Source organism: Erythrobacter cryptus DSM 12079 (assembly GCF_000422985.1).
GTDB lineage: Bacteria > Pseudomonadota > Alphaproteobacteria > Sphingomonadales > Sphingomonadaceae > Erythrobacter > Erythrobacter cryptus.
This window is the reverse complement of sequence record NZ_AUHC01000001.1, coordinates 501,840-587,004: the sequence shown is the minus strand read 5'-3', so window position 1 is coordinate 587,004 and position 85,165 is coordinate 501,840. Positions and strand designations below refer to the sequence as shown.

The window sequence follows — 85,165 nt, the reverse complement described above, 5'->3', positions numbered from 1 at the left end:
CCGTCGAAAGCCCGGGAAACCGCCGCCAGAAGCCGATCCCATACCCCCGCCTTGCGCCAGCGCACGAACCGGTTGTAACAGGTCGTGTAAGGCCCATAGCGTTCGGGAATGTCCGCCCAGGGGCTGCCGGTGCGAAACCGCCACAATATCCCGTTGATCACCCGGCGATCATCCACCCGAGGCACGCCACGGCTCTTGTTCGGCAGCAACGGCTCAATCACCGACCACTCGAAATCTGTCAGGTCAAAACGACGGCGCATATCCAAGGCTCCTTTCCCGAACCTTGAATCAATCACTTGCCGTCCACGCAAGCCAGTTTATGAGTTTACGGCCTAAGGCAACGCGTTGCGGGACGAAACCGGCTCAGGAGAGGAAGCCCGCCTTGTCTGCCAACATCGCCGAAATGGAACGCCGCCGTGCCGCTGCCCGCCTCGGCGGCGGGGAAAAGCGCATCGCCGCCCAGCACGCCAAGGGCAAGCTCACCGCTCGCGAACGGCTCGAGGTGCTGCTCGATGAGGGCAGTTTCGAGGAGATCGACACTTATGTCGAGCACGACTGCATCGATTTCGGCATGGAAGCGCAGAAGATCCCCGGCGATGGGGTGGTGACGGGGAGCGGCACCATCAACGGGCGGCTGGTGTTCGTCTTCAGCCAGGATTTCACCGTCTTCGGCGGCTCGCTGTCCAAGCGTCATGCCGAGAAGATTTGCAAGATCATGGACATGGCGATGAAGGTCGGCGCGCCGGTGATCGGCCTCAACGATTCGGGCGGAGCGCGCATCCAGGAGGGGGTGGCGAGCCTCGGCGGCTATGCCGAGGTGTTCCAGCGCAATGTGCTTGCCAGCGGCGTGGTGCCGCAGATCAGCCTCATCATGGGGCCGTGCGCGGGCGGGGCGGTCTATTCGCCCGCCATGACCGACTTCATCTTCATGGTGAAGGATTCAAGCTACATGTTCGTCACCGGCCCCGATGTGGTCAAGACCGTCACCAACGAGGTGGTGACGCAGGAGGAGCTGGGCGGGGCGATCACCCACACCACCAAGACCAGCGTTGCCGATTTGGCTTACGAGAACGATGTCGAGGCGCTGCTCGCCACCCGGCGCTTCTTCGACTTCCTGCCGCTGTCGAACCGCGACGAGGTGCCGCTGCTCCCCACCAGCGATCCGTGGGACCGGCTGGAGATGAGCCTCGACACGCTCATCCCCGACAATGCCAACCAGCCCTATGACATGCACGAGGTCATCACCAAGGTGCTCGACGAGGGCGATTTCTTCGAGATCCAGCCGGCGCATGCGGCCAACATCATCTGCGGCTTTGGCCGGATCGAGGGCCGCACCGTGGGCGTGGTGGCGAACCAGCCGATGGTGCTCGCGGGCGTGCTCGACATCAATTCTTCCAAGAAGGCCGCGCGCTTCGTGCGCTTCTGCGATGCCTTCGAGATTCCGATCATCACCTTTGTGGACGTCCCCGGCTTCCTCCCCGGCACCGCGCAGGAACTGGGCGGGATCATCAAGCACGGCGCCAAGCTGCTCTTCGCCTATGCCGAGGCGACCGTGCCCAAGATCACCGTCATCACCCGCAAGGCCTATGGCGGGGCCTATGACGTGATGGCATCGAAGCACCTGAGGGGTGATTTGAACTACGCCTGGCCCACCGCCGAGATCGCGGTGATGGGCGCCAAAGGCGCGGTGGAGATCATCTTCCGCTCCGAAAAGGACGATCCCGCCAAGATCGCCGAGCGCACGAAGGAATACGAAGACCGCTTCGCCAACCCCTTCGTGGCGGCGAGCCGCGGCTATATCGACGAGGTGATCCACCCCCACTCGACCCGCCGCCGGATCGCGCTCGGGCTACGCAAGCTGCGGACGAAGCAGTTGGAGAACCCGTGGAAGAAGCATGACAATATCCCGCTGTGATGAGGCTCGGCATCTTGATCGCGCTGCCTCAAACGACAGCGGTGTTTGCGCTGATGAATTACAGCGGAATATTCATGCACGGAGATCCCATCCAATGAAACTCGGCCGTCTCAACCACATCGGCATCGCCACGCCCTCCATCGCGGACTCGATCGCCTTCTACCGCGACGTGATGGGCGCAACGAAAATCCACCAGCCCTTTGACCTGCCTGAACAAGGGGTGAAGGTCTGCTTCGTCGACACGCCTGGCGCGGAGGGCGCGATGAACGGCACGCAGATCGAGCTGATCGAGCCGCTGGGGGAAAACTCCACGCTCGCCGGCTTCCTCGCCAAGAACCCCCAGGGCGGGCAGCACCATGTCTGCTTCGAGGTGCCCGACATCGCCGAGGCGCGCACCCATTTCGAGGCGCTCGGCAAGCGCATCCTTGGCCCTACCCGCATCGGCGCGCATGGCACGCCTATCTTTTTCGTCCATCCCAAGGACATGGGCGGCGTGCTTACCGAGATCATGGAGACGCCGCGCGAGGGCGCGCATTGGTCGAATTGAACCCCGGGGAGAGAGAAATGTCCTACGAAACCATCCGCGTGGAGCGCGAAGGCCCGCTCGTCACCATCACCCTGAACCGGCCCGAGCGCCTCAATGCCATGCCGCCGCAGATGGCCGACGAGCTGGGCCAGGCCTTCTATGACCTGGGCGATGCGCGCGCGGTGCTGATCACGGGCGAGGGCAAGGGCTTCTGCTCGGGCGCAGACCTTGCCGCGCGCGGGGGCGGCTCGGCGCTGGGCGGCAAGGGCGGCAGCCACGAGGCGCTCATCAACCATTACAACCCGGCGATCAGCCAGCTGATCCGCGCGAGCGTGCCGGTGATCTGCGCGGTCAACGGCCCGGCGGCGGGGGTGGGTTGTTCACTCGCTTTGGCTGCTGATTTCACCATTGCCGCACGCTCTGCCTATTTCCTCCAGGCCTTCGTCAATATCGGTCTTGTGCCCGATGGCGGATCGACCTGGCTCCTGACCCGCGCCATCGGCCGGGCGCGCGCCACCCGCATGATGATGCTGGGTGAGCGCATCTCCGCTCAGCAGGCCGAGGAATGGGGCCTCATCTACAAGTGCGTCGAGGATGCCGACCTGATGGCCGAGGCCCGCGCGCTCGCGGAGAAGCTCGCCAACGGCCCGACGATTGCCTATGCCCAGATGAAGCGCAACATCGCCATCGCGCTCGATCAGAACCTCCAGATGGTGCTGCTCGCCGAGGCCGAAGGCCAGCGCGTGTGCGGCGCCAGCGCCGATGCGCGCGAGGGCGGCATGGCCTTCCTCGAAAAGCGCAAGCCCGTGTTCAAGGGCGCGTGAAGGCGCGAGGCATCCCTGCGCAGGCGGGGATCACGCGCGCTCTCCCACGTGTTACCCGAAAAAGCTCGACCCTCGCCTTTGCAGGGGTGACAATGCAGGCACCGAGATGACCGACAAACCCACCCTCTCCGACTGGAAGGCCCTTGCCGACAAGGAAGTCAAAGGCCGCGACCTCACTTGGCACACGCCTGAAGGCTTTGCCATCAAGCCGCTCTACACCGCACAGGATCACGCCGGCTTTGATCCGGGCCTGCCCGGCTTTGCCCCCTTCACCCGGGGGGTGAAGGCCTCGATGTATGCGGGCCGGCCCTGGACCATCCGGCAATATGCGGGCTTTTCCACCGCCGAGGAATCGAACGCCTTCTACCGCCGCAACCTTGCCGCCGGGCAGAAGGGCCTTTCGGTCGCCTTCGATCTTGCCACCCACCGCGGCTACGATTCTGATCACCCGCGCGTGGTGGGCGATGTCGGCAAGGCGGGGGTGGCGATCGATACTGTCGCCGACATGGAAATCCTGTTCGATCAGATCCCCTTGGATTCCATGTCGGTCTCGATGACGATGAACGGCGCGGTGATCCCTGTGCTCGCCTTCTTCATCGTCGCGGCCGAACGCCAGGGGGTGAGCCAGGACAAGCTCGACGGCACCATCCAGAACGACATTCTGAAGGAGTTCATGGTCCGCAACACCTATATCTACCCGCCCGAGCCTTCGATGCGGATCGTTTCGGACATCATCGCCTACACCTCGGCCAACATGCCCAAGTTCAACAGCATTTCGATCTCGGGCTATCACATGCACGAGGCCGGGGCGACCGCGGTGCAGGAGCTGGCCTATACCATCGCCGACGGCAAGGAATATGTGCAGCGGGCGATGGCCGCCGGCCTCGATATCGACAAGTTCGCCGGGCGGCTCAGCTTCTTCTTCGGCATCGGCATGAACTTCTTCATGGAAGTGGCCAAGCTGCGCGCCGCGCGCACGCTGTGGTGGCGGGTGATGGACGGGCTGGGGGCGAAGGACGAACGCTCGAAGATGCTGCGTACGCATTGCCAGACCAGCGGCGTGAGCTTGCAAGAGCAGGACCCTTACAACAACGTCATCCGCACCACCATCGAGGCGCTCGCCGCGGTGCTGGGCGGCACCCAGTCGCTCCACACCAATGCGCTTGATGAGGCGATCGCGCTGCCCACTGATTTTTCCGCCCGCATCGCCCGCAACACCCAGCTGGTGCTGCAGGAGGAAACCGGCATCTGCAACGTCGTCGATCCGCTCGGCGGCTCGCACTATGTCGAGGCGCTCACCCAGACGCTGGTGGATGAGGCCTGGAAGCTGATCGAGGAGGTCGATGCCGCAGGCGGGATGACCGCCTTCGTCGCCTCGGGCGCGCCCAAGGCTGCGATCGAGCGCGCCGCGGCGGAAAAGCAGACCCGGGTGGACAAGGGCGAGACGGTGATCGTCGGGGTCAACAAGTATCGCAAGGAAGCCGAAGACCCGATCGAGACGCTCGAGGTTGACAACCAGAAGGTGCGCGCCGGGCAGATCGCCCGCATCCAGCAGGTGCGCGCCAGCCGCGACGAGGCCGCCTGCCGCGCCGCGCTGGCCGCGCTCACCGAGGGCTGCAGGAGCGGCGCCAATCTGCTTGCCCTCGCGGTGGAATGCGCGCGGGCCGATGCCACGCTGGGCGAAATCTCCGCGGCGATGGAGGAGGTGTTCGGTCGCCACGAGACCGCGCCCGCACCGGTCAAGGGCGTCTATGCCAGCGCCTATGCATTCGACCGGCGCTGGGCGCAGGTGGTGGAAGGGGTGGAGGCCGTGGGCCGTCGCCTCGGCCGCAAGCCCCGTATCATGATCGCCAAGATGGGCCAGGACGGGCACGATCGCGGCGCCAACGTCATCGCCAGCGCCTTTTCCGACATGGGTTTCGAGGTCATCTCCGGCCCGCTGTTCCAGACCCCGGCGGAAACCTGCGCCATGGCGCTCGAACATGATGTCGATGTGGTCGGCGCCTCCAGCCTTGCCGCGGGCCACAAGACCCTGATCCCCGAACTGATCCGCCTGCTGCGCGAGGCGGGCCGCGGCGACATCAAGGTGACGGCAGGCGGCGTCATCCCCCCGCAGGACTATGATTTCCTGCGCGAAGCCGGGGTCCAGGGGATCTATGGTCCGGGCAGCAATGTGGTGGAATGCGCAGCGGATATTCTCGTGCTGCTCGGCCACAACATGCCGCCGCCCGGAGACATGGACGGAAAGGGGCTGGACGAGGCGGCGGAGTAGCAATGCCGACGGTCATGCGGATCGGCGCGTTTCGGTTCTACTTCTACAGCCACGAACCCAACGAGCCGCCGCATATCCACATCGACAGGGGCGAGGCGACAATTAAGGTCTGGCTCGGCAGCCTGGAAGTCGCCCGAAGCCGGGGCTTTCGCGCGCACGAGATCAATGGCATTGTGGCGATGGTAGCCGAACACCAAGCGGCGCTAACGGAGGCATGGCATGAATTTTTCGGCTAAGGTGACCGACGAGCGCGTGCTCGACGTGCGCTTCGATGAGGCCAGCCTGATCGTCGATCTGATGGACGGGCGGACGATTGCCGTGCCGCTCGCTTGGTATCCGAGGCTGCTCCATGCAACGCCCGAGCAACGTGCGCATTGGGAGAAGGCGGGGGCGGGCTACGGCATCCACTGGCCGGAGATCGATGAAGACCTCAGCACAGAAGGGCTGCTTCGAGGAGCACCTGCGCCCCAATGAGGCTGTGTGTTCGATTTCTTTTCATTGCGGTCGCAATCCCGACGATCATCTATCTTCACATTCTGGCCATCTGGTTCGGTGTCGCTCTAACCCGCCATCAGCCAGCGCTAGAATGGCCGATTTTGGGGGGCGCCCTATTGTCGTTGATTGCGACCACAACCTTGGCGATCACCATCATTTTCAGAGAAAAGAAGCAATGACCCACCCCCGCACCGACTGGACCCGCGACGAGATCGCCGCGCTGTTCGATCTGCCCTTCACCGAACTGGTGTTCGAGGCCGCGCGCGTCCACCGCCGCTTCCATCCGCCGACCGAGGTGCAGCTGTGCACCCTGCTCTCGATCAAGACCGGCGGGTGCCCCGAGGATTGCGGCTATTGTTCGCAGTCCGTCCACGCCGACAGCGGCGTTGCGGCCACCAAGCTGATGGATGTGCAATCCGTGCTGCAAAAGGCTGCCGAGGCCAAGGATGCCGGCAGCCAGCGCTTCTGCATGGGCGCGGCCTGGCGCAATCCCAAGGACCGCGACATGCCCGCGATCGTGGAGATCGTGAAGGGCGTCTCCGCCATGGGGCTTGAAACCTGCATGACGCTGGGGATGCTCACGCCGCAGCAGGCCGAGATGCTGGCCGAAGCCGGGCTCGACTATTACAACCACAATATCGACACCTCGCCCGAATATTACGAGCGGGTGATCTCCACGCGCGATTTCCAGTGCCGTCTGGATACGCTCGAACACGTCCGCAAGGCGGGGATCAATGTGTGCAGCGGCGGGATCGTCGGCATGGGCGAGACGCGCGCGGACCGGGTGGGCTTCATCCACACCCTCGCCACCCTGCCGCAGCACCCGGAAAGCGTGCCGATCAACGCGCTGGTGCCGATCAAGGGCACGGTGCTGGGTGACATGCTCGCCGATACGCCGCTCGCCAGGATCGATGATATCGAGTTCGTCCGCACCGTGGCGGTGGCGCGGATCACCATGCCGCGTTCGATGGTGCGTCTCTCGGCCGGGCGCGAATCGATGTCGGAGGCGACACAGGCGCTGTGCTTCCTTGCCGGCGCGAACAGCATCTTCACCGGCGACAAGCTGCTCACCGCCCCCAATGCGGGCGACGACAAGGACGGCGCACTGTTTGCGAAGCTGGGTCTCACCGCGCTGAAAGGCGAGGAGCCCGCGCGGGCGTGCAAGGCGGCGGTGGCGGGGGCTGAGTGATGCTTGGCCGGTTTCTCTTCAACAATTTCCAGAAGATCCTCACCACGATCATCGGGCTGGTTTGGCTGGTCCTGTGGTTCTCTGATGAACCGCTTTCGACGAAGCTGCTGGGCCTGATTGGCGCGCTCGTGTTGTCGGCGCTGATTGGCTGGTACGGCGCAGCCTTCAAGGCGTGGTATCGCGGGCGAAGGGCCAACCTGTGAGGCTGTGTCTCGCATCGCTTCTGGTCTGTGCAGCCGTGGTTCCGGCATTGGCCCAGCCGACCGCCACGCCGCAGCCCCAGCCGCTAACTATCGGCGAGACCGTGATGCTCAACGCGCTGGATGCGGAGCGGCAGGTCAACATCATCCTGCCGCCCGATTATGCCGCCGAGCCGGACAGGCGCTGGCCGGTGGTCTATCTGCTTGACGGGGCGCTAAAGCAGGACCTGCTGATGGGCGCGGGCCTGATGCGCTGGGGGGCGCTGTGGGGGCGCTCGCGGGACGCGATCATCGTCGGCATCGAAACGCGCGACCGCCAGCGCGAATTGCTGCCCGCCACCACAGACGCGGCCGAACGCAAGCGCTGGCCCAGCGCGGGCGAAAGTGCGGCCTTTCGCGCGTGGATCGCGCAGACCGTCAAGCCGATGATCGAGGCGCGCTATCGCCATGATGGTACCGCGTTCCTCGTCGGCGAGAGCGCGGCGGGGCATTTTGTGGTCGAGACGTGGCTGAGCGCGCCGCAGACGTTCACCGGCTACGCCGCGATCAGCCCCAGCCTGCAATGGGATTTCGAGGTGCTGAGCCGCAAACCGCTTGGCCCCGGCACCCGCCCCCCGATATACCTCAGCCTCGCCGACGAGGGCGGGGCGACCGAGAGCGGGATGATGCGTCTGCTGGAGGCGCTGCCCGCGGGCCAGCCCTATTGCTTCTCCGACCGCCGCACCGAGCTTCGCCATGCCACCGCGCTGCACGGTCTGCTGCCCGAAGCGCTGCAATATTTGTTGCCGACGGGTGTCGATGACCTCGACGAATTCGGCTTCACCTTGCGCTGCGACAAGCGGGGGGAGTGACCCATCCCTCCGTTCGCCCTGAGCTTGTCGGAAGCGAAGCTGGGCGTTGCCCTACGGCTGTTTTTCTTTCAGTGTCTCGCCTAAAAGGAAGAAGGACAGTGCTTCGACAAGCTCAGCACGAACGAATTAGGCCCCGATGAGCCTCGGCTTTTCGGTCGACACCCTGCTCCCCAAGGCGCGCGGGGGCGGGCAGCTCAGGATGGGACTGGTCAAGCTGGAGGAGCGCGAATGGCTCCAGAGCGCGCCCGATTTGGCGGCGCGGGCGGCGGGGTTTGCCGAGTGGCCGCAAGGCGTGCAATTGACCGCCGAGGTCGAGGCACCGGGCCGCGAGCTGGCAGCGATGCTCGGGGTCACAGGGGGCCTGCCCGAAGCGGCGCTTGCCGTTCACGAAGACCTCTGCCTGCTGACGAAACGCGCGGGCGAGGATGTCTATCGGCTGATCGGCGCGGCGGTCGCATGGCCCTCCGACTGGCAGCCTGCGCAAAAGATCGGCCTGCCCCTGCGCGCACTCCATGCGCCCATCGCAGGTTACGAGGAGCAGCTCGCCACCGGGGTCGACCGCTTCATGGAAACCCTGCGCCCCGGCGCCATCTACGGGCGCTGCAACTGGTTCATCGCCCCCACCGGCCAGCGCCGCTGGCTCGCCGAGGGCCCGGCAGCGCAAGCCTTTGCCCATGTCACGCGCGACAACGCGGGCGAGACCCTGTTCGTGCGCTCCGAACGCCAGACCCTGCGCCGCCTGCCCGAGACCGGCGCGATCCTCTTTACCATCGGCATTTATGTCGAACCGCTGGGGCGGCTTTCCCCCGCCAATGTCGCAAGGCTGGCCGGAGCGGTCGAAACCCTCCTCGGCGGCGAGGACGCGCGCCGCGGCGCACCCGCCTATGCGCAAAGCCTCATCGCATATGCCGAAAGGATCGCCGCATGATGCCCGCGCTCGTCTTCCCGCTGCTGCTGCAGGCCGCCGAACCCCTGCCTGAATGCGACGAGAAGGCCGCCGAGATGGGCGTGCAGCAGCTGATGAACCAATGCGCGCAGCGTGAAGTGGTCCCGCCTTCTTGGACAGTTTGGCGGCTGAGTTAAGCTAATCCCGGTTGTTGTTCATGCCGCCATTTTGGTCATCAGATCATGGGGGGCATGCCCCCCATGATCTGATTGCCCGATCCGCCTATAGGCCTCTGCCGGGGTTCTCCCGGCCAAGCCTGAGTGCGGACGTTGGGTGTTGTAATAGGTGATCCACCGGCCAAGACCAGCCCGTAACTCAGAGCCGGTCTCGAAGGCATGGAGGTAGACGCACTCGTATTTCAGGGATCGCCAGAGCCGCTCGATGAAGACGTTGTCCATCCACCGACCCCGGCCGTCCATGCTGATGCGGACCTCGGCCTCGCGCAGCACCGTGGTGAAGGCCTGCGAAGTGAACTGGCTGCCCTGGTCGGTGTTGAAGATCTCGGGCTTGCCGTATCGGGCCAGCGCCTCCTCCAGCGCCGCGACGCAGAAGCCGGCGTCCATGGTGGTGGACAGCCGCCAGGCGAGCACCTTGCGGGTCGCCCAGTCCATGATCGCCACCAGATAGAGGAAGCCGCGCCGCATGGGGATGTATGTCACATCGGCACACCAGACGTGATTGGGTCGCTCGACCGTCAGCTTGCGCAGCAGATACGGATAAACCCGGTGCTGCGGGTGCGGATCGCTGGTGCGCGGCCGCTGGTAGATCGGTGTCAGGCCCATCTTCGCCATGAGCCGCCGCGCCCGACGGCGGCCAACCTCATGGCCTGCACGACGCAGGTGCCGCGACATCTGGCGACTGCCATACCACGGGCAGTCCAGGAACGTCGCGTCGATCACCGTCATCAGCGCCAGCGTCTCGTCCGTCTCCGGCACTGGCGTGTAGTAAAACGATGAACGGCTGATCGAGAGCAAGCGGCACTGCGCCGAGATCGACAGGCGACGGTGAGCAGGTTCGACCATCGCCCGCCTCCGGTCCACGCTCATCGACCGAAGGCTTTCGCTAAAAAATCCCGCTCCACCACCAGTTGCCCGATCTTGGCGTGCAACCTTTCCACCTCGCTCTCGCTGGCCGCTCTGACCGCATCGCCAGCACCGGAGAACGTGCCCGCCATCCCGTCGATGGCCTGACGTTTCCATGATGCGATCATCGTGTGGTGAACGCCATGCTTGGCTGCCAGCTCCGCCAGCGTCAGGTCGCCACGGATCGCCTCCAGTGCCACCTTCGCCTTAAAATCCGCGCTGTAGCGCTTCCTCGTCGTCTTCATTCCCGCACCAATTCCATCAGGTCGGGATTAGCTTAGCATCCTGTCCAGAAAACCGGCACCACCTCAGCGCGACTTCGTGATCGCCGACCGCAAGCTCAACGCGCAGTGGCAGATCACCGTCGCGGTGATGAAGGCGCGCGATGAAGCCTATGCCCCCTATCGTGACGCAGGCGACTCCCGCCCCGGCTGGTTTGAAAGCCTGCGCGAGGCCCAGCGCGCCTGGCTCGCCTTTCGCGATGCCCATTGCCGCATCGATGGCTACACCGCCCGCGGCGGCAGCATGGAGCCGATGCTGGTGTCCTTCTGCAAGCGCGCGCTTACCGAACAGCGCACCCAGCAGCTCAAGGAGCTGGCCGCAAGCCCCGAATGAAGCCGCAAATCCGCTAGCTTGCCTCTGGGCCAATCCCCCGGCATAGCCGCGGCGACAACACGCCTACCTGTGAGAGAGAGGTCACGCGCTTGTTCTCCAAGATCCTCATCGCCAATCGCGGCGAGATCGCCTGCCGGGTCATCACCACCGCAAGGGCCATGGGCATCAAGACCGTGGCGGTCTATTCCGATGCCGATGCCCGTGCGCCTTTCGTCAAGATGGCAGATGAAGCGGTGCATATCGGCCCTTCGCCGGCGGCCGAAAGCTATCTGGTGATCGACAAGATCATCGCCGCAGCCAGACAGTCCGGGGCCGAGGCGGTGCACCCGGGCTATGGCTTCCTGTCCGAGCGCACCGCCTTTGCCGAGGCGCTCGCGGCCGAGAACATCACCTTCATCGGCCCGCCGGTGGGCGCGATCGCGGCGATGGGCGACAAGATCGAGTCGAAGAAGCTCGCCAAGCAGGCGGGGGTCAATGTCGTCCCCGGCTTTGTCGGCGAGATCGCCGATACCGAGCACGCCGTGCGCATCGCCAGCGAGATCGGCTATCCGGTGATGATGAAGGCAAGCGCCGGGGGCGGGGGCAAGGGGATGCGCCTGGCCTTCAGCGAGGCCGAGGTGCGCGAGGGCTTCGACAGCGTCCGGCGCGAGGGCCTCAACTCCTTTGGCGATGACCGGGTGTTCATCGAGAAGTTCATCGAGAACCCGCGCCACATCGAGATCCAGATCCTCGGCGACCAGCACGGCAACATCGTCTATCTCAACGAGCGCGAATGCTCGATCCAGCGCCGCCACCAGAAGGTGGTGGAGGAAGCCCCGTCGCCCTTCGTCACCCCGAAGATGCGCAAGGCCATGGGCGAGCAATGCGTCGCCCTGGCGCGCGCCGTGGACTATTACAGCGCCGGCACGGTCGAACTCATCGTCTCGGGCGCCGATCCCACGGGCGAGAGCTTCTACTTCCTCGAGATGAACACCCGGCTTCAGGTGGAGCACCCCGTCACCGAAGCGATCACCGGCATCGACCTTGTGGAACAGATGATCCGCGTGGCGGCGGGCGAGAAGCTCGCCTTCACCCAGGAGGACATCACCATCGATGGCTGGGCGATCGAGAACCGCGTCTATGCCGAGGATCCCTATCGCGGCTTCCTGCCGAGCACGGGCCGGCTGGTGCACTATGTCCCGCCGGTGCCGGGCTGGAGCGCGGATTCCGAGGTTGCCGGCAAGCCGCGGCGCGGGGTGGCGCGCGGGCCGGGCGGGGTGCGCGTTGATGACGGCGTCTATGAGGGCGGCGAGGTTTCGCGCTTCTACGATCCGATGATCGCCAAGCTGATCACCTGGGCCCCGACCCGCGACGAGGCGGCGGACTTGCAGATCGAGGCGCTCGACAATTTCCGCATCAAGGGATTGGGCCACAATGTCGATTTCCTCAGCGCGATCATGCAGCACCCGCGCTTCCGCTCGGGCGAACTGACCACCGGTTTCATCGCCGAGGAATATCCCGAAGGCTTTCACGGCGCAGCCACCAGCGACGACATGAAGCGTATTCTGGCGGCGGTGTGTGCGGGCAACGAGTTCACCCTGCAGGCGCGTGCGCGCCGGATTTCCGGCCAGCTTGACGGACCGCTGCCGGTCACCGCCGAATGGTTGGTCAAACTGGGTGACGAACGCTTCGAGGTCACGCTGGGTGATGGCCACGCGATGGTTGACGGTGTGCGGGTCGAAGGCACCTGCAACTGGCTGCCCGGCATGGTGCAGGCCGGGGCCGTCGGCCGCGTTGGCAACGGGCCGGAGCACCGGCTCGGCCTGATCGTCGAGCGAACCGGCAACCAGTGGAAGGTGACAACCCGCGGGGCAGCGCACACGTCGCTGGTTCTGCCGCTGCGTCTGGCCCGGCACGAATCGCTGATGCTGGAAAAGGCCCCGCCCGATCTGTCGCGCCTGCTGATCTGCCCGATGCCGGGGATGCTGGTGAAGCTGCACGTGGCCGAGGGCGATCACGTCCAGCCCGGCCAGCCGCTCGCCACGGTCGAGGCGATGAAGATGGAGAACATCCTGCGCGCCGAAAAGGAAGGTAGAATCGCGAAGATCAACGCCGCCGAGGGCGAGAGCCTGGCGGTCGATGCGGTGATCCTCGAGCTGGAATAGCGCCGCGCGCGGCTCGCCGTGCTGCCCGCGCCGCTTGACAGGGTGCGGGCGGCGTGCGCCCGCCATGTCAATCGCTTGCTTCAGGTGGCAAGATCGCGCCTCTTTTCTGAAACAATCTTGCCGCGGCGTTGTAAAATTGCGCCAATCGGTTGATATCCTTCGCGGGAGAAGCGGGTGGCATTTGGCTAACTTGCTCCTCTCATGAGACATTTACAGTGCCGAGTCGCAGTATGGTCTGCGCTCGCTGATTGAATCTGCGCAGGGGATTTGATCATGGCACACACCGGAACCGGTTTTTTCGACCGCAAGGGGCATTTCTTCAAGACCGCGCGCGAGGCGACGGTCAGCGATCTTGCCGGCCTGTTGGGGCAGATCGGCGAGGGCGAGAGCCTGGCGCCGGGGATTGCCTACATGCTGCTCGAAAAGCGCGCCGAGATCGAACGCCTGTTCGCCGAGCATGATGCCATGCTGGAGGAAGAGGCGGCGATGAAGGCGGCGCGCGCGGCGCAAGAGCCGATGAACAAGATCGCCAAGCTGCCCACCCGACCGGCGGGCGGAAGCGCCTAATCCTCGATCAGCGCCACCGCGCGGATCCACCCTGCGCTGGCACGTTCGATCTTGACCGGAAAGCAGCTGACCATGAAGCCGTGGGGCGGCAGCGCAGCCAGGTTGGTGAGCTTTTCGATCTGGTAATAGGGGCGGATGCGCCCAGCCTTGTGGCCTTCCCAAATGATCGATGGATCGCGCGTCTCGGCCCAGCGCCTTGCGGTGTGGCTGAAGGGCGCGTCCCAGCTCCAGGCATCGGTGCCCACCACCTCGATCCCGCGCTCGGTCAGCCACAAGGTCGCCTCGGCGCCAAGGCCGACGCCCTGATCGGTGAAGTTCGCGGTGCCATAAAGAGCGCCCGATTGCACCAGCACGATATCGAGCGGTTGCAGGGTGTAACCGATCCGCGCCAGCTCGGCCTCGACCTCGGCGGCGCTCACCACATGGCCGTGGGGCAGGTGCGAGAAATCGAGCTTCACCCCCGGGCGAAAGAAGCGGTCGAGCGGGGCCTCGTCGATGCTGGGGGCAGGGCGGGTGCCGCCATCGGTGGTCGAATGGTAATGCCACGGCGCATCCATATGGGTGCCGTTGTGGGTGGACAGTTCGACCATCTCCACCGCCCAGCCTTCGCCATCGGGCAGGTCTTCGCGCGCAAGGCCGGGGAAGAACATGGCGATCTGCTGCCAGGTGCTCTCATGCGTCATGTAGGTGATGCGCGGGCGCATCACTTCAGGATCGGAGATCACCTCATTGGTGATCGGGATCGACAGGTCGATGAAACGGGTCATGCGCTGGCGCCCTCCAGCTCGGCATCGAGAAAGGCGGCAAGATCCTCAAGATCAACGTCGCGCGCCACGTGGGCCTCGCCCAGCCGGCGCAGCAGCACGAAGGGCAGGGTGGCGCCTTCGGCCTTCTTGTCGTGGCGCATGTGGGCGATCAGCGCCGCGGCTTTGCAGGAAAGGCCAAGCGCGCCAAGCTCGGCCGGAAGGCCCGCACCGGCAACCGCGCGCGCCACCCGCGCGGCATCGGCAGCGCCGAGCGCGCCGCGCCGGGCCGAATAGCGCGCCGCCAGCACCATGCCGAGCGCCACCGCCTCGCCATGGAGCAGGCAATCGGAAAAGCCGGTCTCGGCCTCGAGCGCATGGCCGAAGGTGTGGCCGAGGTTGAGCAGCGCGCGCAGATCGGCGGTCTCGCGCTCGTCCGCCGCCACGATCCGCGCCTTCATTGCCACGCTGGTGGCAATGGCATGTTCGAGCGCTTGCCCATCGCGCGCGAGCACCTCGCTGCCATGGGCCTCGAGCCAGGCGAAGAAAGTCGCATCGCCCAGCAGGCCGTATTTCAACACCTCGGCATAGCCCGCACGCATCTCGCGATCGGGCAGGCTGGCGAGCACGGCGGGGTCAATCAGCACCAGCGCAGGCTGGTGGAAGGCGCCGATCAGGTTCTTGCCCGCGGCGGTGTTGATCGCGGTCTTGCCCCCGACCGAGGAATCGACCTGGGCGAGCAGGGTGGTGGGCAGCTGGATGAAGCCCACCCCACGCTTGAGGATCGCCGCGGCAAAGCCGACGAGATCTCCCACCACCCCGCCGCCGAGCGCGAGCACGTGATCCTTGCGGGTGACGCCAAGCCCGAGCAGCCAGTCGCACAACTTTTCGAGCACGGCCCAGCTCTTGGCCGCCTCACCCGGTTCGACCACGAACCAGGCCGCTTCAAGCCCCGCCGCGGCAAGGCTCGCCGCGAGCGCATCGCCGTGAAGCGCCTGGACGGTGCGATCGGCCACCACCGGCACGGCGCGGCCCGGCTGATAGCTGTGCAGGAAAGGCGCGGCCGCTTCGGCCAGACGCGCCAGCACCCCTTGTTCGATCACCACGTCATAAGCGCGCCCGGCCAGCGCCACGCGAATCACAGCCATTGACCAATCGCCTCGATGATCGCGCGGGCGGTTTCGGCATGGGGGCCGTTCTTGCTCTCCACGCGGATGGGGGCCTGCTGATAGAAGGGGGTGCGCTCATGCGCCAGCCGGGTGAGGATGTCGCGCGGGTTGCCGGTCTTGAGCAGCGGGCGGTTACCGCGCCTTGCGGTGCGCTCGACCAGAGTTTCGATGTCGCAATCGATCCACACCGCGATGCCCTTCTCCAGCACCAGCGCGCGGGTGGCCGGATCGACGAAGGCACCCCCGCCGGTGGCGATCACCCCGTGGCCTTCCTCGATCAGCCGGGCGATCACGCGCCGCTCGCCATCGCGGAAATAGGCCTCACCAAAGGTCTCGAAAATTTCCGGGATCGAAAGCTGCGCGGCCTCGACAATCGCCTCGTCGGCATCGACGAAATCGCGTCCGAGCATTGCGGCAAGCTTGCGCCCGACAGTGGATTTGCCCACCCCCATCAGCCCCACCAGCACCACCGGGCGGGTGATGCGCGCGGCGATCGCGGCAATGGCGGCACGGTCGGCAAGGGCGGGCGAGGCGGTCATTGCCGCATGGCCTATAGATGGGCTAGGGCACGCGCAATATGGCAAAGCTGAGACCTCGGCCCGGCCCACTGGCGGCCTCGTCCCCCGTTGCGCGTGCCCGCCCGGCGCGGCGGTGGCGGGTGGTGCTGCTGGCGGCAGCGGCGATCATGCTGGTGCTGGGGCTGGCCTGGCTCGACGGGGGTGAACGGGCGCTGCGGCCGATCGCCGAGCCGGTGGCCCTGCCCGGGGCGCGGCCATGAGGCGCGCGGTCACCCGGCTGGCGCTGGCGGCAAGCCTGCTGGCGCTGGGGCTGGCGGGGCTGGCCTCGGCCCAGCAGAAGCCCGAATCGCTGCTGCCCCCGGGGTTTGACGATCCCGCCCCCGCGCCCTCGCCGGCGCCGCGCCCGGCCCCCAGCCAAAGCGCGGGGCAGCCTGCCCGCCCGGCACCCACCAGCTCCGCGCCTGCCCTGCCGAGCGGCCCCGGTCTTGCCCCGGCTGCCCCCGCGCCCGATCCGGCAAGCCTGCCGCCGCTGCCCAGCCTCACCCGCGACGAACTTGCCCGCCTGCCGAGCATCGAGGAGCTTGAGCGCATGTCGAGCGAGGAGCTTGACCGGCTGCTCGGGCTCAAGCCCAAGAGCGACATTCCCCCCGGCGCCCAGCGCGCGCTCACCCGCGTGGGCGTGCTGGCGGTGGAGGAGGGCGGCCTGCCCCCGGTGGCGCTGCTCAACCAGCCGCAGGCGCTGGTGCGCGCCGCCTTGGCCGGCACCCGCGGCCCGCTGGTCTCGCGCTGGGGCCATATCCTTTTGCGCCGCGCGCTCGCCAGCCGGCTCGCCGCGCCGATCGGGATGGATCCGGTCGAGTTTGCCGCGCTGCGCCTCGGCCTGCTCAATCGCCTCGGCGAATTCGCGCTCGCCCGGGCGGTGGCGCAGGATATCGACACCGCCAACTGGTCGGGCGCGCTCACCGAGGAGGCGCTGACCGCCTACCTCGCCAGCGGCGACATCACCGGGGCCTGCCCCGCGGTGCGGCTCCAGGGTTCGGCGCGCGAGGATGCCACCTGGCAGCTGTGGCAGGCGATCTGCAATGCCTATGCCGGGGAAAGCGCGCTCGCCGCCACCCAGCTTGACCGGGCGCTCGGGCGCGGGCTGGCGCCGCGGATCGACGTGCTCCTGGCGCGGCGCTTTGCCGGGGCCGCCGGGCGCGGCCAGCGCGCCGTCGAGATCGCGTGGCAGGGGGTGGACGAGCTCAACCCCTGGCGCTTCGGGCTGGCAAGCGCGCTGGGCGAGCCGGTGCCCGAGCCGCTGATCGCGCGCGCTCTCACCTCGCGCGGCGGGGCCTATTATGCCCGCGCCGGGGCCGTTCTGCCGATGCTGACGGCGCAGCAGCGCGCGGCCTATGCCGGGCGCGCGGCGCGCGAGGGGATCCTCTCGGCCGATGCCATGGTCGATCTCTATGCCGAGATCCACGCCGATCCAGCGGCGAGCGGCGATCCGCAGGCGCATGCCGCGGCGCTGCGCGAGGCCTATCTTGCCACCGATCCGGCCGCTCGCATCGCCGCGATGGAGCGGTTGTGGGCTGCCGGGGAGGCGCTGGGCGGGGGCGATGGCTATGGCGCCAAGGTGCTCACCGCCTATGCCGCCGCGCGCATCCCTGCCGATGCCGCGCACCGGGCGGTGGCCGGCGATCTCATCGCCGCGATGCTCGCCGCCGGGCTTGACCGCGATGCGCTGGCCTGGCGCGGGGTGGTGGAGGAAGGCTCGCTCGGCTGGGCGCTGATTGCGCTCGCCGCACCCGCTGGCGGCGAAGTGAGCGAGGGCGCGGTCGCCAGTTTCATCGGCAATGACGAGAGCACCGATGCGCGCAAATCGGCCTTCTTGGTGGCGGGCCTTGCCGGGCTGGGACGGCTGAGCGCGGGCGATGCCGCGGCGCTGGCCGATCAGCTGGGCTTTGATCTTGCCCGCCAGACCCGCTGGAGCCGCACCATCGCGCGCGCGGCCGAGGTCGGCAATCCGGCGCTGGTGGCGCTGCTTGCCGGGCTGGGGATGCAGGGGGCGAGCTGGGAGGCGATGACCCCGCTCCATCTCTACCACATCACCGCCGCGCTCAAGGCCACGGGGCTCGAGGCCGAGGCGCGGATGATCGCCGCCGAGGCGGTGGCGCGGGGCTGATGTCTCCCGCCGCCGAGGCGTTTCTCGCCATGCTCGCCGCCGAGCGCGGCGCTGCCCCCAACACGCTCGCCGCCTATGCGCGCGATCTTGCCCAGGCCGAGGAGGCGATCGGCGATCTTGCCGCGGCGGATCGGGCGGCGGTTGCGCGCCTTGCCGAAGTCTGGGCCGGCCTTGCCCCTTCGAGTGTGGCGCGCAAGGCCTCGGCGCTCAGGCAATTCTTCGCCTTTGCGTGCGATGAGGGCTGGCGGCGCGACGATCCTTCGGGCGCGCTGCCACGGCCGCGCCTGCGCCGCCCCTTGCCGCGCCTGCTCGGCCACGAGGCCATCGCCGCGCTGTTTGCGCAGGCCGAGGCCGAGGCCGCCGGCGACGATCCTGCTGCGGTGCGATTGCTGGCGCTCGTTGAGCTGCTCTATGGCTCGGGCCTCAGGGCGAGCGAGGTGGTGAGCCTGCCGCTCGCCGCCGCGCCGCGCGATGCGCCTTTCCTCACCGTCACCGGCAAGGGGGGCACGAGCCGGATGGTGCCGCTCGGCAGCCGCGCGCGCGCCGCGCTTGCCCGCTGGCGCGCGCTGCGGCCCGCGACCAGCCCCTCGCGCCATCTCTTTCCCGCCGCGCGCGGCGCCGGGCATCTCAGCCGGGTGCGCCTGTTCCAGCTGCTGCGCGCGCTTGCGGCGCGCGCCGGGCTCGATCCGGCGCGCATCAGCCCGCACGTGCTGCGCCACGCCTTTGCCACCCACCTGCTCGAGGGCGGGGCCGATCTGCGCGCGGTGCAGATGCTGCTCGGCCATGCCGATATCGCCACCACGCAGATCTACACCCATGTCGATGCGGCGCGGCTGGTGGCGCTGGTCAACACCCGTCACCCGCTTGCAAGCCGCGCGGCATCGGACTAGCGCCGCGCCATGGTTGCCACGCTCGACTTTGAAAAGCCCATCGCCCAGCTCGAGGAGCGCATCGCCCAGCTGCGCAGCGTCAATGCGCTGCATGATGTCGACGTGGCGAGCGAGATCGCCCGGCTCGAGGCCAAGGCGGCTGACCTCTTGGCGAGCACCTATGCCTCGCTAACCCCCTGGCAGAAGACCCAGGTGGCGCGCCATCCGCAGCGCCCGCATTTCCGCGATTTTCTCGCGCACACCTTTGCCGGCTTCATGCCGCTGGGGGGTGATCGGTGCTATGGCGATGACCAGGCGATCCTTGGCGGCCTTGCCCGGCTGGGCGGGCGGCGGGTGATGCTGATCGGGCACGAGAAGGGCCACGACACCCACAGCCGCATCCGCCACAATTTCGGCATGGGCAAGCCCGAAGGCTATCGCAAGGCGGTGCGGCTGATGGAGCTGGCCAGCCGATTCGGCCTGCCCGTCGTCACCCTCGTCGATACTTCGGGCGCCTTTCCGGGGATCGAGGCCGAGGAACGCGGCCAGGCCGAGGCCATCGCCCGCTCGACCGAGGCCTGCCTCGCGCTCGGCGTGCCGATGGTGGCGGTGATCGTGGGCGAGGGCGGATCGGGCGGGGCGGTGGCGCTGGCGAGCGCCAACCGGGTGCTGATGCTCGAACATGCGGTCTATTCGGTGATCAGCCCGGAAGGCTGCGCCTCGATCCTGTGGCGCACGGCAGAAAAGGCAGCCGAGGCAGCCCAGGCGATGAAGGTGACGGCGCAGGACTTAAAGCGCCTTGGCGTCATCGATCGGATCGTGAAGGAGCCGGTGGGCGGGGCGCACCGCGATCCTGCCGCCTGCGCGCGCACGCTCGGCATGGCGATCGCCGAGGAGCTTGATGGCCTTGCCGGCCTCGGCCCAGAACAGCTGGTGGCCCAGCGCGAGGCACGGTTTCTGGCCATCGGCGGTTAAGCCAGCCCCTGCCAAGCCTTTGCCCGCGCGCGCTTTGCCGGTAAGCGGTAAGGCGAGAAGGCAGCAAGGCGCTTGGGAGGCTCTGGCATGGCACGCATCGCACGCATCGCACTGGCGGCAGGGGCCGCCCCGCTCGTCCTTATCGCCTGCACCGGGGCGAGCGGCGGGCAGATCCCTTCTGCCTCGAGCCCGATCACCCCGGCCGAAGCCCAGCAGGGGGCGCAATATCACCCCCAGCTTCTCGCCGAATTCGGCGGGGCGATGAGCGGGCCGCAGGCGGCCTATGTCGAACAGGTGGGCAAGGGCATCGCGGTGCAATCGGGCCTCGGCAATGCGCGCGAGAGCTTCACCGTCAGCCTGCTCAATTCCTCGGTGCACAATGCCTTCGCCGTGCCGGGCGGCTATATCTACACCACCCGCCAGCTGGTGACGCTGATGAACAACGAGGCCGAGCTTGCCGCGGTGCTGGGGCACGAGGTGGGCCATGTCGCCGCGCGCCACAGCCAGCGCCGCCAGCAGGCCGCGCAGCGCAATTCGATTCTCGGCCTGCTTGGGGCGATCGGCTCCTCGCTGCTGCTCGGCAATTCGGGGGTGGGCGACACGCTGGCGCGCACCTTCCTCCAGGGCTCGCAGCTTTTGACGCTGAGGTTCTCGCGCAAGCAGGAGCTGGAGGCGGACAATCTCGGCATCCAGTATCTCGGCAAGGCCGGCTATGACCGGCGGGCGATGGCAACGGTGCTCGCCAGCCTCGCGGCGCAGAACGCGCTCGATGCGCGGCTCGCCGGGCGCAATGCCAGCGTGCCCGAATGGGCCTCGACCCACCCCGATCCGGCGAGCCGGGTGCAGGGGGCGCTGGCCAAGGCCAATGCGGCGGGAAGCGGCGGGGTGACCAACCGCGACACCTTCCTTTCCCGCATCGACGGGCTGCTCTATGGCGACGATCCCGCCCAGGGGCTGATCGAGGGCAGCGCCTTCATCCATCCCGAGCTGCGCTTTGCCTTCACCGCACCCCAGGGCTTCTACATGGTCAACGGCACCCGCGCGGTGAGCATCCAGGGCCAGGGCGGGCAGGGGCAGCTGACGCTTGCGCCCTATAACGGCGATCTCGATGCCTATGTGCGCGCGGCCTTTGCCGCGCTCGGCGGGCAGAACAGCCGCCTTGCGCCGAGCGAGGTGGTGCGCACCACGGTGAACGGCCTGCCCGCGGCCTATGGCAGCGCGCGGGTGATGAGCGGGCGCAGCCCGGTGGACGTGACGGTGTTCGCCTATGAATTCGCGCGCGACAGGGCCTATCACTTCGCCACCATCGCCCCGGCGGGGCGCGCGGGGGTGTTTGCGGGCATGTATCGATCGATGCGCCGCATCGGCGAGCGCGAGGCGGCAGGCGTGGTGCCGCGGCAGATCCGGGTGGTGACGGTGGCGCGCGGGGACAGCGTGGCCAGCCTGGCGCGGCAGATGGCCTATGCGGACGCGCAGGAGGAACGCTTCCGGGTGCTCAACGGGCTTTCGGCCCGCGAGGAAGTGGTGCCGGGGCAGAAGGTCAAGCTGGTGGTGCGCGCCCGCTGAAGGTGCTGGTCTCCGGCTGCGAGGTGCCGGGGGCTGCGCACAAACGAAAATGGCGGGGCCGTGGGGCCCCGCCATTCGTCTTGCGCCACTACGCGCGCGGCTTAGTCGGCGGCCGGCGTGGTGGTCTTGTTGGCGGTGTCGAGCTTCGAGTCGACGGTGTTGAAGGTGTCCGAAATTTCGCCACCCACGGCGGTCATGGCGGTGATCGCGGCGACCGCGATCAGCGCGGCGATGAGGCCGTATTCGATGGCGGTGGCGCCCTGTTCGTCGCGGAGCAGATTCTTGAAGAAGGTCATGCGTAGTCTCCTGGTTTGGTCTTCGTACCCGTGCCGATCACCCCCTGGCGATCCGACAATGTAGCGATTTAATCGGCAACTCTTGAGAAATCCCTAATCCGGTGGCGGCGTTGTGGGACCACTGCCGATCGCGTCATCGACGTCGCTATCAATGCTTCCCCACAATTCGTAGGCCTCGCCGGCAAAACCGGTGACCGAACCGACAATGGCGATAGCAATGAGAGCGGCGATCAGGCTGTATTCGATCGCGGTCGCGCCCGAAGTGTCGTCGCTCAGATCTCTGATGAAACGCGGCACCATCGGGAGTTCCCCCTGTCTCCTGCTTCCTGACGGCCTGAGAATCGGGCAGGCGGGTTAAGGAAAGGTTGAGAAAGCGCTTGGGCATGGAAAAAAATCCGACAAGCCCGCCGGGCTTCATCACCGTGGTGGCCGGGGCCTTGCAGCGCGCCGATGGGCGCTGGCTGATGCACCAAAGACCGCCCGGCAAGGCCCATGCGGGGCTGTGGGAATTTCCCGGCGGCAAGGTTGAAGCCCATGAAATGCCTGCAGAATCGCTAGTGCGCGAGCTGGCCGAGGAACTCGGCATCCTGGTTGATGCAGGCGATTGTGTGCCGGCGGCCTTTGCCGAAGGCTCTGCCGCAGATGGGCAGGCGGGAATCGTCGTCCTGCTTTACAGTGTCAGCGCCTGGCAGGGCGAGCCTGCCGCGCGCGAGGGTGGGGCGATCGGCTGGTTCACGCCCGACGAGGCGCGCGGCCTGCCCAAGCCGCCGCTCGATGTCGTGCTCGCTGCAAGCCTCCTCGCAAAAAGCGCATGCGCTGGCGACATGGGTCTTGCCAAGCCAAGGCGAGGTGCCTAAAGGGCGCCGCTCAGCGCGCACCCGTAGCTCAGCTGGATAGAGCACCAGACTACGAATCTGGGGGTCAGAGGTTCGAATCCTTTCGGGTGCGCCAACAAAAAACCGGCTCCTGCGGGGCCGGTTTTTTGTTGGGGGATCATCACAGGTTCGGACCCGTTCGGAATCGCAGGCGGCAAGGCCGCCGGAGATGACGAAGCCGCGCAGCGGCGGAGTAATCCTTTCGGGTGCGCCAACAAAAACCGGTCCTTCGGGGCCGGTTTTTTGTTGGGGATCGTGACGCGCGCGTGAGCAGATTCGCCGCGTACCTCAATCCCCGGCCGCGTCCTCCAGCGCTGCCATATCATCGTCGGAAAAGCCGAAATGGTGCCCCGCCTCGTGGATCACCACGTGGCGCACCAGCGCGGCAAAGCTCACGCCCGTCTCGCGCATTTCGGCGAGCAGCGGCTGGCGGAACAGGGTGATCACCGGCGGCAGGCTTTCGGCATCCCATTGCGAGCGCTCGGTCAGCGCCACGCCTTCATACAGCCCGGTCAGCTCCCAGCGATCCTGGAGCCCCACCGCGGCGAGCTGTTCGGGGGTGGCAAATTCCTCGACCCGGATCACCACCTCGGCAAGCGGGACGCGCAGCGCGCGCGGCAGGCTCGCCAGCACCGCGCGCGCTGCGTTGGCAAATTCGGCACTGTCAGGCTCGCGCACGCGGTTTCATCCCCTTTGCTTGAGCGTCAAGGGGGGTGACATGCGCCCATGCGCCCCCATATGCAAGCAGGTGGGGGCGCGCATGGCGCCCGGCGGCAGGCCAGGCCGCGCGGGCGGAACGGCTTGGCCGCTCGGCGGTTTCAACCCCTGCGGGATCGACTTGAAAGAGGGGCTCAGCACGAGCCGATGAGCGAAGAAAGACCCAAGGCCATGAACTATGTTTCCGCCCATGATCACGATGATGCCTTCGATCCCGAAAACCCGCTGGGCAAGCCCGAAGTGCCCGAGCATGTGCAGGCGGCGATCCGCACACTGATCGAATGGGCGGGCGATGATCCTTCGCGCGAGGGCCTGCGCGACACCCCCAAGCGGGTCGGGCGCGCGTGGCTCGAATATTGCGAGGGCTATCGCGAGGATCCGGCCATGCACCTCACCCGCCAGTTCACCGAGGTTGGCGGCTATGACGAGATCGTGCTGCTCAAGGACATCCCCTTCCAGTCGCATTGCGAGCACCACATGGCCCCGATCATCGGCAAGGCGGCGATCGCCTATCTGCCCAAGAGCAAGGTGGTGGGCATATCGAAGCTCGCCCGGGTGCTGCACGGCTATGCCCGGCGCCTGCAGATCCAGGAGCGCCTCACCGCCGAGGTGGCGCAGTGCATCTGGGACAATCTCGAGCCCCACGGCGTGGCGGTGGTGATCGAGGCGCAGCACGGCTGCATGACCGGGCGCGGGGTCAAGACCCCGGGGGTGGGGATGATCACCAGCCGCATCCTCGGCTGCTTTCTCGAGGATGATCGCAGCCGCAAGGAAGTGATGAGCCTGATGGGCTATTGACCTGCCGATCTGCATGATCGTGCAGATGGCCAAGGTTTTGCTTGCATGTGTTAAATTTGCATCACCTGTAGCTTGGAATCCACGATTCGCTTTGCTAGGCTCTGCGGCGTTACCGGCCAGTCAAGGCCGGAACATGCAGGAGAAACAGCAATGACCAAGCTTAGCTTGCCCGTCCTGGGGCTCGTTCTGTGCCTCGCCGCCCCTGCCGCCGCGCTCGAACACGAGGTGGTGATCGCCCATCCCGAAGGGCCGATCACCGCCGATTATGCGGGCAGCGTCAAGGTGGAAACCCGCCAGCTCGGCACCGCCGCCGCGCCGGGGCGGCAGAGCACCCTGCGTTGCCAGTGGAGCGCCTCGCTCGATCTCGAACGCACCGCCAAGGTGGGGGAAACGCTTCAGACCCGCCGCGCGATGCGGGCCGATGACGTGGTGAGCGGCTCGACCCCGGGCTGGTGCCGCAATTCGGCCAAGGCGATCGACCAGCTGGTGGCCGCGCAGCGTGACCGCTTCCACGCGGCGATGCTTGCGCTGGTCGAGCAGGATCGCAATGCCCTCTTGGCCGAGGCCAGCCGCAGCCCCGTCGGGCGCGAGAGCTGATTGCCGCTGCGTACGTCCGCGCCGTGAGCGGCCAAGCAAGGGGGCGCCTCGCCGGGGCGCCCCTTTTTGCGCCCGTTTTTGCGCCCGTTTTTGCTTGGCGAATCGGTGGGGCAGGGGCCATGTCTTGGGCCTGACATGCGCCGTGCGGGCAGCCCTGTCGCCGCGCGGCTCTGATCGAGGAGAGCCACGATGACGCGCATCCCTGCCCCCCGCCTCGTTGCTGCTGCGGCTCTCGCCGCCGCGCTTGCCGCCTGTTCGAGCGAGACCCCTGCCGGGGCGCCGGAGGCGGCGGAAACCCCCGCGGCCGCCGCCGCCGCCGAGCCGGGCGCCCCGGTGGATCTTGCCGCCGTGGTCAAGGAGCGCGAGGAAAATTTCGAGGCGATCGGCAAGGCCTTCAAGGCGGTGCGCGGCGAGCTGGAGAAGGACGCGCCCGATTTTGCCCTGATCGCCGCCAGCGCCAACGACATCAACGCCCGGGCGATGAAGATCGAGGGCCATTTCCCCGCCGGCACCAGCACCGCCGATGGTTTCAAGACCGAGGCCCTGCCGACGATCTGGGAAAAGCCCGAGGCCTTCAAGGCCGCCGCAACCAAGCTGGTTGGTGAGAGCGCCAAGCTCGCCAGCCTGGCCCCCGGCGGTGACAAGGCCGCGGTTGGCGCCCAGGCGATGGCCATGGGCGGGGCGTGCAAGGGCTGCCACGACCAGTTCCGCAAGGACGACAAGAAATAGGCCCGCCGATGGCTCAGGCGCCAGGCGCCGCGTCGGTGCGGCCCCGCGATGTGCGGGTGTGGGACCCTTTCCTGCGCCTCGTTCACTGGAGCTTTCCGATTCTCATCCCGGCGCTGTGGTGGACGGCCGAGAACGAGAAATGGGCCTTGCACAAGCGCCTCGGCCTCGTGCTGCTGGGGCTGCTGGCGTTCCGGCTGCTGTGGGGCTTTCTTGGACCCGATACCGCGCGCTTTGGCCAGTTCGTCAAGGGGCCGCGCGCGGTGCTTGCCTATCTGCGCGGTGACAGGCAGGCAGGGCCTGCCATCGGCCATTCGCCGCTCGGCGGGTGGAGCACGCTGGTGCTGCTCGGCGCGATGCTTGTGCAGGTCAGCCTTGGCCTCTTTGCTGGCGATCCCTTCGACGGGACGACCGGGCCATTGAACCCGCTCGTGGGGGTGCGCTCCGCCGATGCCATCACCGAGATTCACGAGAGCTTCTTCTGGGTGATCGTCGCTCTGGCTGCGCTGCACCTCGCGGCGATCACCTTCTATACGGTGAAGGGCGAGGATTTGCTGAGCCCGATGCTGAGCGGAGATCGGCCGCCCTTGGCCGGCGTCGCCGGGATCGGTCCCACGCCCTGGGCGCGCGGCCTTGGCGCAGCGGCGATTGCCGCGGCGCTGGCGCTGTGGGTGGCGGCGGGCGCCCCGCCGCTCACCTGAGGCGCGGCGCCGTGTGACCAAGGGGCGGGCCGCCGCGCGCCGCGCCGCCCCGATCAAGGCTTCAGAGCTGGCTGAGCATGTATTCGGCGCTCGAGACCTTGAAATCGCCCGGCGCCTCGACATTGAGCTGCTCGACCACGCCGTCGTTCACCACCATCGAGAAGCGCTGCCCGCGCTTGCCCATGCCATAGCCCGAGGCATCCATGGTGAGGCCCAGCGCCTCGGCGAATTCGCCATTGCCATCGGCGAGCATGGTGATGTCGTCGCTGCCGGCGGCCTTGTTCCAGGCATTCATCACGAAGGCATCATTGACCGCGGTGCCGACAATCTCGTCCACCCCCTTGGCCTTGAGTTCGGCGGCCTTCTCGACAAAGCCGGGCAGGTGCTTGGCCGAGCAGGTGGGCGTGAAGGCGCCCGGTACCGAGAACAGCGCCACGCGCTTGCCGGCGAAATATTCGCTGGTCTTGACCGGCTGCGGCCCTTCGGGCGTGGCCTTGATCAGGGTGACATCGGGAAGCTTGTCGCCAACGGCAATGGTCATCGTCACATCCTTGCATGAGGGGTGTTGGTTTGCGCGCTTCCTATCGCGCGCGCGGGCGCCGGGCAACAAATAGACATATAAAGATAAGTTTATATTTGCCTCGGGCGCGCCCTGTCGCTAGGGGCTTTGCCAAGAGCACCCCAACACGCCTGTGCGTGTGCCAGACATGTGCCCAGGAGAATGAGACAATGGCCACCCTCGCCGCCACCCCGACCCATGAATATGTGATCAAGGACATCGCGCTTGCCCCCTTTGGCCGCGACGAGATCATGATTGCCGAGACCGAGATGCCCGGTCTCATGGCGCTGCGCGAGGAATATGGCCCCTCGCAGCCATTGAAGGGCGCGCGCATCACCGGCTCCTTGCACATGACCATCCAGACCGCGGTGCTGATCGAGACCCTGGTGGCGCTGGGCGCCGAGGTGCGCTGGGCCACCTGCAACATCTTTTCCACCCAGGATCACGCCGCCGCCGCAATCGCCGCGCGGGGCATCCCGGTGTTTGCGGTGAAGGGCGAGACCCTGGGCGAATATTGGGATTATGTCGGGCGCATCTTCGACTGGTCGAGCGAGGCCGATCCCGATCTCACCGCCAACATGATCCTCGATGATGGCGGCGATGCCACCATGTTCGCCCTGTGGGGTGCGCGGATCGAGGCAGGCGAGGAGCTGCCCGCGCCCGGCAATGCCGAGGAGATCGAGTTCCAGCGCGCGCTCAAGGCCTTTGTCGCGGCCAAGCCGGGCTATCTCACCCGCACGGTCAAGAACATCAAGGGCGTCTCGGAGGAGACCACCACCGGCGTCATGCGGCTCTGCCAGATCGCCAAGCAGGGCAAGCTGCCCTTCCCGGCGATCAATGTGAACGACTCGGTCACCAAGTCCAAGTTCGACAACCTCTATGGCTGCAAGGAATCTCTGGTTGACGCGATCCGCCGTGCGACTGACGTGATGCTTGCCGGCAAGGTTGCCTGCGTTGCCGGCTATGGCGATGTCGGCAAGGGCTCGGCCGCCAGCTTGCGCGATGGCGGGGCGCGGGTGATGGTGACCGAGATCGACCCGATCTGCGCGCTCCAGGCGGCGATGGACGGCTTCGAGGTCGTCACCATGGAAGACGCGGTCAAGCGGGCTGACATCTTCGTCACCGCCACCGGCAACGAGGACGTGATCACCGCCGAGCACATGATGGCGATGAAGCCGATGGCGATCGTGTGCAACATCGGCCACTTCGACAGCGAGATCCAGATCTCGGCGCTGTCGAACTACGAGTGGAAGGAGATCAAGCCCGGCACCGATCTCGTCACCTTCCCCGATGGCAAGTCGATCATCGTGCTGGCCAAGGGGCGGCTGGTGAACCTTGGCTGCGCCACCGGGCACCCCAGCTTCGTGATGAGCGCGAGCTTCACCAACCAGACGCTGGCCCAGATCGAACTGTTCACCAAGTCGCACGAATACGACAACGACGTCTATGTGCTGCCCAAGCACCTCGACGAGAAGGTCGCCGCGCTGCATCTTGAAAAGCTCGGGGTGAAGCTCACCAAGCTCACCCCCAAGCAGGCCGCCTATATCGGGGTGCCGCAGAACGGTCCGTTCAAGCCCGATCACTATCGCTATTGATCGCCGCGCCGGTGCGCGCGCCCACATTGCGGGCTTGGGCCGGACGCCTCCCCCGCTCGGGCGTTGCACTGACGCGCGGCTCGGCATAGCGGTGGCGGGATGAGCCTTTCGCCGCTTTCGCTTGTGCTGATCGCGTTGGTGCTCGCCGCCTGGGCGGCGGGGGCGGGCGTGGTGGTGCTGCGCGCCAGCGCCTCCTTGCGGCGGGCCCGCACGCTCAAGGCGAGCCTCAGGCGGATGCAGGCGCTGCTCGATGTCTCACCGGCAGTGCCGCTGCTGGTGCGAGTCGATGGCCGGATCGAAGGGCCGGAACGGCTCGCCCGGATGCTCGGCCTCGATGCCATGCCCGCCTATCTGAGCGAGCTTGCCGCGCCCGAGGGCGAGGCGGCGGGCGGCGGGCTTGCCAAGGCCGAACTCGATCGGCTCTGGGCGAAGATCCAGACCACCCAGAAAAGCGCCGCGCCCTTCCGCATGGTGGCAAACCCCGTGGGCGGGGCGCGCAGCCTGATGTTCCACGGCACGCTGGCCGATCCGCAGGTCTCGCCCGGCGGGGCGGCGCTGGTGTGGGTTTTCGACTTCACCGAAAGCCACGCCGAACTCACCCGCCTGCGTGCCGCCGCGGCGCGCGCCACCAGCGATTTTGCCGCGCTCGTCGGCCTGATCGAGGCTGCGCCCACGCCGATGTGGTTCCGCGGGCCGGACCTTTCGCTCCAGCTCGTCAACCAGGCCTATGTCGATGCCGTGGGCGCAGCCAGCGCCGCCGAGGTGGTCGAGCAGCAGATCGAACTGCTCGAGCCTGAGGACGGGCGCTCCCCCGCCGAGATCGCCCGCGCCGCGCTCGCGCGCCAGGACAAGTCCGAGCGCATCGTTGCCGCCACGCTCCACGGCGCGCGCCGCACCTTGCGGGTGAGCGAAATGCCGCTCGGCAAGGAGGGCGTGGCGGGTTATGCCATCGACATCGAGGAACAGCAGCAGGTGGCGCGCGCCTTCCGCGCCTTCCGCGAGGCGCAGCGGGCGATGCTCGATCAGCTCTCGGTCGGGGTGGCGCTGTTCGACCCCGAGGAGCGCCTCGCCTTTGCCAACCTGCCGTTCCGCCGCCTGTTCGCGCTCAGCGAGGAGGCGCTCGAGGCGCGCACGCCGTTTGACCGCTTCCTCGCCGAGGCGCGCGAGGGCGGGCACACCCCGGAGGTGCGCGATTTTCCCGAGTGGCGGCGCGAGCGGCTGGGCTGGTTCGAGCTGCGCGAGAGCATCGAGGAGCAATGGCCGCTGCCCGGCGGCACCCATTTGCGCGTGGTCGCTCAGCCCATGCCCGATGGCGGGCTGGTGCTGATCACCGAGGACCGGACCGAGAGCCTCAAGCTCTCGGCGGTGCGCGATACCCTGTTGCGCACCCGCACCGCCACGCTCGACAGCCTGTTCGAGGCGCTGGCGATCTTCGCCCCCGATGGCTCGGTGCAGCTGTGGAACCGCAGCTTTGCCGGCACGTGGGGTTTGCCCCCCGAACTGCTCGATGCCCATCCCAGCGCCGAGGAACTGCTGGGCGCGATCAGCGCCAATCTTGCCCGGCCTGCGGAGGCTGCCGAAATCGGCGCGGCGGTGCGCGCCGCCACGCTCGACCGGCGCGAGAAGGGCGGTCAGGTGGCGCTTGCCGATGGGCGCACCCTGCGCTTTGCCGGGATCCCGCTGCCCGATGGCAATGGCCTTTTGACCGTGCTCGACATCACCGATTCGCAGAAGGCCGAGCAGGCGCTGCGCGAACGCGCCGCCGCGCTCGAGGAGGCCGATGCGGTCAAGGCGCGCTTCCTTGCCAACATGTCCTACGAGTTCCGCACCCCGCTCACCACCATCGCCGGCTATGCCGAGCTGCTCAAGGCCGGCGCGGCGAGCGGCCCCGAGCAGGCCGGGGAGTTTCTCGATGCTATCCTTGCCGCGGTGGCGCGGCTCACCGAGCAGGTCGAAAACGTGCTCGACCTTTCGCAAAGCGAGGCCGGCCTGCTGCCGATCCGCAAGGAGCGCCTCGATCTGCTTGCCCTTCTCACCACGCTGGTGCGCGCGCGCGAGCAGGCGATCATCGCCGTCGGCCTCAGCCTCGATCTCAAGGGGCGCCGCGGGCGGGTGATCGAGGCCGATCCGCGCCAGCTTGGCCGCGCGATCGGCAATCTCATCGACAATGCCATCGCCGGCACGCCCGCGGGAGGGAGGATCGTGATCGAACTGCGCAAGGCGCCCGAGGGCAGCGCCATGGCGGTGGAGATCGTCATCACCGACAATGGCCGGGGCATGAGTGCGGCCGAGCTGGCCCGCGCGCAAGGGGGTGAGGGCGCGCCCGAGCGCCGCAGCGGGCTCGGAATCCCGCTCGCGCGCCAGCTCATCGCCGCGCACGAGGGCACGCTCGAGATCGTCAGCCGCGAGGGCGCGGGCACCACCGCGACCATCCGCCTGCCCTAGGAGCTGCCGGCCTTGCGCGAGACTCGCACGCCTTTGCCCGACCTTGCCGCCGTGGCCGTTTATGGCGCCACGATCGCAGCGCGGCTGCGGCCGGGCGACGTGGTTGCGCTCGAAGGCGGCCTCGGCGCGGGCAAGACCACGCTCGCCCGGGCGATCATCTCCGCGCTCGGCCACGCCGACGAAGTGCCTTCACCGAGCTTCACCATCATCGAAACCTATCCGTCCCCGCCGCTGCGCCTGCCGGTGGTCCATGCTGATTTCTACCGGCTTGAAAGGCCCGAGGAATGTGCCGAACTGGGGCTTGAGGAATATCGCGAGGGCGCGGTGCTGATCGCCGAATGGCCCGAACATGCCGGCGGCTTTTCCCACGAACCTGCCTGCCTTGCGATCGCGTTGGAAATGGTGGGGGAAAGCGGCGCGGGCGGGCGGATTGCGATTGCCCGCGGCGGGGCCGATTGGCTAGGGCGCATGCCATGAACACCCTGCCCGATGGCCTTGCTGCGTTTCTGGCCGAAGCCGGCTGGGAAGGGGCCGCCATCAGCCCGTTGCCCGGCGATGCCTCGTTCCGGCGCTATTTCCGCCTCAGCCGCAGCGATGGCGCGCGTGCGATGCTGATGCACGCCCCGCCGCCGCACGAGGACCCGGCGCCCTTTCTCGCGGTGGCGCGCTGGCTTTCGGCGCACGGGATGCGCGCGCCGGCGATCCTTGCCGCCGCGCCAGAGGCCGGCTTCGTGCTGACCGAGGACTTCGGCAATGACCGGATGCGCGACTGGCTCGAGACCCATCCCGAGCACGAGCGCGCCGCCTATGAGGCCGCGGTTGCGGCGCTGGCGGCGCTCCACCGCCTGCCGCCCGGGCCGTTCCCGCCCTATGACATGGCGACCTATCAGCGCGAGGCGGCGCTGATTGTCGAATGGTATTGCCCGGCGCAGGGGCTGGAGGTGGATACGGCAGGCTTTGCCGCGGCCTGGGAGGAGGTGCTCGCCCCCCTCATCGCCCGCCAGCAGCCCGGGGTCACCGTGCTGCGCGACTATCACGCCGAGAACATCATGCTGCTTGGCGGCCAGCCCGGCGCGCCGCAGGGGCTGATCGACTTCCAGGACGCGCTGGTGGGCCACCCGGCCTATGATCTCGTCTCACTGCTCCAGGATGCGCGGCGCGATGTGCCCGCGCCGCTCGAAGACGCGATGCTTGCCCATTACGCCGCGCTCACGGGCGCGGACAGCGCGGATTTCCGCGCTGACTATGCCCGGCTCGGGGCGCAGCGCAACGCCAAGATCGTCGGCATCTTCACCCGGCTCAAGGTGCGCGATGGCAAGCCGCGCTATCTGGCGCTGATCCCGCGGGTGTGGGCCGCGCTCGAGCGCGATCTTGCCCACCCGGCGCTCGCGCCCGTGGCGCGCTGGTTTGATGCCAATATTCCGCCCGCGCTGCGCGCCGCCAATGGGGCGATGCTGCCATGAGCCGCGCCGCGCTTGCCTCTGACACGGCGATGGTGCTCGCCGCCGGCCTCGGCAAGCGGATGCGCCCGCTCACCGCCGCTCAGCCCAAGCCGCTGGTGCGGGTGGCGGGCAAGGCGCTGATCGACCATGCCATGGATCGCCTCGCCGAGGCTGGGGTGGCGCGGGCGGTGGTCAATGTCCACTATCTCGCCGATGCGCTCGAGGCCCATGTGCTCGCGCGCGCAAGGCCCAAGGTGACGATCTCGGACGAACGGGCTTGCCTGCTCGAGACCGGGGGCGGGATGGCCAAGGCCCTGCCGCTGCTGCCCGATCCCTTCTTCGCGCTCAATGCCGACAATATCTGGCTCGATGGGCCGAGGAGCGCCTTTGCCGATCTGTCGCAGCGCTGGGACCCGGCGATCATGGACGCGCTGTTGCTGGTGGTGCCGCACACCCGCGCGGCCAATTTTGCCGGCCCGGGCGATTTTTATATGGATCCGCTCGGGCGCCTGTCCCGCCGGCGCGACGGGCGCATCGCCCCCTTCATCTTCACCGGCATCCAGCTGGTGAGCCACCGCCTGCTGCGCGAGGCGCCGCAGGGGCCGTTCTCCACCAATATCCTGTGGGACCGCGCGATCGCCGAGGGGCGGCTCTATGGCCTGTCCTTTACCGGCCTGTGGTTCGAGGTCGGCACCCCTGCAGCAATCCGCCCGACCGAGGAGGCGCTCAAGCGTGGCTGAGCCGCGCCCGGGGGACCTGCGCGTCTATACCATCGCCGCACACCGCGGCTTTGCCGATGCGCTGGTGGCAGGGCTGGTGCCGCGCTACCGCGCCGAGGGCTTCGGTCTTGCCCGCCTGACCTTGCTGGTGCCCTCGCAGCGCGCCGCGCGCACGCTTGCCGAGGCCTTCATCCGCCATGCCGGAGAGGCGGGTGAAGCGGGCCTGCTCATGCCGCGCATGGTGACGGTGGGCGATCTCGATCTCGACGAGAAGCTCGGCGCGCTGCTCGATCCGCTCGGTGCGGCGGACATTCCCCCCGCCTGCGATCCGCTCCACCGCCTGCTCGCGCTCGCCCGGCTGATCGCCGCCGAGCGCGCCGACGAGGGCCTTGCGCCCCTGCCCGGGCGCGCCCGGCTCAACCTTGCGCGCGAGATGGCGCGCACCATCGATCGCCTGCTGGTTGAGGACAAGCGGCCCGAAGATCTGCTCGCGCCCGCGGTGCTCGACCAGATGGGCGATCTTGCCGTCCATTGGCAGCGTTCGATCCGCCTCTTTGCCCGGGTGCAGGCGCGCTGGCAGGCCGAACTGGCAGAGCGCGGCGAGGTTGATGCCGCCACGCGGCGCAATCTTCTCTTTGCCCGCGCGGCGGAGCGCTGGCGCGCGGCGCCCCCGCCGCACCCGGTGATCGCCGCCGGGGTGACCAGCGCCGCCCCGGCGCTGGCGCGGCTGCTCAAGGTGGTGGCGCAATTGCCCGAGGGCGCGGTGGTGCTGCCCGATCTTGACGTGCTGATGGACGATGCCGCGTGGGAGGAGCTGGGCCTTGCCGGGGCGAGCGCCGAGCCGGGCGGGGCGGTGTTCGGCCCTGGCGATGCGCTCACCCACCCGCAGTATCATCTGAAGCTGCTGCTCAACCGCATGGGCATCAACCGCGCCGAGGTGCGGCCCTGGCACCGCCGCGGGATCGCCGCCGCCCATCCAGAGCGCGCGCGGGCGATCTCGGCGCTGTTCCTGCCGCCCGAGGCCAGCCGCAGCTGGGCCAGCCTTCCGGCCGAGGCACGGCGCCTGACGGGCGTACGGCTGCTGACCAGCCCGACGATCGAGATCGAGGCCCAGGCGATCGCCATGCTGGTGCGCGAGGCGCTCGAACAGCCGGCAAAGCGCATCGCCGTGGTCACTGCCGATCGGGCTCTGGCGCGCCGGGTGGTGCAGCACCTTGCGCGCTGGAACATCGCCGCAGACGACAGCGCCGGCCAGCCGCTCTCGCTCACCCCCGCCGGGCGCCTGTTCGGCCTCCTTGCGCGGCTCTCTGCCGAAGGCCCAACGGCCGAGGTGCTGGTCGCCGCGCTTGCCCATCCGCTGGTGCGCGCCGAGGCGGAGGCGCGGCGCGATTGGCTGGTGGGCCTGCGCGCGCTCGATGCGGCCTTGCGTGGCCGCGCGCTCGCGCCGGGGCTGGCACCGCTGCGGGCGCTGGCGGCAAGGGCAGGGGCGGCGCGCTGGTGGGCCGAGGCCGAGGCGCTGATCGCGCCGCTTATCGACTGGCCCCAAACGATCCCGCTCGCCGAAGCGCTCACCCGTCTTGCCGGCGTCGCGGAAAGCCTTGCGGGCGAGTCGCTGTGGGCCAAGGAGGATGGCCGCGCGCTCGGCAGCCTGATCGAGGATTGGCGCGCCCCGGCAAGCGTGCTTGGCACTATCATTGAGACTGCCGACATCGCCGGCATCCTGCGCGATGCGATGGACGAGGTGGCGGTGCGCCCCGGCTATGGTGGCCATCCGCGCGTTGCCATCTACGGCCTTCTCGAAGCGCGCATGGCTCGGGCCGATCTTGTCATCTGCGCCGGGCTCAACGAAGGGTCATGGCCGCAGCCCCCGGTGGCTGATGCGCTGCTTGCCCCGCCGGTGCTGCGCGCGCTCGGGGTTCCGGGGGCGGAGTTTCGCATCGGGCTTGCCGCGCATGATCTCGCTGGCTGCATGGGCGCGCCCGAAGTGGTGCTGAGCCGCGCCCTGCGCGATGCTGAGGGGCCGACACGGCCCTCGCGATTCCTGCTGCGGGTCGAGGCGCTGCTGGGCGAGAAGCTCGCAGACGCGCACCGCGAAACCACGATCCCCGCGCTGCTCCCCCGGCTTGACCGGGTGCAGGAGCCAGCACCGCCCTATCCCCGCCCGGCGCCCGATCCGGCCCCAGCGCTGCGCGACGTGCCGCTCAAGGTCACCGCGCTCGACCGGCTGCTGGGCGATCCCTACCAGTTCTATGCCCAGGCGATCCTGCGCCTTGCCCGCATGGAGCCGCTGGGTGCCGATCCCTTCGCCGATCCGGCGCTGCGCGGCACGCTGGTGCATCGCATCCTCGACAAGTGGCACCGGGCCCGCGCCGCTGCCGGCGCCGACCCCGAGGCGCTCGCTATCGGCCCCCTTGCCGAGGCCGAATTTGCCGCGGCCAAGGTGCACCCGCTGTTCCGGGCGCTGTGGCAGCCGCGCCTGATCGATGCGCTCGAGCGATTTGCCGGATGGATCGATGCGGCCGAGGCCGAGGGCCGCGAGGTGCTCGCAAGCGAGATCGACGGCGAGATGGCGTTCATGGGCGTCAAAATCAAAGGCCGGGCCGACCGCATCGACCGCCTGCCCGATGGCAGCCTGGCCATCGTCGATTACAAGACCGGTCAGCCGCCGTCCAAGCCGCAGGTGCTCGCCGGCTATGCGCTCCAGCTCGGCCTGCTCGGCCTCATCGCCGGGCAGGGCCGCTTCACCCGCGATGGCCTGGTGGTGACGGGCACGGCGTGCCGGTTTGAATATTGGTCGCTCGGCCGGGCGCGCAAGGACGATGGCTTCGGCTATGTCGAAACCCCGATGAAGGAGGGCCAGGCGCGCACCGGGCTTGCGCCTGAGGACTATCTTTCGTTCCACGCCGCGCGGCTCGAGGAGGCAATCACCCGCTTCATCCGCGGCCGCGCGCCCTTCACCGCGCGCGAGAACCCCGATTACAAGGGCTATAACGAATATGATCACTTGATGCGGCTCGAGGAATGGCTGCCGCAGCTGATGGGCAGCGGGGGCGGGGCATGAGCGGCGCGGTCTATCCGCTTGCCGGCAACCAGCGGCCCGCCGCCGATCCTGAGGCCAATGTCTGGCTTTCGGCCTCGGCCGGGACGGGCAAGACCCAGGTGCTTTCGGCCCGGGTCTTGCGGCTGCTGCTCAAGGAGGATGTCACGCCCTCGCAGATTCTGTGCCTCACCTTCACCAAGGCCGGGGCGGCGGAGATGGCAAACCGCATCAACGCCGTGCTCGCCCGCTGGGTGCGCCTGCCCGAGACCGTGCTGGCCAAGGAGCTGGGCTATCTCGGCGCGGACGAAGACCCTGCCACCATCGCCCGTGCGCGCAGCCTGTTTGCGAGCGTGCTCGATTGCCCCGGCGGGGGTCTCAGGATCGACACCATCCACGCCTTTTCCCAATTCCTGATCGGCCATTTCCCCGAGGAGGCTGGGCTGGCCCCCGGCACCCGCGTGATGGATGATCGCCAGCGCGAGCTGCTGGCGCGCGCGGTGCTGACCGAAGTCGTCGAAAACGCCGAAAAAACGGGCGATGTGGCGCTGCTCGGCGCGCTCAGGCGCTTCACTCTGCGCAGCGATCCGGGCGCCTTGCAGGGCTGGCTGATGCGCATGGCCGATGCGCATGAGCTGTGGCACGGGCCTGGGGCCTGGCAGGGGCCGATTGGCGCGCGGGTGAACCAGTTGCTCGGCATCCCCGCCGATGCCGACGCGGCCTGGGCCAATGCGCCGCTTCATCCCGATGTCTTTCCTGATCACGCCCTCATCGCCCTCTTGCCCGCGCTCGAAGCGTGGAAGGCCAAGACCGGGCAGGAGACCGCGGCCTTCATCCGCGCCTGGCTGGCCTGCGATCACGACCGGCGCCCCGCCGCGGCGGCGGGCTTTCGCAAGACCCTGCTCAAGGCCGATGGCACGCCGCGCAAGATGGAAGGGGCGGCCAAGCACGATCCCCGGTTCACCGAGCGCCAGGAGGAAGTGGCCGCTGCGCTCGCCGACGTTGAAACCCGCCATGCGCTCCTCGCCTGCGCCGGGGTGCTCGGCGATGCGCTCACCGTCGGGCGTGCCTTCGCGCTCGGCTGGGAGGCGCGCAAGGCGCACGAGGGGCTGGTTGATTTTGCCGATCTCATCCGCAAGGCCGCCATGCTGCTCGGCCAGTCCGAAGCGGCCGACTGGATCCGCTACAAGCTCGATCGCCGCTTCGATCATATCCTCATCGACGAGGCGCAAGACACCAACCGCAGCCAATGGGACATTGTCGAGGCGCTGATCGACGATTTCTTCAGCGGCGAAGGCGCGCGCGGGGATCGGCTGCGCACCATCTTCACCGTGGGCGATTACAAGCAGGCGATCTTTGGCTTTCAGGGCACGAGCCCGGAAAATTTCGCCCGTGCGCGCGAACGCATCAGGGCGCGGGTGCTCTCTGCGCGCGCGGGCATCGCGCAGAGCCGCACCAACCGCCGCGTGCCCGAGTGGCGCGAGCTTGATCTTGGCCGCTCTTTCCGCAGTTCCCACGGAGTGCTCGATTTCGTCAACCGCATGATCGCAGCGCTCGGCCATGCCGCCTTCGGGCTCGAGCGCGCGCCCGATCCACACGAGGGGGCCGCGCGCCCGGGGCTGGTGACGCTGTGGCCGCCGGTGGTGCCCGAGAACGGCGAAGGTGAGGGCGAGGATGAGCGCGCGCAGGAGGCGGAAAGCCCCCCGCAGGGCGCCGCGCGCGACTGGCTGCCACGCCATGACACTCTGCTCGCTGAACGCATCGCCGAGCAGGTGCGCCGCTGGGTCAGTCTTGAAGAGCCTTTCGTGCTCGAAAAGGGCGGGCGGCGCCACGCCGGTCCGGGCGATATCATGGTGCTGGTGCGCAGCCGCAAGGAACTCGCCGCGCAGATCGTGGCCCAGCTTCACGCCCGCGGCGTGCCGGTGGCCGGGGTGGATCGGCTGCGGCTTGGCGCCCCGCTCGCGGTGCGCGACGTGCTCGCCGCGCTGCGCTTTGCCGCCCAGCCGCGCGATGACCTCAGCCTTGCGGCGCTGCTGGCCTCGCCGCTCATCGGCTGGAGCCAGGACGATCTGCTTGCCCATGTCCCGCGGCCAGACAATGTCGGCCTGTGGGATCATCTGCGCCGGCCCGAGGCGCCCCCGGCGGTGGCCGCGGTGGCAGACAAGCTGCGCGCGCTCTTGCGCCTTGCCGATTACCAGACCCCGCAGGCGCTGATCGCCTGGCTGCTCAACGGCCCGTGGCAGGGGCGGGCAAGGCTGGTCACGCGGCTTGGGGGCGAGGCCAATGACCCGCTCGATGAGCTCATCAACGCCGCCTTTGCCTACGAGGCCGCCTACTGGCCGAGCCTTGCGGGCTTTCTTGCGTGGTTCGATGCCGGCAGCGGCGACGTGAAGCGCGATGCCGATGCCGCGCGCGGGCTGGTGCGGGTGATGACGGTGCACGGCGCCAAGGGGCTGGAGGCGCCGATCGTGATCTTGGCCGATGCCGCCGCGCCGCCCGGCGATCCGGGCGCGCTCGAACTGGCCGACGATCCGCTCGGTCTTGCGGCTGATCGGGCGCGCATGGTGCCGATCCCGCCCCTCCCCAAGGAGGCCCGTGCAGGAAAACTGGCCGAGGCTGCCGCGGCAGCCGAGCGCGCCGCGCTCGCCGAGCATTGGCGGCTGCTCTACGTCGCGCTCACCCGGGCGGAGGAAGCGCTGTTTATCGGCGGCTCGCTCGGCAAGGCTGCGGCAAGGCAGGGTGGGGCACATCCCGATAGCTGGCACGCCCGGCTCGCGCCGCTGTTTGCGGGCGAGGCGCTCGCTGATCCTATCTGGGGCTGGCGCAAGGAGTTTGGCACGCGCGCGGCGCCGCTCACCTTGGCCGAGGCTGGCGGCGGCGTGGCCACAGCGGCGCCGCTCCCCGATCTGCCGGCCTGGCTCACCCGCCCGATCGGCCCCGAGCCGCGCCCGCCGCGCCCGCTTGCACCGTCAGCGGCGGGCGAGGAGAGCGGGGCGGCACCGCCCCTGCCGGAAGGCGCGCTGGAGTATGCCGCCCGGCGCGGTAGCCTGATCCACCGCCTGCTCGAGCGCCTGCCCGAGGTGCCCGTGCCCGAGCGGTCTGCGGCGGCAGCGGCCTGGCTCCAGCGTCAGGCGGGCGATCTTGATGAGGCCCTGCGCGCCGAGATCGCCGCATCGGCGCTGGCGGTGATCGCCAATCCGCGCTTTGCCGCGATCTTCGGCCCCGAGGCGCTCGCCGAAGTGCCGCTTGCCGCCACGGTTGGCGGCGTGGTGATCGCCGGCACTGCCGACCGGCTGCTGATCGCGCCCGAGCGCATCACCGTCGTTGATTTCAAGACCACCCGCCGCCCGCCCGCGCGCCTCGAGGCGATTCCGCTGCCCACCTTGCGCCAGATGGCCGCCTATGTCGCCGCGCTCGAGGCGATCTATCCGGGGCGGAAGGTCGAGGCCGGGGTGCTCTACACCCACACCCCTGTGCTCTTTGCCCTGCCGCCGGCGCTGCTCGCGGCGCACAAGCAGGGCTTGCAGGCAGCGCAGCAATCCTTGCCAGCGGGAGATCTTGTGTGAAAAGCGCGCGGGCCCAGATTGCAATGGCTTTGCCTCGGCCCCTATTCTGGCCGCAACAAGGAGAACGAACATGGCCACCGTCAACGTCACCGATGCCAGCTTTGCCGCCGATGTGCTTCAAAGCGACACCCCCGTGCTGGTCGATTTCTGGGCCGATTGGTGCGGCCCGTGCAAGATGATCGCCCCCGCGCTCGAGGAGATCAGCGAGGAGCTGGCCGGCAAGGTCAAGATCGCCAAGATCGACATCATGGAAAACACCGACATCGCCGCGCAGATGGGGGTGCAGTCGATCCCGCTGATGGTGCTGTTCAAGAACGGCAAGCCGGTGGCGCACAAGGTGGGCGCGGCGCCCAAGAGCCAATTGAAGGCCTGGCTCGAAAGCGCGCTGTGAGCGCCTAGGCGCCGAGCCTCGCGATGAATGCGTCCCACAGCGCCGGGCTGGCGGCTGCCACCAGCCCGGGCGCATCGTGTTGATCGACTCGATAGGCGCTGCCATCGAGCCTGGCGGCCTTGCCGCCGGCCTCGTTGAGCCACAGAACCCCTGCAGCGTGATCCCAGGCGAGCGTGCGCTTGAAGCTCGAAATGTCGTTTTCGCCGAGGGCAAGGCGCGGATATTGCTCGGCCGCGCAGCGCGGAATGTCGGTGAGGGTGTAATGTGGGGCGAGCTTCGCATCGACCAGCGCCGATTGCTCAGGGGTCAGGAAGATGCGGCTCACCGCCACCACCGGGCGGGGGTTGCCGGTGCTGCGCGCCGCGATCCGCTCGCCACTGACAAAGGCGCCCTCACCGCGGCGGGCGTGGCAAAGGCGGTCTTTCACCGGATCATAAAGCCACCCCGCCACCGCCTCGCCCCCATCGGCAAGGGCGATGATGATACCGAAGGGCGCCTTGCCCTCGGCAAAGTTCGCGGTGCCATCGAGCGGATCGATGATCCAGCAGGGGCCGCTGAGGCGATCGAGCACGCTGCGGTCGGCGTGGGCGGCCTCCTCACCCACGACGGGCACACCGGGGGCGAGCCTTGTGAGCGCCTCGGTGAGAAAGGCCTCGACCTCGCGGTCGACCACGGTGACGGGATCGTCCGCACCCTTCATCTCGACTTCGCCCGCCGCAAGGTTGCGAAAGCGCGGCAGCATCGAACGCGCGGCGGCAAAGCGCAAAAGCGCGTGGATCTCCTGATCGAGCGCGCTCACGAACGATAATCCGCGTTGATGCTGATGTAGCCGTGGGTGAGATCGCAGGTCCACACCGTGGCGCGCCCCTCACCAAGGGCAAGATCGACCGCGATGTCGATTTCCTCGCCCTTGAGATGCGCGGCCACGGGCGCCTCGTCATAGGCTTCGACCGGCAGGCCATTGCGCGCCGTCCACACGCCCCCGAACGCGATCGAGAGCCGGTCGCGGTCGGCAGGCTCGCCCGCCTTGCCCACCGCCATGACCACCCGGCCCCAATTGGCATCCTCGCCCGCAATCGCGGTCTTGACCAGCGGCGAATTGGCGATCGCAAGGCCAATGCGCCGCGCGCTGGCATCGCTCACCGCGCCGGTCACGCGGATGGTGATGAATTTCTGCGCGCCCTCGCCGTCGCGCACCACCAGCTGTGCAAGGTCGCGGCACAGCGCGGAGAGCGCCGCGGCAAAGGCATCGGCGCCGGGGCTGTCCCAGCCCTCGATCACGACATTGCCGGCCTTGCCGGTGGCAAAGACCATCACCGTGTCGCTGGTCGAGGTGTCGCCATCAACCGTGATGCAGGAGAAGGTCTCGGCATTGGCGCGCGCCAGCAGCTCCTGCAGGAAGGCAGGGGCGATGGCGGCATCGGTGAAGATGTAGCCAAGCATGGTTGCCATGTCGGGGGCGATCATGCCCGAGCCCTTGATGATCCCGGCAAGTTCCACCCGCGTGCCGCCGATCATCGCGCTCGTCCCCGCGCCTTTGGGGAAGGTGTCGGTGGTGCCGATCGCCATGGCGGCCTCCTCCCAGCCGCAAGGCGCGGCTGCCAGCGCGGTGGCGATCCCGGCGCGGGCCTTGTCCTGAGGCAGCGGCACGCCGATCACCCCGGTCGAGGAGACGAACACCTCCGCGCGCGGGCAGCCGAGCGCCGCGCTCACCTGATCCATGATCGCCTCCACCGCCGCGCGCCCGCGCCAGCCGGTGAAGGCATTGGAATTGCCGGCATTGACCACCAGCGCCCGGGCGCGGCCTTGCGCCACATGGGCGCGGCCGAGTTCGACCTCGGACGAGGCGCAGGCGCTCTTGGTGAAGACCCCTGCCACGGCCGTGCCCTCGGCCAGCTCGGCCAGCGTCAGGTCGCAGCGGTCCCAGGCCTTGTATCCGGCCCGGGCAACGCGCAGGGTCACGCCGGCGATTGCGGGCAGATCGGGAAAGGGACGGGCGAGGGGCGAGCGGGCAATATCCATGGCGCCACCGCCTCTAGGCGGGCGGGGCGGCACAGTAAATCAGCGAATGGCGGTGGACGAAAGCGGCGCCTGCGCCTATGTGACAGGGCAATGACCCGGCATTTCTTCGCGCTTCTGGCCCTCATCACCGGGCTTGCCGCCTTCGGCAGCCCGGCTGCGGTGGCGGCTGCCCCGGCGCTGGCCGAAGCGCTGGCCTGCGATTCCGGCACGGCCGAGCCTGCCGGGCACGAGGCGGCCGGCGGCGAGATCGCCCGGGCCGCAAGCGCGCCCGCCACCATCCGCGAAGATCGCGAGCATGCGGCGCCGCCCTCGCGCAGCCACGCGCCTGCGGCGCTGCGAGCGCCGGTGCTTATCGGGATCGAGCGCGCCCACGAATAGGCGCTTTGCGCCCGCCCACCCTGCCGCGCGCATGGCCCTGCCTCGTGCGACCGGCGCGCACCCCTGCCATATTGTCCCATCCGTTCACGCCCCCCCCCTTTGCCGGGGGCCATGCCATCAAGGGTTCAGCCCATGCTCAACACCATCATCAAGTCGGTCTTCGGCTCGGCCAATGACCGCTACATCAAGGCGGCGCGCAAGATCGTCGCCAAGATCAACGCGCTCGAGCCGCAGATGCAGGCCATGAGCGATGAGGAACTCAAGGCCCAGACCGTGAGGCTGCGCGGCCTTATCGACGAGGGCGCGAGCCTCGATGACATCCTGCCCGAGGCCTTCGCCACGGTGCGCGAGGCCTCGGTGCGGGTATTCGGGATGCGCCATTTCGACGTGCAGCTGATCGGCGGGCTGGTGCTCCACCGCGGCGAGATCGCCGAGATGCGCACCGGCGAGGGCAAGACCCTCACCGCCACGCTCGCGGTCTATCTCAACGCGCTCGAGGGCAAGGGCGTGCATGTCGTCACCGTCAATGATTACCTTGCCCGGCGCGATGCGGCCGAAATGGGCCGGCTTTACAACTGGCTCGGCCTCAGCGTCGGGGTGATCGTGCCCGGCATGGCCGAGGAGGACAAGCGCGAAGCCTACAACGCCGACATCACCTACGGCACCAACAACGAGTTCGGCTTTGATTACCTGCGCGACAACATGAAGCACGAGCGCAGCCAGATGGTGCAGCGCCCGTTCAACTTCGCCATTGTTGACGAGGTCGATTCGATCCTGATCGACGAGGCGCGCACACCGCTCATCATCTCCGGGCCGACCGACGACAAGTCCGACCTTTACATCGCGCTCGATGAGGTGGCCAAGGCCGTGCCGCGCGAGTGGCTCGACATTGACGAAAAGGTCAAGCGCGTCCAGCTCACCGAGGAGGGGATCGAGGAGGTCGAGAAGATCCTGATCGCCAAGGGCCTGCTTGCCACCAACAACCTCTATGATGTCGAGAACACCCAGGTCGTCCACCACCTCGATCAGGCGCTGATCGCCAATTTCGCCCGGCGGCGCGACACCGATTACATCGTCAAGGACGGCAAGGTCATCATCATCGACGAGTTCACCGGGCGGATGATGGACGGGCGCCGCTGGTCGAACGGGCTGCACCAGGCGGTCGAGGCCAAGGAAGGGGTGCGGATCGAGCCTGAGAACCAGACGCTCGCCTCGATCACCTTCCAGAACTATTTCCGCATGTATCCCAAGCTTGCCGGCATGACCGGCACCGCCGCCACCGAGGCGGCCGAGTTCTGGGATATCTACAAGATGGGTGTGGTCGAGATCCCCACCAACCTGCCGGTAGCGCGGATCGACGAGGACGACCAGTTCTACAAGAACACCGCCGACAAGTTCGCCGCCATCGCCAAGGTCATCAAGGAAAAGCAGCAGCTCGGCCAGCCGGTGCTGGTGGGCACGGTCTCGATCGAGAAATCCGAGCTGCTCAGCGAGTATCTGACCCGCGAAGGGGTGAAGCATTCGGTGCTCAACGCCCGCTTCCACGAGCAGGAAGCCCATATCGTCGCCCAGGCCGGACGGCTGGGGGCGGTGACCATCGCCACCAACATGGCCGGGCGCGGCACCGATATCCAGCTGGGCGGCAATGCCGAGTTCCGCATCGCCGATGAACTCAAGGACATGCCCGAGGGGCCCGAGCGCGATGCGGCGATCGCCCGCATCCGCGCCGAGGTGGCCGAGGAGAAGCAGAAGGTGATCGCAGCCGGCGGGCTGTTCGTGCTCGGCACCGAAAGGCACGAATCGCGCCGGATCGACAACCAGCTGCGCGGCCGTTCGGGCCGGCAGGGTGACCCGGGCCTCTCGCGCTTCTACCTGTGTCTCGAGGATGATCTCCTGCGCATCTTCGGGCCAGACACGCTGTTTGCCAAGATGATGAACGCCAACCTCGCCGATGGCGAGGCGATCGCCTCGAAATGGCTGTCGAAGGCGATCGAGACCGCGCAAAAGAAGGTCGAGGCGCGCAACTACGACATCCGCAAGCAGGTGGTGCAGTATGACGACGTGATGAACGACCAGCGCAAGGTGGTTTATGAACAGCGCGCCGAGATCATGGATGCCGAGGCGGTCGATGATGTCGTCACCGACATGCGCCATGATACCATCAACGCGCTGGTCGGCGCCGCCTGCCCGCCCGGCTCCTATCCCGAACAGTGGGATATCGAGGGGCTGAAGGCGCGGGTTGCCGATATCTTCGGGATCGAACCGCCCTTCGATGAATGGCTCGCCGAGGACCAGGTCGAGCCCGAGCTGATCGAGGAGCGGCTGCGCACGCTCACCGATGCGCAGATGGCCGAGAAGATCGCTTCGTCCGATCCGGCGATCTGGCGGATGGTGGAAAAGGACGTGCTGCTGCGCCAGCTCGATCACCACTGGAAGGAGCACCTCGCCACGCTCGATGCGCTGCGCCAGGTGATCTGGCTGCGCGGCATTGCCCAGAAGCAGCCGATCAACGAATACAAGCAGGAAGCCTTCAGCCTGTTCGAGACCATGCTCGATACCCTGCGCGAGGATGTCACCCGCATCCTCTATCGCGCCGAACTGCGGATCGCCCCGCCGCCGCCGCAGGCCCTGCCCGAGCTGCCCGCCTTCCTCACCGGCCATATCGACCCGCTCACCGGGCTTGACGATTCGGCCGATGGCGATGGTTCGGAGCGGCGGCCCGAGCTGTTCGGCGCGCTCGCCGGCAGCCCGCGCGCGGCCGCAGGGCCGGGCGGGGCGGAAAGCGCCAACCCCTATGCCGGGCTTGCGATCAGCCGCAACGCGCCGTGCCCCTGCGGCTCGGGGAGCAAGTACAAGCATTGCCACGGCGCGATCGGCGCACAGCAGACCGCCTGAGCGTTCCGGGGCCTGAAGCCAGGCGATCTCAGCGATGATCGGGGCGGTTCCGGCGCTGCTCGCGGCTGCCTTTGCGCTGGTGGCGCTCGTCTATGCCAGCGTCGGCTTTGGCGGGGGATCGACCTATGCCGCGCTGCTGGCGCTTGCGGGGTTGGATTACCGCCTGTTGCCGATGCTGGCGCTGGCCTGCAACATCGTGGTGGTGGCGGGGGGCAGCATCCGCTTTGCCCGCGCGCGCCTTACCCCGTGGCGGCGCGCGTGGGGGCTGGTGGCGCTGGGCGCTCCGGCAAGTTTCCTCGGTGGGCTGACCCCGATTGCCGAAAGCGTCTTTCACGCCTTGTTGGGGGCAAGTCTCTTGGTCACGAGCCTTGCCATGCTGATCCCACTGCGCGAGAGGGCCGGCGGCACACCCACCCGCGCCGCGCGGCTGATGCCGCTGATGGCCGCGCCGCTTGGCTATCTGGCCGGGTTGGTGGGGATCGGCGGAGGGGTGTTCCTCGCCCCGCTGCTACACCTTGCCCGCTGGGAGAGCGCCCGCGCGATCGCGGCAAGCTCCAGCCTGTTCATCCTCGTCAATTCGCTCTTTGGCCTTGCCGGGCAGATGCTCAAGCACGGCCCCGGCCTAATGGGCGCGGCGGTGGGCGCCGGCCTGCCCCTGCTTGTTGCCGTGGCGATCGGCGGGCAGGTGGGCAGCCTTCTGGCGGTGCGCTTCCTGCCGCTGCACTGGCTGCGCTGGCTCACCGCGCTGCTGGTGGCGCTGGTGGGCATGCGGCTGCTGCTTGGCCTTTAGCCAGAACCGCGCCGTTCCTGGAAGAAGATGGCTCCCCGAGTAGGATTCGAACCTACGGCCGTTCGATTAACAGTCGAATGCTCTACCGCTGAGCTATCGGGGAGCAACCGGCGGGTGCAACCGCTGGCAGAGGCGCGCCTATATGGGCCTGCCGAGACGATTGCAAGAGGGCTTTTCCACCGCCGCACCGCCGCGCCGTGGATCCGCGCCGCCCGGCCGGGCGGGGCGGATCAGGCGGTGATGAACTGCTCGGCCACGATCCGCTCCTCGAGGCTCTGGCCCGGATCGAACAGCAAGGTGAGATCAGCATCGTGCGCGATTTGCAGCCGCACCTCGGCAATGTCGCGCAGCTCCTTCTGGTCGGCCACCGCCGCCACCGGGCGCTTGGCCGGATCGAGCACCTTGAGGATGATCTTCATCCGATCAGGCAAGATCGCCCCGCGCCAGCGCCGCGGACGGAACGGGCTGATCGGGGTGAGCGCCAGCATCCCGCAGCCCAGCGGCAGGATCGGGCCATTGGCCGAAAGGTTGTAGGCGGTCGATCCTGCCGGGGTCGCCACCAGCACCCCGTCGCACACCAGCTCGCGGATGCGCACCCGCTCGCCCACGGTCACCTCGATCTTGGCGGTCTGGCGGGTCTCGCGCAGCAGCGAGATCTCGTTGATCGCCATCAGCGCATGGCATTTGCCGTCCTGCGTGATCGCCTCGACCTTGAGCGGCGAGACTGTCCAGCGCCGCGCCCGTGCCACCCGCGCAGCGATTGCCGAGCGCTTGTCATAGCGGTTCATCAGGAAGCCCACGGTGCCAAGATTCATGCCATAGGCCGGGATCACCCGCCCGGCATCGAGCATCGCGTGCAGCACCTGGAGCATGAAGCCATCGCCGCCGAGCACCACCACCGCCTCGGCCTCATCGAGCGGCACCCAATCGTGCTGGGGCAGCAGCGCGGCATAGGCCTCCTGCGCGCGCTCGGTCTCCGAGGCGGTGAGCGCCAGCCGCGCAAAGCCCGATCCGTTGCTCGCCATCGCTCCCCCTTTGCCCGAACCGCTCCGGCAATCGCCCAGTTTGCCCTGATCCTCTCGCCGCGGGCGCTGTGATGTGCCAGATTCGGGCGGATTGCAATTGATGCAGGCATCGGCTTGCGACAAAGGTTAAAGGCAGGGGCTGAGGGCTGGGGGGCAAGGGCCCCGAGGACACAAGCCGGGCGCAAGAGGAGAGGCATGGATCAGCGGCTGACTTCCCTGCGCGGCCCCTTGCGCGGCCGCTTTCCCGGTGTCAGCCCCGGCGTGCTCGAGGCCGATCTGCTGCGCGCGCTCGACCGGCGCGAGATCGAGGTCCTGTTCCAGCCGCAATTTGCCTGCCGCAGCGGGGCGGTGGTGGGGGCCGAGGCGCTGGCGCGCTGGCAGCACCCGAGCCTGGGGGTGATCGGCGCGCGCGATCTCTTTGCGGTGGCCGAGCGCGCGGCGCTGGTGGCGCCGCTCTCGCGCCACGTGGTGGCCCGTGCGCTCGAGGAGGCCGCCGTCTGGCCCGAACACCTGACGCTCTCGCTCAACATTACGCCCGAGGAGCTGGGAGAGGAGCGCTTCGCGGCCGATTTCGCTGCGCTGATCGGCCGTTCGGCGATCGCGCCCGCGCGGCTGATGCTCGAGATCACCGAGGATCTTCTGCTGAGGAACCTTGCCCAGGCGGCGAGCGCGCTCAAGGCGCTGCGCGGCCTCGGCTTTCGCACCGCGCTCGACGATTTCGGCGCGGGCTTCTGCAATTTCCGCTATCTGCGCGAATTGCCGCTCGATGCGCTCAAGCTTGATCGGGCGATGGCCGAGGGTGTGCCGGGCGATGCCACCGCGCTCGCGGTGCTGCGGGCGATCATCCAGCTCGGCAAGGCGCTCGGCCTGGCGATCTATGCCGAGGGGATCGAGACCGAGATCCAGCGCGCCGCGATCACCGCCGAGGGCTGCGATTGCTGGCAGGGCTTCCTGCGCGCCGCGCCGATGCCGGGCAAACAGGTGGTGGCGCTTGCCCGCACCGCGCGCGGTATGGGCCACGGTTGATGGGCCGCGGTTAATCGGCCACGGCTGAGCGCAAGGGCGCACGCGTCAGGCACCCGGGGGGCAGCCCGCCGCGTGCGCCAATCGCTCAGAAGGTCTGCCGCAACGTCACCCCAAAGGTACGCGGCTGGCCGACATTGAACCCGAGCCGCGCCCGTCCGCCGCGTTCGCGATCGAAGGAGAGCAGCGGGTTCTCGTCGAACAGGTTGTTGACATAGGCCGTGACCGAAAGCCCGCTGTCGAGCTCGACCCCGGCGCTGAGGTTGACCAGCTGGTAATCGGGCAGCAGCAGGTTGACCGTGGTCGCGGCATTGGCCGGCGCCCCGCCAAAGGGCAGGTTGTGCACGAAGGTGCGCGGGTTGTTCTCCTGGTCGGCCGGCTGGGTGTAGCGCGAGCCGACATGCTGGAACGAGCCGGCCACGAAGGCGGTGGTGCTCGCGTTCAGATCCCATTCGTAGCTGCCGCTGGCCGAGAGCTGGAACTCGGGCACCGAAGGCAGGCGGTTGCCATCGCGGATCCCGGTTGCCGCGGCGAGCGCGCCGGGCAGGGTGCTCTTGAATTCGGATTCGACATAGCTGCCGCTCAGGCTGAAGTTGAGCCCCGGGGCGGGGGTCAGCGCCAGCTCGGCCTCGATCCCGGCGGCAAAGGCCTCGGGCACGTTGAAGACGATGCGCGAGGAGCAGCTGCCCGCATCGAGCGTGACCTGAAGGTTGCTGATGTCATTGTAGAAGGCCGCGGCGTTGAAGGTGAAGCCGGTCCCCTGGGTCTTCACCCCGAGTTCGTAGTTCCACAGCGTTTCATCGTCATAGTCCTGGAAGCCCCCGAACAGCGCCAGGTCCTGCGCGTTGCACAGCGGGGTGTTGAGCGGGTCGTTGACCCCGCCGAGGCGGAAGCCGCGCGATACCTGCGCGTTGACGGTGACATCCTCGCTCGCCTTGTAGCTCAGCAGGAAGCGCGGGGTGAAGCCGTCCGAGGCGGTGCGATCGACCACGCCCTGATCGCCATTGGCAAACAGGCCGCCGGTGGTGATGGTGCGGGTCTCCTTGAAGTCGTAATAGCGCCCGCCGGCGGTGAAGGTCAGCCGATCGGTGATGTCATAGCTCGCCTCGCCAAACACCGCGAACTGCTCGATGTCGAAGGGCAGATCGGAGTTGAACGGCGAATTGGCCGGAAAGCCATTGGCCACCGCCGCCGAGGTGCCCGGGCCGAACACCGCATCGGTGAAGGCATCATAGCCGGGGGTGGGCAGGCGCTGGCTGTAATCACGCTGCACATCCGAATAGAAGGCACCGATCAGCCACTGGAACGGCCCGTCGTTGTCCGAGGCGAGGCGCACTTCCTGGGTGAAGGTTTCAAGATCGGTGGTGTCGCGCAGGTTGGACGGCAGCAGCACCGCGGCCGCCGGATAGCCCAGATCAACCGAGACCGAACCGGTGAGCGCGCTGGCATCGCGGCTCACCAGGATGTCGCGGTTGATATAGGAAGTGACCGAGGTGAGATCGACGCTGCCAAGGTCGAGCTTCACCGTGAGGTCGGCGATCCAGGTCTCATCCTCGAAGGCCTCGCGCAGCAGCAGATATTGCTCGCGCTTGCCCAGCTGGATCGGCGGGCGCGAGGTGGTGAAGCGGTTGGCAAAGAGGTTGTAGATCTCCTGCCGGTTGAAGCCATTGGCGGAGACCTTCTGATAGACCACCCGCGGGGTGATCGAAAGGCTGTCGGTGGGTTCGAAGGTGATCGCAATGCGCCCGCCATAGCGCTCGCCATCATTGACATTCTTGCCCCCGGCCGGCCCCAGCGCATCGATGAACCCGGCATAGCGGGTGTAATAGCCGACCGCGCGGATCGCCGCATTCTCGCCCAGCGGGGCATTGAGTGCGCCCTTGAGGTGGCCGCCGGCATTGCCGCCATCGATGAGGTTGAGATTGGCCTCGAGAGCGCCCTCAGTCACGCCCAGGCGCGGCTGGTTGGTGATGTAGCGGATCGTGCCGCCCACCGAACCCGAACCGAACAGTGTGCCCTGCGGGCCGCGCAGGGTTTCGACGCGGTTTAAATCGAACAGGTCGAGATCGGGGGTGAAGAGCGAGAGCGAGATCACCGATTCGTCGAGATAGACGCCGACCTGCTCCTTCACCCCCGGCTGGTCACGCACCACCTGCCCGGCGGAGATCCCGCGCACCGAGACCTGACTCTGCCCCGGCCCAAGGTTCTGGATGGTCAGCCCTGCGACACTGCGCGACAGATCCTCGAGCGTCACCGCGCCCGAGCGCTGAATGTCCTCCTGCGTCAGCGCATTGATCGAAAAGGGCACGTCCTGGATGCGGGTGTCGCGCTTGGTCGCGGTGACGATGATGACATTGCCCTCGGAGGTGTCGGTGGCGCGCGTCTCGGCTGCATCCTGCGCCGCTACCGGGGCGGCGCACAGCACGGCAGCACCGCCGGCGAGCAGCAGGCCACGGTGGAAGGCCCGCCGGAAGATCCTGTTGGTCATTATCTTCTCCCCTTGTTTTTAAGTCTTTGCATCCCGGGCGGGATGGGTCGCCGGTGCTGTCACAGAGCGCTGGGCGCGGCAAGGCGCGCGCGGGGCGGCGCTGATGGAAGCGGTCCAAGTGTGGCCTGCGGGCAACAGACTTGCGGAATCTTGCGCGCGCGCGGCCTGTAACCGATCCGACATCGCCCGGTCGCCTGTCTGTCACGGCCTCGCCCTATCGCCCCCGCGCAAAGCGGCGGCGCACGTGCCAGGCCGCAAGGGGAACCCACATCATGATCCGCATTCGTCTGTTCGCCGGCAGCGCCGCTGTGGCCCTTGCTGCCGGGCTCGTCGCCCCGGGGCTTGCCGCCGAGGAGCGCCCGGCCAATCTTGCCGTCACCGCCCAGGCCACCTCCATTGCGCCCGATACCGATCAGGCCGCTGACGAACAGGGCGGGCCGATCCAGACCGCCAAGGAGATCGTGGTCCAGGGCGCGATCGGCTTTCGCAACCGTTCCGATGCGGCCGAGCCGGTGCTCGTCTATGACGAGGAATATTTCCAGCGCTTCGAGCCGCTGACCGCGGGCGATGCATTGAAGCGCGTGCCGGGCGTCACCTTCCTTTCCGACGTGATCGAGAGCGACGGGGCGCGTCTGCGCGGGCTCGATCCGGGCTATACCCAGATCCTCATCAATGGCGAGCGCGTGCCCGGCGGCAATGCCGACCGTTCCTTCTTCCTCGACCGCATCCCGGCCGAGCTGATCGAGCGGGTCGAGATCGTGCGCTCCGCCTCGGCGCGGCGCACCGGGGATGCGGTGGCCGGCTCGCTCAACATCGTGCTGCGCGACGGCCTCACCCTCGATGGCGGCTATATCCGTGGCGGGGCGCTGTTCTTCGATGACGGCGAGGTCAAGCCCTCGGGCGGCTTTTACTATGGCGGCGCGCTCGCGGGCGGGAGGGTGCTGATCGGCGCCAATATCCAGGGACGCTACAACCCCAAGGAAAAGCTCAGCCTGCGCTATGGCGACAGCCCCGAGAACAACCCCAATTTCGCCACCGATGACTTCGACAACCGCGAAGACCAGACCGACGTGCGCGACGGCACCGATTATGCCTTCAATGCCAGCTGGGCGATCGAGAACGAGACCACCCGGTTCGAGCTGCTCGGCAATTTCGTGCGCACCGAGCGCACTGAGGACGAGCGCTCCTTCGAATACAACGATCCGGTGGCGGTGAGCGGCCCGGTGCGCACCACGCCGCCGGGCAACCTTTTGACCGACAATGCCAATGTCAACGACATCACCACCGAAAGCTGGTCGGTGCTGGGCAAGCTCAGCCACGAATGGGGTTTTGGCGAAAGCAAGCTGCGGGTTGGCTTTTCGCGCTTCGATGACCTGCAGGACGAGTTCGAATATGAGGTCGATTTCGACCGCAGCGCGCCGCGCTTCACCGGCGATCTGACGTTGCGCGACACCAGGGATGATGAGTTCTTCATCAACCTCGAACAGGAATTCGATCTTGGCGAGGGGCTGGAACTGGCGATCGGCGGTTTCCTGCAGAACAAGGATCGCGATTTCCTGCTTCAGGAGGTGCGCAGTCGCTTCAACCTGCCTGTATCGGCGCGGGATGGCTATGACCAGTTCACCCGCAATCCGGGCGAATTCGCGCCCACCCCCTTCCCGGCGCTGGGGGTGAGCGCCTTCAACCGCATCGAGGAGGATCGCCGCGATCTTTATGCCCTGATCGAGGGTGAGACCGGCAACATCACCTTCGAGGCCGGGATCCGCTGGGAGAACACCGACGCCACCATCACTGATTTGCAGGTTGGCGGGGCGGGCACGATCCGCAACGAGTATGACGCCTTCCTGCCTTCGGCCTCGGTCAAGATCGCGGTGGGTGTCGGGCGCATCACGCTCTCGGGCGCGCGCACCCTGCGCCGTCCGCGCTTCGATTTCATCACCCCCGGCCTGCTCGAGGCCGAGCTGGGCGATAATGACTTCCTCGGCAACCCGCTGCTCAAGCCCGAAACCTCCTGGGGCGCGGATCTCGGCTATGAGCACAAGATCGGCCGCAACGGGGTGGTTGGCGTCAACGTGTTCTACCGCGATGTCAGCAACCTCGTCGAACTGGCGACCGTGCTCGGCCCCAATGGCCAGCCGCTCGAGGGTTCGGAAGGACCGGGCACCTTCATCTACAGCCCGCGCAACACCGGCGATGGTGAGGTCTATGGCATCGAGTTCGACGCCTCCTTCAGCCTCGCCTTCCTTGGCCTGCCCAACACCGGCGTGTTCGGCAATCTCGCGCTGCTCGACAGCACCATCCGCGACGAATTCGGCAAGCGCCAGTTCAACGACCAGTCCGAATATGTCTACAATTTCGGCGCGATCCAGAACCTGCCTGATTTCGGCGCCGCCCTTGGCGTCACCTATCGCAAGCAGGGCGAGGCCTTCGGCCGGGTGATCGGCGAGGAAGTGTTCACCCGCTATGGCGCCGATCTTGAGGTGTTCATCGAGAAGCGCTTCGGTGACAGCTTCACCATCCGCGCGGTCGGCTCCAACCTGCTTGATGGCACCAAGGACGAGGTGTTCAACAAGTTCAACACCCTGGCTGACCAGCGCAACCGCGATTTCGACGAGTATGAGCTCGAGACCGAGCGCGCCGGGCCGGTGTTCCAGGTAGTGGCGCGCTACGCCTTCTGAGCCTTGCCGGCGCGGGCCGGGGCCGCTCCAGGCGCCCGGCCCGCGTCGCACCGCGCAATGAGGCTAGGCCGCCTTGCGCCCGCTGCGCGCGCTGGCCTTGCGCACGATTGCCGAAAGCCCCTTGGTCAGCTGGAACAGCCCGTTGAGGCGGCTTGACGGATCGCCCCAGGCGCGGTTGATGACGAGCTTCATGTCGGGCCGCAGCCGCGCAGTGTCCTTGCCCCCGGCATTGAGCCGCTCGACATAGGCCACCAGCCCCATAGGATCGGGAAAATCGTCCTGATGGAAGGTGACGAGCGTGCCGCGCGCGCCGACATCGATCTTGGCGATATTGGCGGCGATCGCCTGGTGCTTGATGGTGATGAGGCGGATGAGGTTCTGCGTCGGCTGCGGCAAGGGGCCGAAGCGGTCGATCATCTCGGCGGCAAGGCTTTCGAGTTCGGCCTCGCCCTCGGCCTGGTTGAGGCGGCGATAGAGCGCCATGCGCACCGCAAGATCAGGCACATAGTCCTCCGGTATCATGATCGGCGCATCAACGGTGATCTGCGGGCTGATCCGGTCGCGCGGGCGCTCCAGACCCATCTCGCCCGCCTTGGCAGCAAGGATCGCCTCCTCGAGCATCGCCTGATAGAGCTCGAAGCCGACCTCGCGGATATGGCCCGATTGCTCATCGCCCAAGAGGTTGCCCGCCCCGCGGATATCGAGATCGTGGCTGGCAAGCTGGAAGCCCGCCCCGAGGCTGTCGAGATCGCCCAGCACCTTCAGCCGCTTTTGCGCCACCTCGGACAGTGCAACGCCGGCCTCGTGCGTGAGAAAGGCATATGCGCGCAGCTTTGAACGGCCGACCCGGCCGCGCAACTGGTAAAGCTGGGCAAGGCCGAAACGATCGGCCCGGTGGATGATGATGGTGTTGGCGCTGGGGATATCGAGCCCGCTTTCGACGATGGTGGTCGAGAGCAGCACGTCATACTTGCGCTCGTAGAAGGCGCCCATGCGCTCCTCGACCTCGCCGGCGCTCATCTGGCCGTGGGCGGCCACCACCTTGACCTCGGGCACATGGGTGCGCAGCCATTCCTCGATCTCGCCCATGTCGGAGATGCGCGGCACGACGATGAAGCTCTGCCCGCCGCGGTGATGCTCGCGCAGCAGCGCCTCGCGGATCACCATGTCGTCCCATTCCATCACATAGGTGCGCACCGCGAGGCGATCGACCGGCGGGGTCTGGATGGTGGAAAGTTCGCGCAGCCCGCTCATCGCCATCTGCAGCGTGCGCGGGATAGGGGTGGCGGTGAGGGTGAGCACGTGGACATCGGCGCGCAGCTGCTTGAGGCGCTCCTTGTGGGTGACGCCGAAGCGCTGTTCCTCATCGACGATGACGAGCCCAAGGTTCCTGAACTTCGTCGACTTGGACAGGATCGCGTGGGTGCCGATGACGATGTCGATCTGCCCGCTTTCAAGGCCGGCGCGGGTCTCGGCGGCTTCCCTCGCGCTGACGAGGCGCGAAAGCCGCCCGACCTTGAGGGGGAAACCCGCAAATCGTTCGGCAAAGTTCTGGTAATGCTGGCGGGCAAGCAGCGTGGTCGGCGCCACCACCGCCACCTGCTGGCCGTTCATCGCCGCAACGAAGGCCGCGCGCAGCGCCACCTCGGTCTTGCCAAAGCCGACATCGCCGCACACCAGCCGGTCCATCGGCCGGCCGCTTTCAAGATCGGCCAGCACCTCGGCAATGGCGCGTTCCTGGTCCTCGGTCTCGGCCCAGGGGAAGCGGTCGGTGAACTGGGTGAGGCTGGCTGGATCGGCGGCGAGCACCGGGGCCTGCCGCAGCGCCCGCGCCGCGGCCACCTGCATCAGCTCGCTGGCGATCGCGGTGATGCGCTCCTTCAGCCTCGCCCGGCGGCGCTGCCACGCCTCGCCCCCCAGCCGATCGAGCGGCACGGCCTGTTCGGACGAACCATAACGGCTGAGCACGTCGATATTCTCGACCGGGATGAACAGCTTGTCCCCCCCGGCATATTCGAGCGCGACGCAATCGTGCTTGCTCTTGCCCACCGGGATCGCTTCGAGCCCGAGATAGCGCCCGATCCCGTGCTCGACATGCACGACCAGATCGCCGCGGGCGAGCGCCTGCAGCTCGGCGAGGAAGGCATCGGCATCGCGGCGCTTCTTCTTGCGCCTGACCAGCCGGTCGCCGAGCACGTCGGCCTCGGTGAGAAGGTCGAGCGTGTCGTTGGCAAAGCCATGTTCGAGAGGCAGCACCACCACCGCGGCCTTCCCCCGCGCGGACAGGCCGAGCGCTTGCTGCCAGCCCTCGGCCACGACCGTGGGCGCCCCGGCCTCGGCAAGGATGGCGGCGATGCGCGCGGCGCTCCCTTGCGAATAGGCGGCGATGAGCGGCTTACGCCCGCTGCGCAGCGCGCCGGCAAGATGGGCGGCAGCAGCCTCATAGACATTCTCGCCGCGGCCGCGCTCGGGCGCGAAATCGCGGCCCGAGCGAAAGCCGAAATCGACCACGCCCGCGCCCGGATCGGCGGCAAAGGGGCTGGCGCGGTGCGCGGGCAGGGCGGCGAGCGCCTCGGCAAATTCGCCGGGAGCAAGATAGAGCGCTTCTGGCGCGAGCGGGCGATAGCTGCCGGCCTTCTCGCCCGCGGTGGCGCAGCGCTGGGCGTGGTAATCGGCGATGTCGGAAAGGCGCTCCTCGGCCGCGGCGAGCGCCCCCTGATCGATCACCACCACGTCGTGCTTGCCAAGATGGTCGAACAGCGTGGCGAGGCGCTCCTCAAACAGCGCCAGCCAGTGCTCCATGCCGGCCAGCCGTCGCCCCTCGCTCACCGCTTCATAGAGCGGATCCTGCGTGGCGCCTGCGCCGAACAGCTCGCGATAGCGGGTGCGGAAGCGCTTGATGCTGGCCTCGTCCACCAGCGCTTCGGAGGCGGGAAGCAGCAGGTGCGCGTCGATCCTTTCGGTGGTGCGCTGGGTGGCGGGATCGAACAGGCGCAGCGATTCCAGCTCATCGCCGAAGAAATCGAGCCTGAGGCCCGCCTCGAGGCCCGGGGGGAAGATATCGACGATCGAGCCGCGCAGCGCGAATTCGCCGTGGTCGATCACCGTCTCGCTGCGGCTGTAGCCCTGGCGCAGCAGCAGCGCGGCAAGGCTCTCGCGCCCGATCTGGGCGCCCACGCGCAGCTCGCGCACGCTCTCGCGCACCCGGAAGGGGGTGAGCACCCGCTGGAGCACGGCATTGGCGGTGGTCACCAGCAATTGCGGCGCCTTGCCGGCGTGCTGCAAGCGGTGGAGCGCGGCGAGCCGCTCGGCGCTGATCGCCAGCGCCGGGCTGGCCCGGTCATAGGGCAGGCAGTCCCACGCGGGGAAGGTGATCACCTCAAGCTCGGGGGCGAAGAAGCGCGCCGCCTCGGCCAGCGCGCGCATCGCTGCATCATCGGGGGCGATGAACACCGCCCGCCGCGCCGAGCCACCGGCGTGGGCCGCACGGGCCAGATCGGCAAGCACCAGCGGGGCTGCCCCGCGCGGCAGCGCGGAGAGCGTCAGCGGGGTGCGGGCGGCAAGGATGTGGGCAAGATCGGGCATGGGCTTTCAACAAGCGGCTCGGGCGCGCCGGCGTTCCCAAGGGGCTGCGTGGGCGCGCGCAAGGCCGCCCCTAGCGCGCAATGGTGACGTAATCGAGCCGCTGCAAGGCTTCGAGCAGGGCGCCGGAAAGATGCGCGGGCGCCGGCGCCGTGCCCAGCGCCCAGGCCATCACGTCAACATCATCGGCATCGAGCAGGGCCTCGAACCAGACAAGTTCCTCCTCGCCCCATGCGCCATGGTGGCGATCGAAGAAGCCGCCGATGAGGAAATCGGCCTCGCGCGTGCCGCGGTGCCAGGCGCGGAAGCGGGCGCGCGCGAGCCGCTGGGCAAAGGGGGGCGTGGCGCTCATGGCTTTGTCCCCTAGCCACAGCTTCGCGCGGCTTCAACTCGCAATGCGCGCAAGGCGGTGTTAGCCAGAAGGCGCGATGCGCCCCGAGGCCCTGAACCCGCTGTTTGCTGAAGTCGCCACGCTCGAGGGCGTGGGGCCCAAGCTGATGCGCCCGCTCGAGCGGCTGGGCCTCACCCGCATCAAGGACCTCGCCTATCACCTGCCCGAACGTTTCGTTACCCGCCGGGCGCTGGCCGATCTTTCCGCAGCGCGCGAGGGCGAACAGGTGATCGTGCCGCTAAGCGCGATCGAGCACCGCGCCCCGCGCCCCGGCAGCCGCGCGCCCTATCGCGTGCTGATGCAGGACGCTGCCGGCACGGTCTGCGCGCTCGCCTGGTTCGGCAAGGCTGCCCATGCGGCCAGGAAGCTGGTGCCGGTGGGCGAGCGGCGCTGGGTGGCAGGCCGGCTCGATCGCTATGGCGACATGCTCCAGATCGTCCATCCCGATCACATCGCTGCCGAAAGCACCGCCGGAATGGCGCGGTTGTGCGAGCCGGTCTATCGCCTCTCCGAGGGGTTGACCCAACCGCGCATGGCCGATTTTGTCGGCCAGGCGCTGGGGCGGCTGCCCGAGCTGCCCGAGTGGATCGAGCCGGGCCAGCTGGCGCGCGCCGACTGGCCATCGTGGCGCGAGGCGCTGCAGCGGGCGCACCGCGGCGAAGACAAGGCGGCGCGCGACCGGCTGGCCTATGACGAATTGCTCGCCAATGCCCTGGCGCTGCTGCTGGTGAGGGCCGAGGGGCGGCGGCGGCGCGGGCAGGCGCTGGTGGGCGATGGGCGGCTGCGCGGCCGGCTGCAACTGCCCTTCGGTCTCACCGGCGCGCAGGCCCGCGCGATCGGCGAGATCGCGGACGACATGGCGCAGGAAGCCCCGATGCTGCGCCTGCTGCAGGGCGATGTCGGCGCGGGCAAGACGGTGGTGGCGCTCCACGCCATGCTGATCGCGGTCGAGGCCGGGCGCCAGGCGGCGCTGCTTGCCCCGACCGAGATCCTCGCCCGCCAGCATCACGAAACCCTGCGCCGCCTGCTCGCCCCGGTCGGGGTGGAGGTGGCGCTGCTGACGGGCCGTGCCAAGGGGCGCGAGCGCGAGGGGCTGCTGATGGGCCTCATCGACGGGTCAATCCCGCTGGTGGTGGGCACCCATGCGATCTTTCAGGACGCGGTGTCCTATCGCGATCTGGCCCTGGTGGTGATCGATGAACAGCACCGCTTTGGCGTGGCCCAGCGCCTCGCGCTCGCCGCCAAGGGCCGCCGCGCCCCACACACCCTGGCGATGACGGCAACCCCGATCCCGCGCTCGCTCACCCTTGCCCATTATGGCGAGATGGATGTGAGCCGCCTCGACGAGCTGCCCCCCGGGCGCCAGCCGATCGACACGCGGGTGGTGCCGATCGGGCGGCTCGATGAGGTGGTCGCGGCGCTCGCGCGCCATCTCGAAAGCGGGCAGCAGGCCTATTGGGTGTGCCCGATGGTGCGCGAGGCCGAAGGGGCGCAGGCAGCGGAAGACATCGCCGCGGCCGAGGCCCGCTTTGCCATGCTCAAGGCGCGGTTCGGCGCGGCTGCGGTGCTGGTGCACGGCCAATTGCGCCCCGAGGTGAAGGACGCGGCGATGGAGCGCTTTGCCAGCGGCGCGGCGCGGCTGCTGGTGGCCACCACGGTGATCGAAGTGGGGGTCGATGTGCCTGCCGCCACGCTGATGGTGATCGAGCAGGCCGAGCGCTTCGGCCTTGCCCAGCTCCACCAGCTGCGCGGTCGGGTGGGGCGGGGTGCGGAAAAATCGGTGTGCCTGCTGCTGCGGGGCGAGGAACTCTCCGAAACCGCCAAGCGGCGCCTGGCGCTGATGCGTGAGACGCAGGATGGTTTTCGCATCGCCGAGGAGGATCTGCAACTGCGCGGCGGGGGCGAACTGCTCGGCACCAGGCAATCGGGCGAAGCCGGCTTTCGCCTCGCCGATCTCGAGCAGACCCAGCGCCTGCTGCCCATCGCCCATGGCGATGCCCGGCTGCTGATGGAGCGCGACGGGGGGCTGACCTCGCCGCGCGGTGAGGCGGCGCGGCTGCTGCTCTACCTGTTCGAGCGCGATTGGGGGGTGCAGCTGCTGCGCGGTGGCTAGAGCGTGAGGCTCACGCCATCTTTCACGAAGCGCGCCACCAGCGCCTCGACCCCTTCGTTGATCGCTTGCAAGGCGGCGCGGAAATCGGCTTCATCGCCGTGGTAGGGATCGGCCACGGCCTCGCCCCTGCGCCCTTCCACCGCATTGAGCAGCAAGGCGAGGCGGGCGCTGGCATCGCGCGGAGCGCGGGCGCGCAGCCCTTCGAGATTGGCGCGATCAAGCGCGAAGATATGGGTGAAGCGGTAGAAATCGCTGCGCTCGATCTGGCGCGCACGCTGGCCGGCAATCTCGACCCCATGGGCACGGGCCATGGCAATCGCGCGCGGATCGGGCGGCTGGCCGACGTGATAGGCCGCCGTGCCGGCCGAATCCACGGCGCAATCAAGCCCGCTGCGCAGCGCCGCCGCGCGGAACGCGCCCTCGGCCATCGGTGACCGGCAGATATTGCCAAGGCACACGAACAGAACCGCCAGATCGTGCTGCCCCCCCCCATGCATGGCGCGGGGCAATATCGCAATTTTCTGCGCCTGTCACGCATCAAGCATTTGCTTTTTCGGGTAATGCGCAAGCAGCGGCAAAGCGCGCCGCTGGAGCCGCCGCTGCCGCTTGTGCGCTGCGCCCCCGCGGGTGGAGCCGTCAGGCCGCCGCGGCCGGGTGCGGCGCGGTGCTGGCGAGCACCTCCTCGACGATGCGCCGCACATTGACCTTGGCCTTGATCCGCGCACCGAGCAGCGCGGTGCCCGAAACCTTGCGTTGCACGAACAGGGTCTCGATCGGCGGGAAGGCCCAGGTGTCCTTGTCCTGCGCGATCGCCCAGCCTTCCTCGCGCAGCAGCGGAATGAAGGCGCGGTCGCCGAAATCGAAGGGCGCATCGGCGCGCATCTCGTTGATGACGATGTCGATCATCCGCCCCACGCGCTCGGGGTGCTTCTCGGCGACGATCGGCAGCATGAACCCGGCCGCGATGGTGGCGGCGAGCACCTCCTCGGCATTGCCCTTGAGGCCCGCCTCGAGCATCCGGCGGTAGCCATTGGCAACCATGGGATCGACCGGGCGGCAGGCACCGAAATCAAGCAGCACGATCTCGCCCGTGGAGCGGCGATAGCGGTAATTGGCGAAATTGGGATCGGTCTGCATCACCCCGAATTCGAACAATTCGCGCGCCACCAGCCGGATCAGCCGGGCAAAGACCTCGTCGCGCCGCGCGGCCGGCTCGTGTGCAAGCTCCTCGATGCTCACCCCGTCCTCGAAGCTCATCGCCAGGATCGCCCCGCGGGTCAGACCCTCGTGGAGCCGTGGCACCACGAAGCCGGGGGTGTCGGCGAGGCGCGCGCGGTAAAGCTCCATCTGGCGGCCTTCGCGGGCATAATCGGCCTCCTCGTGCAGCTGCTGCTTGGCCGCCGCAAGCAGCTTGTCGATCTCAAGCTCGGGCGGGGCAAAGCCGGCGAGCCTCAGCAGCGTCATGACATTGTCCACATCGCTGTCGATGCTTTTGGCAACGCCTGGATATTGCACCTTGATTGCCAGTTCCTCGCCCTCGCGGGTGAGCGCCTTGTGCACCTGGCCGATGCTGGCAGCGGCAATCGGGCGCGGGTTGAACCAGCGGAAATGGCGCCGCCAATCGGCCCCCCATTCGCTCTTGAGCACCGCATCGAGCTGGCGGGTGGGCATGAAATGGGCCTGATCGCGCAAGGTCGCAAGGATGCGCGACAGCTCTGCCGGGAGGAAATCGCCGGCATCAAGGCTGATCATCTGCCCCATCTTCATCGCTGCCCCGCGCAGGTGGGAGAGGCGATCGGCGAGGCGCTGGACATTGCCGGGGGTGAGGATGAGTTCGCGCGCGCTGATCCCGTCGCCGCTGGCGAGGCGCCGCGCGCCCTCGGCCACCATCCCGCCCGCAACCCCCCCGACCAGCCGGCCGAAGCTCGAAAGCCGCGCGATCCGCCCCGCCGGCACCGCGCGCTGGCGGCGCGGGTCATCGGGGGCGTGATCGAAATCGGGGATGCTGTCGTCTTCGGGCACGGGGCGGGGGGCTTCCGACTGGGAGAGGGTGATGGCCTAACGGTCTGCGAGGGGCGGCGTTCCCCTGTTCAGGAAATGCACAGCCCGCCATCGACCGGCAGGCATTGCCCGGTGATGTAATCGGAGTGGGGCGAGGCGAAGAACACGGCGAGGCCCTCAAGCCCCGCATGATCGCCCGGCCGGCGCAGCGGAATGCGCTTGGCCATCCACTCAGCAAACCTGGGGTTGGCCTTGGCGGTGATCTCGGTCTCATAGTAGCCGAAAAGCAGGGCGTTGGCGGTGATCTGGTAGCGCGCCAGCTCATAGGCCGCGGCGCGGGTGAGGCCGTTGAGCGCGGCCTTCGAGGCGGCATAGTCGGACGAGCGGTTGACCCCCATGATCGACTGGCCGGAGGAGGTGGCGATCAGCTTGCCCCCCGGATCGCCGGCTTCGGCGCGGGCGATCATGTGGCGGCTGGCGTGCTTATAGACCAGCGCTGCCCCGCGGGTGTTGACCGCAAGCGTATGGTCCCAGCCTTTGGGGGTGATGTCAGGGATGGCCGCGCCCGCACCCGCAATCCCGGCATTGGCAAAGCACGCATCGAGCCGCCCGAAGGCATCGAGCGTTGCCGCCATGGCCTCCTCGATTGCGGCTTCATCGGCCACATCGCAGTCAAGCGCCAGCACCTCGCCCTTGCCGAGCGCGCGCAATTCCTCGGCCGCGGCGGCGTTCTTGTGTGCATTGCGGCCCCAGATCGCCACGCCTGCGCCGGCCTTTGCCAGCCCGCGGGCCATGGCAAGGCCGATCCCGCCATTGCCCCCGGTGACGAGCGCCACCCGGCCCGATAGATCAAACAGCTCCATGACGGGCGTGGTGGCGCAATCGCGCGCCGCCTGCAAGCCTTGCGCGCGCGGGCGGGAACCGGCATGGCCGCGCGTGGGTTGGCGCTGCGATGGACGGACACCTGAAGCTTTCCCCCGCCGCGCGCGCGCTCGGCTATGCCGGGCTCGTGCCGCAGATCATCTGCATCGCGCTGATCCTCATTGGGCATGAATGGCGCTATTCGGCGCTCGCCGGGGGCTTTGCCTATGCCGCGGCGATCTTCAGCTTTCTTGGCGGGGTGTGGTGGGGGCAGGTGCTGGCCGCGGGGCGCATGGGCGCTGGGGCCTATGGCGTGGCGGTGCTGCCGAGCCTCATTGCCGTGGCGCTGTTCCTGCCCTGGACCTTCGGCTGGGAATGGCCCGGCCCGGCGTTGTTCTATCTCGGCGCCCTGATCGCGTTCTCGCCGCTGATCGACCGTGCACTTGGTCTTGCCACGCGCGATTTCCTGCGGCTGCGCTGGCAGCTCTCGCTCGGCCTCGGGGGGCTGACGATCGCTCTCGGGCTGCTCGCCGGACAGGTGATCTGAGCCGCGCCACCGGGCACCGAGCGGCGCGTTTGCATTGCCTTAACTTTGCTCCTCTAGGGATTGCTATGGTTAATCCCGAGGAAGGCGCCGGGCCGGATGATCCCAATCTTTACATCGCTCACCAAGGCACTGCGGCGCGCGCGCGGTCTTGGCGATGATGGCCTGTCCGATCTCAGGCGCGAGCTGGGGCGGCGCAAGGAGGGCGATCTGCTGCGTGGCAAGCGGATCATGGCGGCGCTGCTGGCGATCCTGTTCGGGGTGGTCGCAGGCGCGATCGATCTTCCGCTGCCCGCCGAGGATCTCTACCGCGCTGCCCGTGCGCAGCTGCGCCTGCGTCCGGCGCCGCAGGACATTGTCTTCATCGCCATCGATGATCGCACCATCGCGGCCTTTGGCGGCCGGATCCCCTCGCGCATCCAGGACAGCGAGGTGATCGACCGGCTGGCCGCAGCGGGCGCCGCCAAGATCCTGTTCGACCGGGCCCATGCCGATCCCGAAACCCCCGAGGCCGATGCGCGCTTTGCCGAGACCCTGGCGCGCCACCGGGGCAAGGTGTGGCTGGGCTTCAGCCCGGAGACGCGATTGGGCGCTCAGATAGGGCCGGAAATCTTGCCGCTGCCGCATTTCCGTTCGCGAGCGGGCCTTGCAAGCATGTTGGGCATGGGCAGCCCCTTTGGCCTGTCGATCACACTCGATACGCGGGCGGAGTTGCGCGAAAAGGCCTATCGCTCGCTTTCGGCCGAGATGGCTGACTACGCCGGGCCAGCCCTGCGCTACCGGCCTGATTATGCTTTCGATCCGCGTTCGATCCCGCGCCTGAGTTACCTTGACGTGCTCGAGGGCAAGATTGCGAGGGGTGCGCTCGAGGGCAAGAAGGTGATCATCGGCGAGGCCTATTTCGCCTCCACCGATGTCTTTGTGATGCCTTTCGGAGCGGATTCTGTGCTGCCGGGCGCCTATTTTCATATCATGGGCGCGCATACGCTGAGGCGCGGCACCCCGGTCGATCTGGGCTGGGTCCCGGCCTTGCTGGCGGCGGGCCTCGCGGTGCTGACGATCGCCGTCATCCGCGGCCGCTCGCGCCGGGTGGTGGGGCTGTGCATCGCCGCGCTTCTTCTGCTTCCGCTCGTGTTAGATGAGTTCGGCTTCAATCTCGACATTATGCCGGCGCTGCTGACGCTCGGCGCCGCCGGCCTCGGCTTTGCCCGGCTCAACCGCAAGTATTTCAACCGCGATGTCGATGCCGTCTCGCCGCAGGCGATCAGTTCGGATCGGCCCAATCCCCGGGTCGATGTTTATGCGCTCAAGATCGCCAATCTCACCGCCATGTCCGAGGAACTTTCGGCGCGCGAGATCGGCGACTTCGTCAACAGTCTGATCGCCTTCGTCAGGGGGCCGGGCGAGGCCGGCGACGTGGCCTTCGAGCGCGACCTGCTGGTCTGGTTGGCGCCGCGCATGGATCGGCTCGAGCTTGAACGCCACGCCGATGGCCTTGCCTTGATGCTCAAGACCGCGATCGGGCATGATTGGCAATCGGCCAGCGGCGCCCCGGCGCTGGGGATCGACACCAACAGCGACTTGCCGCTTGGCCTCAGGATCAAGAAGGCGATGCAGGCGGCCGAGGAAGCCGCCGCGCGCGGGGCGCGCCTGCTGATCAATGATGCAGCCCATCTCGAGGCGCGCAACCACCGTATCGAACTGCTGCGCATGCTCGAGAAGGGCCTGCGCGAGCGCGCCATCGGGGTCGCCTATCAGCCCAAGATCGATCTGGCCACAGGCCGGATCGTCGGGGCCGAAACGCTGATCCGCTGGCAGCCGCAGGGAAGCGAGCCGATCAATCCGCAGGATTTGGTGCTGGCCGCCGAAGCGAGCGAGCGTATCAACGAGCTGACCTTGCTGGTGATGGAAAAGGCGCTGATCGAGGGCAAGCGCGCCATCGCGCTCGATCCCAATTTCAAGCTGGCGATCAACATGTCGGCCAAGAGCCTGAGCGACACCCAGCTGCTGTTCGACATGATGACGCTGCTCGGGCGGCACGATTTTCCCCCTGGCAACCTGGTGCTCGAGCTGACCGAGACCGCCAAGCTCGAGGATGACCGCATCGCCCCGCAGATCGCTGCGCTCAAGCAGCGCGGGATCGGGCTGTCGATCGACGATTTCGGCACTGGCCAGTCAAACCTCGAATATATCGAGAAGCTGCCGAGTTCCGAACTCAAGATCGACAAGCATTTCGTCCAGCACATGGTGAGCTCGGAAGAAAGCCGGGCGGTGGTGCGCGCCACCATCGAGATCGCCCATGCGCTCGGAAAGGTGGTGGTGGCCGAAGGGGTCGAGAGCCAGGCCGTTGCGGCGATGCTGCGGGCGATGGGCTGCGACCTTGGGCAGGGCTATCTGTTCTCGCGCGCGATCACCATGTCCGAGCTGACCGCGATGATGGGCGGAGGGCGGGCTGCAATTAACGGTTGATTAAGGTTAATTTTCTGTTAACGCGTGTCTTGCGGAAACGCTAAAGGAGATGCGCCGTGTGGAACTATTTTCTTTGGCTGCTCGGCTCGCGCTGAGATAGCTGATTGAGATCGACAGAAAGCCCCGGGCGCTCCCCGGGGCTTTTTTGTCGCCTCGCTTCAGGCTTTGGCGCCGCACGGTTGCGGATCCGTGGGGCGCTGGGGAGATGATGCGCAAGCCGCCGCGCAGGCGGCGCGGCTGGCCGCGCGATTGCGCATTCGGTTGGTCTCGGGCGAATCGCTCCCATTTGGCCCCAAGGCCGACTCGCGCCGCTTGGCCGATGTCAGCCAGGCGCGCTCAGACCCACGACGGCATAGCAGCCGAACCAGGTCGAAAACATCACCCCATAGGGCCAGCGCGCCGGGCTGGTGGCGCAGCTTGTAGAGCGCCTCGAGGCTGCGCCCGATATGGGCCGCGGCGGATTTGACGATCCCCGTCTCGGCCAGCCGGGCGATGAAGGCGCGCTGGAGATCGGGCGTGATCGAATTGCGCCGCAGGGCCTTGTGGCGATAGGGGGTGAAGTCGAGCAGCGGGTCGTCTGCACCAATCACCGCGGGCGCGAATTCAAAGGCCACCTCGGAAGTCGCCTGCCGCGCCACCTTACGCTTGTTGCACTTGGGCATCGACGGGCGCTCGAGCGGGGGCGGCAGGTCCACGAGGCAAAGGGTGGCAGGGGGCGGGGGCGGTAGGAAAGGGGGAAGGCGCGTCCCATGGAGGGCGGGGCGCCGCTGGGCCAGCCTCGCCTTCGCTTTTCGTCTCCCCGGGCTTGACCGGGGCGCCTGTGTGCTGCTCTTTGCAGGAAAGCAACAGGCGAGGCTGGCCCATGCCCAACAAGCTCTATTTCGGTGACAATCTTGCCGTGCTGCGCGAGCACATCGCCGATGAGAGCGTCGATCTTGTCTATCTCGATCCGCCGTTCAACTCGAACGCCAATTACAACATCCTGTTCAAATCGCCCGAAGGGGCGGACAGCGACGCGCAGATCGAGGCGTTCGAGGACACCTGGCACTGGAACGCATCCGCCGAGCAAGCCTTTGACGATGTGATGAAAAGCGGGCGTACGCAGGCCTTTGAACTGCTCAACGCGATGCGCCGCTTCCTCGGCGACAATGACATGATGGCCTATCTGGCCATGATGGCGGTGCGGCTGATCGAGCTGCACCGCGTGTTGAAGCCCACGGGCAGCCTCTATCTGCACTGCGACCCTACCGCGAGCCATTATCTCAAGCTGCTGCTGGATGGGGTGTTTGGGGCGCGCTGTTTCGTTAACGAAATAGCTTGGGAGCGGACGGCGCCGAAAGGCCACGCTTTCACGCGGTTCCCGTCCAGCCATGACGTAATCTTCTTCTATCGAAAGAGCGAAGGTGCTGCATGGCATCCGCAATACGGCGAATACGACGAGAGCTATGTCGAAAGCCACTATTCGCAAATTGAGCCAGAAACTGGCCGTCGCTATCAGCTAGATAACCTTCTGAACCCAAACAAAAATAGGCCCAATCTGACCTATGAGTTTCTTGGCGTAACAAAAGTTTGGCGTTGGACGAAAGAAAGAATGCAGAAGGCTTACGACGATGGCCTTATCGTCCAGAGTGCACCTGGCAAGGTGCCTCGCTTCAAGAGGTATCTTGATGAGCAAAAGGGTATGGCGATCACAAGCGTTTGGACTGACATCCCGCCCCTCAACTCCCAAGCCCAAGAACGCCTCGGCTACCCCACCCAAAAGCCGCTGGCGCTGCTCGAGCGCATCATTTCCGCCTCGTCCAACGAGGGCGATGTGGTGCTCGATCCCTTCTGCGGCTGCGGCACCGCGGTGCACGCCGCGCAGAAACTGGGGCGGCAATGGATCGGGATTGATGTCACCCACCTGGCCATCGGCCTGATCGAAAAGCGGATGCGGCAGGCCTTCCCCGGGCTTACCTTCGAGGTGATCGGACGCCCGCAACACCTTGGCTCCGCGCTCGATCTTGCCGCGCGCGACAAGCACCAGTTTGAACTCTGGGCCTTGTCGGTGGTCGATGCCCAGCCGTGGAAGGGCGGGCGCAAGGGCGCCGATGGCGGGATCGATGGCATCATCTACTTCAAGCCCGATGGCAAGAAGACCGAGCGCGCGATTGTCGAGGTCAAGGGCGGGGGCGTGGGGGTGAAGGATGTCGGCCGCCTCGCGCAGGTGATCGAGCGCGAGCGCGCGCCCATCGGCGTGCTCATCACCGCGCAGGCCCCGACCCGCCGATGGAGCGCGATGCCGCCGCCGTGGGCCTCTGGGAAAACCCCACGACGGGGCGCAAATATCCGCGCCTGCAAATCCTCACGCTCGCCGAGATGTTCCAGGGCAAGCGGCCCAACATCCCGCTGGTCGATGTGGCCGTGGGCAAACAGGCGCGGCGCGAGGATACGGATGCGGGCAAGCAGGGACGTTTGCTGTGACCCTTGCGCCAGACGCCTCCCGCGTCTGCCACCTTCCCATTCGTGCCGAACGGGGGCACCTGCCGCCAGCCGATCGCGCCATGACGGGGAGCGGCAGGCCGACGCGCCCTTGACCCCCGCCCCAAACCCGCCTATGGGCGCGCATCCTTTGGGGGCGTGCCCCCTTGGGCAAGGCTGAACATTGGCGGTGCGTTGTCCTCTCGCAGGGTGGCGGCCGGCAAAGTAACCCGGTGGCCGAAGGGCCGCGCGAGATGGGTGGAGCGTTTCGGCTTGTGTGAGCAAGGATGCCTGCGCGGCGGGCATTTTTCCAGCTTGTCCCCCGGATCAGATCCGGGGCGAGGGCTTCGCGCAAGGCAATCCTCCCTTCCCAACATCGCCCGGCACCCGTGCTCACCAGCCTCGGCGGGATGGTCGGCGCGCGCAGGCGCATCGGCCTTCAGGAAGGTAGCGGCGCCCCTCCAGCAAGAGGGGCAGTGGCTTTCCGCCCGTAACGGGGCGCCCCGGCCGCGCAAGTGCGCGTGCCGGCAAACCAGGTGAAGAGAGAAACGCTTAATGCCGACGATCAACCAGCTGGTCCGCAAGGGCCGCAAGCCGCAGAAGGCCAAGAGCAAGGTCCCTGCGATGGAGCAGAACCCGCAGAAGCGCGGCGTCTGCACCCGCGTCTATACGACGACCCCGAAGAAGCCCAACTCGGCGCTGCGCAAGGTGGCCAAGATCCGCCTGACCAACAGCCGCGAGGTGATCTCCTACATCCCCGGCGAAGGCCACAACCTGCAGGAGCACTCGGTGGTGCTGATCCGCGGCGGGCGCGTGCGCGACCTGCCGGGTGTGCGCTATCACGTGCTGCGCGGTGTGCTCGACACGCAGGGGGTGAAGGATCGCAAGCAGTCGCGCTCGAAGTACGGCGCCAAGCGTCCGAAGTAAGGTTTCAACGGGGCAAAGGTCCTTCGCTCCACCCAGCCACCGACCAGGTGGCTTCCGGGTGGCCGGCCAAAAAGGTCGCGAACGCGGAGCGGGCCGGAGTCGCAGGGCGCTTGCGCGAGGCAAGCGGCCACTCCGAAGGAGTTATTCAAGATGTCACGTCGTCGTCGTCCCGAAAAGCGGGTCATCCTGCCCGATCCCCAGTACGGGGATCAGATCCTGTCGAAGTTCATGAACAACCTGATGCTCGACGGGAAGAAGGCGGTGGCCGAGAAGATCGTCTATGGCGCGCTTGCCGCGGTCGAGGCCAAGGCCAAGACCGATCCGCTGCAGCTGTTCCATGACGCGCTCAACAATGTGAAGCCCCAAGTCGAGGTGCGCAGCCGCCGCGTTGGCGGGGCGACCTATCAGGTGCCGGTCGAGGTGCGCCCCGAGCGCGCCCAGGCGCTGGCCATCCGCTGGCTGATCGCCGCGGCGCGCGGGCGTCCGGAGACCACCATGGCCGCGCGGCTCTCGGCCGAGCTGATGGATGCAGCCAACAACCGCGGCAATGCCGTCAAGAAGCGCGAGGACACCCACCGCATGGCCGATGCCAACCGCGCCTTCTCGCACTATCGCTGGTAAGACGCGGGATCGGGACAGCCGGAAGGCGCGCGCGGGGTTTTGTTGCCCCTGGCGAGGCGCAGGGTCTTCTGGCTGTCACATTTTTCCCTATATGGGGCCTGACCGCGTCCCGGCGGCCCCCTGACATTGAAGGAACCTCACATGGCCCGCGAGTATCCGCTGGAGCGCTATCGCAACATCGGCATCATGGCGCACATCGATGCCGGCAAGACCACCACCACCGAGCGCATCCTCTATTACACCGGCAAGTCCTACAAGATCGGCGAGGTGCATGATGGCGCCGCGACGATGGACTGGATGGAGCAGGAGCAGGAGCGCGGGATCACCATCACCTCGGCGGCCACCACCACCTTCTGGACCGCCGAGGATCCGACCAAGGACCCGATGAGCGATCCCGAGACGCTGCGTGCCGGCATGCCCAAGCACCGCATCAACATCATCGACACCCCTGGCCACGTGGACTTCACCATCGAGGTGGAGCGGTCCCTGCGCGTGCTCGACGGCGCGGTGGCGGTGTTCGACGGTGTGGCCGGTGTGGAACCGCAATCGGAAACCGTGTGGCGCCAGGCCGACAAGTATGGCGTCCCCCGGATGTGCTTCATCAACAAGCTCGACCGCACCGGCGCTGATTTCTACTACTGCGTGCAGTCGATCATCGACCGGCTCGGCGCCAAGCCGCTGGTGCTCTATCTCCCGATCGGGGCCGAGAGCAACCTTCAGGGCGTGGTTGATCTCGTCAACAACCGCGGGATCGTCTGGAAGGACGAGAGCCTCGGTGCGAAGTACGAATTCATCCCGATCCCGGCCGACATGGCCGACAAGGCCGCCGAATATCGCGAGAAGCTGATCGAGACGGTCGTCGAGCAGGACGACGAGGTGATGGAGGCCTATCTCGAAGGCAACGAGCCCGATGTGCCGACCATCAAGAAGCTGATCCGCAAGGGCACCATCGCGCGCGATTTCGTGCCGATCACCTGCGGTTCGGCGTTCAAGAACAAGGGCGTGCAGCCGCTGCTCGATGCGGTGGTCGATTACATGCCCTCGCCGCTCGACATTCCCCCGATCAAGGGCGTGCTGCCCGGCACCGACGAGGAGGCCGAGCGCCCCTCGAGCGACGATGCGCCCTTCGCCGCGCTGGCGTTCAAGATCATGAACGACCCCTTTGTCGGTTCGCTCACCTTCACCCGCATCTATTCGGGCAAGCTCACCAAGGGCCAAGTGCTCAATTCGGTGAAGGACAAGAAGGAAAAGATCGGGCGCATGCTGCTCATGCACTCGAACAACCGCGAGGACATCGACGAGGCCTTTGCCGGTGATATCGTCGCGCTTGCCGGGATGAAGGACACCACCACCGGCGACACGCTGTGCGATCCGGCCAAGCCGATCATCCTGGAGCGCATGGAGTTCCCCGAGCCGGTGATCGAGCTGTCGGTCGAACCGAAGACCAAGGCCGACCAGGAAAAGATGGGCATCGCGCTGAATCGCCTGGCGCAGGAGGATCCCTCGTTCCGGGTCTCGACCGATCACGAAAGCGGCCAGACCATCATCAAGGGGATGGGCGAGCTTCACCTTGACATCATCGTTGACCGCATGCGCCGCGAGTTCAAGGTCGAGGCCAATGTCGGTGCGCCGCAGGTGGCCTATCGTGAATATCTCGCCCGCGAGGTCGAGGTCGACTACACCCACAAGAAGCAGTCGGGCGGCTCGGGCCAGTTCGGCCGCGTCAAGGTGATCTGCACCCCCGGCGAGCGCGGGCAGGGGATCATCTTCCACGACGAGATCAAGGGCGGGAACATTCCGCGCGAATATATCCCGGCGATCGAGAAGGGCTTCCGCGAGCAGGCCGCCAGCGGCCACCTCGTCGGCTTCCCGATCATCGACTTCACCATCCGCCTGATCGACGGCGCCTATCACGACGTCGACTCGAGCGCGATCGCCTTCGAGATCGCCGCGCGCGGGGCGATGCGCGAAGTGGCGCAGAAGGCCGGGATCAAGCTGCTCGAGCCGATCATGAAGGTCGAGGTGGTCACCCCCGATGATTATCTCGGCGACGTGATCGGCGATCTCAACTCGCGGCGCGGGCAGATCCAGGGCACCGACACCCGTGGCAATGCCCAGGCAGTCGAGGCCTTCGTGCCGCTGGCCAACATGTTTGGCTACGTCAACGAGCTGCGCTCTTTCACCCAGGGGCGGGCGCAGTACACGATGATCTTCTCGCACTATGACGAGGTTCCGGCCAACGTCGCAGCCGAGGTCAAGGAGAAACTTGCCTAAGCCGGCCTGACGGTCTAGGGGCGGCGCCTGATTCTGCGGGCGCCGCCGTTCTCCCGCGATGACATCACCTCATTCAAGCCACCTCATTCCATTCAAGAAGGTACACCAGAGAAATGGCCAAGGAAAAGTTCCAGCGGACCAAGCCGCACTGCAACATCGGCACCATCGGTCACGTCGACCATGGCAAGACCACCCTGACCGCCGCGATCACCAAGGTGATGGCCGAGACCTATGGCGGTGAAGCGGTCGATTTCGCCAACATCGACAAGGCCCCCGAAGAGCGCGAGCGCGGCATCACCATCTCGACCGCCCACGTCGAGTATGAGAGCGAGAAGCGCCACTACGCCCACGTCGACTGCCCGGGCCACGCTGACTACGTGAAGAACATGATCACCGGCGCGGCGCAAATGGACGGCGCGATCCTGGTGGTGAACGCGGCTGACGGCCCGATGCCGCAGACCCGCGAGCACATCCTGCTCGCCCGTCAGGTCGGCGTGCCGGCGCTGGTCGTGTACATGAACAAGGTCGATCAGGTCGACGATCCGGAAATCCTCGAGCTGGTCGAACTCGAAGTGCGCGAATTGCTCTCGAGCTACGATTTCGATGGCGACAACATTCCGATCATCAAGGGTTCGGCGCTGGCCGCGCTCGAAGGGCGCGATGACGAGATCGGCAAGAACTCGATCCTCGAGCTGATCAAGGCGGTTGACGAATACATCCCGCAGCCCGACCGTCCGATCGACAAGGACTTCCTGATGCCGATCGAAGACGTGTTCTCGATTTCGGGTCGCGGCACCGTGGTGACCGGCCGTGTCGAGACCGGCGTGGTTTCGGTGGGCGACGAAGTCGAGATCGTCGGTCTGCGCGACACCCGCAAGACCACCGTGACCGGCGTCGAGATGTTCCGCAAGCTGCTCGACCGCGGCGAGGCGGGCGACAATATCGGTGCGCTGATCCGCGGCGTTGCCCGTGACGAGGTCGAGCGCGGCCAGGTGCTGTGCAAGCCCGGTTCGGTCAAGCCGCACACTGAGTTCGAGGCCGAGGTTTACGTGCTCTCGAAGGACGAAGGTGGCCGTCACACCCCGTTCTTCGCCAACTATCGTCCGCAGTTCTACTTCCGCACCACCGACGTGACCGGCGAAGTGATCCTTCCCGAAGGCACCGAGATGGTGATGCCGGGCGACAACGTCTCGATCGGTGTCAAGCTGATCGCCCCGATCGCCATGGATGAAGGCCTGCGCTTCGCCATTCGCGAAGGGGGCCGCACCGTTGGCTCGGGCGTGGTCTCGAAGATCACCAAGTAAGCCTGCGCTTAGGCCCCTCGCGGGCCAGAGCGCTCCCGATCAGGCCCGGCAGCTGCCCAGTGCGCTGCCGGGTCTTTTCGTTACTGGAAGGTTTGGGGGAAGGTGCCTGCGGGGCGTTTCGCGGTCACGCAATTTCCTTGCGATCGCCCCTTGCCATTGCCGGGCGCCGCCCGTATAGGCGCGCATCCGCTGGCGAGATTCGTAGGCCTTCACGGGCAAGGAACCGCCGGCACGAGTTTCGAGACGGGCCGCCCGCTTTCGGGAAACCGGGCATCGCGGGGCGGCTTTGCTTTTTGGGAATGGCCGGGCACCCGGCCGGACCTCGGCTCTTTCGCATCGGTAGTAGGACATGGAAGCTCAGAATATCCGTATTCGCCTCAAGGCGTTCGATCACCGCGTTCTCGACCAGGCGACCGGCGAGATCGCCGATACGGCCCGCCGCACCGGCGCGCTCATTCGGGGCCCCATTCCGCTGCCGACGCGGATCGAGAAGTTCACCGTGAACCGCGGCCCGCATGTCGACAAGAAGTCGCGCGAGCAGTTCGAGGTGCGCACTTACAAGCGGCTGCTCGATATCGTGCAGCCCAACGCCCAGACCGTGGACGCGCTGATGAAGCTCGACCTGGCTGCCGGCGTGAATGTTGAGATCAAGCTGGCTTGAGGCCGGCAGAAAAGCCCCTGCCGTTATGGCAGGGGCCTCTATCGTCGGGGCGCAAGCGCCCCGCCAGACGATAGGGTGGATACCGCCGGATCGCTGATCCGGGCTGCGTCCCCCGTCTCGCACCAGGTGCCGCAATCGCGGCGCGGTGCACTCAGCCCAGGCGGGGCGATGCATGACATTTCGGGCTGAAGCGGCTGGGGCACCTGGTGCCTTGGTCTCACGCACCCTTGTGGATGGTCTGCAGGGGTGCCTCTGTCGAGGAGTGAACAGACGATGCGCACCGGCGTTATCGCCAAGAAGGTCGGGATGACCCGCCTGTTCCAGGAGGATGGCCGCCATGTGCCGGTCACCGTCCTGGCGCTGGAGAATTGCCAGGTGGTCTCGCACCGCACTGCTGAGCGCGATGGCTATTATGCCGTCCAGCTCGGCGCGGGCGAAGCCAAGCAGAAGAACGTGGCCAAGCCGCAGCGCGAGCACTTCGCCAAGGCCGATGTCGGCCTCAAGAAGAAGGTCGCCGAGTTTCGGGTGGACAGCGCCGAGGCGCTGGTGCCGGTGGGCGCCACGATCAGCGCCGATCATTTCGTTGCCGGGCAGATGGTCGACATCACCGGCCACACCCAGGGCAAGGGCTTTGCTGGGGCGATGAAGCGTTGGGGCTTTGGCGGTATGCGCGCCACCCACGGCGTGTCGATCTCGCACCGCGCCCATGGTTCGACCGGCAACCGCCAGGATCCGGGCCGGGTGTTCAAGGGCAAGAAGATGGCCGGTCACATGGGTGATCGCCAGCGCACCCAGCAGAACCTCGAGATCGTCCGCACCGATGCCGAGCGCGGCCTGCTGTTCGTCAAGGGCTCGGTGCCCGGTGCCAAGAACGGCTGGCTGCTGGTGCGCGATGCGGTCAAGCTGCCGCTTCCCGCCGGCGCGCCGTTCCCGGGTGCGGTGATCGAGAAGAAGGCCCCCGTGGCCGACGAGACCCCCGTGGCGGCGGAGCCGGCTGTGGCCGAGGCTCCGGCCAGCGAAGAGAACAAGGAAGGCTGAGCCATGAAGATCAAGGTTCAGAACATCGAAGGCGGGGCCGCGGGCGACATCGAGCTGTCCGACGCGGTGTTCGGCATCGAGCCGCGCGCAGACATCCTCCACCGCGTGGTGACCTGGCAGCTCGAGAACCGCCGCGCGCCGGCGCGCCCGACGCGCGAGCGTTCGGACGTTGCCCGCACCGGCAAGAAGTTCGGTCGCCAGAAGGGCGGCGGGGCGGCGCGTCACGGTGACCGCAAGGCGCCGGTGTTCATCGGTGGCGGCAAGGCTCACGGCGCGCGCAAGCGCACATTCGAGCAGTCGCTCAACAAGAAGATCCGCGCGCTCGGGCTCAAGATGGCGCTGTCGAGCAAGGCGCGCGAGGGCCTCGTGGTGGTGGAAAGCCTTGCGCTCAAGGAGGCCAAGACCAAGGCCCTCAAGGGCCACCTCGCCAAGGCCGGGCTGACTGGCAAGGTGCTGGTCATCGACGGTGAGCAGGTCGATGCCGGCTTCAAGATCGCGGCGCGCAACCTGCCGGGCGTCAACGTGCTCCCGGCGATCGGCGCCAATGTCTACGACATCCTCAACCACGACACCCTGGTGCTGACCAAGGCTGCCGTCGAGAAGCTGGAGGCGCGCTTCAATGGCTAAGAAGCAGACTGTCGATGCGCGTCACTATGACGTGATCATCGCCCCGCACATCACCGAAAAGTCGACCCTTGCCTCGGAGCAGAACGCCGTGGTGTTCAAGGTCGCGCGGGGCGCCACCAAGCCGCAGATCAAGGAGGCGGTCGAGGCGATCTACGACAAGAAGGTCGTCGCCGTGAACACCCTGATCCAGAAGGGCAAGACCAAGCGCTGGAAGGGCAAGGCCTATCAGCGCAGCGACGTGAAGAAGGCCATCGTCACCCTGGCCGAGGGTGAGATGATCGACATCACCAGCGGCATCTGAGGCCAGGGGACAGGATAGGAACGATGGCACTCAAGAACTACAAGCCGACCAGTCCCGCCCGGCGCGGCCTGATCCTGGTCGACAAGTCGGCGCTCTACAAGGGCAAGCCGGTCAAGGCGCTGACCGAAGGCAAGCGCAAGACCGGCGGGCGCAACAACAAGGGTCATGTCACCTCGCGTGGCATCGCCGGCGGTCACAAGCAGAAGTACCGCTTCATCGATTTCAAGCGGCGCAAGTGGGACATGCCGGCCAAGGTCGAGCGGCTGGAATATGATCCCAACCGCACCGCTTTCATCGCCCTCATCACCTATGAGGATGGCGAGCAGGCCTATATCCTCGCGCCGCAGCGGTTGGCCGTGGGCGATCAGGTGATTGCCGGCGAGAAGGTCGACACCAAGCCCGGCAATGCCATGCTGCTCGGCCAGATGCCGGTCGGCACGATCTGCCACAATGTCGAGATGAAGCCGGGCAAGGGTGGCCAGATCGCCCGTTCCGCCGGCACCTATGTGCAGGTGGTGGGGCGCGATCGCGCTTTCGTGATCGTGCGCCTCAATTCGGGCGAGCAGCGCTATCTGCGCGCCGACTGCATGGGCACGGTGGGGGCGGTGTCGAACCCCGATAACGCCAACCAGAACTTCGCCAAGGCCGGGCGCAGCCGGTGGATGGGTCGCCGTCCGCTGACCCGCGGCGTGGCCAAGAACCCGGTCGATCACCCCCATGGTGGTGGTGAGGGCCGCACCTCGGGTGGTCGCCATCCGGTGACTCCGTGGGGCAAGCCGACCAAGGGGGCCCGCACGCGCCACAACAAGCAGACGGACAAGATGATCATCCGTTCGCGTCACGCGAAGAAGAAGAGGTAAGAGACAATGGCACGTTCCGTCTGGAAAGGTCCGTTTGTCGAGCTGAGCCTGCTCAAGAAGGCTGAGGCGGCGCAGGAAACCACCAACGCCAAGCCGATCAAGACCTGGTCGCGGCGTTCGACGATCCTGCCGCAGTTCGTCGGGCTCACCTTCAATGTCTATAACGGGCACAAGTTCATTCCCGTTTCGGTCACGGAAGAAATGGTCGGTCACAAGCTCGGGGAATTCGCGCCGACGCGCACCTTCCCCGGCCATGCCGCCGACAAGAAGGGCAAGCGCTAATGGGCAAGGCAAAGGCACCCCGCCGCGTGGGCGACAACGAGGCGCTGGCGGTCGGCACCACCATCCGTGGGTCGGCGCAAAAGCTCAACCTGGTTGCGGCGATGATCCGCGGCAAGAAGGTCGAGGAGGCGATGAACATTCTCGCCTTCTCGAAGCGGGCGATGGCGCGCGATGCGAGCAAGGTGCTCGCCTCGGCGATCGCCAATGCCGAGAACAACCACAACCTTGATGTCGACGCGCTGATCGTCGCCGAGGCGAGCGTGGGCAAGTCGGTGACGATGAAGCGCTTCCACACCCGCGGCCGCGGCAAGTCGACCCGGATCCTGAAGCCGTTCTCGCGGCTGCGGATCGTGGTGCGCGAAGTCGAGGAGGCGTAAGATGGGTCAGAAGAGCAATCCGATCGGTCTGCGCCTGCAGATCAACCGCACCTGGGACAGCCGCTGGTATGCCGAAGGGCGCGACTATGCCAAGCTGCTCAAGGAAGATGTCGAAATCCGCAACTACATCATGAAGAACCTGCCCCAGGCGGCGGTCTCCAAGGTGGTGATCGAGCGTCCGGCCAAGCTGTGCCGGGTGTCGATCTATGCGGCGCGGCCCGGCGTCATCATCGGCAAGAAGGGCGCCGACATCGAGAAGCTGCGCGCCAAGCTGGCGACGATGACCGAGAGCGACGTCAAGCTCAACATCGTCGAGATCCGCAAGCCCGAGATCGACGCCAAGCTCGTCGCCCAGGGCATTGCCGATCAGCTGGTGCGCCGCGTGGCCTTCCGCCGGGCGATGAAGCGCGCGGTGCAATCGGCGCTGCGGCTCGGCGCCGAGGGCGTCAAGATCGTCTGCGGCGGCCGGCTCGGCGGGGCGGAGATCGCCCGTGTCGAATGGTATCGTGAAGGCCGGGTGCCGTTGCACACGCTGCGCGCCAATATCGACTATGCCGAGGCCGAAGCGCTCACCGCCTATGGCGTCATCGGGATCAAGGTGTGGATCTTCAAGGGCGAGATCCTCGCCCATGATCCCACCGCCCAGGACCGCCTGATGATGGAAGCCCAGACTTCCGGCGTCCGGCCGGCCCGCTAAAGGTTAAAGACGATGCTGCAACCGAAGAAGACCAAGTTCCGCAAGGCCTTCAAGGGCCGGATCAAGGGCGAAGCCAAGGGTGGTACCACCCTCAACTTCGGCTCCTATGGCCTCAAGGCGCTCGAGCCGGAGCGGATCACCGCGCGCCAGATCGAGGCCGCGCGCCGCGCCATCACCCGCCACATCAAGCGCCAGGGGCGCCTGTGGATCCGGGTGTTCCCCGATGTTCCGGTGTCGAAGAAGCCGGCCGAGGTGCGCCAGGGCAAGGGCAAGGGTTCGGTCGAATATTGGGCGGCGCGCGTGAAGCCGGGCCGGATCCTGTTCGAGCTCGACGGCGTTGCCGGCCCGCTGGCTGCCGAAGCCTTCGCCCGGGCGGCGATGAAGCTGCCGATCAAGACCAAGGTTGTCGCCCGGCTTGGCGACACCAGCCACCTGGGAGGTGAATGATGGCCGATATTGCCGATCTTCGCACCAAGACCGATGACCAGCTTGCCGCCGAGCTCCTCGAGCTCAAGCGCGAGCAGTTCAACCTGCGTTTCCAGGCGGCCACCAACCAGCTCGAGGCGCCTTCGCGCATCCGTGAGGTGCGCCGCACCATCGCGCGGATCAAGACGCTGCAGAACGAACGCGCGGCCAAGGCCGCGGCGGCCAAGGCCTGAGGAGAACCACAATGCCCAAGCGTATCCTCGTCGGGACTGTGACCTCCGACAAGACCGACAAGACCGTGACCGTGCTGGTCGAGCGCAAGGTCAAGCACCCGCTCTACGGCAAGATCATCCGCCGCTCGAAGAAGTATCACGCCCACGACGAGAACAATGAATATTCGGTCGGGGACGTGGTGCGGATCGAGGAGACCCGCCCGATTTCCAAGACCAAGACCTGGATCGTGATCGACCGGGTGGTGGCGGGCGGCGTGCAGGCGGTGGAAGCCGATCTTGACGTTGCCGAAGCTGGCAATTGAGCAACTGACGTTTAACGGAACTCCCGGGCCCCGGTCGGATCGGGCCGTCCCGGAAAGCCAATGAGAAGGACAACGGATCGATGATCCAGATGCAATCCAATCTCGACGTCGCGGACAACAGCGGCGCCAAGCGCGTCCAGTGCATCAAGGTGCTGGGCGGCTCGAAGCGCCGGACCGCGGGCGTCGGCGACGTGATCGTCGTCTCGATCAAGGAGGCGCAGCCGCGCGCCAAGGTCAAGAAGGGCGACGTGCACCGCGCGGTGATCGTGCGCACCAAGAAGGACGTACGCCGTCCCGATGGCACGGTGATCCGCTTCGACACCAACGCCGCGGTGCTGGTGAACAAGAACGAGGAACCGATCGGCACCCGTATCTTCGGCCCGGTGGTGCGCGAGCTGCGTTCGCGCGGGTTCATGAAGATCATCAGCCTTGCTCCGGAGGTGCTGTGATGTCGGCTGCCAAGATCAAGAAGGGTGACAGCGTCGTGGTGCTGTCGGGCAAGGACAAGGGCCGCACCGGCACGGTCGCCAAGGTTCTGCCCAAGGATGGCAAGGTGGTGGTCGAAGGGATCAACATCGTGGCCCGCCACCGCAAGCCGAGCCAGCTCAATCCGCAGGGCGGGATCGAGCGCTTCCCCGCGCCGATGCCGATCTGCAAGGTCGCGATTGCCGATCCCAAGACCGGCAAGCCCACCCGCGTCCGCTTTGAAGTGAAGGACGGCAAGAAGGTGCGTGTCGCCGTCAAGAGTGGGGAGACCATCGATGGCTGATTACACCCCCCGGCTGAAGGCCAAGTACGAGGCCGAGATCGTCAAGGCGATGACCGAGAAGTTCGGTTACAAGAACCGGATGGAAGTGCCCAAGCTCGAGAAGATCACGCTCAACATGGGCGTGGGCGAGGCGAGCCAGGACAAGAAGAAGGTCCAGACCGCGGCGGAAGAAATGGCGCTGATCGCCGGGCAGAAGCCGGTTATCACCCTCGCCAAGAAGTCGATCGCGCAGTTCAAGCTGCGCGAGGGCATGCCGATCGGCTGCAAGGTCACCCTGCGGCGCGAGCGCATGTACGAGTTTCTCGACCGCCTCGTGACCATCGCCATGCCGCGCATCCGTGACTTCCGCGGCCTCAACCCGCGCTCGTTCGATGGCCGCGGCAACTATGCGATGGGGCTCAAGGAACAGATTGTCTTTCCCGAGATCAGCTACGACAAGATCGAGAAGGTGCGGGGCATGGACATCATCATCACCACCACCGCACGCACCGACGAGGAAGCGCGCGAGCTGCTGCGCCTGTTCGGCTTCCCCTTCCAGGGCGAGGCGCCCGGCGCCAAGGGTGCCCAGCACAAGGAGGCGGCGTGAGCCGCTTCCTCCCCGAGACACGAGACAAGAGAGCTTAAGTCCATGGCGAAACTGAGTTCGATCAACAAGAACGAGCGGCGCAAGAAGCTGGTCAAGCAGTATGCGGCCAAGTATGCCAAGCTCAAGGCGATCGCGAATGACACCTCGCGCGACGAGACCGAGCGGCTGATGGCCCGGCTCAAGCTGGCCGAGCTTCCGCGCAATGCGAACCCCACCCGGGTGCGCAACCGCTGCGCCACCACCGGCCGCCCGCGCGGCTACTATCGCAAGTTCGGCATCAACCGCATCGAACTGCGCCAACTGGGCAATGCCGGGATGATCCCCGGCCTGACCAAGTCGAGCTGGTGAGGACTGACACATGGCATTGACCGATCCTCTGGGTGACATGCTCACCCGCATCCGCAACGGCCAGCAGGCGAAGAAGGACTCGGTCCTCACGCCCGCGAGCAAGCTGCGTGCCAGCGTGCTGGAGGTGCTCCAGCGCGAGGGCTATATCCGCGGCTATTCCGAGGACACCTCGGGCAAGCACAAGGCGCTGCGGATCGAGCTCAAGTATTTCGAGGGCGAGCCGGCGATCAAGCACGTCGCGCGCGTCTCGCGGCCGGGCCGGCGCATCTATTCGGGGGCCAAGGACCTGCCGATGGTGCGCAACGGGCTTGGCATCACCATCGTCTCGACTCCCAAGGGCGTGCTTTCGGATGCCGAGGCGCGCGCCAAGAATGTCGGCGGCGAAGTGCTGGCGGAGGTGTTCTGATGAGCCGCATCGGCAAGAAGCCGGTGGCGATCCCGGGCGGGGTGACGGCCACCATCGACAATGGCACGCTCACGGTGAAGGGTCCCAAGGGCACGCTCACCATGGGCCTGTCGGATCTCGTCGAATATAATCTCGGCGAGGGCGAGATTTCGGTGAAGCCTGCCAATGACAGCCGTCAGGCGCGGGCCTTCTGGGGGATGCAGCGCACGCTGGTTGCCAACCTCGTCGAAGGCGTCACCCAGGGCTTTACCAAGGTGCTGGTGATCAAGGGCGTCGGCTACCGCGCCAATGCCCAAGGCCGCACGCTCAAGCTGCAGCTCGGCTACAGCCACGATGTCGATCTGCCGGTGCCCGAGGGGCTGGAGGTCAAGACCCCGGACCAGACCACGATCGAGATCAGCGGCACCGACAAGCAGGCCGTGGGCCAGTTCGCCGCCGAGATCCGCCGCTGGCGCAAGCCCGAGCCCTACAAGGGCAAGGGGATCGCCTATCGCGACGAGTATATCTTCCGCAAGGAAGGGAAGAAGAGGTAAGATGGCCAAGCTCTCCCTGTTCGAACGGCGGCGGCGCCGGGTTCGCAGCGCGCTCCGGGCGCGCGCCGGTGGCAAGCCGCGCCTGTCGGTGCACCGCACCGGCCGTCACATCTACGCCCAGATCATCGACGATGCCGCTGGCCGCACGCTGGCGGCGGCCTCGACCCTTGGCGCCAAGAACGGCGGGGCCAATGTCGCGGCCGCGGCCGAGGTTGGCAAGGCGATCGCCGAGGCCGCCAAGAAGGCGGGCGTGACCACTGTCGTGTTCGATCGCGGCGGTTTCCTGTTCCATGGCCGCGTCAAGGCGCTGGCCGATGCCGCCCGTGAAGGCGGGCTGGAGTTCTGAGAATGGCTGACGAAAACACCATCGAGGCGCCGGAAAGCGGCGAGTTCGGCGGCGATGCCGCTGAGACCCAGGGCCGTCGGGGCCGGGGCCGGGGCCGCGAGAGCGGCGAAGGCCGGGGCCGCGGGCGCGGCAACCGCGATGATCGTCGCGGCGGCAAGACCGAGGAAGACGATGGCCTGATCGAGAAGCTGGTGCACATCAACCGCGTCTCCAAGACCGTCAAGGGCGGCAAGCGCTTCGGCTTTGCCGCGCTGGTGGTGGTGGGCGATGGCCAGGGCCGGGTCGGCTTTGGCCACGGCAAGGCCCGCGAGGTGCCCGAGGCGATCACCAAGGCGACCGCGGCGGCGCGCAAGAAGATGATCCGCGTGCCGCTCAAGGAAGGCCGCACCCTGCACCATGACGGCAATGGCCGCTTCGGGGCGGGCAAGGTGACGGTGCGCACCGCGCCTCCGGGCACCGGCATCATCGCCGGCGGTCCGATGCGTGCGGTGTTCGAGAGCCTTGGCGTGGCTGACGTCGTGACCAAGTCGGTCGGCACCTCCAACCCCTACAACATGATCCGCGCCACCTTTGCGGCGCTCTCCGAGCAGACCTCGCCCAAGTCGGTAGCCCAGCGTCGCGGCAAGAAGGTTGCCGACCTGCTCGGGCGCGGCGGGGCGAGCGCGACCGAGGCCGAGGCCGAAGCCGCGGCGATCGTGGAGTAATCGACAATGGCTACCATCAAGATCAAGCAGATCGGTTCGCCGATCCGGCGGCCCGAGAGCCAGCGCAAGATCCTCATCGGTCTGGGACTCAACAAGATGCACAAGGTGGTCGAGCGCCAGGACACCCCCGAGGTGCGCGGTGCGATCGCCAAGATCCCGCATCTTGTGAAGGTGATCGACTGAGAGACTGTGGCGGGCAGGAATTCGTCCTGCCCCGTCATTCCGGTGACAGCCGGGATCGGGAGCGGCGCGCGCGTCCGCTCTGCGGCAGAGCTAACCCACGCACCCGGACTTCACCGGGGCCAATGACAGCGAGTGCAAGACCATGAAACTCAATAACCTGCGCGACAATGCCGGGGCCCGCAAGGGGCGTATCCGGGTGGGCCGCGGTATCGGTTCGGGCAAGGGCAAGACCGCCGCGCGCGGCCAGAAGGGCCAGAAGGCGCGTTCGGGCGTGTCGATCAACGGCTTCGAGGGCGGCCAGATGCCGCTCCACATGCGCCTGCCCAAGCGCGGGTTCAACAACCCCTTCCGCAAGGACTATGCCGAGGTCAACACCGGCATGATCCAGAAGTTCATCGATGCCGGCAAGCTCGATGCCAAGGCCCCCATCACCGAGGACGCGCTGCGCGCGGCGGGCCTGGTGCGCGGCGGCAAGCACGGCGTGCGCCTGCTCGGCAAGGGGGCGATCAGCGCCAAGGTGACGATTGCGGTCACCGGAGCCACCAAGGGGGCGATCTCCGCGGTCGAGGCGGCCGGTGGCAGCGTCGAAGTGGCGCCCGCCCCGGTGCCCGAGCACGAGAAGAAGCTCGCCCGGCGCGAGGCCAACAAGGCCGCGCCCGCCAAGTAATCGACGGAATGGTGAGCGCGGGGGTTCGACAAGCGCCCCCGCGCTTCCTATTTACGCTCGGGCGCGCCGGGCGGCTGCCGGATCGGCGCGCAGGACATGGCCCCGCCATGGCCCGTGACAGGGCGGCGCCGGGGCCAGGAGCTAGGATCGACACACCGACATGGCATCACGCGCCGACAACATCGCCAGCAATCTCAACCTCGGCAATTTCGCCAAGGCAACCGAACTGAGGCAGCGCATCTGGTTCACCATCGGTGCGCTGATCGTGTTCCGCTTCCTGAGCTTCGTGCCGCTGCCCGGGGTTAACCCACTGATCTTGAGCGAGCTTTATCAGCAGACCCGCGGCGGCATCCTCGATCTGTTCAACGCCTTTTCCGGCGGCAGCCTTGAACGCATGAGCCTGATCGCGCTCGGGGTGATGCCCTACATTACTTCCTCGATCGTGGTGCAGATGGCGAGCGCGCTGCACCCCACGCTCGCCGCGCTCAAGAAGGAAGGGGCGAGCGGACGGCAGAAGCTCAACCAATACACCCGCTATGGTGCGGTGCTGCTGTGCGCGATCCAGGGCTATTTCCTTGCCGTGGGGCTGGAGAGCTTCTCGGCGCAGAGCGGGCTGCAGGCGGTGATCGATCCGGGCTATCTGTTCCGCATCGTTGCCGTCATCAACCTCGTCGGCGGCACCATGTTCCTTTTGTGGCTGGGTGAGCAGATCACCAGCCGCGGAATCGGCAACGGCATCTCGCTCATCATCATGGCCGGGATTGTGGCGCAGTTCCCCAATTTTGCTGCCAACCTGTTCGAAGGCGGGCGCACCGGGGCGATCGCGCCGTGGATCATCATTGGCTTTCTCGTGATGGTCGTGGTGCTGATCCTCGGCATCAGCTTCTTCGAGCGCGCCCAGCGCCGCCTCTTGATTCAGTATCCCAAGCGCGCCACCGCGCGCGGGATGATGCAGGCCGAGCGCTCGCACCTGCCGCTCAAGATCAACACCGCCGGGGTGATCCCGCCGATCTTTGCCAGCTCGCTCTTGCTGCTGCCGCTGACGATCTCGCAATTCGCCGGCAATTCGGTCGATACCGAGAGCACCTTCGGCAAGGTGATCGTCACACTCAACCAGTATCTCGCGCACGGCCAGCCGCTCTACATGGCGCTCTATGCCATCGGCATCATCTTCTTCTGCTTCTTCTACACCGCGGTGGTGTTCAACCCCGAGGAGACGGCCGACAATCTCAAGAAGAACGGCGGCTTCATCCCCGGCATCCGCCCGGGCAAGCGCACGGCGGAATATCTGGAATACGTGCTCACCCGCATCACCGTGCTCGGCTCGGTCTATCTCACCATCGTTTGCGTGGTGCCCGAGGCGATGATCGCGCAGACCGGGATTCCGCTGTTCCTCGGCGGCACCTCGCTGCTGATCGTGGTCAATGTCACGGTCGATACGATCAGCCAGGTGCAGTCGCATCTGCTGGCGCATCAATATGCCGACCTCATCAAGAAGGCCAAGCTCAAGGGTCGGATGCGCTGATTTTCCGCTTCAGCCCGCTTGACGCAGCCGCGTCGGGCGGTGCACCCGCCATTCTGCAAACAAGCCGTCCGGATCGGAACCGGAGGCGTTGAAGGGGGACGGTTCGTGAACATCATTCTTCTTGGTCCTCCGGGTGCGGGCAAGGGCACGCAGAGCGCCGGGCTGGTCGAGCGGCATGGGATGCGCCAGCTTTCCACCGGCGACATGCTGCGCGCCGCGGTCAAGGCCGGCACCCCGGTGGGGCTGCGCGCCAAGGAAGTGATGGAGCGCGGCGAGCTGGTCTCGGACGAGATCGTCTCCGACCTCATCGATGCCGAACTTGCGGCGATGGCCCCCGAGACCGGGGCGATC

General features: G+C 67.2%; 87 protein-coding genes and 2 tRNA genes (1 of these 89 running past the window's edge). 69 read left to right on the top strand and 20 right to left on the bottom strand.

What is annotated here, in order from left to right; translation table 11 throughout:
- A partial coding sequence (locus G524_RS16495; protein ID WP_156893984.1) for an IS5 family transposase occupies nucleotides 1–260 on the bottom strand: 260 nt, incomplete at its 3' end.
- A 122-nt stretch (nucleotides 261–382) separates the two neighbouring features.
- Here G524_RS16495 and G524_RS0102860 point away from each other — a divergent pair.
- The 11 genes from G524_RS0102860 to G524_RS16780 all read left to right on the top strand — a co-directional run bounded on the left by G524_RS0102860 (nucleotide 383) and on the right by G524_RS16780 (nucleotide 9,355).
- Nucleotides 383–1,915, top strand: a complete 1,533-nt coding sequence (locus G524_RS0102860; RefSeq protein ID WP_027442353.1) for an acyl-CoA carboxylase subunit beta — start codon at nucleotides 383–385, stop codon at nucleotides 1,913–1,915.
- A 94-nt stretch (nucleotides 1,916–2,009) separates the two neighbouring features.
- Nucleotides 2,010–2,462 (top strand): methylmalonyl-CoA epimerase, encoded by a 453-nt coding sequence (gene mce, locus G524_RS0102850; protein WP_027442352.1) that lies wholly within the window; start codon nucleotides 2,010–2,012, stop codon nucleotides 2,460–2,462.
- Nucleotides 2,463–2,479: 17 nt separating this feature from the next.
- Nucleotides 2,480–3,265, top strand: a complete 786-nt coding sequence (locus G524_RS0102845; RefSeq protein ID WP_027442351.1) for an enoyl-CoA hydratase-related protein — start codon at nucleotides 2,480–2,482, stop codon at nucleotides 3,263–3,265.
- 106 nt (nucleotides 3,266–3,371) lie between these two features.
- A complete protein-coding gene (gene scpA / locus G524_RS0102840) occupies nucleotides 3,372–5,537 on the top strand; it encodes a methylmalonyl-CoA mutase (RefSeq protein WP_027442350.1) in 2,166 nt (721 codons plus the stop codon).
- Between the two features lie 2 nt (nucleotides 5,538–5,539).
- Nucleotides 5,540–5,773: a DUF4160 domain-containing protein gene (locus G524_RS0102835; protein ID WP_027442349.1), complete on the top strand. Its 234-nt coding sequence runs from the start codon at nucleotides 5,540–5,542 to the stop codon at nucleotides 5,771–5,773.
- A complete protein-coding gene (locus G524_RS0102830) occupies nucleotides 5,757–6,011 on the top strand; it encodes a DUF2442 domain-containing protein (protein WP_027442348.1) in 255 nt (84 codons plus the stop codon). The genes G524_RS0102835 and G524_RS0102830 overlap by 17 nt, the downstream gene beginning before the upstream one ends.
- A gap of 196 nt (nucleotides 6,012–6,207) precedes the next feature.
- A complete protein-coding gene (bioB, locus tag G524_RS0102820; RefSeq protein WP_027442346.1) occupies nucleotides 6,208–7,221 on the top strand; it encodes a biotin synthase BioB in 1,014 nt (337 codons plus the stop codon).
- A complete protein-coding gene (locus G524_RS0102815; RefSeq protein WP_156893983.1) occupies nucleotides 7,218–7,424 on the top strand; it encodes a hypothetical protein in 207 nt (68 codons plus the stop codon). The genes bioB and G524_RS0102815 overlap by 4 nt, the downstream gene beginning before the upstream one ends.
- A gap of 47 nt (nucleotides 7,425–7,471) precedes the next feature.
- Complete coding sequence (locus G524_RS0102810; protein ID WP_245561269.1) at nucleotides 7,472–8,272, top strand: alpha/beta hydrolase; 801 nt, start codon at nucleotides 7,472–7,474, stop codon at nucleotides 8,270–8,272.
- Nucleotides 8,273–8,408: 136 nt separating this feature from the next.
- The gene (locus tag G524_RS0102805; RefSeq protein WP_027442343.1) at nucleotides 8,409–9,200 is read left to right on the top strand and encodes a heme-dependent oxidative N-demethylase family protein; all 792 of its coding nucleotides are present in this window, start codon (nucleotides 8,409–8,411) and stop codon (nucleotides 9,198–9,200) included.
- Entirely contained in the window at nucleotides 9,197–9,355 is a 159-nt protein-coding gene (locus tag G524_RS16780; protein ID WP_156893982.1) for a hypothetical protein, read from the top strand. Before G524_RS0102805 ends, G524_RS16780 begins: the two co-directional genes overlap by 4 nt.
- Nucleotides 9,356–9,373: 18 nt before the next feature.
- Here G524_RS16780 and G524_RS0102795 read toward each other — a convergent pair.
- Nucleotides 9,374–10,545 (bottom strand): IS3 family transposase gene (locus G524_RS0102795; protein WP_156893981.1). Its coding sequence is split into 2 segments (ribosomal slippage): nucleotides 9,374–10,281 and nucleotides 10,281–10,545, totalling 1,173 coding nucleotides; the frame shifts between segments, so codons are not numbered across the junction.
- Between the two features lie 76 nt (nucleotides 10,546–10,621).
- Here G524_RS0102795 and G524_RS14780 point away from each other — a divergent pair.
- The 3 genes from G524_RS14780 (at nucleotide 10,622) to G524_RS0102775 (ending at nucleotide 13,626) form a co-directional block, all read left to right on the top strand.
- Nucleotides 10,622–10,915, top strand: coding sequence for a lysozyme inhibitor LprI family protein (locus tag G524_RS14780; protein ID WP_051220851.1), 294 nt, complete (start codon nucleotides 10,622–10,624; stop codon nucleotides 10,913–10,915).
- Nucleotides 10,916–11,004: 89 nt separating this feature from the next.
- The gene (locus tag G524_RS0102780) at nucleotides 11,005–13,059 is read left to right on the top strand and encodes an acetyl-CoA carboxylase biotin carboxylase subunit (RefSeq protein ID WP_027442340.1); all 2,055 of its coding nucleotides are present in this window, start codon (nucleotides 11,005–11,007) and stop codon (nucleotides 13,057–13,059) included.
- Between the two features lie 273 nt (nucleotides 13,060–13,332).
- Nucleotides 13,333–13,626 (top strand): hypothetical protein, encoded by a 294-nt coding sequence (locus G524_RS0102775; RefSeq protein WP_036857124.1) that lies wholly within the window; start codon nucleotides 13,333–13,335, stop codon nucleotides 13,624–13,626.
- Here G524_RS0102775 and G524_RS0102770 read toward each other — a convergent pair.
- Genes G524_RS0102770 through G524_RS0102760 form a run of 3 tightly spaced genes read right to left on the bottom strand, consistent with a single transcriptional unit; the run spans nucleotide 13,623 to nucleotide 16,077 of the window.
- Complete coding sequence (locus tag G524_RS0102770) at nucleotides 13,623–14,393, bottom strand: cyclase family protein (protein WP_027442338.1); 771 nt, start codon at nucleotides 14,391–14,393, stop codon at nucleotides 13,623–13,625. The genes G524_RS0102775 and G524_RS0102770 overlap by 4 nt on opposite strands.
- Nucleotides 14,390–15,517 carry a 3-dehydroquinate synthase gene (gene aroB / locus G524_RS0102765; RefSeq protein ID WP_027442337.1) on the bottom strand — a complete coding sequence of 376 codons (1,128 nt, stop codon included), beginning with the start codon at nucleotides 15,515–15,517 and terminating at the stop codon, nucleotides 14,390–14,392. The genes G524_RS0102770 and aroB overlap by 4 nt, the downstream gene beginning before the upstream one ends.
- Complete coding sequence (locus G524_RS0102760; RefSeq protein WP_027442336.1) at nucleotides 15,508–16,077, bottom strand: shikimate kinase; 570 nt, start codon at nucleotides 16,075–16,077, stop codon at nucleotides 15,508–15,510. The genes aroB and G524_RS0102760 overlap by 10 nt, the downstream gene beginning before the upstream one ends.
- A 38-nt stretch (nucleotides 16,078–16,115) precedes the next feature.
- On the opposite strand from G524_RS0102760, the gene G524_RS16775 reads away from it, so the two are divergent.
- The 5 genes from G524_RS16775 to G524_RS0102735 all read left to right on the top strand — a co-directional run bounded on the left by G524_RS16775 (nucleotide 16,116) and on the right by G524_RS0102735 (nucleotide 21,633).
- Nucleotides 16,116–16,316 (top strand): hypothetical protein, encoded by a 201-nt coding sequence (locus G524_RS16775; protein ID WP_156893980.1) that lies wholly within the window; start codon nucleotides 16,116–16,118, stop codon nucleotides 16,314–16,316.
- Nucleotides 16,313–18,223: a hypothetical protein gene (locus G524_RS0102750; protein WP_027442335.1), complete on the top strand. Its 1,911-nt coding sequence runs from the start codon at nucleotides 16,313–16,315 to the stop codon at nucleotides 18,221–18,223. The genes G524_RS16775 and G524_RS0102750 overlap by 4 nt, the downstream gene beginning before the upstream one ends.
- Complete coding sequence (locus tag G524_RS0102745) at nucleotides 18,223–19,113, top strand: tyrosine recombinase (protein WP_027442334.1); 891 nt, start codon at nucleotides 18,223–18,225, stop codon at nucleotides 19,111–19,113. Before G524_RS0102750 ends, G524_RS0102745 begins: the two co-directional genes overlap by 1 nt.
- Before the next feature lie 9 nt (nucleotides 19,114–19,122).
- Entirely contained in the window at nucleotides 19,123–20,067 is a 945-nt protein-coding gene (locus tag G524_RS0102740; protein ID WP_027442333.1) for an acetyl-CoA carboxylase carboxyltransferase subunit alpha, read from the top strand.
- A gap of 87 nt (nucleotides 20,068–20,154) precedes the next feature.
- Nucleotides 20,155–21,633, top strand: a complete 1,479-nt coding sequence (locus G524_RS0102735; protein WP_027442332.1) for a M48 family metalloprotease — start codon at nucleotides 20,155–20,157, stop codon at nucleotides 21,631–21,633.
- A 101-nt stretch (nucleotides 21,634–21,734) separates the two neighbouring features.
- On the opposite strand, the gene G524_RS0102730 is transcribed toward G524_RS0102735, so the two are convergent.
- The gene (locus G524_RS0102730; RefSeq protein ID WP_027442331.1) at nucleotides 21,735–21,929 is read right to left on the bottom strand and encodes a Flp family type IVb pilin; all 195 of its coding nucleotides are present in this window, start codon (nucleotides 21,927–21,929) and stop codon (nucleotides 21,735–21,737) included.
- A gap of 93 nt (nucleotides 21,930–22,022) precedes the next feature.
- Nucleotides 22,023–22,229, bottom strand: coding sequence for a Flp family type IVb pilin (locus G524_RS14775; protein ID WP_036857122.1), 207 nt, complete (start codon nucleotides 22,227–22,229; stop codon nucleotides 22,023–22,025).
- A gap of 83 nt (nucleotides 22,230–22,312) precedes the next feature.
- Between G524_RS14775 and G524_RS14770 the strand changes: the two genes are divergently transcribed.
- Nucleotides 22,313–22,786, top strand: a complete 474-nt coding sequence (locus G524_RS14770) for a (deoxy)nucleoside triphosphate pyrophosphohydrolase (protein ID WP_051220850.1) — start codon at nucleotides 22,313–22,315, stop codon at nucleotides 22,784–22,786.
- Nucleotides 22,787–22,803: 17 nt separating this feature from the next.
- Nucleotides 22,804–22,880: transfer RNA gene (locus tag G524_RS0102715), tRNA-Arg, on the top strand.
- A gap of 212 nt (nucleotides 22,881–23,092) precedes the next feature.
- On the opposite strand, the gene G524_RS0102710 is transcribed toward G524_RS0102715, so the two are convergent.
- Entirely contained in the window at nucleotides 23,093–23,482 is a 390-nt protein-coding gene (locus tag G524_RS0102710; protein ID WP_027442330.1) for a metallopeptidase family protein, read from the bottom strand.
- A 210-nt stretch (nucleotides 23,483–23,692) separates the two neighbouring features.
- Here G524_RS0102710 and folE point away from each other — a divergent pair, with 210 nt between their 5' ends.
- The 4 genes from folE (at nucleotide 23,693) to G524_RS0102690 (ending at nucleotide 26,343) form a co-directional block, all read left to right on the top strand.
- A complete protein-coding gene (folE, locus tag G524_RS0102705) occupies nucleotides 23,693–24,319 on the top strand; it encodes a GTP cyclohydrolase I FolE (RefSeq protein ID WP_027442329.1) in 627 nt (208 codons plus the stop codon).
- 150 nt (nucleotides 24,320–24,469) lie between these two features.
- Complete coding sequence (locus tag G524_RS0102700) at nucleotides 24,470–24,916, top strand: hypothetical protein (protein ID WP_027442328.1); 447 nt, start codon at nucleotides 24,470–24,472, stop codon at nucleotides 24,914–24,916.
- Between the two features lie 189 nt (nucleotides 24,917–25,105).
- Nucleotides 25,106–25,645 carry a c-type cytochrome gene (locus tag G524_RS14765; RefSeq protein ID WP_051220849.1) on the top strand — a complete coding sequence of 180 codons (540 nt, stop codon included), beginning with the start codon at nucleotides 25,106–25,108 and terminating at the stop codon, nucleotides 25,643–25,645.
- Nucleotides 25,646–25,680: 35 nt separating this feature from the next.
- Nucleotides 25,681–26,343, top strand: coding sequence for a cytochrome b/b6 domain-containing protein (locus tag G524_RS0102690; RefSeq protein WP_027442327.1), 663 nt, complete (start codon nucleotides 25,681–25,683; stop codon nucleotides 26,341–26,343).
- Nucleotides 26,344–26,404: 61 nt separating this feature from the next.
- Here the strand turns inward: G524_RS0102690 and G524_RS0102685 are convergent, their stop codons facing one another.
- Complete coding sequence (locus G524_RS0102685) at nucleotides 26,405–26,884, bottom strand: peroxiredoxin (protein WP_027442326.1); 480 nt, start codon at nucleotides 26,882–26,884, stop codon at nucleotides 26,405–26,407.
- Between the two features lie 188 nt (nucleotides 26,885–27,072).
- Between G524_RS0102685 and ahcY the strand changes: the two genes are divergently transcribed.
- The 8 genes from ahcY (at nucleotide 27,073) to trxA (ending at nucleotide 40,097) form a co-directional block, all read left to right on the top strand.
- Nucleotides 27,073–28,497, top strand: a complete 1,425-nt coding sequence (ahcY, locus tag G524_RS0102680) for an adenosylhomocysteinase (protein ID WP_027442325.1) — start codon at nucleotides 27,073–27,075, stop codon at nucleotides 28,495–28,497.
- 99 nt (nucleotides 28,498–28,596) lie between these two features.
- The gene (locus tag G524_RS0102675) at nucleotides 28,597–30,942 is read left to right on the top strand and encodes a PAS domain-containing sensor histidine kinase (RefSeq protein ID WP_027442324.1); all 2,346 of its coding nucleotides are present in this window, start codon (nucleotides 28,597–28,599) and stop codon (nucleotides 30,940–30,942) included.
- Nucleotides 30,943–30,954: 12 nt separating this feature from the next.
- Nucleotides 30,955–31,419, top strand: a complete 465-nt coding sequence (gene tsaE, locus G524_RS0102670; RefSeq protein WP_027442323.1) for a tRNA (adenosine(37)-N6)-threonylcarbamoyltransferase complex ATPase subunit type 1 TsaE — start codon at nucleotides 30,955–30,957, stop codon at nucleotides 31,417–31,419.
- Entirely contained in the window at nucleotides 31,416–32,405 is a 990-nt protein-coding gene (locus G524_RS0102665; RefSeq protein WP_027442322.1) for an aminoglycoside phosphotransferase family protein, read from the top strand. The genes tsaE and G524_RS0102665 overlap by 4 nt, the downstream gene beginning before the upstream one ends.
- Entirely contained in the window at nucleotides 32,402–33,124 is a 723-nt protein-coding gene (locus tag G524_RS0102660; RefSeq protein WP_027442321.1) for a nucleotidyltransferase family protein, read from the top strand. The genes G524_RS0102665 and G524_RS0102660 overlap by 4 nt, the downstream gene beginning before the upstream one ends.
- Complete coding sequence (locus tag G524_RS0102655) at nucleotides 33,117–36,164, top strand: PD-(D/E)XK nuclease family protein (protein ID WP_027442320.1); 3,048 nt, start codon at nucleotides 33,117–33,119, stop codon at nucleotides 36,162–36,164. Before G524_RS0102660 ends, G524_RS0102655 begins: the two co-directional genes overlap by 8 nt.
- Nucleotides 36,161–39,706, top strand: a complete 3,546-nt coding sequence (gene addA / locus G524_RS0102650; RefSeq protein WP_027442319.1) for a double-strand break repair helicase AddA — start codon at nucleotides 36,161–36,163, stop codon at nucleotides 39,704–39,706. Before G524_RS0102655 ends, addA begins: the two co-directional genes overlap by 4 nt.
- 70 nt (nucleotides 39,707–39,776) lie before the next feature.
- Entirely contained in the window at nucleotides 39,777–40,097 is a 321-nt protein-coding gene (trxA, locus tag G524_RS0102645) for a thioredoxin (protein ID WP_027442318.1), read from the top strand.
- A gap of 4 nt (nucleotides 40,098–40,101) precedes the next feature.
- On the opposite strand, the gene G524_RS0102640 is transcribed toward trxA, so the two are convergent.
- Both G524_RS0102640 and argJ read right to left on the bottom strand, forming a co-directional pair.
- Complete coding sequence (locus G524_RS0102640; RefSeq protein ID WP_027442317.1) at nucleotides 40,102–40,896, bottom strand: inositol monophosphatase family protein; 795 nt, start codon at nucleotides 40,894–40,896, stop codon at nucleotides 40,102–40,104.
- Entirely contained in the window at nucleotides 40,893–42,119 is a 1,227-nt protein-coding gene (gene argJ / locus G524_RS0102635) for a bifunctional glutamate N-acetyltransferase/amino-acid acetyltransferase ArgJ (RefSeq protein WP_027442316.1), read from the bottom strand. The genes G524_RS0102640 and argJ overlap by 4 nt, the downstream gene beginning before the upstream one ends.
- A gap of 90 nt (nucleotides 42,120–42,209) precedes the next feature.
- Between argJ and G524_RS0102630 the strand changes: the two genes are divergently transcribed.
- The 3 genes from G524_RS0102630 to G524_RS0102620 all read left to right on the top strand — a co-directional run bounded on the left by G524_RS0102630 (nucleotide 42,210) and on the right by G524_RS0102620 (nucleotide 46,182).
- Nucleotides 42,210–42,497: a hypothetical protein gene (locus G524_RS0102630; RefSeq protein ID WP_027442315.1), complete on the top strand. Its 288-nt coding sequence runs from the start codon at nucleotides 42,210–42,212 to the stop codon at nucleotides 42,495–42,497.
- Between the two features lie 132 nt (nucleotides 42,498–42,629).
- Entirely contained in the window at nucleotides 42,630–45,392 is a 2,763-nt protein-coding gene (gene secA, locus G524_RS0102625) for a preprotein translocase subunit SecA (RefSeq protein WP_027442314.1), read from the top strand.
- Nucleotides 45,393–45,426: 34 nt separating this feature from the next.
- Nucleotides 45,427–46,182 carry a sulfite exporter TauE/SafE family protein gene (locus G524_RS0102620; RefSeq protein WP_027442313.1) on the top strand — a complete coding sequence of 252 codons (756 nt, stop codon included), beginning with the start codon at nucleotides 45,427–45,429 and terminating at the stop codon, nucleotides 46,180–46,182.
- A 28-nt stretch (nucleotides 46,183–46,210) separates the two neighbouring features.
- Here G524_RS0102620 and G524_RS0102615 read toward each other — a convergent pair.
- Both G524_RS0102615 and G524_RS0102610 read right to left on the bottom strand, forming a co-directional pair.
- A tRNA-Asn gene (locus G524_RS0102615) sits at nucleotides 46,211–46,285 on the bottom strand.
- Nucleotides 46,286–46,412: 127 nt separating this feature from the next.
- A complete protein-coding gene (locus tag G524_RS0102610; RefSeq protein ID WP_027442312.1) occupies nucleotides 46,413–47,207 on the bottom strand; it encodes an NAD kinase in 795 nt (264 codons plus the stop codon).
- A gap of 195 nt (nucleotides 47,208–47,402) precedes the next feature.
- Here G524_RS0102610 and G524_RS0102605 point away from each other — a divergent pair, with 195 nt between their 5' ends.
- Nucleotides 47,403–48,233 (top strand): EAL domain-containing protein, encoded by an 831-nt coding sequence (locus tag G524_RS0102605; RefSeq protein ID WP_027442311.1) that lies wholly within the window; start codon nucleotides 47,403–47,405, stop codon nucleotides 48,231–48,233.
- A gap of 85 nt (nucleotides 48,234–48,318) precedes the next feature.
- On the opposite strand, the gene G524_RS0102600 is transcribed toward G524_RS0102605, so the two are convergent.
- Nucleotides 48,319–50,718 (bottom strand): TonB-dependent receptor, encoded by a 2,400-nt coding sequence (locus G524_RS0102600; RefSeq protein WP_051220847.1) that lies wholly within the window; start codon nucleotides 50,716–50,718, stop codon nucleotides 48,319–48,321.
- Between the two features lie 272 nt (nucleotides 50,719–50,990).
- On the opposite strand from G524_RS0102600, the gene G524_RS0102595 reads away from it, so the two are divergent.
- Entirely contained in the window at nucleotides 50,991–53,396 is a 2,406-nt protein-coding gene (locus tag G524_RS0102595; protein ID WP_027442309.1) for a TonB-dependent receptor plug domain-containing protein, read from the top strand.
- A 63-nt stretch (nucleotides 53,397–53,459) separates the two neighbouring features.
- Here G524_RS0102595 and mfd read toward each other — a convergent pair whose 3' ends face one another.
- Together mfd and G524_RS0102585 are read right to left on the bottom strand one after the other, a co-directional pair.
- Nucleotides 53,460–56,981 (bottom strand): transcription-repair coupling factor, encoded by a 3,522-nt coding sequence (gene mfd, locus G524_RS0102590; protein ID WP_027442308.1) that lies wholly within the window; start codon nucleotides 56,979–56,981, stop codon nucleotides 53,460–53,462.
- A gap of 70 nt (nucleotides 56,982–57,051) precedes the next feature.
- Nucleotides 57,052–57,330 (bottom strand): FAD assembly factor SdhE, encoded by a 279-nt coding sequence (locus G524_RS0102585; protein WP_027442307.1) that lies wholly within the window; start codon nucleotides 57,328–57,330, stop codon nucleotides 57,052–57,054.
- A 76-nt stretch (nucleotides 57,331–57,406) separates the two neighbouring features.
- Between G524_RS0102585 and recG the strand changes: the two genes are divergently transcribed.
- A complete protein-coding gene (recG, locus tag G524_RS0102580; RefSeq protein ID WP_027442306.1) occupies nucleotides 57,407–59,482 on the top strand; it encodes an ATP-dependent DNA helicase RecG in 2,076 nt (691 codons plus the stop codon).
- Here recG and G524_RS0102575 read toward each other — a convergent pair.
- The 3 genes from G524_RS0102575 to G524_RS0102565 form a co-directional block, all read right to left on the bottom strand.
- The gene (locus tag G524_RS0102575; RefSeq protein WP_036857116.1) at nucleotides 59,479–59,979 is read right to left on the bottom strand and encodes a low molecular weight protein-tyrosine-phosphatase; all 501 of its coding nucleotides are present in this window, start codon (nucleotides 59,977–59,979) and stop codon (nucleotides 59,479–59,481) included. The two genes, recG and G524_RS0102575, sit on opposite strands and share 4 nt — an antisense overlap.
- Before the next feature lie 139 nt (nucleotides 59,980–60,118).
- Nucleotides 60,119–61,504 carry an ABC1 kinase family protein gene (locus G524_RS0102570; protein ID WP_084625009.1) on the bottom strand — a complete coding sequence of 462 codons (1,386 nt, stop codon included), beginning with the start codon at nucleotides 61,502–61,504 and terminating at the stop codon, nucleotides 60,119–60,121.
- A 68-nt stretch (nucleotides 61,505–61,572) separates the two neighbouring features.
- Nucleotides 61,573–62,346, bottom strand: a complete 774-nt coding sequence (locus G524_RS0102565; protein ID WP_027442303.1) for an SDR family NAD(P)-dependent oxidoreductase — start codon at nucleotides 62,344–62,346, stop codon at nucleotides 61,573–61,575.
- Nucleotides 62,347–62,435: 89 nt separating this feature from the next.
- On the opposite strand from G524_RS0102565, the gene G524_RS0102560 reads away from it, so the two are divergent.
- Nucleotides 62,436–62,891 (top strand): DUF3429 domain-containing protein, encoded by a 456-nt coding sequence (locus tag G524_RS0102560; RefSeq protein WP_027442302.1) that lies wholly within the window; start codon nucleotides 62,436–62,438, stop codon nucleotides 62,889–62,891.
- Nucleotides 62,892–62,987: 96 nt separating this feature from the next.
- On the top strand, nucleotides 62,988–65,357 hold the full coding sequence (locus G524_RS0102555; protein WP_027442301.1) for an EAL domain-containing protein: 2,370 nt from the start codon (nucleotides 62,988–62,990) through the stop codon (nucleotides 65,355–65,357).
- A 158-nt stretch (nucleotides 65,358–65,515) separates the two neighbouring features.
- On the opposite strand, the gene G524_RS17040 is transcribed toward G524_RS0102555, so the two are convergent.
- Nucleotides 65,516–66,019, bottom strand: a complete 504-nt coding sequence (locus G524_RS17040) for a hypothetical protein (protein WP_211219260.1) — start codon at nucleotides 66,017–66,019, stop codon at nucleotides 65,516–65,518.
- A gap of 200 nt (nucleotides 66,020–66,219) precedes the next feature.
- Here G524_RS17040 and G524_RS14755 point away from each other — a divergent pair, with 200 nt between their 5' ends.
- The 28 genes from G524_RS14755 to G524_RS0102410 form a co-directional block, all read left to right on the top strand.
- Nucleotides 66,220–67,998, top strand: a complete 1,779-nt coding sequence (locus G524_RS14755; RefSeq protein ID WP_245561268.1) for a site-specific DNA-methyltransferase — start codon at nucleotides 66,220–66,222, stop codon at nucleotides 67,996–67,998.
- 374 nt (nucleotides 67,999–68,372) lie between these two features.
- Entirely contained in the window at nucleotides 68,373–68,744 is a 372-nt protein-coding gene (gene rpsL / locus G524_RS0102540; protein WP_027442300.1) for a 30S ribosomal protein S12, read from the top strand.
- A gap of 150 nt (nucleotides 68,745–68,894) precedes the next feature.
- Nucleotides 68,895–69,365, top strand: a complete 471-nt coding sequence (gene rpsG, locus G524_RS0102535; protein WP_027442299.1) for a 30S ribosomal protein S7 — start codon at nucleotides 68,895–68,897, stop codon at nucleotides 69,363–69,365.
- A 141-nt stretch (nucleotides 69,366–69,506) separates the two neighbouring features.
- Nucleotides 69,507–71,639: an elongation factor G gene (gene fusA, locus G524_RS0102530; protein WP_027442298.1), complete on the top strand. Its 2,133-nt coding sequence runs from the start codon at nucleotides 69,507–69,509 to the stop codon at nucleotides 71,637–71,639.
- A 113-nt stretch (nucleotides 71,640–71,752) separates the two neighbouring features.
- On the top strand, nucleotides 71,753–72,943 hold the full coding sequence (tuf, locus tag G524_RS0102525; protein WP_027442297.1) for an elongation factor Tu: 1,191 nt from the start codon (nucleotides 71,753–71,755) through the stop codon (nucleotides 72,941–72,943).
- A gap of 349 nt (nucleotides 72,944–73,292) precedes the next feature.
- The gene (gene rpsJ / locus G524_RS0102520; RefSeq protein ID WP_017665146.1) at nucleotides 73,293–73,604 is read left to right on the top strand and encodes a 30S ribosomal protein S10; all 312 of its coding nucleotides are present in this window, start codon (nucleotides 73,293–73,295) and stop codon (nucleotides 73,602–73,604) included.
- Nucleotides 73,605–73,877: 273 nt separating this feature from the next.
- Entirely contained in the window at nucleotides 73,878–74,642 is a 765-nt protein-coding gene (gene rplC, locus G524_RS0102515) for a 50S ribosomal protein L3 (protein ID WP_027442296.1), read from the top strand.
- Between the two features lie 3 nt (nucleotides 74,643–74,645).
- Nucleotides 74,646–75,269, top strand: coding sequence for a 50S ribosomal protein L4 (rplD, locus tag G524_RS0102510; RefSeq protein ID WP_027442295.1), 624 nt, complete (start codon nucleotides 74,646–74,648; stop codon nucleotides 75,267–75,269).
- On the top strand, nucleotides 75,262–75,570 hold the full coding sequence (locus G524_RS0102505; RefSeq protein ID WP_027442294.1) for a 50S ribosomal protein L23: 309 nt from the start codon (nucleotides 75,262–75,264) through the stop codon (nucleotides 75,568–75,570). The genes rplD and G524_RS0102505 overlap by 8 nt, the downstream gene beginning before the upstream one ends.
- 23 nt (nucleotides 75,571–75,593) lie before the next feature.
- Entirely contained in the window at nucleotides 75,594–76,430 is an 837-nt protein-coding gene (gene rplB / locus G524_RS0102500) for a 50S ribosomal protein L2 (protein ID WP_027442293.1), read from the top strand.
- A 6-nt stretch (nucleotides 76,431–76,436) separates the two neighbouring features.
- Nucleotides 76,437–76,712, top strand: coding sequence for a 30S ribosomal protein S19 (gene rpsS, locus G524_RS0102495; RefSeq protein WP_027442292.1), 276 nt, complete (start codon nucleotides 76,437–76,439; stop codon nucleotides 76,710–76,712).
- On the top strand, nucleotides 76,712–77,089 hold the full coding sequence (gene rplV / locus G524_RS0102490) for a 50S ribosomal protein L22 (protein WP_036857114.1): 378 nt from the start codon (nucleotides 76,712–76,714) through the stop codon (nucleotides 77,087–77,089). Before rpsS ends, rplV begins: the two co-directional genes overlap by 1 nt.
- A 1-nt stretch (nucleotide 77,090) precedes the next feature.
- Complete coding sequence (rpsC, locus tag G524_RS0102485) at nucleotides 77,091–77,786, top strand: 30S ribosomal protein S3 (protein ID WP_027442290.1); 696 nt, start codon at nucleotides 77,091–77,093, stop codon at nucleotides 77,784–77,786.
- 12 nt (nucleotides 77,787–77,798) lie between these two features.
- On the top strand, nucleotides 77,799–78,233 hold the full coding sequence (rplP, locus tag G524_RS0102480) for a 50S ribosomal protein L16 (protein ID WP_027442289.1): 435 nt from the start codon (nucleotides 77,799–77,801) through the stop codon (nucleotides 78,231–78,233).
- Nucleotides 78,233–78,445, top strand: a complete 213-nt coding sequence (gene rpmC / locus G524_RS0102475) for a 50S ribosomal protein L29 (RefSeq protein WP_027442288.1) — start codon at nucleotides 78,233–78,235, stop codon at nucleotides 78,443–78,445. Before rplP ends, rpmC begins: the two co-directional genes overlap by 1 nt.
- Before the next feature lie 11 nt (nucleotides 78,446–78,456).
- Complete coding sequence (gene rpsQ / locus G524_RS0102470; protein ID WP_027442287.1) at nucleotides 78,457–78,747, top strand: 30S ribosomal protein S17; 291 nt, start codon at nucleotides 78,457–78,459, stop codon at nucleotides 78,745–78,747.
- A gap of 80 nt (nucleotides 78,748–78,827) precedes the next feature.
- Nucleotides 78,828–79,196 (top strand): 50S ribosomal protein L14, encoded by a 369-nt coding sequence (gene rplN / locus G524_RS0102465; RefSeq protein WP_027442286.1) that lies wholly within the window; start codon nucleotides 78,828–78,830, stop codon nucleotides 79,194–79,196.
- Nucleotides 79,196–79,516, top strand: a complete 321-nt coding sequence (rplX, locus tag G524_RS0102460; protein WP_027442285.1) for a 50S ribosomal protein L24 — start codon at nucleotides 79,196–79,198, stop codon at nucleotides 79,514–79,516. The genes rplN and rplX overlap by 1 nt, the downstream gene beginning before the upstream one ends.
- Entirely contained in the window at nucleotides 79,509–80,102 is a 594-nt protein-coding gene (gene rplE / locus G524_RS0102455) for a 50S ribosomal protein L5 (RefSeq protein ID WP_027442284.1), read from the top strand. Before rplX ends, rplE begins: the two co-directional genes overlap by 8 nt.
- A 42-nt stretch (nucleotides 80,103–80,144) precedes the next feature.
- A complete protein-coding gene (rpsN, locus tag G524_RS0102450; protein WP_027442283.1) occupies nucleotides 80,145–80,450 on the top strand; it encodes a 30S ribosomal protein S14 in 306 nt (101 codons plus the stop codon).
- Nucleotides 80,451–80,460: 10 nt separating this feature from the next.
- A complete protein-coding gene (gene rpsH, locus G524_RS0102445) occupies nucleotides 80,461–80,856 on the top strand; it encodes a 30S ribosomal protein S8 (protein WP_027442282.1) in 396 nt (131 codons plus the stop codon).
- Nucleotides 80,856–81,389, top strand: a complete 534-nt coding sequence (gene rplF / locus G524_RS0102440) for a 50S ribosomal protein L6 (protein ID WP_027442281.1) — start codon at nucleotides 80,856–80,858, stop codon at nucleotides 81,387–81,389. The genes rpsH and rplF overlap by 1 nt, the downstream gene beginning before the upstream one ends.
- Nucleotide 81,390: 1 nt before the next feature.
- On the top strand, nucleotides 81,391–81,735 hold the full coding sequence (gene rplR, locus G524_RS0102435) for a 50S ribosomal protein L18 (protein WP_027442280.1): 345 nt from the start codon (nucleotides 81,391–81,393) through the stop codon (nucleotides 81,733–81,735).
- Nucleotides 81,736–81,737: 2 nt separating this feature from the next.
- Nucleotides 81,738–82,439: a 30S ribosomal protein S5 gene (gene rpsE / locus G524_RS14750; RefSeq protein WP_036857110.1), complete on the top strand. Its 702-nt coding sequence runs from the start codon at nucleotides 81,738–81,740 to the stop codon at nucleotides 82,437–82,439.
- A gap of 6 nt (nucleotides 82,440–82,445) precedes the next feature.
- Nucleotides 82,446–82,622, top strand: a complete 177-nt coding sequence (rpmD, locus tag G524_RS0102425) for a 50S ribosomal protein L30 (RefSeq protein ID WP_027442279.1) — start codon at nucleotides 82,446–82,448, stop codon at nucleotides 82,620–82,622.
- Between the two features lie 142 nt (nucleotides 82,623–82,764).
- Nucleotides 82,765–83,289: a 50S ribosomal protein L15 gene (rplO, locus tag G524_RS0102420; RefSeq protein ID WP_027442278.1), complete on the top strand. Its 525-nt coding sequence runs from the start codon at nucleotides 82,765–82,767 to the stop codon at nucleotides 83,287–83,289.
- 160 nt (nucleotides 83,290–83,449) lie between these two features.
- On the top strand, nucleotides 83,450–84,814 hold the full coding sequence (secY, locus tag G524_RS0102415; protein ID WP_027442277.1) for a preprotein translocase subunit SecY: 1,365 nt from the start codon (nucleotides 83,450–83,452) through the stop codon (nucleotides 84,812–84,814).
- A 105-nt stretch (nucleotides 84,815–84,919) separates the two neighbouring features.
- On the top strand, nucleotides 84,920–85,165 hold the start of the coding sequence (locus G524_RS0102410) for an adenylate kinase (RefSeq protein ID WP_027442276.1). Its footprint extends 402 nt past the window's final position; 246 of the gene's 648 nt are visible here — the first part of the coding sequence; the start codon lies at nucleotides 84,920–84,922; the stop codon falls past the right edge of the window.

What these genes read in the sequence shown, in the direction of transcription:
- G524_RS0102665 (WP_027442322.1), top strand. Translation starts at nt 31,416, where the DNA reads ATGAACACCCTGCCCGATGGCCTTGCTGCGTTTCTGGCCGAAGCCGGC.
- G524_RS0102605 (WP_027442311.1), top strand. Translation starts at nt 47,403, where the DNA reads ATGGATCAGCGGCTGACTTCCCTGCGCGGCCCCTTGCGCGGCCGCTTT.
- rplF (WP_027442281.1), top strand. Translation starts at nt 80,856, where the DNA reads ATGAGCCGCATCGGCAAGAAGCCGGTGGCGATCCCGGGCGGGGTGACG.
- rpsQ (WP_027442287.1), top strand. Translation starts at nt 78,457, where the DNA reads ATGCCCAAGCGTATCCTCGTCGGGACTGTGACCTCCGACAAGACCGAC.
- G524_RS0102600 (WP_051220847.1), bottom strand. Translation starts at nt 50,718, where the DNA reads ATGACCAACAGGATCTTCCGGCGGGCCTTCCACCGTGGCCTGCTGCTC.
- rplC (WP_027442296.1), top strand. Translation starts at nt 73,878, where the DNA reads ATGCGCACCGGCGTTATCGCCAAGAAGGTCGGGATGACCCGCCTGTTC.
- G524_RS0102835 (WP_027442349.1), top strand. Translation starts at nt 5,540, where the DNA reads ATGCCGACGGTCATGCGGATCGGCGCGTTTCGGTTCTACTTCTACAGC.
- G524_RS0102805 (WP_027442343.1), top strand. Translation starts at nt 8,409, where the DNA reads ATGAGCCTCGGCTTTTCGGTCGACACCCTGCTCCCCAAGGCGCGCGGG.
- G524_RS0102675 (WP_027442324.1), top strand. Translation starts at nt 28,597, where the DNA reads ATGAGCCTTTCGCCGCTTTCGCTTGTGCTGATCGCGTTGGTGCTCGCC.
- G524_RS16775 (WP_156893980.1), top strand. Translation starts at nt 16,116, where the DNA reads ATGGCAAAGCTGAGACCTCGGCCCGGCCCACTGGCGGCCTCGTCCCCC.
- G524_RS0102845 (WP_027442351.1), top strand. Translation starts at nt 2,480, where the DNA reads ATGTCCTACGAAACCATCCGCGTGGAGCGCGAAGGCCCGCTCGTCACC.
- G524_RS14755 (WP_245561268.1), top strand. Translation starts at nt 66,220, where the DNA reads ATGCCCAACAAGCTCTATTTCGGTGACAATCTTGCCGTGCTGCGCGAG.
- recG (WP_027442306.1), top strand. Translation starts at nt 57,407, where the DNA reads ATGCGCCCCGAGGCCCTGAACCCGCTGTTTGCTGAAGTCGCCACGCTC.
- rpsJ (WP_017665146.1), top strand. Translation starts at nt 73,293, where the DNA reads ATGGAAGCTCAGAATATCCGTATTCGCCTCAAGGCGTTCGATCACCGC.
- G524_RS0102595 (WP_027442309.1), top strand. Translation starts at nt 50,991, where the DNA reads ATGATCCGCATTCGTCTGTTCGCCGGCAGCGCCGCTGTGGCCCTTGCT.
- G524_RS14775 (WP_036857122.1), bottom strand. Translation starts at nt 22,229, where the DNA reads ATGGTGCCGCGTTTCATCAGAGATCTGAGCGACGACACTTCGGGCGCG.
- rpsG (WP_027442299.1), top strand. Translation starts at nt 68,895, where the DNA reads ATGTCACGTCGTCGTCGTCCCGAAAAGCGGGTCATCCTGCCCGATCCC.
- G524_RS0102610 (WP_027442312.1), bottom strand. Translation starts at nt 47,207, where the DNA reads ATGGCGAGCAACGGATCGGGCTTTGCGCGGCTGGCGCTCACCGCCTCG.
- secA (WP_027442314.1), top strand. Translation starts at nt 42,630, where the DNA reads ATGCTCAACACCATCATCAAGTCGGTCTTCGGCTCGGCCAATGACCGC.
- G524_RS0102730 (WP_027442331.1), bottom strand. Translation starts at nt 21,929, where the DNA reads ATGACCTTCTTCAAGAATCTGCTCCGCGACGAACAGGGCGCCACCGCC.
- G524_RS0102760 (WP_027442336.1), bottom strand. Translation starts at nt 16,077, where the DNA reads ATGACCGCCTCGCCCGCCCTTGCCGACCGTGCCGCCATTGCCGCGATC.
- rplE (WP_027442284.1), top strand. Translation starts at nt 79,509, where the DNA reads ATGGCTGATTACACCCCCCGGCTGAAGGCCAAGTACGAGGCCGAGATC.
- rpmD (WP_027442279.1), top strand. Translation starts at nt 82,446, where the DNA reads ATGGCTACCATCAAGATCAAGCAGATCGGTTCGCCGATCCGGCGGCCC.
- rpsH (WP_027442282.1), top strand. Translation starts at nt 80,461, where the DNA reads ATGGCATTGACCGATCCTCTGGGTGACATGCTCACCCGCATCCGCAAC.
- G524_RS0102575 (WP_036857116.1), bottom strand. Translation starts at nt 59,979, where the DNA reads ATGCATGGGGGGGGGCAGCACGATCTGGCGGTTCTGTTCGTGTGCCTT.
- G524_RS0102505 (WP_027442294.1), top strand. Translation starts at nt 75,262, where the DNA reads ATGGCTAAGAAGCAGACTGTCGATGCGCGTCACTATGACGTGATCATC.
- rpsC (WP_027442290.1), top strand. Translation starts at nt 77,091, where the DNA reads ATGGGTCAGAAGAGCAATCCGATCGGTCTGCGCCTGCAGATCAACCGC.
- G524_RS14770 (WP_051220850.1), top strand. Translation starts at nt 22,313, where the DNA reads ATGGAAAAAAATCCGACAAGCCCGCCGGGCTTCATCACCGTGGTGGCC.
- G524_RS0102660 (WP_027442321.1), top strand. Translation starts at nt 32,402, where the DNA reads ATGAGCCGCGCCGCGCTTGCCTCTGACACGGCGATGGTGCTCGCCGCC.
- bioB (WP_027442346.1), top strand. Translation starts at nt 6,208, where the DNA reads ATGACCCACCCCCGCACCGACTGGACCCGCGACGAGATCGCCGCGCTG.
- G524_RS0102745 (WP_027442334.1), top strand. Translation starts at nt 18,223, where the DNA reads ATGTCTCCCGCCGCCGAGGCGTTTCTCGCCATGCTCGCCGCCGAGCGC.
- ahcY (WP_027442325.1), top strand. Translation starts at nt 27,073, where the DNA reads ATGGCCACCCTCGCCGCCACCCCGACCCATGAATATGTGATCAAGGAC.
- argJ (WP_027442316.1), bottom strand. Translation starts at nt 42,119, where the DNA reads ATGGATATTGCCCGCTCGCCCCTCGCCCGTCCCTTTCCCGATCTGCCC.
- addA (WP_027442319.1), top strand. Translation starts at nt 36,161, where the DNA reads ATGAGCGGCGCGGTCTATCCGCTTGCCGGCAACCAGCGGCCCGCCGCC.
- secY (WP_027442277.1), top strand. Translation starts at nt 83,450, where the DNA reads ATGGCATCACGCGCCGACAACATCGCCAGCAATCTCAACCTCGGCAAT.
- rplB (WP_027442293.1), top strand. Translation starts at nt 75,594, where the DNA reads ATGGCACTCAAGAACTACAAGCCGACCAGTCCCGCCCGGCGCGGCCTG.
- scpA (WP_027442350.1), top strand. Translation starts at nt 3,372, where the DNA reads ATGACCGACAAACCCACCCTCTCCGACTGGAAGGCCCTTGCCGACAAG.
- tuf (WP_027442297.1), top strand. Translation starts at nt 71,753, where the DNA reads ATGGCCAAGGAAAAGTTCCAGCGGACCAAGCCGCACTGCAACATCGGC.
- G524_RS0102565 (WP_027442303.1), bottom strand. Translation starts at nt 62,346, where the DNA reads ATGGAGCTGTTTGATCTATCGGGCCGGGTGGCGCTCGTCACCGGGGGC.
- G524_RS0102560 (WP_027442302.1), top strand. Translation starts at nt 62,436, where the DNA reads ATGGACGGACACCTGAAGCTTTCCCCCGCCGCGCGCGCGCTCGGCTAT.
- G524_RS0102700 (WP_027442328.1), top strand. Translation starts at nt 24,470, where the DNA reads ATGACCAAGCTTAGCTTGCCCGTCCTGGGGCTCGTTCTGTGCCTCGCC.
- G524_RS0102775 (WP_036857124.1), top strand. Translation starts at nt 13,333, where the DNA reads ATGGCACACACCGGAACCGGTTTTTTCGACCGCAAGGGGCATTTCTTC.
- mfd (WP_027442308.1), bottom strand. Translation starts at nt 56,981, where the DNA reads ATGCCCGATCTTGCCCACATCCTTGCCGCCCGCACCCCGCTGACGCTC.
- rplR (WP_027442280.1), top strand. Translation starts at nt 81,391, where the DNA reads ATGGCCAAGCTCTCCCTGTTCGAACGGCGGCGGCGCCGGGTTCGCAGC.
- rpsN (WP_027442283.1), top strand. Translation starts at nt 80,145, where the DNA reads ATGGCGAAACTGAGTTCGATCAACAAGAACGAGCGGCGCAAGAAGCTG.
- rplO (WP_027442278.1), top strand. Translation starts at nt 82,765, where the DNA reads ATGAAACTCAATAACCTGCGCGACAATGCCGGGGCCCGCAAGGGGCGT.
- G524_RS0102630 (WP_027442315.1), top strand. Translation starts at nt 42,210, where the DNA reads ATGACCCGGCATTTCTTCGCGCTTCTGGCCCTCATCACCGGGCTTGCC.
- G524_RS14765 (WP_051220849.1), top strand. Translation starts at nt 25,106, where the DNA reads ATGACGCGCATCCCTGCCCCCCGCCTCGTTGCTGCTGCGGCTCTCGCC.
- G524_RS0102770 (WP_027442338.1), bottom strand. Translation starts at nt 14,393, where the DNA reads ATGACCCGTTTCATCGACCTGTCGATCCCGATCACCAATGAGGTGATC.
- rplP (WP_027442289.1), top strand. Translation starts at nt 77,799, where the DNA reads ATGCTGCAACCGAAGAAGACCAAGTTCCGCAAGGCCTTCAAGGGCCGG.
- G524_RS0102830 (WP_027442348.1), top strand. Translation starts at nt 5,757, where the DNA reads ATGAATTTTTCGGCTAAGGTGACCGACGAGCGCGTGCTCGACGTGCGC.
- G524_RS0102555 (WP_027442301.1), top strand. Translation starts at nt 62,988, where the DNA reads ATGATCCCAATCTTTACATCGCTCACCAAGGCACTGCGGCGCGCGCGC.
- G524_RS0102620 (WP_027442313.1), top strand. Translation starts at nt 45,427, where the DNA reads ATGATCGGGGCGGTTCCGGCGCTGCTCGCGGCTGCCTTTGCGCTGGTG.
- G524_RS0102750 (WP_027442335.1), top strand. Translation starts at nt 16,313, where the DNA reads ATGAGGCGCGCGGTCACCCGGCTGGCGCTGGCGGCAAGCCTGCTGGCG.
- rplV (WP_036857114.1), top strand. Translation starts at nt 76,712, where the DNA reads ATGGGCAAGGCAAAGGCACCCCGCCGCGTGGGCGACAACGAGGCGCTG.
- rpsS (WP_027442292.1), top strand. Translation starts at nt 76,437, where the DNA reads ATGGCACGTTCCGTCTGGAAAGGTCCGTTTGTCGAGCTGAGCCTGCTC.
- G524_RS0102735 (WP_027442332.1), top strand. Translation starts at nt 20,155, where the DNA reads ATGGCACGCATCGCACGCATCGCACTGGCGGCAGGGGCCGCCCCGCTC.
- aroB (WP_027442337.1), bottom strand. Translation starts at nt 15,517, where the DNA reads ATGGCTGTGATTCGCGTGGCGCTGGCCGGGCGCGCTTATGACGTGGTG.
- rpsL (WP_027442300.1), top strand. Translation starts at nt 68,373, where the DNA reads ATGCCGACGATCAACCAGCTGGTCCGCAAGGGCCGCAAGCCGCAGAAG.
- mce (WP_027442352.1), top strand. Translation starts at nt 2,010, where the DNA reads ATGAAACTCGGCCGTCTCAACCACATCGGCATCGCCACGCCCTCCATC.
- G524_RS16780 (WP_156893982.1), top strand. Translation starts at nt 9,197, where the DNA reads ATGATGCCCGCGCTCGTCTTCCCGCTGCTGCTGCAGGCCGCCGAACCC.
- folE (WP_027442329.1), top strand. Translation starts at nt 23,693, where the DNA reads ATGAACTATGTTTCCGCCCATGATCACGATGATGCCTTCGATCCCGAA.
- rplN (WP_027442286.1), top strand. Translation starts at nt 78,828, where the DNA reads ATGATCCAGATGCAATCCAATCTCGACGTCGCGGACAACAGCGGCGCC.
- G524_RS17040 (WP_211219260.1), bottom strand. Translation starts at nt 66,019, where the DNA reads ATGCCCAAGTGCAACAAGCGTAAGGTGGCGCGGCAGGCGACTTCCGAG.
- G524_RS0102585 (WP_027442307.1), bottom strand. Translation starts at nt 57,330, where the DNA reads ATGAGCGCCACGCCCCCCTTTGCCCAGCGGCTCGCGCGCGCCCGCTTC.
- rplD (WP_027442295.1), top strand. Translation starts at nt 74,646, where the DNA reads ATGAAGATCAAGGTTCAGAACATCGAAGGCGGGGCCGCGGGCGACATC.
- trxA (WP_027442318.1), top strand. Translation starts at nt 39,777, where the DNA reads ATGGCCACCGTCAACGTCACCGATGCCAGCTTTGCCGCCGATGTGCTT.
- G524_RS0102740 (WP_027442333.1), top strand. Translation starts at nt 19,123, where the DNA reads ATGGTTGCCACGCTCGACTTTGAAAAGCCCATCGCCCAGCTCGAGGAG.
- G524_RS0102685 (WP_027442326.1), bottom strand. Translation starts at nt 26,884, where the DNA reads ATGACCATTGCCGTTGGCGACAAGCTTCCCGATGTCACCCTGATCAAG.
- rplX (WP_027442285.1), top strand. Translation starts at nt 79,196, where the DNA reads ATGTCGGCTGCCAAGATCAAGAAGGGTGACAGCGTCGTGGTGCTGTCG.
- rpmC (WP_027442288.1), top strand. Translation starts at nt 78,233, where the DNA reads ATGGCCGATATTGCCGATCTTCGCACCAAGACCGATGACCAGCTTGCC.
- rpsE (WP_036857110.1), top strand. Translation starts at nt 81,738, where the DNA reads ATGGCTGACGAAAACACCATCGAGGCGCCGGAAAGCGGCGAGTTCGGC.
- fusA (WP_027442298.1), top strand. Translation starts at nt 69,507, where the DNA reads ATGGCCCGCGAGTATCCGCTGGAGCGCTATCGCAACATCGGCATCATG.